The sequence below is a fragment of the Kitasatospora sp. HPM-01-4 genome (genome assembly GCF_051374625.1).
GTDB lineage: Bacteria > Actinomycetota > Actinomycetes > Streptomycetales > Streptomycetaceae > Kitasatospora.
Window position 1 is genome coordinate 1,152,410 of the sequence record NZ_JBPQGP010000005.1, and the last position, 113,521, is coordinate 1,265,930.

101 protein-coding genes and 5 pseudogenes (2 of these 106 cut by a window edge) are annotated in these 113,521 nt (G+C 71.4%); 59 read left to right on the forward strand and 47 right to left on the reverse strand.

The window, feature by feature from the left end; translation table 11 throughout:
• The 3 genes from ACSMTC_RS04800 to ACSMTC_RS04810 form a co-directional block, all read right to left on the reverse strand.
• A protein-coding gene (locus ACSMTC_RS04800; RefSeq protein ID WP_436558383.1) for an XdhC family protein crosses the window boundary here: on the reverse strand, positions 1-604 show its 5' portion. The gene continues 584 nt to the left of window position 1, outside the view; the window shows 604 of its 1,188 coding nt (coding positions 1-604); the start codon lies at positions 602-604; its stop codon lies off the left edge, out of view.
• Positions 597-1,364, reverse strand: coding sequence for an SRPBCC family protein (locus ACSMTC_RS04805; protein ID WP_436558384.1), 768 nt, complete (start codon positions 1,362-1,364; stop codon positions 597-599). The genes ACSMTC_RS04800 and ACSMTC_RS04805 overlap by 8 nt, the downstream gene beginning before the upstream one ends.
• Before the next feature lie 136 nt (positions 1,365-1,500).
• Positions 1,501-2,508, reverse strand: coding sequence for a LysR family transcriptional regulator (locus ACSMTC_RS04810; RefSeq protein WP_436558385.1), 1,008 nt, complete (start codon positions 2,506-2,508; stop codon positions 1,501-1,503).
• A 208-nt stretch (positions 2,509-2,716) separates the two neighbouring features.
• On the opposite strand from ACSMTC_RS04810, the gene ACSMTC_RS04815 reads away from it, so the two are divergent.
• From ACSMTC_RS04815 to ACSMTC_RS04850, 8 genes are all read left to right on the forward strand, one after another.
• Complete coding sequence (locus ACSMTC_RS04815) at positions 2,717-3,607, forward strand: FAD binding domain-containing protein (RefSeq protein ID WP_436558386.1); 891 nt, start codon at positions 2,717-2,719, stop codon at positions 3,605-3,607.
• Positions 3,608-3,691: 84 nt separating this feature from the next.
• Positions 3,692-4,195 (forward strand): (2Fe-2S)-binding protein, encoded by a 504-nt coding sequence (locus ACSMTC_RS04820; protein WP_436558387.1) that lies wholly within the window; start codon positions 3,692-3,694, stop codon positions 4,193-4,195.
• Positions 4,192-6,597 carry an aerobic carbon-monoxide dehydrogenase large subunit gene (locus ACSMTC_RS04825; protein ID WP_436558388.1) on the forward strand — a complete coding sequence of 802 codons (2,406 nt, stop codon included), beginning with the start codon at positions 4,192-4,194 and terminating at the stop codon, positions 6,595-6,597. Before ACSMTC_RS04820 ends, ACSMTC_RS04825 begins: the two co-directional genes overlap by 4 nt.
• The gene (locus ACSMTC_RS04830) at positions 6,594-7,721 is read left to right on the forward strand and encodes an XdhC family protein (protein ID WP_436558389.1); all 1,128 of its coding nucleotides are present in this window, start codon (positions 6,594-6,596) and stop codon (positions 7,719-7,721) included. The genes ACSMTC_RS04825 and ACSMTC_RS04830 overlap by 4 nt, the downstream gene beginning before the upstream one ends.
• A gap of 28 nt (positions 7,722-7,749) precedes the next feature.
• The gene (locus tag ACSMTC_RS04835) at positions 7,750-8,685 is read left to right on the forward strand and encodes an AAA family ATPase (RefSeq protein ID WP_436558390.1); all 936 of its coding nucleotides are present in this window, start codon (positions 7,750-7,752) and stop codon (positions 8,683-8,685) included.
• Between the two features lie 3 nt (positions 8,686-8,688).
• Positions 8,689-9,948 (forward strand): vWA domain-containing protein, encoded by a 1,260-nt coding sequence (locus ACSMTC_RS04840; protein WP_436558391.1) that lies wholly within the window; start codon positions 8,689-8,691, stop codon positions 9,946-9,948.
• A 147-nt stretch (positions 9,949-10,095) separates the two neighbouring features.
• Complete coding sequence (locus ACSMTC_RS04845) at positions 10,096-12,024, forward strand: DNA/RNA helicase domain-containing protein (RefSeq protein ID WP_436558392.1); 1,929 nt, start codon at positions 10,096-10,098, stop codon at positions 12,022-12,024.
• 175 nt (positions 12,025-12,199) lie between these two features.
• Positions 12,200-13,231: a hypothetical protein gene (locus ACSMTC_RS04850; protein ID WP_436558393.1), complete on the forward strand. Its 1,032-nt coding sequence runs from the start codon at positions 12,200-12,202 to the stop codon at positions 13,229-13,231.
• 288 nt (positions 13,232-13,519) lie between these two features.
• On the opposite strand, the gene ACSMTC_RS04855 is transcribed toward ACSMTC_RS04850, so the two are convergent.
• The 5 genes from ACSMTC_RS04855 to ACSMTC_RS04875 are packed head-to-tail and all read right to left on the reverse strand — an operon-like array spanning position 13,520 to position 17,706.
• The gene (locus ACSMTC_RS04855; RefSeq protein ID WP_436558394.1) at positions 13,520-14,104 is read right to left on the reverse strand and encodes a hypothetical protein; all 585 of its coding nucleotides are present in this window, start codon (positions 14,102-14,104) and stop codon (positions 13,520-13,522) included.
• On the reverse strand, positions 14,101-15,498 hold the full coding sequence (locus tag ACSMTC_RS04860) for a hypothetical protein (protein ID WP_436558395.1): 1,398 nt from the start codon (positions 15,496-15,498) through the stop codon (positions 14,101-14,103). The genes ACSMTC_RS04855 and ACSMTC_RS04860 overlap by 4 nt, the downstream gene beginning before the upstream one ends.
• Positions 15,495-16,304 (reverse strand): ABC transporter ATP-binding protein, encoded by an 810-nt coding sequence (locus tag ACSMTC_RS04865; protein ID WP_436558396.1) that lies wholly within the window; start codon positions 16,302-16,304, stop codon positions 15,495-15,497. The genes ACSMTC_RS04860 and ACSMTC_RS04865 overlap by 4 nt, the downstream gene beginning before the upstream one ends.
• Positions 16,305-16,336: 32 nt before the next feature.
• The gene (locus ACSMTC_RS04870; protein ID WP_436558397.1) at positions 16,337-17,149 is read right to left on the reverse strand and encodes a zf-HC2 domain-containing protein; all 813 of its coding nucleotides are present in this window, start codon (positions 17,147-17,149) and stop codon (positions 16,337-16,339) included.
• Positions 17,146-17,706 carry an RNA polymerase sigma factor gene (locus tag ACSMTC_RS04875; protein WP_436558398.1) on the reverse strand — a complete coding sequence of 187 codons (561 nt, stop codon included), beginning with the start codon at positions 17,704-17,706 and terminating at the stop codon, positions 17,146-17,148. Before ACSMTC_RS04875 ends, ACSMTC_RS04870 begins: the two co-directional genes overlap by 4 nt.
• A 310-nt stretch (positions 17,707-18,016) precedes the next feature.
• Between ACSMTC_RS04875 and ACSMTC_RS04880 the strand changes: the two genes are divergently transcribed.
• On the forward strand, positions 18,017-19,630 hold the full coding sequence (locus ACSMTC_RS04880; protein WP_436558399.1) for a peptide chain release factor 3: 1,614 nt from the start codon (positions 18,017-18,019) through the stop codon (positions 19,628-19,630).
• 158 nt (positions 19,631-19,788) lie between these two features.
• Here the strand turns inward: ACSMTC_RS04880 and ACSMTC_RS04885 are convergent, their stop codons facing one another.
• Positions 19,789-20,031, reverse strand: coding sequence for an integrase core domain-containing protein (locus ACSMTC_RS04885; protein ID WP_436564596.1), 243 nt, complete (start codon positions 20,029-20,031; stop codon positions 19,789-19,791).
• Positions 20,032-20,052: 21 nt separating this feature from the next.
• Positions 20,053-20,607, reverse strand: coding sequence for an IS3 family transposase (locus ACSMTC_RS04890; protein WP_436558400.1), 555 nt, complete (start codon positions 20,605-20,607; stop codon positions 20,053-20,055).
• 1,070 nt (positions 20,608-21,677) lie between these two features.
• Between ACSMTC_RS04890 and ACSMTC_RS04895 the strand changes: the two genes are divergently transcribed.
• The 4 genes from ACSMTC_RS04895 (at position 21,678) to ACSMTC_RS04910 (ending at position 26,021) form a co-directional block, all read left to right on the forward strand.
• Entirely contained in the window at positions 21,678-22,715 is a 1,038-nt protein-coding gene (locus tag ACSMTC_RS04895; RefSeq protein WP_436558401.1) for a globin domain-containing protein, read from the forward strand.
• A 374-nt stretch (positions 22,716-23,089) separates the two neighbouring features.
• Positions 23,090-24,061: an NAD(P)-dependent oxidoreductase gene (locus ACSMTC_RS04900; RefSeq protein ID WP_436564597.1), complete on the forward strand. Its 972-nt coding sequence runs from the start codon at positions 23,090-23,092 to the stop codon at positions 24,059-24,061.
• A 164-nt stretch (positions 24,062-24,225) separates the two neighbouring features.
• Positions 24,226-24,657 carry a YbhB/YbcL family Raf kinase inhibitor-like protein gene (locus ACSMTC_RS04905; RefSeq protein WP_436558402.1) on the forward strand — a complete coding sequence of 144 codons (432 nt, stop codon included), beginning with the start codon at positions 24,226-24,228 and terminating at the stop codon, positions 24,655-24,657.
• A 111-nt stretch (positions 24,658-24,768) separates the two neighbouring features.
• A protein-coding gene (locus ACSMTC_RS04910; RefSeq protein WP_436558403.1) for an IS3 family transposase occupies positions 24,769-26,021 on the forward strand; the annotation gives its coding sequence in 2 pieces (ribosomal slippage) (positions 24,769-25,051 and positions 25,051-26,021; 1,254 coding nt in all).
• Positions 26,022-26,387: 366 nt separating this feature from the next.
• Here ACSMTC_RS04910 and ACSMTC_RS04915 read toward each other — a convergent pair.
• The 5 genes and pseudogenes from ACSMTC_RS04915 to ACSMTC_RS04935 all read right to left on the reverse strand — a co-directional run.
• Positions 26,388-26,516: pseudogene (locus tag ACSMTC_RS04915) on the reverse strand (family 1 glycosylhydrolase); the annotation flags it as partial.
• A gap of 111 nt (positions 26,517-26,627) precedes the next feature.
• Positions 26,628-26,987 (reverse strand): DUF3050 domain-containing protein, encoded by a 360-nt coding sequence (locus ACSMTC_RS04920; protein WP_436564598.1) that lies wholly within the window; start codon positions 26,985-26,987, stop codon positions 26,628-26,630.
• Positions 26,884-27,543 carry a response regulator gene (locus tag ACSMTC_RS04925; RefSeq protein WP_436558404.1) on the reverse strand — a complete coding sequence of 220 codons (660 nt, stop codon included), beginning with the start codon at positions 27,541-27,543 and terminating at the stop codon, positions 26,884-26,886. Before ACSMTC_RS04925 ends, ACSMTC_RS04920 begins: the two co-directional genes overlap by 104 nt.
• A complete protein-coding gene (locus ACSMTC_RS04930) occupies positions 27,540-28,727 on the reverse strand; it encodes a sensor histidine kinase (protein WP_436558405.1) in 1,188 nt (395 codons plus the stop codon). Before ACSMTC_RS04930 ends, ACSMTC_RS04925 begins: the two co-directional genes overlap by 4 nt.
• Complete coding sequence (locus tag ACSMTC_RS04935; protein WP_436558406.1) at positions 28,727-29,560, reverse strand: CPBP family intramembrane glutamic endopeptidase; 834 nt, start codon at positions 29,558-29,560, stop codon at positions 28,727-28,729. The genes ACSMTC_RS04930 and ACSMTC_RS04935 overlap by 1 nt, the downstream gene beginning before the upstream one ends.
• Before the next feature lie 309 nt (positions 29,561-29,869).
• Between ACSMTC_RS04935 and istA the strand changes: the two genes are divergently transcribed.
• From istA to ACSMTC_RS04950, 3 genes are all read left to right on the forward strand, one after another.
• Positions 29,870-31,141, forward strand: coding sequence for an IS21 family transposase (istA, locus tag ACSMTC_RS04940; protein WP_436558407.1), 1,272 nt, complete (start codon positions 29,870-29,872; stop codon positions 31,139-31,141).
• Complete coding sequence (istB, locus tag ACSMTC_RS04945) at positions 31,141-31,980, forward strand: IS21-like element helper ATPase IstB (protein WP_436558408.1); 840 nt, start codon at positions 31,141-31,143, stop codon at positions 31,978-31,980. The genes istA and istB overlap by 1 nt, the downstream gene beginning before the upstream one ends.
• 213 nt (positions 31,981-32,193) lie before the next feature.
• Positions 32,194-32,520: a DUF899 family protein gene (locus tag ACSMTC_RS04950; protein WP_436558409.1), complete on the forward strand. Its 327-nt coding sequence runs from the start codon at positions 32,194-32,196 to the stop codon at positions 32,518-32,520.
• Between the two features lie 554 nt (positions 32,521-33,074).
• Here ACSMTC_RS04950 and ACSMTC_RS04955 read toward each other — a convergent pair.
• The 3 genes and pseudogenes from ACSMTC_RS04955 to ACSMTC_RS04965 all read right to left on the reverse strand — a co-directional run.
• Positions 33,075-33,194: pseudogene (locus tag ACSMTC_RS04955) on the reverse strand (family 1 glycosylhydrolase); the annotation flags it as partial.
• A 111-nt stretch (positions 33,195-33,305) separates the two neighbouring features.
• The gene (locus tag ACSMTC_RS04960) at positions 33,306-34,646 is read right to left on the reverse strand and encodes a GH1 family beta-glucosidase (RefSeq protein ID WP_436558410.1); all 1,341 of its coding nucleotides are present in this window, start codon (positions 34,644-34,646) and stop codon (positions 33,306-33,308) included.
• Between the two features lie 776 nt (positions 34,647-35,422).
• On the reverse strand, positions 35,423-35,650 hold the full coding sequence (locus tag ACSMTC_RS04965) for a hypothetical protein (RefSeq protein WP_355675435.1): 228 nt from the start codon (positions 35,648-35,650) through the stop codon (positions 35,423-35,425).
• A gap of 526 nt (positions 35,651-36,176) precedes the next feature.
• Here ACSMTC_RS04965 and ACSMTC_RS04970 point away from each other — a divergent pair.
• Entirely contained in the window at positions 36,177-36,380 is a 204-nt protein-coding gene (locus ACSMTC_RS04970) for a cold-shock protein (RefSeq protein ID WP_045694210.1), read from the forward strand.
• Between the two features lie 355 nt (positions 36,381-36,735).
• Here the strand turns inward: ACSMTC_RS04970 and ACSMTC_RS04975 are convergent.
• A pseudogene (locus tag ACSMTC_RS04975) lies at positions 36,736-36,903 on the reverse strand (family 1 glycosylhydrolase); the annotation flags it as partial.
• Positions 36,904-37,006: 103 nt separating this feature from the next.
• Here ACSMTC_RS04975 and ACSMTC_RS04980 point away from each other — a divergent pair.
• The 3 genes from ACSMTC_RS04980 (at position 37,007) to ACSMTC_RS04990 (ending at position 38,893) form a co-directional block, all read left to right on the forward strand.
• Positions 37,007-37,663 carry a TetR/AcrR family transcriptional regulator gene (locus ACSMTC_RS04980; RefSeq protein ID WP_436558411.1) on the forward strand — a complete coding sequence of 219 codons (657 nt, stop codon included), beginning with the start codon at positions 37,007-37,009 and terminating at the stop codon, positions 37,661-37,663.
• Between the two features lie 268 nt (positions 37,664-37,931).
• On the forward strand, positions 37,932-38,141 hold the full coding sequence (locus tag ACSMTC_RS04985) for a DUF1918 domain-containing protein (protein ID WP_436558412.1): 210 nt from the start codon (positions 37,932-37,934) through the stop codon (positions 38,139-38,141).
• Positions 38,142-38,182: 41 nt separating this feature from the next.
• Positions 38,183-38,893, forward strand: coding sequence for a DedA family protein (locus tag ACSMTC_RS04990; protein WP_436558413.1), 711 nt, complete (start codon positions 38,183-38,185; stop codon positions 38,891-38,893).
• Here the strand turns inward: ACSMTC_RS04990 and ACSMTC_RS04995 are convergent.
• From ACSMTC_RS04995 to ACSMTC_RS05010, 4 genes are all read right to left on the reverse strand, one after another.
• Positions 38,854-39,597 carry a PIG-L deacetylase family protein gene (locus tag ACSMTC_RS04995; protein WP_436558414.1) on the reverse strand — a complete coding sequence of 248 codons (744 nt, stop codon included), beginning with the start codon at positions 39,595-39,597 and terminating at the stop codon, positions 38,854-38,856. The two genes, ACSMTC_RS04990 and ACSMTC_RS04995, sit on opposite strands and share 40 nt — an antisense overlap.
• A gap of 13 nt (positions 39,598-39,610) precedes the next feature.
• The gene (locus tag ACSMTC_RS05000) at positions 39,611-40,267 is read right to left on the reverse strand and encodes an NADPH-dependent F420 reductase (RefSeq protein WP_436558415.1); all 657 of its coding nucleotides are present in this window, start codon (positions 40,265-40,267) and stop codon (positions 39,611-39,613) included.
• 122 nt (positions 40,268-40,389) lie between these two features.
• Positions 40,390-42,249 (reverse strand): glutamine--fructose-6-phosphate transaminase (isomerizing), encoded by a 1,860-nt coding sequence (gene glmS, locus ACSMTC_RS05005; protein ID WP_436558416.1) that lies wholly within the window; start codon positions 42,247-42,249, stop codon positions 40,390-40,392.
• Between the two features lie 36 nt (positions 42,250-42,285).
• On the reverse strand, positions 42,286-42,561 hold the full coding sequence (locus ACSMTC_RS05010; protein WP_436558417.1) for a hypothetical protein: 276 nt from the start codon (positions 42,559-42,561) through the stop codon (positions 42,286-42,288).
• A 176-nt stretch (positions 42,562-42,737) separates the two neighbouring features.
• On the opposite strand from ACSMTC_RS05010, the gene asnB reads away from it, so the two are divergent.
• The 12 genes from asnB to ACSMTC_RS05070 all read left to right on the forward strand — a co-directional run bounded on the left by asnB (position 42,738) and on the right by ACSMTC_RS05070 (position 58,419).
• A complete protein-coding gene (gene asnB, locus ACSMTC_RS05015) occupies positions 42,738-44,588 on the forward strand; it encodes an asparagine synthase (glutamine-hydrolyzing) (RefSeq protein WP_436558418.1) in 1,851 nt (616 codons plus the stop codon).
• A gap of 169 nt (positions 44,589-44,757) precedes the next feature.
• Complete coding sequence (locus ACSMTC_RS05020) at positions 44,758-45,834, forward strand: hypothetical protein (RefSeq protein ID WP_436558419.1); 1,077 nt, start codon at positions 44,758-44,760, stop codon at positions 45,832-45,834.
• A 278-nt stretch (positions 45,835-46,112) separates the two neighbouring features.
• Entirely contained in the window at positions 46,113-47,558 is a 1,446-nt protein-coding gene (locus tag ACSMTC_RS05025; RefSeq protein WP_436558420.1) for a pyridoxal phosphate-dependent decarboxylase family protein, read from the forward strand.
• A gap of 108 nt (positions 47,559-47,666) precedes the next feature.
• Positions 47,667-49,073, forward strand: coding sequence for a GNAT family N-acetyltransferase (locus ACSMTC_RS05030; protein ID WP_436558421.1), 1,407 nt, complete (start codon positions 47,667-47,669; stop codon positions 49,071-49,073).
• Positions 49,074-49,529: 456 nt separating this feature from the next.
• The gene (locus tag ACSMTC_RS05035) at positions 49,530-50,792 is read left to right on the forward strand and encodes a MurT ligase domain-containing protein (RefSeq protein ID WP_436558422.1); all 1,263 of its coding nucleotides are present in this window, start codon (positions 49,530-49,532) and stop codon (positions 50,790-50,792) included.
• Positions 50,793-51,010: 218 nt separating this feature from the next.
• Entirely contained in the window at positions 51,011-51,739 is a 729-nt protein-coding gene (locus ACSMTC_RS05040; protein WP_436564599.1) for a type 1 glutamine amidotransferase, read from the forward strand.
• Positions 51,740-52,103: 364 nt separating this feature from the next.
• Positions 52,104-53,129, forward strand: a complete 1,026-nt coding sequence (locus ACSMTC_RS05045; RefSeq protein WP_436558423.1) for a 6-phosphofructokinase — start codon at positions 52,104-52,106, stop codon at positions 53,127-53,129.
• 255 nt (positions 53,130-53,384) lie between these two features.
• Entirely contained in the window at positions 53,385-54,179 is a 795-nt protein-coding gene (locus tag ACSMTC_RS05050) for a thioesterase family protein (RefSeq protein ID WP_436558424.1), read from the forward strand.
• A 114-nt stretch (positions 54,180-54,293) separates the two neighbouring features.
• Positions 54,294-55,028, forward strand: coding sequence for an ABC transporter ATP-binding protein (locus ACSMTC_RS05055; protein WP_436558425.1), 735 nt, complete (start codon positions 54,294-54,296; stop codon positions 55,026-55,028).
• Positions 55,025-56,737, forward strand: coding sequence for a hypothetical protein (locus tag ACSMTC_RS05060; RefSeq protein ID WP_436558426.1), 1,713 nt, complete (start codon positions 55,025-55,027; stop codon positions 56,735-56,737). The genes ACSMTC_RS05055 and ACSMTC_RS05060 overlap by 4 nt, the downstream gene beginning before the upstream one ends.
• 258 nt (positions 56,738-56,995) lie before the next feature.
• The gene (locus ACSMTC_RS05065; protein WP_436558427.1) at positions 56,996-57,946 is read left to right on the forward strand and encodes a cytochrome c oxidase assembly protein; all 951 of its coding nucleotides are present in this window, start codon (positions 56,996-56,998) and stop codon (positions 57,944-57,946) included.
• 128 nt (positions 57,947-58,074) lie between these two features.
• Positions 58,075-58,419 (forward strand): VOC family protein, encoded by a 345-nt coding sequence (locus ACSMTC_RS05070; protein ID WP_436558428.1) that lies wholly within the window; start codon positions 58,075-58,077, stop codon positions 58,417-58,419.
• On the opposite strand, the gene ACSMTC_RS05075 is transcribed toward ACSMTC_RS05070, so the two are convergent.
• A complete protein-coding gene (locus tag ACSMTC_RS05075) occupies positions 58,403-59,497 on the reverse strand; it encodes a hypothetical protein (protein WP_436558429.1) in 1,095 nt (364 codons plus the stop codon). The genes ACSMTC_RS05070 and ACSMTC_RS05075 overlap by 17 nt on opposite strands.
• Before the next feature lie 110 nt (positions 59,498-59,607).
• On the opposite strand from ACSMTC_RS05075, the gene ACSMTC_RS05080 reads away from it, so the two are divergent.
• Both ACSMTC_RS05080 and ACSMTC_RS05085 read left to right on the forward strand, forming a co-directional pair.
• Positions 59,608-60,378, forward strand: a complete 771-nt coding sequence (locus ACSMTC_RS05080) for a class I SAM-dependent methyltransferase (RefSeq protein WP_436558430.1) — start codon at positions 59,608-59,610, stop codon at positions 60,376-60,378.
• A gap of 181 nt (positions 60,379-60,559) precedes the next feature.
• A complete protein-coding gene (locus tag ACSMTC_RS05085; protein WP_436558431.1) occupies positions 60,560-61,582 on the forward strand; it encodes an alcohol dehydrogenase in 1,023 nt (340 codons plus the stop codon).
• 63 nt (positions 61,583-61,645) lie between these two features.
• On the opposite strand, the gene ACSMTC_RS05090 is transcribed toward ACSMTC_RS05085, so the two are convergent.
• From ACSMTC_RS05090 to ACSMTC_RS05115, 6 genes are all read right to left on the reverse strand, one after another.
• Positions 61,646-63,658 carry a glycoside hydrolase family 84 protein gene (locus ACSMTC_RS05090; protein ID WP_436558432.1) on the reverse strand — a complete coding sequence of 671 codons (2,013 nt, stop codon included), beginning with the start codon at positions 63,656-63,658 and terminating at the stop codon, positions 61,646-61,648.
• Entirely contained in the window at positions 63,655-64,080 is a 426-nt protein-coding gene (locus ACSMTC_RS05095; RefSeq protein WP_436558433.1) for a hypothetical protein, read from the reverse strand. Before ACSMTC_RS05095 ends, ACSMTC_RS05090 begins: the two co-directional genes overlap by 4 nt.
• A 357-nt stretch (positions 64,081-64,437) precedes the next feature.
• A complete protein-coding gene (locus ACSMTC_RS05100) occupies positions 64,438-65,637 on the reverse strand; it encodes an ABC transporter permease (protein WP_436558434.1) in 1,200 nt (399 codons plus the stop codon).
• Positions 65,619-66,341, reverse strand: coding sequence for an ABC transporter ATP-binding protein (locus ACSMTC_RS05105; protein ID WP_436558435.1), 723 nt, complete (start codon positions 66,339-66,341; stop codon positions 65,619-65,621). The genes ACSMTC_RS05100 and ACSMTC_RS05105 overlap by 19 nt, the downstream gene beginning before the upstream one ends.
• Positions 66,338-67,429, reverse strand: a complete 1,092-nt coding sequence (locus ACSMTC_RS05110; protein ID WP_436558436.1) for a peptidoglycan-binding protein — start codon at positions 67,427-67,429, stop codon at positions 66,338-66,340. Before ACSMTC_RS05110 ends, ACSMTC_RS05105 begins: the two co-directional genes overlap by 4 nt.
• Positions 67,422-67,922 carry a hypothetical protein gene (locus tag ACSMTC_RS05115; protein WP_436558437.1) on the reverse strand — a complete coding sequence of 167 codons (501 nt, stop codon included), beginning with the start codon at positions 67,920-67,922 and terminating at the stop codon, positions 67,422-67,424. The genes ACSMTC_RS05110 and ACSMTC_RS05115 overlap by 8 nt, the downstream gene beginning before the upstream one ends.
• Positions 67,923-68,139: 217 nt before the next feature.
• On the opposite strand from ACSMTC_RS05115, the pseudogene ACSMTC_RS05120 reads away from it, so the two are divergent.
• The 3 genes and pseudogenes from ACSMTC_RS05120 to ACSMTC_RS05130 form a co-directional block, all read left to right on the forward strand.
• Positions 68,140-68,373: pseudogene (locus ACSMTC_RS05120) on the forward strand (winged helix-turn-helix domain-containing protein); the annotation flags it as partial.
• Positions 68,374-68,402: 29 nt separating this feature from the next.
• The gene (locus ACSMTC_RS05125) at positions 68,403-69,590 is read left to right on the forward strand and encodes a sensor histidine kinase (RefSeq protein WP_436558438.1); all 1,188 of its coding nucleotides are present in this window, start codon (positions 68,403-68,405) and stop codon (positions 69,588-69,590) included.
• Positions 69,591-69,734: 144 nt separating this feature from the next.
• Complete coding sequence (locus ACSMTC_RS05130; RefSeq protein ID WP_436558439.1) at positions 69,735-70,262, forward strand: SgcJ/EcaC family oxidoreductase; 528 nt, start codon at positions 69,735-69,737, stop codon at positions 70,260-70,262.
• Between the two features lie 118 nt (positions 70,263-70,380).
• Here the strand turns inward: ACSMTC_RS05130 and ACSMTC_RS05135 are convergent, their stop codons facing one another.
• Positions 70,381-70,512 (reverse strand): hypothetical protein, encoded by a 132-nt coding sequence (locus tag ACSMTC_RS05135; RefSeq protein WP_436558440.1) that lies wholly within the window; start codon positions 70,510-70,512, stop codon positions 70,381-70,383.
• Between the two features lie 162 nt (positions 70,513-70,674).
• Entirely contained in the window at positions 70,675-72,321 is a 1,647-nt protein-coding gene (locus tag ACSMTC_RS05140; RefSeq protein WP_436558441.1) for a Shedu anti-phage system protein SduA domain-containing protein, read from the reverse strand.
• 319 nt (positions 72,322-72,640) lie between these two features.
• Here ACSMTC_RS05140 and ACSMTC_RS05145 point away from each other — a divergent pair, with 319 nt between their 5' ends.
• Positions 72,641-73,633: a hypothetical protein gene (locus tag ACSMTC_RS05145; RefSeq protein ID WP_436558442.1), complete on the forward strand. Its 993-nt coding sequence runs from the start codon at positions 72,641-72,643 to the stop codon at positions 73,631-73,633.
• Positions 73,634-73,731: 98 nt separating this feature from the next.
• Here the strand turns inward: ACSMTC_RS05145 and ACSMTC_RS05150 are convergent.
• The 3 genes and pseudogenes from ACSMTC_RS05150 to ACSMTC_RS05160 all read right to left on the reverse strand — a co-directional run.
• Positions 73,732-74,331: pseudogene (locus ACSMTC_RS05150) on the reverse strand (LLM class flavin-dependent oxidoreductase); the annotation flags it as partial.
• Between the two features lie 180 nt (positions 74,332-74,511).
• The gene (locus tag ACSMTC_RS05155; protein ID WP_436558443.1) at positions 74,512-74,691 is read right to left on the reverse strand and encodes an SUKH-3 domain-containing protein; all 180 of its coding nucleotides are present in this window, start codon (positions 74,689-74,691) and stop codon (positions 74,512-74,514) included.
• Between the two features lie 134 nt (positions 74,692-74,825).
• Positions 74,826-75,383 (reverse strand): DUF3291 domain-containing protein, encoded by a 558-nt coding sequence (locus ACSMTC_RS05160; RefSeq protein WP_436558444.1) that lies wholly within the window; start codon positions 75,381-75,383, stop codon positions 74,826-74,828.
• Positions 75,384-76,219: 836 nt separating this feature from the next.
• Here ACSMTC_RS05160 and ACSMTC_RS05165 point away from each other — a divergent pair.
• Complete coding sequence (locus ACSMTC_RS05165) at positions 76,220-76,408, forward strand: YegP family protein (RefSeq protein WP_436558445.1); 189 nt, start codon at positions 76,220-76,222, stop codon at positions 76,406-76,408.
• A 75-nt stretch (positions 76,409-76,483) separates the two neighbouring features.
• On the opposite strand, the gene ACSMTC_RS05170 is transcribed toward ACSMTC_RS05165, so the two are convergent.
• Positions 76,484-78,109 carry an FAD-dependent oxidoreductase gene (locus ACSMTC_RS05170; protein ID WP_436558446.1) on the reverse strand — a complete coding sequence of 542 codons (1,626 nt, stop codon included), beginning with the start codon at positions 78,107-78,109 and terminating at the stop codon, positions 76,484-76,486.
• 245 nt (positions 78,110-78,354) lie between these two features.
• Here ACSMTC_RS05170 and ACSMTC_RS05175 point away from each other — a divergent pair, with 245 nt between their 5' ends.
• The 10 genes from ACSMTC_RS05175 (at position 78,355) to ACSMTC_RS05220 (ending at position 87,300) form a co-directional block, all read left to right on the forward strand.
• On the forward strand, positions 78,355-79,464 hold the full coding sequence (locus tag ACSMTC_RS05175; RefSeq protein WP_436558447.1) for a SchA/CurD-like domain-containing protein: 1,110 nt from the start codon (positions 78,355-78,357) through the stop codon (positions 79,462-79,464).
• A gap of 69 nt (positions 79,465-79,533) precedes the next feature.
• Entirely contained in the window at positions 79,534-79,959 is a 426-nt protein-coding gene (locus ACSMTC_RS05180; protein ID WP_436558448.1) for a cupin domain-containing protein, read from the forward strand.
• Complete coding sequence (locus ACSMTC_RS05185) at positions 79,956-81,212, forward strand: beta-ketoacyl-[acyl-carrier-protein] synthase family protein (RefSeq protein WP_436558449.1); 1,257 nt, start codon at positions 79,956-79,958, stop codon at positions 81,210-81,212. The genes ACSMTC_RS05180 and ACSMTC_RS05185 overlap by 4 nt, the downstream gene beginning before the upstream one ends.
• Before the next feature lie 6 nt (positions 81,213-81,218).
• Complete coding sequence (locus ACSMTC_RS05190; RefSeq protein ID WP_436558450.1) at positions 81,219-82,460, forward strand: beta-ketoacyl synthase N-terminal-like domain-containing protein; 1,242 nt, start codon at positions 81,219-81,221, stop codon at positions 82,458-82,460.
• Positions 82,461-82,518: 58 nt separating this feature from the next.
• Positions 82,519-82,773: an acyl carrier protein gene (locus ACSMTC_RS05195; RefSeq protein ID WP_436558451.1), complete on the forward strand. Its 255-nt coding sequence runs from the start codon at positions 82,519-82,521 to the stop codon at positions 82,771-82,773.
• Between the two features lie 4 nt (positions 82,774-82,777).
• Positions 82,778-83,236 (forward strand): SRPBCC family protein, encoded by a 459-nt coding sequence (locus ACSMTC_RS05200; RefSeq protein WP_436558452.1) that lies wholly within the window; start codon positions 82,778-82,780, stop codon positions 83,234-83,236.
• Between the two features lie 5 nt (positions 83,237-83,241).
• Entirely contained in the window at positions 83,242-83,574 is a 333-nt protein-coding gene (locus ACSMTC_RS05205) for a TcmI family type II polyketide cyclase (protein WP_436564600.1), read from the forward strand.
• A gap of 65 nt (positions 83,575-83,639) precedes the next feature.
• Positions 83,640-85,376: an acetyl-CoA carboxylase, carboxyltransferase subunit beta gene (gene accD, locus ACSMTC_RS05210; RefSeq protein WP_436558453.1), complete on the forward strand. Its 1,737-nt coding sequence runs from the start codon at positions 83,640-83,642 to the stop codon at positions 85,374-85,376.
• 8 nt (positions 85,377-85,384) lie between these two features.
• Positions 85,385-85,927, forward strand: a complete 543-nt coding sequence (locus ACSMTC_RS05215; RefSeq protein WP_436558454.1) for an acetyl-CoA carboxylase biotin carboxyl carrier protein — start codon at positions 85,385-85,387, stop codon at positions 85,925-85,927.
• 5 nt (positions 85,928-85,932) lie between these two features.
• The gene (locus tag ACSMTC_RS05220; protein ID WP_436558455.1) at positions 85,933-87,300 is read left to right on the forward strand and encodes an acetyl-CoA carboxylase biotin carboxylase subunit; all 1,368 of its coding nucleotides are present in this window, start codon (positions 85,933-85,935) and stop codon (positions 87,298-87,300) included.
• 158 nt (positions 87,301-87,458) lie between these two features.
• Here the strand turns inward: ACSMTC_RS05220 and ACSMTC_RS05225 are convergent, their stop codons facing one another.
• From ACSMTC_RS05225 to ACSMTC_RS05235, 3 genes are all read right to left on the reverse strand, one after another.
• On the reverse strand, positions 87,459-88,457 hold the full coding sequence (locus ACSMTC_RS05225) for a methyltransferase (protein WP_436564601.1): 999 nt from the start codon (positions 88,455-88,457) through the stop codon (positions 87,459-87,461).
• Between the two features lie 160 nt (positions 88,458-88,617).
• On the reverse strand, positions 88,618-89,700 hold the full coding sequence (locus ACSMTC_RS05230) for a right-handed parallel beta-helix repeat-containing protein (RefSeq protein WP_436558456.1): 1,083 nt from the start codon (positions 89,698-89,700) through the stop codon (positions 88,618-88,620).
• 220 nt (positions 89,701-89,920) lie between these two features.
• Positions 89,921-90,994 carry a S1 family peptidase gene (locus tag ACSMTC_RS05235; RefSeq protein WP_436558457.1) on the reverse strand — a complete coding sequence of 358 codons (1,074 nt, stop codon included), beginning with the start codon at positions 90,992-90,994 and terminating at the stop codon, positions 89,921-89,923.
• Between the two features lie 467 nt (positions 90,995-91,461).
• Here ACSMTC_RS05235 and ACSMTC_RS05240 point away from each other — a divergent pair, with 467 nt between their 5' ends.
• The gene (locus tag ACSMTC_RS05240) at positions 91,462-92,535 is read left to right on the forward strand and encodes an NUDIX hydrolase (protein ID WP_436558458.1); all 1,074 of its coding nucleotides are present in this window, start codon (positions 91,462-91,464) and stop codon (positions 92,533-92,535) included.
• 106 nt (positions 92,536-92,641) lie between these two features.
• Here the strand turns inward: ACSMTC_RS05240 and ACSMTC_RS05245 are convergent, their stop codons facing one another.
• The 4 genes from ACSMTC_RS05245 to ACSMTC_RS05260 form a co-directional block, all read right to left on the reverse strand.
• Positions 92,642-93,487 carry an isocitrate lyase/PEP mutase family protein gene (locus ACSMTC_RS05245; RefSeq protein WP_436558459.1) on the reverse strand — a complete coding sequence of 282 codons (846 nt, stop codon included), beginning with the start codon at positions 93,485-93,487 and terminating at the stop codon, positions 92,642-92,644.
• Between the two features lie 231 nt (positions 93,488-93,718).
• Positions 93,719-96,061: a protein kinase domain-containing protein gene (locus tag ACSMTC_RS05250; protein ID WP_436558460.1), complete on the reverse strand. Its 2,343-nt coding sequence runs from the start codon at positions 96,059-96,061 to the stop codon at positions 93,719-93,721.
• Between the two features lie 145 nt (positions 96,062-96,206).
• Complete coding sequence (locus ACSMTC_RS05255) at positions 96,207-96,851, reverse strand: LysE family translocator (protein ID WP_436558461.1); 645 nt, start codon at positions 96,849-96,851, stop codon at positions 96,207-96,209.
• Between the two features lie 223 nt (positions 96,852-97,074).
• Positions 97,075-98,706: an alpha-amylase family glycosyl hydrolase gene (locus ACSMTC_RS05260; RefSeq protein WP_436558462.1), complete on the reverse strand. Its 1,632-nt coding sequence runs from the start codon at positions 98,704-98,706 to the stop codon at positions 97,075-97,077.
• Between the two features lie 536 nt (positions 98,707-99,242).
• Between ACSMTC_RS05260 and ACSMTC_RS05265 the strand changes: the two genes are divergently transcribed.
• Positions 99,243-100,136, forward strand: coding sequence for a polysaccharide lyase (locus ACSMTC_RS05265; protein WP_436558463.1), 894 nt, complete (start codon positions 99,243-99,245; stop codon positions 100,134-100,136).
• Positions 100,137-100,192: 56 nt separating this feature from the next.
• Here the strand turns inward: ACSMTC_RS05265 and ACSMTC_RS05270 are convergent, their stop codons facing one another.
• Complete coding sequence (locus ACSMTC_RS05270) at positions 100,193-100,816, reverse strand: class I SAM-dependent methyltransferase (RefSeq protein WP_436558464.1); 624 nt, start codon at positions 100,814-100,816, stop codon at positions 100,193-100,195.
• A gap of 475 nt (positions 100,817-101,291) precedes the next feature.
• Here ACSMTC_RS05270 and ACSMTC_RS05275 point away from each other — a divergent pair, with 475 nt between their 5' ends.
• The 5 genes from ACSMTC_RS05275 to ACSMTC_RS05295 all read left to right on the forward strand — a co-directional run bounded on the left by ACSMTC_RS05275 (position 101,292) and on the right by ACSMTC_RS05295 (position 106,129).
• Positions 101,292-102,377, forward strand: a complete 1,086-nt coding sequence (locus tag ACSMTC_RS05275) for an S-(hydroxymethyl)mycothiol dehydrogenase (RefSeq protein WP_436558465.1) — start codon at positions 101,292-101,294, stop codon at positions 102,375-102,377.
• The gene (locus ACSMTC_RS05280) at positions 102,377-103,015 is read left to right on the forward strand and encodes an MBL fold metallo-hydrolase (RefSeq protein WP_436558466.1); all 639 of its coding nucleotides are present in this window, start codon (positions 102,377-102,379) and stop codon (positions 103,013-103,015) included. Before ACSMTC_RS05275 ends, ACSMTC_RS05280 begins: the two co-directional genes overlap by 1 nt.
• Before the next feature lie 155 nt (positions 103,016-103,170).
• Positions 103,171-103,983: a (Fe-S)-binding protein gene (locus ACSMTC_RS05285; RefSeq protein ID WP_436558467.1), complete on the forward strand. Its 813-nt coding sequence runs from the start codon at positions 103,171-103,173 to the stop codon at positions 103,981-103,983.
• A complete protein-coding gene (locus ACSMTC_RS05290) occupies positions 103,980-105,467 on the forward strand; it encodes a lactate utilization protein B (RefSeq protein ID WP_436558468.1) in 1,488 nt (495 codons plus the stop codon). Before ACSMTC_RS05285 ends, ACSMTC_RS05290 begins: the two co-directional genes overlap by 4 nt.
• Positions 105,464-106,129 (forward strand): LutC/YkgG family protein, encoded by a 666-nt coding sequence (locus ACSMTC_RS05295; protein WP_436558469.1) that lies wholly within the window; start codon positions 105,464-105,466, stop codon positions 106,127-106,129. The genes ACSMTC_RS05290 and ACSMTC_RS05295 overlap by 4 nt, the downstream gene beginning before the upstream one ends.
• A gap of 55 nt (positions 106,130-106,184) precedes the next feature.
• On the opposite strand, the gene ACSMTC_RS05300 is transcribed toward ACSMTC_RS05295, so the two are convergent.
• The 3 genes from ACSMTC_RS05300 to ACSMTC_RS05310 are packed head-to-tail and all read right to left on the reverse strand — an operon-like array spanning position 106,185 to position 109,263.
• A complete protein-coding gene (locus tag ACSMTC_RS05300; protein ID WP_436558470.1) occupies positions 106,185-107,081 on the reverse strand; it encodes a carbohydrate ABC transporter permease in 897 nt (298 codons plus the stop codon).
• Positions 107,082-107,087: 6 nt separating this feature from the next.
• On the reverse strand, positions 107,088-107,960 hold the full coding sequence (locus tag ACSMTC_RS05305; protein ID WP_436558471.1) for a carbohydrate ABC transporter permease: 873 nt from the start codon (positions 107,958-107,960) through the stop codon (positions 107,088-107,090).
• Positions 107,961-107,973: 13 nt separating this feature from the next.
• Positions 107,974-109,263, reverse strand: a complete 1,290-nt coding sequence (locus ACSMTC_RS05310; RefSeq protein WP_436558472.1) for an ABC transporter substrate-binding protein — start codon at positions 109,261-109,263, stop codon at positions 107,974-107,976.
• A 328-nt stretch (positions 109,264-109,591) separates the two neighbouring features.
• Between ACSMTC_RS05310 and ACSMTC_RS05315 the strand changes: the two genes are divergently transcribed.
• From ACSMTC_RS05315 to ACSMTC_RS05325, 3 genes are all read left to right on the forward strand, one after another.
• Complete coding sequence (locus ACSMTC_RS05315) at positions 109,592-110,704, forward strand: LacI family DNA-binding transcriptional regulator (RefSeq protein WP_436558473.1); 1,113 nt, start codon at positions 109,592-109,594, stop codon at positions 110,702-110,704.
• A gap of 49 nt (positions 110,705-110,753) precedes the next feature.
• The gene (locus ACSMTC_RS05320) at positions 110,754-112,046 is read left to right on the forward strand and encodes a glycoside hydrolase 5 family protein (RefSeq protein ID WP_436558474.1); all 1,293 of its coding nucleotides are present in this window, start codon (positions 110,754-110,756) and stop codon (positions 112,044-112,046) included.
• A 193-nt stretch (positions 112,047-112,239) separates the two neighbouring features.
• A protein-coding gene (locus ACSMTC_RS05325) for an endo-beta-N-acetylglucosaminidase (RefSeq protein WP_436558475.1) crosses the window boundary here: on the forward strand, positions 112,240-113,521 show its 5' portion. It continues 848 nt past the right edge of the window; only the first 1,282 of its 2,130 coding nucleotides appear in the window; the start codon lies at positions 112,240-112,242; the stop codon falls past the right edge of the window.

Below are 113,521 nucleotides of genomic sequence, written 5' to 3' on the forward strand. Positions count from 1 at the left end.
ACACGGTCAGTTCGCCGAGCCCGGCGGACTCCTCGCCGTCCAGGCAGCGGCCCACGGTGTCGTAGTGGCGCAGCGCGGTCGTACCGTGATGGAGCAGACCGCGGACGTCGAGGGCCACCGCGCGGTCCAGCCCGGCCGAGCCGAGGGTGCCCAGGACGCGGTCCGGCCGGACGACCAGGTGGCTCCCGAGTGCGCCCGGTCCGTCGTCCGGACCGCTCACCACGGTGGCCACCGCGACGGGCTCACCGGCGTTCAACGACGCGACCACGTCCGGCAGTTCGGGAAAGGTCCGACGGGACACCGGTTCGACGAAGATCTGGATCGTACCGCCGCAGCTCAGCCCCACCTCGAAGGCGTCGTCATCGCTCACCCCGTATGTGCGCAGCACCGGGCGTCCCGAGGCCCGCACCGCCTCGGTCTCCTCGTACACCGCGCCCTCGACGCAGCCGCCCGAGACACTGCCGACCACGGTGCCGGAGGCGGACACCGCCATCGCGGCACCCGGCCGGCGCGGTGCGCTGTGGAACGTGCTGACCACGGTGGCGAGCCCGAAGCTCTCGCCCGCCCGGTACCACGGGTAGACCTCGTCCAGCACGTCACGCACGGTGTCTCCCCGACCGGCACCGGCAGGCCCGCCGCAGTCGGCGTACGACGCCCAGCAGGACCAGTCCGGCGAGGACGGCCGGCACCAGGCGCTTGACCACCGGGCCGCGGGCCACGGCGAGCAGGTCCAGCGGCTCGCTCTCCGGCGGGGTGGCCGGGGCTGCGGAAGGCTCCGCGGCCGGGGTGACCGGGGCCGTCGCCAGGGGTTCGGCGGCCTTCGGCTGCGCGGCGGCGGGCTCCGGTGCGGGTGCGAGTACGGGTGCGGGCGCGGGTGCAGGTGCGGCCGAGGCCGCGGCCGGCTCGCCCCCGGTCTCGCGCTCGGCGGCCAGCCGCTCCTCCAGGCAGGCCACGAACTGGTCCAGCAGCTTCCGGCTGATGTCCGTCATGACGCCCTTGCCGAACTGGGCCACCTTCCCGGTGACGCTGAGCCGGGTCCGCACGGTCACCCGGGTGCCGTCGCCGTCCGGTGCCAGGGCTGCGGTGATGTGCGCGTCGGCGTTGCCCTGGCCGTGTGTGTCGCGTCCGGAGGCCGCCAGCCGCACGGTGCGGTTCGCCTCGTCCAGCTGGTCGAAGGACGCGGTGCCCCGGTACTGGACGGTCACCGCGCCGACCCGCACCTTGACCGTGCCGTGGAACCGGTCGCCGTCGACCTCGGTGAGCTGCGCTCCCGGCATGCACGGGGCGATCCGCTCGACGTCCGTGAGGAGGTCCCAGGCCGCTTCCATCGGCAGGCTCACGCGGAACTCGTTGGTGAACTCCATGTGGTCGAGCCTCCTTGCCCGGACCTGTCCGGTGCCCCGGACGACCGGCCGTCGACGTACGTTCCAACCACTCACGGCGCCCCGGCGATTCCCCGGGGACGGAGCCGCCCCGCAACTCCCCCGGAGCCGTCCCGGGTCAGCTCCACAGACTCACCCGGACGGTCGGCCGGTAGTGGTCGACCGGTACACCCGTGGCCCGGTTGAGCAGGCTCCGCACGGCGGCCGGCGTGGTCACGAACCGGCACAGCGCGGAGGCGGCCGGCGAGCGCCGGTCGCCGTGCAGGGCGACGGCCCGCAGCACTCCGTTGACCGGGGTGCCGGGGACGGCGACCACGGTGAGCGTGCCGTGGCGCAGCTCGTCGCGGATCAGGTGGAGCATCGCCAGGGACAGCCCGTCGCCGGCCCCGGCCGCGCCCAGGGCCGCGCTGGTGCTCGGGAAGACCGACGTGTCGGCGTCGCCGACGCCGTGCCGGGTCAGGAACGCACCGCCGGGCGTGCCGGGGTCGAGCCCGCCCGGGCCGAGCAGCCAGTGCTCCCGGGACAGCCGGCCGATCGGCAGGTGCAGCCGTCCGCCCGGGGCGCGGTCCGGCCGGGCACCGGCGTGGTGCGGCGAGGCGACCACCACGAGCTGGAACCGCAGGAACGGGATGTGCTCAAGGGTGTCCGGCTCAGGCGGTGCGGCGATCGGGCCGGGCTCGGCACCGACCTGGCCGATCGCGACGTCCGCGCGCCGGTCCAGCAGCAGCTCGCCGAGCGCGGTGGACGGCACCGCGAGGGTGGTGGTCTCCACGTCGCCGTACCGCCGGGCGAAGGCCTCCAGCAGCGGCGGGAGGATCTGCTCGGCGGTCGTCTCGGTGGCGGCGACCCGCAGGTAGGACCCGTCCGCACCGGCCTGCCGGACCTGTCGGCGGGTCTCCTCGGCCAGGCCCACGATCTCGGCCGCGCCCGCGGCCAGCCGCCGCCCGCCGGGGGTCAGGGCGATCCCGCCCGCCGCCCGGACGAAGAGCCGGTCACCGAGTTCGCGGCGCAGCACGGCGACCGCGCCCGAGACGGCGGGCTCACTGACGCCGAGCGAGAGGGCCGCGGCCTTGACCGACCCCAGCCGGGCCACCGCGACGAACGCCCTGAGCTGCGTGAGGGTCATCGCCGCCTCCAGCCATCGCGGGCCCCCTGAGGTTCAGCCGTGGACGGCTCTTAACCATTCCCTTCAGTCGCCGTTGACCGGCGCGGCACGCCGGGGTGACAGTGCGCTCGTGCCCCGCTGCGCGGTCGCGCGCTGTCAGGTCCTGGCCGCGGGCGGCCGTCACCAGGGGGCTACGGCACCGGAAGACCGACAGCGTCAGGAGGCCGCCGTGCAGGTTCCCGCGCCATTCGAGTACCGGCGGGCGGAGAGTGTGGACGACGCCCTCGCCCTGCTGGAGCGGTTCGGGGAGGAGGCCAGGGTCATCGCGGGCGGGCACAGCCTGCTGCCGATGATGAAGCTGCGCCTGGCCCGCCCGGGACTCCTGGTCGACATCAACGACCTGCACGAGCTGGACTACGTACGGCAGGAGGGCGGTGAGCTGTGCGTCGGCGCGCTCACCCGCCACCGCGGCCTGCTGGAGTCCGAGCTGGTCGGCCGGCTCCTCCCGATCTTCCATGACGCCGAGCGGGTGATCGCCGACCCGCCGGTGCGCAACCGGGGCACCATCGGCGGCTCGCTCTGCCAGGCCGACCCGGCGGAGGACCTGTCTGCCGTCTGTGCGGCCGTCCGCGCGGTGGCGGTGGTGCTCGGCCGCGACGGGCGGCGCTCGGTGCCGATGGCGGACTTCTACAAGGGCCCGTACGAGACGGACGTGGGGATCGGCGAGATGCTGGTCGAGATCCGCGTGCCGGTCCTGCCGAACGCCGGCAGCGCCTACGAGAAGGTCGAGCGCAAGACCGGGGACTGGGCCATCGCGGCGGCCGGCGCCGCGCTGTCGCTGGCGGACGGCCGGATCGCGACGGCCGGCGTCGGGCTCGCGGCGGTGGGTGTGTCGGCCGTCGGCTACCGGCGCGCCGAGGAGGCCCTGGTCGGCCGCGAGCCGTCCGAGGAGGTGTTCGCCGAGGCCGGCCGGATCGCGGCCGAGGACTGCGACCCGGTGACCGACACCCGCGGCACCGCCGCCTACAAGCGGCACCTGGCCGACGAGCTCACCGTGCGTGCCCTGCGCCGGGCCGCCGAGCGGGCCGGGCGGGCCGTTCAGGCCGCGGGTACGGGCTGAACGGGCCGAACGGACGGAAGGACGGAAGAGACAGAAGGAACGGAAAGGCTGGAAGGGACGTAAGGGACGGAAGGACGGCCCACGATGCAGGTCACCATCAACGTCAACGGCGAGGACCGCACCGCCGAGGTGGAGGCCCGGCACCTGCTGGTCCGCTTCCTGCGCGACGACCTCGGCCTCACCGGCACCCACTGGGGCTGCGACACCAGCAACTGCGGCACCTGCGTGGTGCTGTTCGACGACGAGCCGGTCAAGAGCTGCACGGTGCTGGCGGCCATGGCGGCCGGACACCGGGTGCGCACCGTGGAGAGCCTGGAGACCGCCGACGGCCTCGACCCCGTCCAGCAGGGGTTCATCGAGCAGCACGGGCTGCAGTGCGGCTTCTGCACACCGGGCATGATGCTGACCGCCCGAGCGCTCCTCGACCGCGATCCGGACCCCACCGAGGAGCGGATCCGCGAGGCGATATCGGGCCAACTGTGCCGGTGCACCGGCTACTTGAACATCGTCCGCGCGATTCAGTGGGCCGCGCACCACCCTGCGGCCGCCGCCGGTACCACCGCCGCGAGCACGGGGAGCACGCCATGACCGCCACCGGTGGGACCGGGTCGGCGCCGGTGGACGTCCAGGAGACCGGGTCGGCGCCGGTCCAGGAGCGCCCGATCGGCTACGGGCGGCTCAAGCGCAAGGAGGACCCGCGGTTCGTCCGCGGCAAGGGCCACTACGTGGACGACATCCGGCTGCCCGGCATGCTGCACGGTGCCGTGCTGCGCAGCCCGTTGGCGCACGCCCGGATCGTCTCCGTCGACACCTCCGCGGCCGAGTCGCACCCCAGGGTCCGCGCGGTGATCACCGGCGCCACCCTGGAGGGGCTCGGCCTGGCCTGGATGCCGACCCTGTCGATGGACACCCAGGCGGTGCTGGCCACCGACAAGGTGCGGTTCCAGGGCCAGGAGGTGGCGTTCGTGGTGGCCGACGACCACTACGCGGCCCGCGACGCCATCGAGCTGATCGACGTCGAGTACGAGCCGCTGCCCCCGGTGATCGACGCCCGGCACGCGCTGGACGCCGACGCGCCGGTGATCCGGGACGACCAGGAGGGCCGCGGCGACAACCACATCTTCGACTGGGAGGAAGGCGACGGGGCCGCCACCGACGAGGTGTTCGCCCGCGCCGAGGTGGTCGTCGCCCAGGACATGCTCTACCCGCGGGTGCACCCGGCGCCGCTGGAGACCTGCGGCTGCGTCGCCGACATGGACCCGGTCGACGGCAAGCTCACCCTCTGGTCCACCACCCAGGCGCCGCACGCCCACCGCACCCTGTACGCGATGGTCGCGGGCCTGCCCGAGCACAAGATCCGGGTGGTCTCCCCGGACATCGGCGGCGGCTTCGGCAACAAGGTCGGCATCTACCCGGGCTATGTGTGCGCGGTGGTGGGCTCGATCCTCACCAGGAGGCCGGTCAAGTGGGTGGAGGACCGCTCCGAGAACCTGATGAGCACCTCGTTCGCCCGCGACTACCACATGCACGGCGAGATCGCCGCGACCCGCGAGGGCAGGATCCTCGCCGTCCGGGTCAGGGTGCTCGCCGACCACGGCGCGTTCAACGGCACCGCTCAGCCCACCAAGTACCCGGCCGGGTTCTTCCACGTCTTCACCGGCTCGTACGACATCGAGGCCGCCCACTGCGCCGTCACCGGCGTCTACACCAACAAGGCGCCCGGCGGCGTCGCCTACGCCTGCTCGTTCCGGGTCACCGAGGCGGTGTACCTGATCGAGCGGCTGGTGGACTGCCTGGCCGACGAACTGCACGCCGATCCGGCCGAGTTGAGGATGAAGAACCTGCTGCGACCGGAGCAGTTCCCGTACCGGAGCAGGACCGGCTGGGAGTACGACTCCGGCGACTACCCGGCCACCCTGCGCAAGACGCTCGACCTGGCCGGCTACGACGCGCTCCGCCGTGAGCAGGCCGAGCGGCGCGCTCGCGGCGAACTCATGGGCATCGGGCTGTCGTTCTTCACCGAGACGGTCGGCGCAGGTCCCCGCCGGCACATGGACATCCTCGGCCTCGGCATGGCCGACGGCTGCGAGCTGCGGGTGCACCCGACCGGCAAGGCCGTGCTGCGGCTCAGCGTGCAGACCCAGGGCCAGGGCCACGAGACCACCTTCGCCCAGATCGTCGCCGAGGAACTGGGCATCCCGCCGGAGGACATCGAGGTGGTGCACGGGGACACCGACCAGACGCCGTTCGGCCTCGGCACCTACGGCAGCCGCTCGACTCCGGTCTCCGGCGCCGCGGCGGCCGTGGTGGCCCGCAAGGTCCGCGACAAGGCGCGGACCATCGCCGGGGCCATGATGGAGGTGTCCGTCGACGACCTGGAGTGGGAGAAGGGCCGCTGGTTCGTCAAGGGCGACCCCACCGCCTCGAAGACCATCCAGGAGATCGCACTCGCCGCGCACGGCGTGCTGGAGCTGCCCGAGGGCGTGGAGGGCCATCTGGAGGCCACCACGGTCTACAACCCGCCCAACCTCACCTTCCCGTACGGCGCCTACCTGTGCGTGGTGGACGTCGACCCCGGCACCGGCGTGGTGAGGGTGCGCCGCTTCGTCGCGGTCGACGACTGCGGCACCCGGATCAACCCGATGATCATCGAGGGCCAGGTGATGGGCGGCCTCGCCGACGGCGTCGGCATGGCGCTCAGCCAGATCATCTCCTTCGACGAGGAGGGCAACTGCCTGTCCGGATCCTTCATGGACTATCTGCTGCCCACCGCGATGGAGGTGCCCGCCTGGGAGCTGGGCCACACCGTGACACCGTCCCCGCACCACCCGATCGGGGCCAAGGGCATCGGCGAGTCCGCGACGGTCGGCTCGCCCGCGGCGATCGTCAACGCGGTGATGGACGCCATCGGCGTCCGGCACGCCGACATGCCGCTGACCCCCGGGCGGGTGTGGCTGGCGATGCACGGGGGCGTGGAGGCACCGCAGTGAACTCGAAGGCAGCACTGGAGCGACGGATGGCGGAGCTGAGCAACCGTCAGATTCCTTACGTCAAGGCCACGGTGGTGCGTGCGCTGCACCCGACCAGCGCGCGGCCGGGTGACACCGCGCTGGTACTGGAGGACGGCCGGATCGAGGGCTTCGTCGGCGGGGTCTGCGCCGAGGCGACCGTCCGGGTGCAGGCGCTGCGGCTGCTGCGCGGTGGCGAGCCGCTGCTGCTGCGGATCTCCCCCGGCGCTTCCCCGGCACCGCGGGACGGCGGCGTACCGCGGGACGAGGGCGAGACGCGGGACGAGGGCGAGACGCGTGAGTCGGGTGAGGCGGGCACCCTGCGGGTCGCCAACCCCTGCCTGTCCGGCGGCGAGTTGGAGATCTTCCTGGAGCCGCTGCGCCCCGCCCCGGTGGTGCTGGTGCTCGGTGACACCCCGATCGGCCGGAGCCTGGTCGCGCTCGGTGCCGGGCTCGAGTACGACGTCCGGCCGGTCGCCGCGGACGTCACCGCGGAGGAACTCGCCGGCGTGGCGGCCGTCATGGTCGCCTCCCACGGACGGGAGGAGGAGGGGCTGCTGATCCGCGCCGCGCGGGCCGGGGTGCCCTACGTCGCGCTGGTCGCCAGCCGCCGGCGCGGCGCCGCCGTACTCGACGGCCTCGACCTCGACCCCGGGCGGCGGGCCCGGATCCACACACCGGCCGGGCTGTGGATCGGCGCCCGCACACCCGGGGAGATCGCCGTGTCGATCCTGGCCGAACTGGTGGCCTCGCGGCACGCCCTGTCGGTGCACACCGAGGAGATTCCGATCGAGGAGATGCCGGCCGAGGAGGCGCCCGCCGGGCCCGTGCCGCCGCCCGCCGAACCACTCACCGCGCACGACCCGGTCTGCGGCATGACCGTCGCCGTCTCCGCCGACGCCCCGTCCTCGAACGCCCGCGGGCACCGGCACTGGTTCTGCTCGACCGGCTGCCGCGACCGCTTCGAGGCCCGGACCACGCAGCCCGCGGCCGAGACCGCCCGGACACCGGCCGCGACCACCCGACCCCCGGCCGAGACCGCCCGGACACCGACCGCAACCACCCGGTCCCCGGCCGAGCCCGCCCGGCCCGCGGAAAACCCATGACCGAGACCACCCGACCCCCGGAGGTGCCGTGACCGAGGCCGTCCCGCCCGGACCGGCCGAGTCGGCCCGGGCGGCCGTCGCGCGGGCCGTACCGGACCCGCAGACCCTGCGCGCCTCGCTGGACCGCCTCGACTACCTCGCCGACCCGGGCCTGACCACCGCGCTCTACCTCGCGCTGCGCCTGCCCCAGCCGCTGCTGCTGGAGGGCGAGCCCGGCGTCGGAAAGACCGAGGCCGCCCGTGCCGTGGCCGGCGTTCTCGGCAGCCCGCTGATCCGGCTGCAGTGCTACGACGGACTCGACGCCGCCGAGGCCCTGTACGAGTGGAACTACCCGCGCCAGCTGCTCAGCATCCGGCTCGCCGAGAGCCGGGGCGTGACACTCGCCGAGACGGACCTCTTCTCCGACGCCTTCCTGCTGCGCCGGCCCGTGCTCGCCGCGCTGACCCACCCGGGCCCCACGCCCGCGGTACTGCTGATCGACGAAATCGACCGCGCCGACGACGACTTCGAGGCCTTCCTGCTCGAGGTACTGGCCGAGGCCAGCGTCACCATCCCGGAACTGGGCACCGTACGCGCCACCGTCGCACCGGTCGTCGTGCTCACCTCCAACCGCACCCGCGACCTGCACGACGCCCTCAAGCGGCGCTGCCTCTACCACTGGATCGACTACCCCGACACCGAACGGGTCGTCGAGATCGTGCGCCGCCGCGCCCCCGGCACCACACCCTCGCTCGCGGCCGATGTGGCGGCCGCCGTACGGCGGATGCGGACCCTGGAGGTCCAGAAACCACCCGGCATCGCCGAGAGCATCGACTGGGTCTGCGCGCTCACCCTGCTCGGCGTGGAGCGGCTCGACGCCGACGCCGCCGACCGGACCCTGGGCGTCCTCGTCAAGTACCGGGAGGACCTCGGCCTGGTACGCGAGCGCGGACTCGCCTGGCTGGTCGGCACCCCCGGGAGCTGAGCCGTGACGACCGCTCAGCCCTCCTGGCCCCCGGTCTTCGACCGGCCCGCCTTCGCCGCCCGCCTCGGTGCCGCGCTGCACCGAGCGGGAGTCCCGGTCACTCCCGAGCGCTCGGCCCGCTTCCTGGACGTACTGCGCCTGCTGCCGCCCGTGGACCTGCCCGCGCTGTACTGGGCGGCCCGGCTGGCCTTCGTCACGGCCCAGGAGCAGATCGAGCCGTTCAACCGGGTCTTCGCCGGGCTCTTCGGCGGGCAGGCGGACCCGGCCGATGCCCGGGGATCGCCCGGCAACCCCCCGCTGCCCGGCCTCCGCCCAGGACCGGGTGCACCGCCGGCCTCCTCCCCCGCGCCACCACGCCCCTCGGCCGGTCCCCTGCCGTACGGCCCACTCCACCGGGACGCCACCGGCCCCGCCCGCGAGCGGCCCAAGGACACCGGCCCGGAGCGACTGACCGGCAGCACCGCCGAGGTTTTCGCGCAGGCCGACTTCGGCACCTTCGGACCGGGTGAACTGGCCGAGCTGGACCGCCTGTCGGACAGCCTCGCGATCAGCGTCCCGCTGCGCCGCACCCGCCGCCGCCAGGCCGACCCGCAGGGCCGCCACATCGACCTGCGCAGGAGCCTGCGGCGCAGCCTGCGCACCGGCGGGGAGACCGTCCGGCTGGCCCGCTCGCACGGCAGGCTGCGCCACCGGCCCCTGGTGCTGCTGTGCGACATCTCGGGCTCCATGGAGCCGTACACCCGCGTCTACGTGCGCTTCTTCTCCCGGCTCTGCTCGCGGGCCCGGTCGGGAGCGCCCACGGAGATCTTCGTCTTCGCCACCCGTCTCACCCGCCTGACACCCGCGCTGCGGCACACGACTCCGGACGCCGCACTGCGCCGGGCGAGCCGGGCCGCCCCCGACTGGTCGGGCGGCACCCTGATCGGGCGGGCCCTCGCGGAGTTCACCGACCGCTACGGTCGGCGCGGCATGGCCCGGGGAGCGGTGGTAGTGATCTTCTCCGACGGCTGGGAGGCCGAGGACCCGTCTGCCGTCGGCCGGGAGACGGCCCGCCTCAGCCGGCTCGCACACCGCCTCATCTGGGTCAACCCCCGCAAGGCGGCCCCGGGTTACACCCCGCTCGCCGCCGGGATCGCGGCCGCACTGCCCCACTGCGACGCCTTCCTGAGCGGCCACAGCCTCAAGGCGCTGGCCGAACTCTCCGACACCATCGCCGGCCGGGGGCCGTCAGCGGCGAGGGCAACCGCGCGAGAACGGGGGTGAGCCGCTTCCGGGCTCGCTGGGGTCACTCGGCTCGCGGGCTGCGGCCGGGCCTGCGCGGGACATCCCCGCGCTTGGGAGGGGCTCCTGCGGATCTCGCTGTGCCCGCGGGCCTGGACGTGGGCGCGAGGGCTGATATAGATCGGTGTCATGCATCTGTTCGGGGGGACGGTCGCCGAGACCGCGAAGGAAGTCACACGGCCGGAGTTCTTCGCCAGGTGCGAGCAGCGCTTCCTGAGCGCTTTCGGCTCGCCGCCCAGCCCTCAGGAGGTGCGCAGTTGGCGGCGCAGCTGGCCGGTACTCATGGATATTCTTCTCGCGGCGGAACTCGGTGGCCTGCGAATCCTGTTGGAGTACGCGCTGCCCGCAACCGGCGAGCGGGTGGACGCCCTCCTCGTAGGTGAGGGCACGGACGGCGTGCTCGATCTGGTGGCCGTCGAGCTGAAGCAGTGGACCCGGCTGAAGACCGTTCCGCAGCTGCCGGGTCTCGTGCGGGTCGGTGAGCGGGTCGTCCAGCATCCGGCCCGTCAGGTCGGCGGTTACGCGAGCTACCTGGAGGACTGGATCGCCCAGGACCGCATCCGGATGCGCGTGCAGGGCATCGCGGTGCTGCACGACGCTCCTTCGGACCGCATCGCCGAGCTCCGTAGGCTCTCGGCCGGCGGGCCCTCCGAACGGTTCCCCGTACTCGGGCACGACGACTTGGCCACCACACGGCCGCCACGTGACCTCGCCCGGGTTCTCGGCTGCGCCGATGTGTGGCCACCGTCGGAGACGAACGTCCAGTTCCTGCTGGAGTCCGAGCACCGCCCCTCGCCGGGGCTGCTGGCCCGGGCGGGCAAAGTCATCGAGGGGCACGACGCGTTCCGGCTCATCGGTGCCCAGGACGTCGCCCGGCAGGATGTCCTGCACGCTGTGGCCGCGGCACAGCGACGGCGACGGACGGGGAGTGTCGTCGTCGTGACCGGTGGCCCGGGCACTGGGAAGACCGTCGTGGCCTGTCGGCTTCTGGGCGATCTGTGTGGTCGTCAGGACACGAACCTGCGGCTGCTCTCTCCTTCCGGGACCCTCACCAGGCAGCTGAAGCGCACCGTCGGCGAGAGCTCACGCGGACTGATCGCAACCTTCGCGGGCAAGCTGCCGAACGGACTCGGCGCCGACAGCGTCATCCTCGTCGACGAGGCCCACCGCGCCCGCACCGGCCTGGCCGAACAGCGCACAGGCTTTCCGATCGTTCTCGGGAAGCTGATCGAGAAGGCGGCCGTGACCGTCCTCTTCCTCGATGAACGACAGATCATCCGTCCCACGGAAGGCGTCACGGTCAACGAGGTCAGACAGTATGCGAGCAGCCGTGGCCTGGACTTCTCGCTCATCGAGCTCCGAACTCAGTTCCGTTGCAACGGCTCCCAGGCGTACCACCACTGGATCGACAAGCTCCTCGCTCCCGAGGGCCCGGCTCCGGTGTGGCAGGGCAGCGACTACGACCTCGCGCTCGCCGACAACCCCGACCAGTTCACGCGCTGGGTCGACACCCACGTTGCCGCAGGCGACACCGCCCGGGTCACGGCCGGGTTCTGCTGGCCGTGGGACTCACCCTCGACACCGCCTCTGGTGCCGGAGGTCGAGATCCCATGGAACGGGCCGCAGGGCCCGGTCAACTGGGCCCGCCCCTGGAACTTCCGCGAGGACGACGCGGCCTTCGACGCGCCGGACATACCCGGACGTCCCTTCTGGGCCACCGATCCCGGCGGCCACAACCAGGTCGGCTGCGTCTACACCGCTCAGGGTCTGGAGTACACGCACAACGTGGTCATCATCGGGGACGACCTCGTCCGTCGCGGCGACCGCTGGGTCGCACAGCCCCGGAAGAGCCACGACACCCAGCTCAACTGGCTGTCGCCCGAGCGTTACCTCCCCTATGCACTCAACACCTACCGTGTGCTCGCCACCCGCGGGACGGTCGCGACCCGGCTCTACTCCACCGACTCCCTGACCCAGGCCTACCTGCAGACACTTCTCCCTCCACACCAGTTGTCCGCCCCATCGGAGGACGACGTCGAGTCCCTGGCTCGAGACTGAAGTGGGTTGTCACACCTGGTGGATTCGGCTGACGGACGTCACTGTCCCAAAGCCTCCGCCTCGTTCACCGCGACTTCCACGATCTTGGCCAACCACGATCCAACCGGGGGCGTGACCGCGCCGACGCGATGGTCTACCCTCGACTCTTTCTCAACTTCCCTGGGGGGACTACCGCATGACCGTCGTCGTCGCCATCCAGCCCTCGTACGGCAACGCCGCCGCACGCCGGCACTGGAAGGACACCCTGGACAAGGAGGTCTCCTTCAACGAGCCGCCGCACGCCGGCGCACTGACACCCGACCAGCAGGCTGCCCTGTTGAAGACCCACCCGACCGGAAGGGCCCGGTTCTGGGGAGCCACGAAGGCACAGGACAAGAACATGCAGCGCCTGCGCACGGGTGACGTGGTCCTGTTCACCGGGCGCAACCAGGTTCGGGGAGTCGGCGAGGTCGGAGTAACCTTCAGGAACCCGGCCTTCGCCGACACCATGTGGTCGCACGACCCGAAGAACGGCAGCTGGCACAACGTGTACAGCCTCACCTCCTTTCAGCCCACCCAGATTCCCTACACGGAGATCTGGTCCCTCCCCAGCTTCAACGCCAACGACAACTTCATGGGCCTGCGCATACTCGAAGGCGCCAAGGCCGAGGAGATCCTTCAAGGACTCGGCATAGAGACCAGTACCGACGCCCTCGAGCTGTCCGCTCTGGAATCAGCCGTCACGGCCGCACTCGTCGGCGGCACCCAGATCGTCGCCGTCGAGAGCCTGCACACCCACGCGACGACGTACCGACGCGACGCCGGACCGGTACTCGTCCACCGCGCGGAAGCCCTGCTCGTAAGCGAGTACACCTCGAGCATCGGCGGCCCCGACGTGCAAGTCCAGCGTCTGCGAACGCCGGCCGGCATCACGGACCTCCACATCACCGGTCCGGACGGGACCGAGATCGTCGAGGCCAAGCGAAGCGCCGACCACCGCTTCGTCCGCGAGGCACTCGCCCAACTCCTCGACTACGCCCCCCACAGCCCCGAACCGGCGGACCGCCTCACCGGCCTGTTCCCCAGCCGCCCCGCCGAGCAGGAAGTCGCGCTGCTCCACCGGTACGGCATCGACTGCGTCTTCCGCACCACCCCGGGCACCTTCGAACGCTCCGCCGCCCCCGCAGACGCCCGCAGCCACATGCGCAAGGCCTGGTCCGAGGCGTAGGAACTCTGCGAGGGCTCCCCTTGAGCAGCGTCAGGCGAACAAGAAGTGCCGGCTCCGGGTGCTGACGACATCCCAGGCCCGGCATCGGCCAGGCGCCACCTGTCAAGCCGTCCGTCAAGTCACTGCGCGGGTGCCGGGGAGGAGAAAGCCTCCTCCTGTTTCCCGGCACCCGCGAGGTTCGACCAGCCGCAGGGCGCCCCGCGCTCCGCTCCCCGGCGAGTTGGTGGGGGTCCGAGCCCGACGGCAGGTCGTAGCGAGTCGGTCGGGGCGCAGAGTGGGGCGTGCCCGTTACCTTCTCGGTCCGGCTAAGGCGTACACCACGGTGCCGGTCGCCAACAGGGCCACCGCGGTCCAGGTGGACGCCTCCGTGCCGGGGGGAAAGGTCATCCAGCCGACCGCCTTCCCCACGGTGTGGGGCGGCAGCGGTGGGACGAGGACGGCGAACGCGAGCCAGGCGGTCGGCAGGGTCCAGGCGAGGTGTGCCCCGCACAGCACCGCCCCGAGCGCGGCCAGGCCGGCCAGGCCCGCGCTGTCCCGGACGACGACCTCGGTGGGGGCGAACTTCGGCCCCACCGCCTGGATCGCCAGCAGCGCCGCACCGGCGACCGCGCCGATCAGCAGCGTGTGCGCCGCCCGGCGGGGCGCCCACCGGATCGCGGCCGTCCGGTCCAGCGCGAGGTCCTGCCCGCCGAGCCCGACGGAGCCGGCCGCCACGTTCGCGGCGAGAACGAAGAACGCGGTCACGTCGATCGCATCCATCGCCCCCGTGCCGTCGCCCTGGTCGAAGGCCCACGCCGCCAGTGCGATGAGCGTGAGGGCGGCGGCCGAGGTGGGCACCTGCCGTGAACGCGCGTACAGCACCAGCCACCTCATCGCGACGCACCCCCCGCCGGTACCCCGCCCAGGCGCGCCGTGCAGGAGAGGGAGGCGGTGCGCAACTCGGCGATCCACGCGCGCTGCTCGGCCGGCGCCAGCCCCTTCAGCTTCTGCCAGGCGGTGTCGGCGTCCGCCCAGGTCTTGCGCGAGTACTGGTCGGTGCCCTTCTCCTCCATCGGTCGGAGGGCGGGGTCACCGAGAGCCCAGCTCACGGCGATGCTCTGAAGGGCGACGTCGTCCTGTCCCCCGCCCTCCCGGGTGGTGCGTCCATGGCAGCTCGGTGCCAGGCCCTGGGCGACCAGCGCGCGGGTCAGGTCCTTGCCCGTGGCACCGGTGAACAGCTGTTCGTCGAAGTCGACAAGCACCACGTCGCCGGAGAGTGGGCGGGGGTCGCCGAGCGCGCGCAGCGTGGTGTCCTCCCGTACCGAGGTCGGCGCCTTGTCGCCCAGGACGTCGTGCAGCACGCTCAGCGCCTCCTTGCCGCGCGGCGCGAGCTCGGCCAGGTGTGACCGGCTCGCCTGCGTCACGCACACCGGCCCGTCGCACACCAGGGTCGCGGCGGCCTTGTCGACGACGTAGGTGTCGCGCGCAGCGGCCGGGAGGATCAGCAGGGCCAGGGCCGCGCCGGCCAGGACGGGAGTCACCGCGAGCAGCCGGGCCCGGCGGGTCGCGGCCGCCAGCAGCGCGAAGCCGGTGGCGAGCAGGCCGAGCAGCCAGATCGTCTGGCCGAGGTGCACGGAGCCGGCCAGGGTCAGCAGCATCTGCCGCGGCTCCGCGGCCGCCGGGGACAGCAGGGCGAGCCGGTTCGACACCCTGGCCGACGGCACTTCCCCTTCGATGCCCACGCGCAGGAGCAGGCCCGTCATCACGAGGAAGACCACCACCAGGGCCGGCGGGGTGAGAACGGAGGGCAGCGCTCGCGCGACCCCCATGCCGAACACGGCGGCCGCGACCAGGCCCAGGACCGCCACCAGCGAGATCGGCAGCCAGCCGAGGGCCGTGTAGGTGGTCGGACCGAGCGCCACCTGGACTCCGCCCACAAGGAGGAGGAGGCCGAAGCCCGCCGCCAGCGCGAGCGCGATCGCACCGGTGGGCATCGCCGCACGGCGCCAGGCCGGCAGCGGCGTGGTCGCCAGCAGTTCGGCCATCCGCGAGCGGGGTTCACGCAGCCCGTACACCGCCCCGATGCCGACCACGAACGGCAACCAGAAGGCCAGCAGGTACCGGGTCCACATGGCCATGGTGGTCCACTGGGCCGTCCACCCCGCGGTGCCCCGCCACCAGATTCCGTCGAACAGGTAGAAGATCGCCAGGCTGCCGGCCAGGACGACGGCTCCGGCCCACGGCGCGGCGGAGCGCTTCAGCTCAGTGCGCAGGACACGCATGCTCACCAGGTGCCTCCCTGCCGCCCGGAGCTCTGGAGCAGCGCCGAGTAGCCGCGCTCCAGGGGGCTGTCGCCCGGGTACTCGGTGCTGCCCTCCGCGGCCAGGTCCTCCGGCGTGCCCTGGAAGACGAGGCGGCCGTCGGCGAAGAGCACCACGTCGGAGCAGGCTGCCGCGACGTCCTCGACCAGGTGGGTGGAGACGACCACGCAGGTGTCGCGGCCCAGTTCCTGCAGCAGCTCCCGGAAGCGCAGCCGCTGCGCCGGGTCCAGGCCGGCCGTCGGCTCGTCCAGCAGCAGCACCGCGGGGTCGTTGACGATGGCCTGGGCGATGCCGGCCCGCCGCACCATGCCGCCGGACAGGGTCTTCATCCGGTGGTCGGCACGGTCCGCCAGGCCCACCCGTTCCACGGCCCGCTGGACGGCCGCGGGGATCTCCGTCTTCGGGACCTCCTTCAACCAGGCCATGTACTCGACGAACTCACGCACCGTGAAGCGCTTGTAGTAGCCGAAGTCCTGCGGCAGGTAGCCGATCCGGCGACGCAGGGCCCGGTGGTCGCCCAGCCCTCCCACGGAGGTGCCGAGCAGCTCCAGTTCGCCCCCGGCGGGGCGCAGCACGGTGGCCAGCGCCCGGATCAGGGTGGTCTTTCCCGCTCCGTTGGGCCCCAGGAGGCCGTGGGCGCCGATGCCCAGGGAGAGGTCGAGCCCGTCGACGGCCATCTTCTTCCGTCCGACGCGTACTCTCAGGCCGCTGGCCCGGATCTCCCAGGCGTAGGTCTTCGGCGCGGTGTCGGCCGCGCTCGTCACGGGTGTCATGCGGTGGTTCCTTCCGAGGGTCGACGATGGTTTCACAGCGTTGAGTACGCGTTTCTACGGACGATCACGGCGCCGATGCCGAGCGCGAGAAGCACTCCCCACAGGGGCAGTTGGTCCGGCTGCAGGGCGATGGGGACGCGGCTGGTGACCCATGCGGGTGCCGCGATGACGACGGCCCAGGTGGCCAGCAGCGCGGCGGTCGCGCGGGTCACGCCGATCACGCTGCCCAGCGCCAGGGCGGTGGAGGTGAAGGCCAGGGAGGGCAGCAGCCACTGCGCGGCCGTCATGGCTCCGGTCAGCCATCCCTCCACCAGGAGCAGGGGCAGGACCACGGCGAGTGCCGTTGTGGTGCGCCTGAGGAGCAGGGGCAGACCGGCCCGGGCGGTCGAGGCCGTCAGTTCGTGCGCCGGGTCCAGGCCGCGCGACCACGATGCGGCGACACCGCACAGCGGCAGCACGGGCGCGATCAGCAACACGGGCGAGGCGCCACCGAAGACCGGCGGTCCGGCCGCGTCCAGCAGCAGCGCCATCAGGGTGACAGCGACGGTCATGGCGAGCCACGGGGCCATGACCGGTGTCACCCAGGCCGACACCCACCTCGGACGGTATCGCCGCGAGGGCGTCCTGACGGCCGCGTCCAGATGCGGTTCCAGACCGGCCCGGACGGTGTCGAGGAGCGTGGCGATGCCGGGCGCCCCGGCGGCCACGGACTCCGACAGACGGCTCCGGCACATCGCGCACGTCTCCAGATGGGCCTCCAGCGCCCATACCGTGTCCGCGGCCATCTCCGTGTCACCACGTGCATAGTCGTCGATCAACCGCATCGACGCATGTTCCGCGCTCATGCCAGCGCCTCCCGCATCGCGATCCGGGCCCGGCGGGCGCGGGTCTTGACCGTGCCTTCGGGCAGTCTGAGCAGGATGGCGGTCTCCCGGACGGAGAAACCGTCGAGCACCGTGGCCTGCAGTACCTGTCGCAGTTCCGGCGCCAGTCGCCGCAGGGCGTCGCCGACATCGCCGCCGACGGTCCCGGCCAGCGCCTCGTCCTCCGCCGCGGGCACCACCGCCAACTCGGCGGCGGCGACCGGCGGTTCGGCGTGGTGGGCTCGGCGCCGGAACGCGTCGACGAGGCGGCGGGCCGCGATCGTCCACAGCCACCCGACGGCCGTCCCACCGACCGCGCTCCCGGCGAACGCGCCGGCCGCGCGCCACACCGCCAGATAGGTCTCCTGCATGACCTCGGCGACGATCTGCTCGTCCGCGCAGCGACGGCGCAGCCGCACCGCCAGCCACGGCGACGTGCGCCGGTACAACTCGTCGAACGCCCCGCGGTCACCTCTGGCCACCAGCCGGAGGAGGCGTTCCTCGTCCAGCTCGTCCAGTGCTCTCCTGCGTGATCTCACACCAGCCAGACGCCCGATGCGGCGCACAGGTTCTACATCTGCCGTGACCTGCGTCACAGTTCCGCGCGAAGGTCGAAGCCCCCTCCGAAACCCGGCGGCCGGCTTCGACCCGGTTCGGCAGCCGGTGGGAGCAGGTCCGGCCGGACACGTGCCGCACTTTCCACCGGGACCATCGTCGTGGCCGGCCCGGGCCCCTTGGGGCAGACGCCGTCGGACTGGCTAGAATCGCTGGTCGGCCTGTGGAATCAAGGCTCGGCCCAGCAGGTACGGGAGGTCACCGGCCTGACACCTCCCCGTACCCGAGGAACACATGAGCAGCGAACAGTCCCTTTCCGTCCTTGATGTCCTCAACGAGGCCGGCCGCCGCCGGACCTTCGCCGTGATCAGCCACCCGGACGCCGGCAAGTCCACCCTTACGGAAGCCCTGGCCCTGCACGCGCGAGCGATCACCTCGGCCGGTGCGGTCCACGCCAAGGGCGGGCGGCGCGGCGTGACCAGCGACTGGATGGAGCTGGAACGCGAGCGCGGTATCTCGGTGACCTCGGCCGCCCTCCAGTTCGACCACCGCGGCCATGTGATGAACCTGGTCGACACCCCCGGTCACGCCGACTTCTCCGAGGACACCTACCGGGTGCTGGCGGCCGTCGACTGCGCGATCATGCTCGTCGACGCAGCCAAGGGCCTGGAGGAGCAGACCCGCAAGCTCTTCGCTGTCTGCCGCCACCGCGGCGTCCCGGTGATCACCTTCATCAACAAGTGGGACCGCCGCGGCCGCGACGCGCTCACCCTGCTCGAGGACATCGAGACCCACCTGGGTATCACCCCGGTGCCGGTGGTCTGGCCGGTCGGACACGCAGGCAACCTGCGCGGCCTGGTCGAGGCCGAGAACACCGAGCAGATGCTCCGCTACACCAAGGTGCCCGCGGGCACGCACGCCGCCATCGAGGAGAGGCTCACCGCCGAGCAGGCCGCCGAGCAGGAGGGCGAGGCGTGGGAGACCGCGCTGGAGGAGCTGGAGCTGGTGCTCTCCTCCGGTCCCGGCTACGACCAGCAGGCATTCGAGGAGGGCAGGATCAGCCCGGTCTTCTTCGGTGCGGCGCTGACCAACATCGGTGTGAAGCTGCTCCTGGACGCCGTAGTCGACCTGGCCCCGTCGCCTGGGCCGCGTCCGCTTGCCAATGGTGGCAGCCGCGAGGTGGGCGAGGAGTTCTCCGGCCTGGTGTTCAAGATCCAGGCGAACATGGACCCGGCACACCGCGACCGGATCGCGTTCGTCCGGATCTGCTCCGGCGTTTTCGAGCGCGGCATGAACGTGACCCGAGCGGCCAGCGGTCGCTCCCTGACCACCAAGTACGCGCACACCGTCTTCGGTGCCGAGCGCACGGTCGTCGACAAGGCGTACCCCGGCGACGTGGTCGGTCTGATCAACGCGAGTGCGCTGCGGGTCGGCGACACCCTGTACACGGGCAGGAAGGCGGAGTTCCCCGGGCTGCCGGCCTTCGCCCCCGAGTACTTCGCGGTGGCCCGTCCCAAGGACATCAGCCGCTCCAAGCAGTTCCGCAGAGGCGTCTCGCAGCTGGACGAGGAGGGCGTCGTCCAGGTGTTGGTCTCCGACCGGCGTGGTGACCAGGCGCCGGTGATGGCGGCGGTCGGCCCGATGCAGTTCGACGTCGTTCTGCACAGGATGGAGCACGAGTTCTCCTCCCCGATCACCCTCGACCACCTCCCGTACCGTCTGGCCCGCGTCACCGACGCCGTCGGCGCCGACGTCCTGGCCAAGGACCGTCTCACCAACGCCGAGGTCCTCACCCGCCGCTCGGACGACGTTCTGCTGGCCGTCTTCGCCGACAAGTGGCACCTGAACTCCTTCCAGCGTGCCAAGCCGGACATCCTGCTCGAGCCACTGATCGCCACCGCGGACTGACCTCAACCGTTCCCGCCCGCTCGCGCGTCGTCGGGCTGACTCGGCGTCATCACGAAGCCTTCGTCACCACGGCTTCCCGCCGAGCGAGCCCGTGCGTGCTGCCGGTCCGCTGTCCGGCTGAGCTTGCTCCGCTTTGACGGACACCGTTGGTGTGGTGGTCAGGCCGCCAGGACGGTCTCGTATTCGGCGGGACTGCGGTAGCCGCGGCTGCGCAGCCTGCGCATGTTGTCCCGGACTTCGATCCACTCGAAGATCGCGGTCCGTGCTGCGGCCCGGCCGGGCCAGGGGCGGTCGCCGAGCAGCTCCCGCTTGAGGGTGGCGAAGAAGGACTCGGCGAGCGCGTCGTCCCAGCACTGACCGGTTCGGCCGACCGAGAGTCGAACTCTGAACTCGCTTGCCAGGTCAGCGAATTCACGGCTGGTTTATTGGCAGCCGCGATCGGAGTGGAAGATCACCGGCCCGGTCGGGCGGCGGGTGTGGCAGGCGACTTGGAGGGTGTCGGCGACCAGTTCGGTGCGCAGGTGGTCGGCGGTGGCCCAGCCGACGACGCGGCGGGAGGCGATGTCGATGACGGCGGCCAGGTAGAGCCAGCCCTCCTCGGTCGGGATGTAGGTGATGTCGCCGCACCAGCACGCATCCAGAGTGGCCGGATCGGGCGTGAAGTCACGCAGGACCAGGTCCGGCCGGGCGGCGGCGCGGGGGTCAGGGATCGTGGTGCGGTGGCGCCGTCTTCGGTGCCGGCCCTCAAGGCCGGCCTGGCGCATCAAGCGCGCGAACCTTCGCCGGCCGCAGACGGTGCCCTCGCGATGCAGGGCGGCGTGGACGCGCGGAGCTCCATAGGTGCCGCGCGAGGCCGCGTGGACTTCGGTGATCCTCTCGGCGAGTTCCGCGTCGCGGACCGCGCGGGAGCCGGGGGTGGCGGTTCGGCGGGCGCGTACCTGGCCGACGAAGCGGCGGCGGAGGACGCGATCCAGCATGCGGCCGCTGGCCTCCGTGTGGCCCTGGCACAGGTCGGGAGACTCGTCGAAGCACATCACTTTGAACGTATGGTCGCGGATCGGCTCCGGGATGACCCTCGACTGGCTGTTCGCGCTGAACTCGCGAGGGTGCCCAGACCGCTGACTCGTCCGACTCCGCTGGAAATGGTCGATGGAACCCGCGCCTTGGTTCAACAACAGTGGTCGGGAGGAAGGGCCCTGGCCGCCGACTGGCGCCGAAGAGACAGCGGCTCTGAGATGCCTGCCGGGCGGAGCATCGGCCCTGGCGAGAGTTGCTGATGGCCCCTATATGGGGTGGGCACAAATCGCAATGATTGAGCGACATCGCATGCCTGCTCGACGCTATCCCCAGCAGGCTGCTCTCCAACTCCTGATCGCAGTAGGGCTTGAGGCTGTCTCGGGTGACCCGCCGCCGCGGTCGCTGCCGTTCACACGAGCTCCGTGGCAGGTGTGGACTGCGCCGTGGCGGCAACTGGACCCGACAGCTGATCCCGGCGGACTCGCGGAGTCTGTATGCACCAGGAACTGGAGGCTGGCCGCGCTCACCGACGGCGGCCATACCGATCCGGATCACCCGCGTACCGGCCTCGGCACGCCGCCGTATGTGCTCGCACCGACCCTGGCAGCGGTGGCGGCGCTTGGACTTGATCCGACCAGCGGCATCTGCGGCTCCCCAGCGTTCGGCGAGCCGGGCGACGCGGAACAGGCCGCCGGACTCTGCCTCCGCCTGCGCCGTCGCGGCCACGGCTCGCCGACGGACTGACACCCGAACGACGAACACACGAGGCGCCGAGCGGCGGACAACACCCCCGGGGGCCCGGCGCCCCGCCCCCGACCACACCCAGCCCTTATTCGCGACCTCGCAATTCGATCACACTCCCCCACCCGCCAGCCGGCTTGACCAACGACCACTACCCGCCAGTAGTCAATTCATAAATCATTCACTTAATTCCGCTTGCGATCTCGATTTGCACTGTGTGCAGAATGGCGCTTTTTGGCCCACCGCAGGCAGTTCTCGGCGCGAAGAACTGGAATTGGAGAGTCACCGCGTGAATCCTCGCGCCGCCCGCTCGGCCGACACCGATGCTCCGCTGTCCGCACGCGACATCACCCTGCTCCGGGCGAGCCGAGCCGCCGTCGAGCCGCATGCCGCGGACCTCCCGGTCCACTTCTACGCGACCCTGTTCCACCGCTACCCCCAGGTCCGCGAGTTGTTCCCGCCGCGCATGGAGATCCAGCACGACAAACTCCTGCGCGCCCTCCTGCTCATCGTCGACCTGGTGGACGATTCCGAGTACCTGGTCCGCTTCTGCGCCGAACTGGGCCGCGACCACCGCAAGTTCGGGGCTCTGAGCGGGCACTACGCGGCGGTCGGCGAGTGCCTGCTCACCACACTGGAGCACTTCGCCGGCCCCGCCTGGACCGCGGACGTCGCCGCGGCCTGGACACGCGCCTACACCGCGGTCGCACAGGCCATGGACGAGGCGGCCCGGGCCGGCGCCGCCGAGCGGCCGGCCGTCTGGGACGCCCGGATCGTGGACCACCGCAGGTACGGCCCCGACCTCGCGGAGGTCACCGTCCGGACGGACCAGCCGTACCCGTTCACCGGCGGGCAGTTCGTCAGCGTGGCAACCCCGTGGTGGCCGAAGAGTTGGCGCCACTACTCCCCCTCCAACGCCCCCCGGCCGGACAGGACCATCACGTTCCACATCCGCGCCGTTCCCGGCGGCCCGGTCAGCAGCGCCTTGGTACACCGCGCGGCGGTCGGCGACGTGCTCCGGCTCGGCCGGCCCCTCGGTGACATGATCCTCGATCCGGCCTCCACCCGCGACGTCGTGTGCGTCGCCGGCGGTACCGGGCTCGCGCCGATCCGCGCGCTGGTCGAGCAGGCCCTCCTGGACGGCGTCCGGCGACGGATGGACATCTTCGTCGGTGCGCGCGGCACGAACGAACCACACGGACTCGATGACATCCGTCGGCTCTCGCACCACCACCAATGGCTCACCGTACGGGCCACCGTCTACGACGCGCACACCCCCGGCGCCGGCCCCGGCCTGCCCGAGGCACTGACAGCAGCCGGCCCCTGACTGGAGCACGACGCCTACGTCAGCGGCCCCGCGCCCTGATCCACAGCACCGCCCGGGCGCTGTACCACGCCGGAGTGCCACTCGATCGCATCCACCACGCCCCGTTCGTGCGGCTCGACTTCACCTCCTGAGCGCAGACGGCCGTCCGGGCGCCGAAATCTCGGACGGCCCGGCGCCTTTCGGGTCCGTCGGGCGCCGACGACCCTCCTCCAGGAAGGCCGCGACCCCTCGCCGGCGGATCCGTCGAGCACAACGGTTCAACCCAGTTGGTGCGGTTGATCTTTGGCGATTCGGCCACCCTGACCCGGGCATGTCGGGCATGATTCGGAGCCATGGGAGAGGCCATCGGGCACGGACGAGCGTGTCTCAACGCCATGTTGACGGAACGCCATAGAGATCGGAGCGAAGACCGCATCATGGAACGGACTCGGCAGGGCAGCCTCGGCTGGCTCGGTACGGGGCGGATGGGCGTTTCGATGGCCGAGCGCCTGCTCGACGCCGGAGAAGAGCTCACCGTGTGGAACCGGACGAAGGAGAAGACCAGGCCGCTGGCGGACCGGGGCTCCGACGTCGCGGACACCATCGGCGAGTTGGCCGAACAATGCGACATCGTCTTTGTCGTGGTCACCGCCTCGGCCGACCTGCTGGAGGTGGTCACCGGACCAGGCGGACTGCTGCGGGGCGGCGCCGGCCGACCGGCAGTGATCGTCGACTTCTCTACGGTCTCAGCCGAGGCGTCCGCCCAGGCCGCAGCGGCGGCGGCCGAGGCCGGTGTGCAGTTCCTCGCCTCCCCGATCAGCGGCAACCCGAACATGGTGGCCGAAGGCGCCGCCGCGATCGTCGCTTCGGGCCCCGCCGGGACCTTCGAGCAGGTCCGCCCCTACCTCGACCACATCGCCCCCAGCGTGACGTACGCCGGACCGGGCCAGACCAGCCTCCTGGTCAAGCTGTGTCACAACCTGATGCTCGGCATGGTCACCCAGTCGCTGGTCGAGGTGACGGTGCTCGCAGAGAAGGGTGGGGTGGACCGCGCCGACTTCCTCGCCTTCATCAACGGCTCGGTGCTCGGCTCGACCCTGACCCGGCACAAGGGCCAGGCGCTGGTGGAACACGACTACAGCCCGACCGTCACCACGACCATGCTGCGCAAGGACTATGACCTGGGGCTCGGAGCCGCCCGCGCTCTTGAGGTCCCGATGCCCATCGCCGCGATGGTCCACCAGCTGATCCAGACCGCCATCGGCCTGGGCTACGCCGAGGCCGACTACCTCTCGCTCTTCGAGGTCGCCGCACGCGCGGCGGGCCTGGGGCGCAAGGACGAGGGCGCCATGGAGAAGGACGCCTGACCGGCCCGCCGCCCCGGCCGCACGGCAACGGGCCGACGATGGCGCTGTCCGTCGCCGTCCACGGGTCGATCCTCCGTGTCGGCCGCTCGGGTGGCATGAGCGAAACATCCGTGGCGTCCGGGGCTGCTTCGGGTACGGCGCTGCGCATGACCGGAATCGCACTCATGAGCACAGCCTTCGACGACCACGGGGGCATCCCTCGCCGCCACAGCATGGAGGGCGACAACCTGTCGCCTCCACTGACCTGGTCGGGGGTACCGGACGATGCAGTGGAGCTGGTCCTGCTCTGCGAGGACCCCGACGCGCCCGGCGGCACCTTCCTTCACTGGCTGGTCACGGGCATCGATCCGGCCAGCTCCAGCATGTCGGAGGGCGCGAAACCCCAGGGCGCGCAGCAGTGGCCCAACGACTTCGGAAAGTCCGGCTGGGGCGGTCCGATGCCGCCTCCCGGCCGCCCGCACCGCTACGTCTTCCGCTTGTCCGCCGTCTCCGAGCCGCTGCCCCTACACAGTCGCCCGAACTCCGCCTCGGTACACCACGCCCTCAAGGGTAGAGAGGTGGCCAGCGGCACACTCACCGGCACCTACCAGCGCTGAGCGGCCGACTGCGCTCGGAGCCGTAGGCGCCCGCAACCGGCGGTCTTTGCGTGGTCGAACTGAACCGCCCCGGGTTCGGTGGGGACTCGATTTCGTGTAAGGATTCGAGCCATGGCACGTCCCACTTCCTACCCGCCTGAGCTGCGCCGTCGTGCGGTGCGCATGGTCGCCGAGGTCCTCGGTGACTACCCGAACGAGTCGGCTGCGCTGCGGGCCGTCGCGGAGAAGCTGGGTATCGGGTCCGCCGAGACGCTGCGCAACTGGGTGCGGCGGGACCAGGTCGACTCCGGGCAGCGTCCGGGGACGACCACGGAGGAGTCCGCGCAGATCAAGGCGATGAAGAAGGAGATCGCCGAACTCAAGCGCGCGAACGAGATCCTCAAGGCCGCGGCGAGTTTCTTCGCGGCCGAGCTCGACCGGCCACATCTGCGCTCGTAGCGTTCATCGACGAGCACCGGGGCCGCTTCGGCGGCGTCGAGCCGATCTGCCGCGTGCTCACCGAGCACGGCTGCAGTATCGCCCCCTCCACCTATTACGCCCACCGCAAGCGTCTGGCCTCCCCGGCCGCCCGCACCGTGCGCGACGAGGAACTCAAGGAGCTCATCCAGGAGGTCTACCACGCCAACTACCGTGTCTACGGGGCCCGGAAGATCTGGCGGGAGCTGGGCCGGCAGGGCCACGCGGTGGCCCGCTGTACGGTCGAGCGCCTGATGCGCGAGCTCGGCATCGCCGGCGCCGTGCGCGGCAAGAAGGTGATCACCACCATCGCGGAGCCGGCCGCCGAGCGCGCCCCGGACCTCGTGGACCGCCAGTTCGTCGCCGGCGCGCCGAACCGCTGCTGGGTCGCCGACTTCACCCACATCGCCACCTGGGCTGGAGTCGTCTACGTGGCATTCGTCGTGGACACCTTCTCCCGGCGCATCGTCGGTTGGTCGGCTGCGACTTCCAAGGAGACCCGGCTCGTCCTGGACGCGCTGGACATGGCGCTGTGGCAGCGCGACCGTGACGGATTCCCCCACCAGCGAGGCGAGTTGATACATCACTCGGACGCCGGGTCGCAGTACACGAGTTTCCGGCTCGCCGAGCATCTGGACGCCGCCGGCATCGCAGCCTCGATCGGATCCGTCGGCGACGCCTACGACAACGCTCTGATGGAATCCACCATCGGCCTCTACAAAACGGAGCTGATCAAGCCCGGCCGACCCTGGAAGACCCTCTCCCAGGTCGAGCTCGCCACAGCCGAGTGGGCCGACTGGTACAACCACCGGCGACTCCACGGTGAGATCGGCCACGTCCCACCCGCCGAATACGAGACCAACTACTACCTGGCGACCACGAAACCCCTGGTCACAGCCACAACCTGAGATCTCTACCGAACCCGGGGCGGTTCAAACTCCCTCGCCGCGAACCCCGACCAAGGCACCCGCCTCGGCAGCCGGGACTGTCCAGCTCTCCAGGCCGACCAGCAGTGGACGCTGAAACCCGGAGTCCAAGCCCTACCCGCCTGACAACCCCGAGCGGCCCGCCTCGCGGCTCCGGGTGAGGAGCCGCGAGGCGGGCCGTCCGCAGGAGACGTCCGGCGACTGAACGACTGGTGACGGGCCCCGGACTTGTTGAACACCCTGTCATTGCTCCCTGGCTCCGGTGCCGCTGATGTGGCCGTTCTGCCCACAAAGCCCAGTGACCCCCACCAAGACCGCAGGCAACCCATCGCTAACCCCGTAATCCAACTACCCTGCATGAAGCCCTCGATGAGCGATGATCAGGTCGCGGTACCAGGTGTACGAGGCCCTCGGGGTGCGGCGCTGGGTCGCGAAGTCGACGTGGACGAGGCCGAAGCGCTGGTGGAAGCCCTCAGCTCGTCGAACAGACTGTCATTCTACCCAGGAGCCGACTCTGGCCTTCCCCTCGTGGCGTAGAGGCCGTGACTGAAGGAGTAGTTGGGAGTCATGGCGGAGAAAAGCAGAAGTTCACGTGGAGCTCCGCGAGGGGGCTGTGCGGACCGCGGCTGGACAGTCGCGCCCGGCCCGCCTGGCCACAACGAACTCGGCCACCGCGGTCGGAACCTCGGCCGCCTTGGCCTCCTCGGTCGCTGCGGCGCCGCGGCCGAGGAGGCCAAGGAAGGCCTCCACCACCGCCGTGTCCGCGCCGGCACGGGCCATCCCGTCCACGTAGAGCTCGACGTGGCTGATGTAGCCCTCGCCGAGTTCGTCGCTCTCCTCGCGGTCAGGTGACCAGGCCGTGGCGGTAGGCGTAGACGACGGCCTGGACGCGGTCGCGGAGTTGAAGTTTGGTGAGGATGCGGGAGACGAAGGTCTTGACGGTCTCAGGACTGATGACGAGGGTTGCGGCGATCTCGCTGTTGGAGAGGCCGTCGGCGATGAGGCGGAGAACTTCCAGTTCGCGAGGGGTGAGCGGGATGTCTCGGTGGGTCTTCTCGGCGGGGCGGATGCGGGCGGCATAGTGCCCGACGAGGCGGCGTGTCACGTCTGGGTCGAGGAGGGCCGCGCCGGTGGCGACGATCCGGATGCCATGGAGGAGTCGGTCCGGAGGGGCGTCCTTGAGGAGGAAGCCGCTGGCGCCGACGCGCAGCGCCTCGTAGACGTACTCGTCCAGGTTGAACGTGGTCACCATGAGGACTTTGACGGGGTGGGGCACTCCGACGCCGGCCAGCAGGCGGGTGGCTTCGAGGCCGTCGAGGACCGGCATGCGGATGTCCATCACGACGACGTCGGGTCGTAGCTCGCGGGCGAGGTCGACTCCGGTCCGTCCGTCTCCGCACTCGCCCGCCACCTCCATGTCGGGCTGGGCACCGATGATGGTGACCAGGCCGGTGCGGACCAGCATCTGGTCGTCGCAGACCAGGACCCGGATCGGTGCGCTCACGAGGTGCCGTCGGCGGGGATGCGTGCCCGGACGGTGAAGCCGCCGTCCGGGTCGGAGCCGGCGCTGAAGTCGCCGCCCAGGACGTCGACGCGCTCGCGCAGGCCCGCCAGGCCCCGTCCGCCACCGACGGCGACGGCTGCGGCGCGTGAGCCGGTTCCGTCCGTACTGACCTCCACGGTGATCTCCCTCTCGCCGCGCTGCACCTGCACGGAAGTGCGGCTGCCGTGAGCGTACTTGAGGGCGTTGGTCAGTGCTTCCTGCACCACCCGGTAGGCGACGAGGTCGGCGCTGCCGGTCGATGCCGGCGGTGTGCCCCGCCCGGTGAAGTCCACGGGCTGTCCGGCCCGGCGGGCCTGCTCGACGAGCGTGACGACCCTGCCGACGGCCGGGGTCCTGGCCTGCGTGGCCTCCACCGGGCCGACGCCGTGATCGGTGTCGTGGCCGGGGTTGAGCAGGTCCAGCAGGTGACGCAGGTCGGTGAGGGCGCGGCGGCCGGTGTCGCTGACGGCGGTCAGGGACTGATCCAGCCGCTCGGGTGCGGCGGTCAGGTAGCGGGCGGCTTCGGCCTGGACGACCATCGCGGTCACGTGGTGGGTCACCACGTCGTGCAACTCGCGTGCGATGCGGATGCGTTCGGCGGTACGGGTCTCGGCAGCCACACGCTCGCGGCGTGCGGCCTCCGCGGCCCGCGTGGATCGCAGCCACGCCCCGGCTCCCCAGGCCAGGGCGAGCGCCAGGTAGAAGGTCACGAACCCGGTCGCCGTCTCGCCGCCCGAACCGAGCCGGGCGAGCGCGACCGCCAGCGGCACGTACGCCGCGGACAGGAGGACCACGGTGGTGCGCCGACGCCGTTCCAGATGGGAGCCGGCACTGATCAGCGCGACGGGCAGGGCGGTACCGGCGGCCGAGTGGTAGCCGCACAGCTGGTCGAGGGCGAAGCCGCACGCCACCAGCACGAGGCAGACGGCCGGCCACCGCCGGCGCACCACGAGGGAGAGGCATTCGAGCGCCAGGGCGACGACGGCGAGCGCGTCGAGGGGGCGGGTCGGCAGGTCCCCGACCTGCGTCCCGTGGCCGCGCAGTCCCGGCAGGAACGACGCGACCAGGAACAGTGCCCCGAGCGGGAGGTCGCGGAGGGTGACGTCGAGCCGGCGCCACACCTGACCGGCCCCCTGAAGGCTCATCACCGGGCGAGTGTAGCGAGGGCGTCGACGCGCCCGGCACGCCGGCGGGGGACGATGTGGCCGCGCCGACGGGCCAGCCGTAGGAAGACGACCATGAGCAGCGCGCCGAACAGCGTCGCGTACACGCTGGCCTCCGGGCCGAACTCACCGCCGGTGATCAGCCTGGCCCCCGACGTCGAGGCGTCCAGCAGTCCGTGCGTTTCGCCGTTGCCCGAGACCTCGGTGCCGAAGATGCCGGACTCCGCGAAGTTCCAGCCGAAGTGCAGGCCGATCGGCAGCCACAGGGAGCGGGTGGCGGCGTACGCGGCGGCGAGCATGCCGCCGGCCTCGATGGCGATGGCGACGCCGCCCAGCAGGGTGGCGTCCTTGTTGAGCAGGTGGGACGCACCGAACACGGTGCCGGACAGGGCCAGCGCGATGTACGTTCCGAGGCCGCGCTCCACGAGCCGGAAGAGCAGGCCGCGGAACATCAGTTCCTCCGTGACGGCGGCGCCCGCCATGAAGCCGACCAGCCCGATCGCCCCGGTCGGCGAGCCGAAGCCGTGGACCTTGTAGCCCCCGAGGAAGTAGATGTTCGCAATGACGGATCCGAACATCGCGACCCCGATCGCCAGGCCCCGCAGGAGCGACCCGGGCGCTCCCTCGCGGGCCAGTTCCGTGACCGGGCGCCGCTCGGTACGCCCCACGACCCATCGGTAGACGAGCACCGAGAGCACGACCGTCAAGCTGCCCACGAGGAGCGAGAGCCACGGGTTGTCCTGGACCGCGGTGGCACCTTGACCGCAGACCGCACAGGCCAGGACCACGGCCAGGATCTGCCACACCAGTTTCATGACGACTCCTTCTTCGGTTCCGTTTCCGGTTCCTTGTCCGGTCCGCGACCAAGGCGCGGCGGCTGAACTGAACGCTAGGGAAACGGCGATCAGGAATCGTCACCTCACAGGGGACACCTGCACGTAGCTCTCACGGGGGACAGAACCCCAGCCACTCCTCCCGGCGTGCAAGCCTGTGCAGCTGCGGTCTCAGCGACGGGCCAATTGTGACCGCTGAACGGCGGATGAATCGGGACCCACCGGAGCAAATCCGACCCTTCTTGTAATCGTCTGATCATCCTGATCCCCATCGAGGGTCAGGAGGAGAGGGTGATTCCCGTGGAGGACTGGGCTGAGATCCGCCGACTGCACCGGGCCGAGGAGATGCCGATCCGGGCAATCGCCCGCCACATGGGCATCTCGAAGAACACGGTGAAGCGAGCCCTGGCCACCGACCGGCCGCCGGTCTACCAACGCCCGCTGAAAGGATCGGCCGTGGACGCGGTCGAGCCGGCCATCCGCGAGTTGCTCAAGCAGACCCCGACGATGCCCGCCACGGTGATCGCCGAGCGGATCGGCTGGCAGCGCGGGCTGACGATCCTCAAGGAACGCGTGCGCGAGCTGCGACCGGCCTACCTGCCCGTCGATCCGGTCTCCCGCACGGTCTACCAGCCGGGCGAACTCGCCCAGTGCGACCTGTGGTTCCCGCCGGTGGACATCCCGCTCGGCTACGGCCAGTGCGGCCGGCCCCCGGTCCTGGTGATCGTGTCCGGATACTCGCGGGTGATCACCGCGCGGATGCTGCCCTCCAGGCACACCGGCGACCTGATCGACGGCCACTGGCGCCTGCTCGCCGGCGGCTGGGGAGCTGTCCCGAAAATGCTGGTCTGGGACAACGAGCCGGGTGTCGGCAAAGGAAAACTGACCAGCGAGTTCGCCGCGTTCGCCGGCCTGCTCGCGGTCAGGATCCATCTGTGCCGGCCACGCGACCCGGAGGCGAAGGGCCTGGTCGAGCGCGCCAACGGCTACCTGGAGACCAGCTTCCTGCCCGGCCGCACCTTCACCGGCCCGGACGACTTCAACCGCCAGCTGACCGCCTGGCTGCAGATCGCCAACCGGCGCCAGCACCGTTCGATCGACGCCCGGCCGGTGGACCGCTGGGAGGCGGACCGGGCCGCGATGCTCACCATCCCGCCCGTCTCCCCACCGCATTGGTGGCGCTTCCACACCCGCATCGGCCGCGACCACTACATCCGCGTGGACACCAACGACTACTCCGTCCACCCCCGCGCTATCGGCAAGACGGTGATGGTCCGTGCCGACAACGAGCAGGTCACCGTCATCGCCGGCAACGACATCGTGGCCCGCCACACCCGCTGCTGGGCCAAACACCAGTCGATCACCGACCCCGAGCACGCCGCGGCGGCCCAGACCCTGCGCGGTGAGGTCATCTACCAGCAGGCAGCCCGAGCGCAAGCCGCCCGCGCCGCCACCCTTCTGGACCCCGACGGCCTCGGCATCGACGTCGAGCAACGCGAACTGGCCACCTACGACCGCATGTTCACCCTCATCGAGGGCGGAGCCGGAAAGGAGGACACCTGATGCCCCGCACCACCACCGCCGCCACGACCGACGCGACAGCCCCCGGGCCCGACGGCCAGGCGGCCCGAACCGGTCGGCAGACCTCCGCCGACCTGGCCTTCTATGCCCGTGTGATGAAGGCGCCCGCGCTGCTGGACGCCGCCGAGCGCCTGGCCGAACGCGCTCAGGCCGAGTCCTGGACCCACCTGGAGTTCCTGGTCGCCTGCCTGCAGCGCGAGGTGGCCGCCCGAGACTCCCACGGCGGCGAGGGCCGCATCCGCGCCGCCCGCTTCCCCGCGATCAAGACCATCGAGGAACTCGACCGCACCCATCTGCGCGGCCTGACGCGCCAACAACTCGCCCACCTGGCAACATTGGACTTCATAGCGGCCAAGGAGAACGCCGTCTTCCTCGGCCCGCCGGGCACCGGCAAGACCCACCTGGCCACCGGGCTCGCCATCCGGGCCTGCCAGGCAGGCCACCGGGTCGCGTTCGCCACCGCCGCCCAGTGGGTCGACCGCCTGGCCGCCGCCCACCAGGCCGGACGACTCCAGGACGAACTCGTCAAACTCGGCCGCTACCCGCTGATCGTGATCGATGAGGTCGGCTACATCCCGTTCGAGGCCGAGGCCGCGAACCTGTTCTTCCAGCTGATCTCGAACCGCTACGAGAGGGCCAGCGTGATCGTCACCTCGAACAAGCCGTTCGGACGTTGGGGAGAGGTCTTCGGCGACGAGACCGTCGCCGCCGCCATGATCGACCGGCTCGTCCACCACGCCGAGGTCCACTCCCTCAAAGGCGAGTCCTACCGCATGCGGGGCCGCGAACTCGGCCGCGTTCGCACCACCGACAACGACTGAACAAGAAGACCACCGACGACGCAAAAGGGCATAAAAGGGTCAGAACTCAAACGCCCAAAGTGGGTCACGGTTCAGCCGCCGCCGACATGCGGTTGGATGTCGCGGGCGAACTGCAGCGGCCTGTCGTGACGTGCAAGGGGCTGATGTCCGGCCGGGGAGGCTGAGGAGCTCGGGCCGTTCCTCCAGGGTGACATCCCGCCGACCGTCCGGCAGATGGCGGAGTCCTGCGGCACCGACGTGCTCGGGTACGTCACCGAGGACCCCGGACTGAGGGCCCACGCGCTCTCGAACGGCACCGTCCACCGGACGTACGTCACCACCGCGCGCGGCCCTGAGCCCGCCAGGGCCTACTACGGCCTCCTCGACCGTTTGCCGATGGGCCGAAACGAGGAGGGCGAGGAAACCCACTGGCTGCGCTGCCACGACGAGTACGGGAAACCTGAGGATTCGACCGACTCGGACAGATCCCGCGTTGTGATGGCTGATCCGCTGGCGTGTCGTGGCAGATCAGCAGGTCCATCGGCGGATCGCCCTTCATGACGATCCGGCAGCCGCTGCTCGTCCGCTCGAGTCGCCACTCGTGCCGCCTGGTGGTCCACATGTCCTGGTAGCAGGCCAGGTCCGGGACGCAGGTACCGGCCGCGGCGTGCACGTCGGTCCTGGGTGGTGGCTCGGCCTTGAACGAGACCCCGGGGAGACAGCCGTCCGGCACGGCGGTCTGGAAGTGGAGCTCGGGGTATCGGTCGTCTCCGAGTGCTTACAGCAAGCTCGATGTGGCTGCGCCGGATGTCCATCAGCAGCTCGGACTGCGACTTGGGCATCAGGACCTGGAGCAACTCCACGTAGAGCTTCAGTCGCAGCGCCGGCAGCTCCGGGGACTTCGCGTTGCCGTCCTCGCGCTCACGGTCCGTCGATGGGCTTGCTGCCCGCGGGATATTGCGGCCCCGGCCAAACCGTTGGTGATGGGTTGCGGACGTGTCGAACACCCTGTCTCTTGCGCAGTTCCTGGACACGGCTGCTGCGGGCCGTGCCGTCCAGATGGCCCCTCGGCCGACACCAAGAGGCCGCACGCCCCGCAGCAACCAGGAGACCAACTACCTTGAATTGAGCCTGCGGTGAGCAGCAATCAGGTGCCGGTACCACGCGTACGACGCCTTCGGAGTCCGCCGCTGCGTCTCGAAGTCGACATGCACCAGGCCGGAGCGCTGGTCGAAGCCTTCGGCCCGTCGAACAGGCTGTCATTGTAGCGAAGGCTTGACTATGAAGCCTCAGCGCACCTCAATACTCCTATTCAGCACGGGAGTTGAGGATCTCGCCAATCCCACCTACTTCGAGAACCGCTTCCGATGGGCGGCGATCAGGTCCCGATACCAGACATACGAGGCCTTCGGCGTCCGGCACTGCGTCTCGAAGTCGACGTGGACCAGACCGAAGCGCTGACTGAACCCTTCTGACCACTCCAGGTTATCGATCAGCGACCATGTGTAGTAGCCGCGGATGTCGATGCCTTCGGCGACGGCCCGGGCGAGGGCGTCGAGGTGGGTGGCCATGAAGTCGATGCGGGGCTGGTCGGGGGTGGTGTCCCCTGCGACGGAGCAGCCGTTTTCGGTGATGGTGATGGGTGGGAGGGCCTCGCCGTACGAGTCGCGGAGGTGGAGGAGGAGTTGGGTGAGTGCGGAGGGGACAACGGGCCAGCCGAAGGCGGTGTGGGGGACGTCGGGGATGCCGACCAGGTCGAAGGGCAGGGCGGGGTCGGTGGGGGCGGCGACGCGGGTGGGGTTGTAGAAGTTGAGGCCGAGGCCGTCGAGGGCGGGGGTGTGGATGAGGTCGACGTCGCCGGGGCGGACGGCGCCGAAGATGTCGTCGGGAACGCCGAGGGCGGAGAGGTCGGGGTAGCGGCCGAGGAGGACGGGATCGGTGAACAGGCGGTTGTGCAGGACGTCGTAGGCCTGGGCGGCGGCAACGTCGCCAGCGGAGTCGGAGGCCGGCCAGACCGGGGTGAGGTTGTTGGAGAGCATCACCTCCAGGCCGCGCCCGTGGAGGATCGAGGCGGCGAGGCCATGGGCGAGGAGCTGGTGATGGGCCGCCGGGAGGGCCTCGAACATGAGGGTGCGGCCGGGGGCGTGGGTACCCAGGGCGTAGCCGAACACCGTGTGGACGAAGGGCTCATTGAGGGTGATCCAGGTGGGGACACGGTCGCCCAACCGGTCGGTGACGATCGCAGCGTACTCGGCGAAGCGGTACGCGGTGTCACGGTTGAGCCAACCGCCGTTGTCCTCCAGGCCCTGCGGGAGGTCCCAGTGGAAGAGGGTGGGTAGCGGGGCGATGTCCGCCTCCAGGAGGGCATCGACCAGGCGGTCATAGAAGGCCAGTCCGGCCGGGTTGACGGCACCCGCGCCGGTAGGCAGCACCCGGGGCCAGGAGACGGAGAAGCGGTAGCCGTCGAGGCCCAGGCCGCGCATCAGCTCGATATCCTCGGGGTAGCGATGGTAGTGATCGCAGGCCACTGCGCCGGTGTGGCCGTCGCGGACTGCGCCGGGGCGGGCCGCGAAGACGTCCCAGACGGAGGGTCCGCGGCCGTCCTCGTCCACCGCTCCCTCGATCTGGTAGGCCGCAGTCGCGGCACCCCAGCGGAACCCCGCCGGCAGGTCGAAACGATCCGACATCGTTGCCGCCCTTCAAAAAAACATGAGGTCAACTCATGTTAGTGACATGGCGGCGAAACGCCAGAGGTGCGAAGTCGCCATCGCTCGGAGGTTGCCGACCGCGACAATCAAGGCAACGCCGGCACCGGGAGCCCCAGGCCCACTGTCACCGAGCCCCTTGACCCCCAGCGGTCGAAAGGGCGTCCGGCCGGTGTCGATCAGTCCGAATCCCGCAGGTCAGGGCCTACCTCGTCCACCACGCATGACACCTGATGAAACCTCATAACGCCCAGTCCGTGAGAGGCGCGTGAGAGGCAGCGAGCGAGAGGAAGTTCAAGAGCGACTTGCCTCATACCCCCATTCAGGACATCGAGGACTCCGCCGACCAAGCCGTCCGTGCACTCGCTCGCGCACTCGACCGCGCGGCGGACACAGGCGCAGCCTCGCAGCGGCGAGTGACGAGGTTGTTCTTCGAGCGGCGTAGTCGCTTGTGGGTGGCCTCTGGGACCGTGCACTCCGGTCGCGCCGGTGCCGAGGCACCGGCGCGACCGGCACTGCGAGGCGTACGGGCGGCCGGCACGTGGGTGACGGGAGGTGCGCCGGGCCAGCATCCAGTTGAACCGAGCAGGGACGGGGTCGAGGCCGGTGGCGGCATCTGCCGGATGCGGTGAGGCTGGGAGCGTCGGCACGATCGGATCCTCGCCCGGCCACCATCCCAGCATCAGGCCGGCCCCCGGGTACCCCCGAGCGGCACGGCACGTGGACGAGGCCGCGGCCCTGATCAGCGGCGCTCGGAGTCAGAGTTTGAACATCGCGGTGTACGGCGGGGTGATGCGCTCCTGCTGCGATCCGAAGTCGACAAGTACCGCGATGTCGCCGTCGCCTTCGAGGCCGATGACCCGGCCGAGGCCGTAGCTGTCGTGAGTGACGCGGTCGCCTACGGCGAACCGCTTGGGTGGTGCCTCGACCCTGGCTTTGAAGGGACTGGTGGGCAGGTGCCGCCGGACTGCTGCTGATTTCGTCATTCCGTCCAGTATGCGCCGGGAACCGTGGGAGCGGGCCCTGTGGGAGGACTCCGATTCGGACGGGCCGGAATTCGAGTCGCGGCGTTCGTCGTCTCCGCTGTTGCCGATGGCGGCCGACGTGGTTGGCCGCCCGAAACCGGGCAGCCGTGGCGGAGTCCACGGGGCGACCTGTCCCGGGCCTGCCCGCGTCGCACTGCCGATGGAGCCGCCGACCCGGACAGGGGGTGCGGCCCTGCCTTCAATCAGCCCGTTTGCACGGTGTGTTGATGCTCCTGGCAGCCCGGGGCGGCGGCCCCGGGGGGAGGCTTCTGCGGAACCGGGGGTGAAATAGCCACCCGCGGCGGGCCTTGGCCTGCTAGAGTCGTCTTAGTTGCAGTAGTGGTTCCCATGAACTTTGTGTGCGCCTGCTGATGTATGGCGAGGGCGCATTTTTTGTTTCCCGGCTCTTCCCGGGTGGGTGCTCATCGCGGCGACTCGAAGCCCGCGCTGTGCGTGCTTCGGACAGCCCCTTGAAGGAGATTTCTTTATGGCTAATGGCACTGTGAAGTGGTTCAACTCGGAAAAGGGCTTCGGCTTCATCGAGCAGGAGGGTGGCGGTCCGGACGTGTTCGCCCACTACTCGAACATCAACGCCAACGGCTTCCGTGAGCTGCTCGAGGGCCAGAAGGTCGAGTTCGACGTCACGCAGGGCCAGAAGGGCCCGCAGGCCGAGAACATTCGTCCGCTGTAGTTTTTCTGCCACGGCACCCGCCCAGCAGCGAGGGGCCCGCACCGCGTACATGATGCCCGGTGCGGGCCCCTCGGCGTTGCGCCACGACGCACCCCCGGCCGTTCAGCCCCCTGGCTCCGCCACCGGCGGCCATCCCCACGCGAAACGCACAGCGCCGCGTCCGGATCGCCGCCCTGCCGTGACAGCTCACGGTTCGAGGTTCTTCGCTCCCGCCCGTTTCGGTGAGCGCCGACCGTAGGTGACATGCCGCACGGTTCTACCGTCCATGCTCCGCCCGCCCCACTTTCGGCCCGTTCCCTTGCGGTCTCCGCCAGCGCCCCGCTGCGGAGCCTTCCTCGCAACGTGCCACCTGAGGAAGGTCTCCCGCGTGGCCGTCGCGGACCTTGCCCGGCACGGCGGCGAAGGTGTCCCAGACAGAGGCGCCGCGGCCGTCCCCTGCCACCGCTCCCTCGATCTGGTAGGCGGCGGTGGCGACGCCCCAGGAGAAGCCGGCGGGAAACACGAGGCGGCTCTGCTGCGTCATTCGACTGCTCCTCGGAAGGGTTGCCCGACACCGAACCACTGACATGAGCGACACTCATGTTAGTGATTCGCGCGTGGAATGCCAGATGCGGCACAGTAGTTGCATGAAGGCGCGGACGGGTGGTCAGCGGGCCCCGGCGGGTACGGCGCGGCGCAGGCCGGTGCAGCAGCGCAGCCTCGAGCGGTACGAGCGGCTGCTCGACAACTGCGCGGGCCTGCTGGACGAGGTCGGGGCCGGCGCGCTCACCACCAAGGAGGTGGCCCAGCGCGCCGAGGTGCCGATCGGCACCCTCTACCAGTTCTTCTCCGGCAAGGAGAGCCTGCTCGCCGCCCTCGCCGAACGGAACCTGGACCGCTATCTCGACCGCCTCGCCCGCCGCCTGGACGCCGAGGCCCCGCAGGGTGTGGCCGGCTTCGTCGACCTGGCCGTCGAGGAGTTCGTCGCGATGAAACGCGCCGTCCCGGGCTTCTGCCAGGTCGACTTCGGTCTGGTGGAGCAGCGCCCGGCGGGCTTTCGTGACGATCTCCACCTGCTGGACGACGAGCTCGACAACAACGCCGCCGTGGCGCAGCGGCTGCGGGCCCTGGCGGGAGGACTGTTCGACACCCCGGGCTTCCCGGTCGCCCTGCGGGTGGCCATGGAGTGCGCCGACGCGGTACTCAAGCTGGCCTTCCGCAACGACCCGGACGGCGACCCGGCCCTGATCGCCGAGGCCAAGCGCCTGCTCCGCTGCTACCTGACCGACCACCTGCCCGCCTGACCCGGCCACCCACCTGACCGAGCCCACCCGCACTCACCTGCCTGACCCGCCACCCACCCGACCGGGCCACCCGCACTCACCCGCCTGCCTCGGCCGCCCGCACCGCACACCCCCCACGTGGCCCCGTACACGGCCCCCCGCCCCGCCCGGCACGACATTGCGGCCGCCCGGTTCACGCCGCACAGTGGAAGAGCGGAACGGCCGCCTGCCCCGCTGGTGGCACAGTGGTCGCCCGCCGGTACAGCCCGCACTCCCCAAGGAGCAGATCATGCATGCTGCGGTAGGTGACCAGCTCCACATCCACAGCAGGTCCGTCGGAATGACGGATCAGAAGGGCGAGATCATCGAGGTCCGCGGAGTCAACGGCGAACCCCCGTACGTGGTCCGCTTCGAGGACGGCCACACAGGCCTGATCTACCCGGGCCCCGACTGCAACGTCGAACCCGGGAAGCAGTCCGGCAGCCGTACGCTCGGGTAGCCACCGCCCGGGACACCGAGCACGCGGCCAGGAGCATGATCATGCCGGCGCCGCCTCTTCCGGGCCCCTTGGCCCACCTGGCTCCGCTGCTGGACGGCTACGGCTATCCGGCGGTCGGAGCTCTGGTCTTTCTGGACAACTGCGCCATCCCGGTACCGGGCCAGACGATCCTGGTGCTGGCCGCGGTGTACGCGGGCACCGGGCGGCTGAGCATCGCCGGGGTGACAGCGGTGGCCGTGCTGGCCGCCGTCGCCGGGCACGGCGTGGGCTATCTGATCGGCCGCACCGGCGGTCTCGCACTGCTGCACCGCTGGGGCCGCTATCTGCTGCTCACCGAGGAGCGGCTGGCCGAGGCCGACCGCTTCTTCGGCCGGCACGGTCCCAAGGTGGTGCTGGTGGCCCGCTTCATCGACGGTCTGCGGCAGACCGGCGGCATCATCTCGGGCGCCGCCGAGCTGCGGCCGCGCCGTTTCATGGTCGCCGACGTGGTCGGCGCGCTGCTCTGGGTCGGGGTCTGGGCCTCGGTCGGTTACGCCGCGGGCGCGGACATCGGCCCGCTCTACGCCAAGGCACTGCACTACCAGGGGGTCTTGCTGATCGTCCTGGTGCTGCTGGTGGTCGCCCTGGTGGTGGTGCGGATACTGCGCCGCCGTCACCGGTCCGGCGGTGGCGGACAGAGCGGCGACGGCGGCGACGGTGACTCGGAGCCCGCTCAGGGGCGCAGCGAGATCACCTCGAACGACGACGCGTAGGTGGTGCCGAGCCGGCTGCCGGCGGCCCGCCCGGCCGACTCCAGGAACTCCTCGGCAGCGGCCGTGCCGCCGTCGAGTGCCTCCAGGTAGGCCCCGTGGGCGAGCAGCGAGGCGACGCCCCGGTCGTGGAAACCGGTGGTGTCCACGGCGTGCCGGGCCTCGGGCGAGGCCGCGGCCCACACCTCGCGGACGCCGTTCCAGGGCGCCAGGCCCTCCTCGCCGAGCTCGGGGAAGATCCACCGGTTGCCCGCGTCCCGGACGGCGTCCAGGGTGGCCCGGCCGACCGCGATGTGGTCGGCCTGGTTGGGCATCGTGCCGCCGTAGGTGTCCCGGTAGTTGGTGGTCAGCACGATGTCCGGACGGTACTTGCGGACCGCGCGGGCGATGTCGCGGCGCAGCCCGACGCCGTACTCCACCACGCCGTCCGGGTGGCCGAGGAAGTCCACGTCGTCCACGCCGACCAGCGCGGCGGAGGCGATCTGCTCGGCCTCCCGGATCGGGCGGCAGTGCTCGGGCGCGAGCGAGTCGATGCCCGCCTCGCCGCTGGTGACCATGACGTAGCCGATCCGCTTGCCCTGGGAGGTCCAGCGGGCGACGGCGGCCGCGGCGCCGTACTCCATGTCGTCGGGGTGCGCCACCACGGCCAGGGCGCTCTGCCAGTCCTCGCGGAGCGGCTGGTACGGGGTCGGCGGGTGATCACTCATGCTGGGCGCGACCTCATTCGGCGATCTTGAAGGAGTAGTTGAAGTCGGTGTGGCCGACGTGACGCATCATGTTCAGCCAGAACGGCATCAGCATCTCGGTGGACCGGGCCGCGATGATCCCGCCGAGGTCGATGATCACCTCGCCGGACCAGCCGAACTGCTCCAGCACCGCCCTGACCCGGGCCTTGGCCTCCGGGTCCTCCCCGGCGATGAAGAGGTTGTGCGCTCCCGGCACCCGCCCGGGGTCGACCATCAGCGGCGCGCTGAGGGTGTTGAGCGCCTTCACCACCGCCGTGTCCGGGAACTCCCGCTGGATCCGCTCACCGATGCTGTCGGTGTTGACGGGGTCGAGGGTGACCCCGCCGTCGGGTGCGAAGACCACCGGGTTGGAGACGTCGATCAGGATCTTCCCGGCCAGCCGGTCGGCCCCGGCCAGGCGCAGGGCCCGGAGCGAGACCGTACCGGCGGTGGCGTTGACCAGCAGTTCACCGAAGCCGGCGGCGTCCGCGAAGGTCCCGGCGTGCCCGTAGGGGCCGGCCTGCCGGGCCCACTCGGTGGCCGCCGCGTTCTCCCCGCTACGGGAGCCGAGGGTGACCTCGTGTCCCAGCGAGACCAGTTTGGCCGCGAGGGTCCGGCCGACGGTGCCGGTGCCGATGATCCCGATCCGCAAGGTCCGTCTCCCGTTCCGTCTTCCGGCCGGGCACGATGCGCCCGTCGGCCCACGGTCGAACCCTAGCCTCCGTCCTGCCGAGCTGACATCACCTGGCGAGGATGTCGTCACATCCTCCCGGGCTACTCCACGGTGACGCTCTTGGCCAGGTTACGCGGCCTGTCCACGTCACGCTCCAGAGCCACGGCCGCGTGGTAGGCGAGCAGCTGGAGCGGGATGTTGAGCAGCAGCGGGTCCAACTCGGGCTGGCTCTTGGGGACCACGATGCAGTGGTCGGCGAGCCTGTCCTCGGGGACTCGGTGGCCGATGGCGAGGACACGGCCGGAGCGGGCCTTGATCTCACCGAGGGTGGTGAGGTTCTTGTCGAGCAGTTCGTCGTCGGGAACCAGTGCCACGGTGGGCAGTTCGGGGCTGATCAGGGCGAGCGGTCCGTGCTTGAGCTCGCTGGCGGGGTACGCCTCGGCGTGGATGTAGGAGATCTCCTTGAGCTTCTGCGCGCCCTCCCGGGCGACCGGGTAGCCGCGCACCCGGCCGATGAACATCATGCTCTCGGTGGGGCTGCTCGCGGTGCCGGCGAACTCGGCTGCCAGCTTGGCCACCAGCTCCTCCTGGTCGAGGATTTCGCGGATCTGGCCGGGCAGCGCCTTGAGGGCGTCCACGATCCGCCGGCCGTCGGCCGGGGAGAGGTCGTGGATCCGGCCGAAGTGCAGGGCGAGCAGCGCGAAGGCGATCACGGTGGAGGTGAAGGCCTTGGTGGAGGCGACCGAGATCTCGGGGCCGGCGTGCAGGTAGATGCCGCCGTCGCACTCGCGGGCGATGGCGCTGCCGACGGTGTTCACCACACCGAGCACCCGGCCGCCCTTGCGCTTGATCTCCTGGACGGCGGCCAGCGTGTCGTAGGTCTCGCCGGACTGGCTGACCGCGACGTAGAGGGTGTCGGCCTCGATGACGGGGTTGCGGTAGCGGAACTCGGAGGCGGGCTCGCTGTGGGCGGGGATGCGGGCGAGTTCCTCGATCAGCTGGGCGCCCATCTCGCCTGCGTAGTAGGCGGATCCGCAGCCGAGGATCTTCACCCGGCGGATCTCGCGCAGCTCCCGGGCGTCCAGGTTGAGGCCGCCGAGGTGGGCGGTGGCGAAGCGCTCGTCGAGGCGGCCGGAGAGGGTGCGCTCGACGGCGGCCGGCTGCTCGTGGATCTCCTTGAGCAGGAAGTGCTGGTAGCCGGCGGTGTCGTAGGAGCCGATCTCCCAGTCCACGGTGGAGGGTTGGTGGACGGTCGGGCGGGCGTCGGCGGTGAAGGTGTGGAAGCCGTCGGCGCGGACGGTGGCCAGTTCGCCGTCCTCCAGGTGCACCACCTGGCGGGTGTAGCGGACCAGGGCGGCGACGTCGGAGGCGACGAACATCTCCTTCTCGCCTATGCCGAGCACGATCGGGCTGCCGTTGCGGGCGACCACGATCCGGTCCGGGCGGGCGGAGTCGAGGACGGCGATGCCGTAGGTGCCCACGACGCGGCCGAGGGCGGCGCGGACGGCGTCCTCCAGCTCGCCGTCGTCGGTGAGGTGGGCGGCGACCAGGTGGGCCAGGACCTCGGTGTCCGTCTCGGAGGTGAAGGTGACGCCTTCGGCGGTCAGCCTGGCGCGCAGCTCGTCGGCGTTCTCGATGATGCCGTTGTGGACGACGGCGATCCGGCCCGCGCCGTCGACGTGCGGGTGCGCGTTGGCGTCGCTGGGCACGCCGTGGGTGGCCCAGCGGGTGTGGCCGATGCCGGCGGTCCCCTTGCCCCGCTGGTTCGAGTAGAAGTTCGCGGGTACGGCGGCGGCGAGGTCGGCGACCCGGCCCTTGACCTTGCAGACCTTCAGGGTGCCGCTCCGGCCGGCCACGGCCACCCCGGCGGAGTCGTAGCCCCGGTACTCCAACCGCTGCAGGCCCTCCAGGAGGAAGGTGGTCGCGTCCTTCGGGCCGATGTAGGCCACGATTCCGCACATAGGTGGTTACTCCTTGGTCAGGTGACGGGTCAGGGCTCAGCCGTAGACGATCCGGCGCAGCTGACGGGTGGACAGCTCGGGCGCCGCCACGCGACGGGCGGCCAGTTCGGCGCCGAGGCGGGCGAAGATCTTCTCGTTGGTCAGGCCCCGTGCCTGCAGCTCACCGTGGCGGCGGCGGACGTACTCCTCGGTGGGTTCGGAGAAGTACGCGAGCACCTCCGCGATCACTCGCGCGGCCTCGCCCGGACCGAGTGGAGTGGTGCGGGTGAGGTGGGCGAGCAGGTCTTCGTGAGGGTGCGGTGAGGCGGACACGGTTGGGGAGCCTATGCGGATGCCCGCCCATGATCCAAGATTTCTGCCCGAAATCGGGCAGATTCCCGGCCATTCGGTGATCGACCCGACCCTTGATCTGCTCAATATTTGAGCGTAGCGTCATCCTGCGTACACATATGGACACCGATAGACCTCTGGGACCCTTGGGAGTTCGGATGTGTGGGATAACGGGCTGGGTCGCGTTCGACCAGGACCTCACCACGGCGCGGGCCACCCTGGACGCGATGACCGCCACCATGACCTGCCGAGGTCCGGACGCGGGCGGCGTCCACCTGGAGCGGCACGCGGCGCTCGGCCACCGCAGGCTCGCGGTGATCGACATCGAGGGCGGCGCGCAGCCGATGACCGTCGAGGAGGACGGCCGGCTGCTCGCCGCCCTCACCTACAGCGGCGAGGTCTACAACCACCTTGAGTTACGAGCCGAGTTGGAGGCCGCGGGCCACCGGTTCCGCACCCGCAGCGACACCGAGGTGGTGCTGCACGCCTACCTCCGCTGGGGCCAGGACTTCGTCACCCGCCTGAACGGCATGTTCGCCTTCGCCATCTGGGACGCCCGCACCGAGGAACTGCTGCTGGTCCGCGACCGGATGGGCGTCAAGCCGCTCTACTACCAGCGCACCGCCGACGGCGTGCTGTTCGGCTCCGAGCCGAAGGCGATCTTCGCGCACCCCTCGGTGCGGCCGTCGGTGGACCTCGACGGGCTGCGCGAGCTGCTCGGCAAGACCAAGACCCCCGGTCACGCGGTCTACCGCGGCATGGCCGAGGTGGAGCCCGGCCATGTGATCCGGGTCCGCCGCCAGGGCGTGACGGTCCAGCGCTACTGGGCACTTGAGGCCAGGGAGCACACCGACGACCTGGACACCACGGTCGCCACCGTCCGCGGGCTGCTGGACGACATCATCGAGCGGCAGCTGATCTCCGACGTGCCGCTGTGCACCCTGCTCTCCGGCGGCCTGGACTCCAGCGCCGTCACCGCGCTCGCCGCCCTGGCACTGCGCGCCGGCGGGCACGGCCCGGTGCACTCCTTCTCCGTCGACTTCGTCGGCCAGACCGAGAACTTCCACCCCGACGCGTTCCGCGCCACCCCCGACGGCCCGTACGCGAGAATGGTCGCCGAGCACGTCGGTGCCGACCACCGCACCATCGAGCTGGACAGCACCTCCCTCACCGACCTGACGCACCGCCACGCGGTGCTGCACGCCCGCGACCTGCCGGGCGGCTTCGGCGACCTGGACACCTCACTGCTGCTGCTCTTCCGGGCGGTCCGGCGGCACTCCACGGTCGCGCTCTCCGGCGAGTCGGCGGACGAGCTCTTCGGCGGGTACGCCTGGTTCCACGACCCGGCGGTCGTCGCCGCCGACGCCTTCCCCTGGATCGCCGCGATGGCCGAGCTCTCCGGTCCCTCCGGCCGTCCCGAGGACGGCCTGCTCTCCCCCGACCTGCTCACCCGGCTCGACCTGCCCGGCTACCAGGCCCAGCGCTACCGCGAGGCCCTGGCCGAGGTGCCCCACCTGGACCACGCCGACCCGTTCGAACGGCGGATGCGGGAGATCTGCTACCTCAACCTGACCCGCTTCGTGCGCCTCCTGCTGGACCGCAAGGACCGGATGAGCATGGCCACCGGCCTGGAGGTCCGGGTGCCCTTCTGCGACCACCGCCTGGTGGAGTACGTCTTCAACACCCCGTGGGCGATGAAGACCTTCGACGGACGGGAGAAGAGCCTGCTGCGCGCGGCCGTCCGGGACACCCTGCCCGCCGCGGTGGCCGACCGGGTGAAGAGCCCGTACCCGAGCACCCAGGACCCCGACTACCCGCGCGGACTGCGCAGCGAGCTCGCCGAGGTCGCCGCCGACCCGAAGGCGCCGATCCACGCGCTGCTCGACCCCGCGGCGCTGGCCGACACGGTCCGCCCGGGCAGCGACCCGCAGGCCAACCGGGCCGCCACCGAGCTGGCCCTGGGCCTGAACACCTGGCTGGCCGACTACGAGGTGGCGCTGGAGCTCTGAGGTGACCGGGGGCGGGCTCCCTCGTTGAACCGGAGCGGCCGCGCCGCCGACGACCCGGCCGGTCGGCGCGGCCGCTCCACCCGAATGGCTGTCACACCCGGCCGCCTTCTGGCCGATGGCTACAGGATGGGACGGAACCTGTCCAAGCGATCCGCCAGAGGACCAGAGCATGAAGCCGCGAACTTTCGCGATCATCACCGCCGTCCTGCTCGGGGTGCTCGGCCTGGGGGCGGCCCTGGTGACCCCATGGGCTCCCGGTACCGCCCCCGCGGCCGCGCCCGGACCGGGCGGCGCGGCGGCCACGCCCACCGGCGACCCCGCGGTGTGGACCCGCAGTACGCTGCGCAACAAGCTGATGGCCGAGATGAACGCCGCCGACCCCGGCGTCGCCCTGGCCGACCTGGACAGGATCACCAAGCAGCTCCCCTACACCGTCCGGTTCTGCCATCCCATCGCACACGAGCTCGGCCACGCCGCGGTCAGGCGCTACCACCAGGACTTCCAGAAGGTCCTCTCGTTCCCGCACGAAACCTGCGCGGCCGGCTATCTGCACGGCGCCGTGGAGGAGATGCTGGCCGGCTCCGCCGATCCGGAGGCCGACATCCTCACCCTCTGCGCCCCCGCCAACAAGGGCCCCTGCATCCACGGCATCGGCCACGGGACCATGTTCGTCACCAAGCAGGACGTCCCCGCCGCGCGGGCGCTGTGCGACAAGTTCCCCACCGACTCCAAGCGGATCACCTGCTCCGAGGGCCTGTTCATGCAGTTCTTCGCCCCGGACGAGGAGGACGAGAACGCCAAGGCCAACCTCCCCGCCGACAAGCTCGCCCAGCAGCCGCTCTACCCCTGCCCCGAGCAGCCTCCGCTGTTCCGCTCCGCCTGCTACTTCTACGCGCCGACCTACTTCCTCAGCTCGCACGACTGGCAGGACCACCCCGAGGTCTTCGCCGAGGCCCTCAAGTGGTGTCTGAACGCCCAGGCGAGCGGCGGCGCGGGCGACTGCAGCCGGGGCGTGGGCTCGCGCACCATGAAGTACAACCTGGACCGCGAGGACTGGGCCGCCAACCAGTGCGCCACCGCCGCCGACGCCTGGCAGCGCAAGGCCTGCACCCAGGGCCTGATGAGCTACTACACCGTCAACTACACCGACCCCGGCGCCCCGGCCCGCCTCTGCAAGAAGATCACCAACCCGGAGATCGCCGGCTACTGCCGCGGCGCCGGCGGCCTGTCCGGCACCCTGGACTGAGAGCCCCGCCGCCCGGCGCGGCGGGCGTGCGGAACCCCGCCCCGGTACGCCTCCCCGGGCAGCGCGAGCGGCAGGCTCCCCGCAGGCGTGCGGCCCCCCGGTCCAACAGCCGGGCCGGGAACGGCGCCTGGGACACCGCGCGATCACACGGGGGCTCCCCGCGTACGCGCTCCGCGGTCCGACGCGGTCGGTCACACCGCCCGACGCGGTCGTATGATCGGGCCCAGCCAGGTGCGCCAAGGATGCCGCGCCCCAGTACCGCCCACTGGAGCAGCAGCATGAGCGACGCCACCCCCGACGAGTTCCGCGATGCCGCCCGCGCCACCGCCGATCTGGTCGCCGACTACCTCGACGCCCTGCCCGGCCGCCCGGTGTGGCAGCCGATGGACCCGGCCGAGCGGGCCGCCCTGCTGGACGCGCCGCTGCCCGCCGAGGGCCGCCCGCTCGGCGAGCTGCCGGAGCTGATCGCCACCCGGGTGATGCCCGCCCCGATGGGCAACGGCCATCCCCGCTTCTTCGGGTGGGTCAACTCCGCCCCCGCACCCGCCGGAGTGCTCGCCACCCTGGCCGCGGCCGCGATGAACCCCAGCTCCGCCGGGGGCGACCACGCCGATGTCCACCTGGAGCGCGCCGTGGTCCGCTGGATCGCCGAGCTGGTCGGCTTCCCGCACCCTCCCGGCGGCGGCATCCTCACCTCCGGCACCTCGATGGCCACCGTCCTGTGCCTGGCCGCCGCCCGGAACCGCGCCGCCCGCCTGGCCGGCTGCGACCTGCGCGAAGAGGGCCTGGCCGCTCTGCCCCCGCTGGTCGGCTACAGCACCGCCGAGGTCCACTCCTGCGTCCGCAAGGCCTTCGAGCTGCTGGGTCTGGGCAGCCGCAACCTGCGCACCGTCGCCACCGGCCCCGACGGACGGCTCGACGTGGCCGCACTGCGCGCCGCCGTCGCCGGGGACCGGGCCGCCGGGCGGCTGCCGTTCCTGGTGGTCGCCTCCGCCGGAACCGTCGGCACCGGCGCCGTCGACCCCTTCGAGCCGATCGCCGACCTCTGCGCCGCCGAACGGCTCTGGCTGCACGTGGACGGGGCGTACGGCGCCTTCGGCGTCCTCGACCCCGCCATCGCGCACCGCTACGCGGGAATGGAGCGGGCCGACTCGCTCGCGCTGGACCCGCACAAGTGGCTCGGCGTGCCGGTGGACTGCGGCTGCGCCCTGGTCCGGCACACCGAGGAGCTGCGCGGCACCTTCAGCCTGGTGCCCTCCTATCTGCGGGACGAGGCGGCGGGCGCGCTCGGCTGGTTCTCCGAGTACGGGATGGAGCAGACCCGGCCGTTCCGCTCGCTCAAGGTCTGGGCCACCATCGCCCATCGCGGCCGGTCCGGGATCAGCTCCGACATCGCCCGCTGCACCGCGCTCGCCCGTCGCCTCGGCGAACTGGTCGAGGCCGACCGGCGGCTGGAACTGCTCGCCCCGGTGGAGACCTCCATCGTCGCCTTCCGCTACCGCCCGGCGGGAGCGGACGAACGCCTGGTGGACGCGGTCAACCGGGAGCTTCCGGCCGCCGTCCAGCTGCGCGGGCGGGCCTTTGTCACCGGCGCTGTCCTCCGGGGCCGCGAGATGCTGCGGGCCTGTCTGCTGAACGCCGCCGCCACCGAGGCCGATCTGGGCATCCTGCTGGACGAAGTACGGTCGGCGGGAACGGAACTGATGGAACGTCAGATAGGTTGACGGGCGGGATCGGACCCATCGCACACCGCCCGGAGGCGGGCGGAGACTTTTACCGACAGGTCACGGGGGATTCGTGATCGTGAAACACCGGCGGGACAGCATGACCGCATGGACTCCTCGGCACTCTCGACCCGGCAGCCCACCACCCACTCCCGCGCCCAGCGCCGTGCCGCCCGCGGCCACCGCTGGCGCAGGGACACCACGGAACTCGCCGCCGTCTTCACCGCCGTCGCCGCCGCCGACCTGGTCGCCGACGTGGTGGTGCACGGACACGACGGCCCGGTGCTGCTCTTCGCCTCGGCGGCCGCGCTGCTGGTCACCGCGGTCTGCCACGCCTGGTGGGCACACCGGCACCCGAACCCGCCACCCCCGCCCACGCCGGCATCGGACGTGGGCGGCGCACCGCCCGGGGAGGCTGCGGTGACCGGGCCGCTGAAGGACTTCGAGCACACCGCCCTCTGGCGGATCCGCACCACCGTGCCCGACTCACCCGGCAGTCTGGCCCGGGTCTCCACGGCGCTGGCCGGCCTCGGGGTGAACATCCTCTCGATGCAGGCCCACCCGCTGCCCGACGCCACGGTGGACGAGTTCCTCCTCCGGGCGCCGAGCGCGCTGGCCCGCACCGAGCTGGTCGCCGCCGTCGCCGCCGCCGGGGGCCACGACATCTGGACCGACCGGGCCGACGCCCACGACCTGGTGGACGCACCGACCCACGTCCTGGCACTGGCCACCCGGACCGCGCTGGACGCCGCCGAGCTGCCGGTCGCGCTGCGGCAGTTGCTCGGCCACTGCACGATCCGCCAGTACCCGGGCGGCGGGCAGCGGGCGGCGGCCGGGATCGACGGCCATGCGATGCGGCTGCCCGTACCCTCCGGCGACCTGATCGAGCTGACCAGGCCGCATCTGCCGTTCACCCCGACCGAGTTCGCCCGCGCCCAGGCACTGGTCGAGCTGGACAGCCTGCTCGGACCGCGCGTTCCCAGGGTCGAGGCCCGCCTCAGCCTTCCCGCCGGCACCGATCTGACGGTCCGGCGGGCGGACGCCGGCGACAAGGCCGCCGCGCTGGCGATGCACCACCGCTGCTCCGACGAGTCGCTGCGCAGGCGCTACCACGGCCCGGTGGCCGACGCCGACCGCTACCTGGACCACCTGCTCGACCCCCGGCACGGCCAGACCCTGGCGGTGGAGGCCGGGGACGGCCGGATCGTCGCACTGGCCCACCTGATGTGGGACGACGACAGTGCGGAGGTGGCCCTGCTGATCGAGGACGACTGGCAGCGGCGCGGGCTCGGCGTGGACCTGCTGCGGCGGATGGCCGCGCTGGCCCTGGAGAGCGGGATCCAGACGGTCTACGCCGTCACGCACGCCTCCAACACCGGCTTGATCTCCACCATGCGCAGACTGGCCGCACCGCTCGACTACCAGGTCGAGGACGGCACCCTGGTGATCACCGCTCACCTCGCCGAGGCCGCCGAGCCCCTCCCGACCCCCTGGGCCACCGGCCCGGGCCGTTAGGGCGTGTCCGGCGGGCTCCAAGGACGAACAGGACATTCTCCGGGCGGCGAGGCGGTACTTCAGGGGCGCGGGGCTCCTCGTCAGAGGCTCGAAGCGGAAGCGACCGGGCCGCACGCACGGCTCCCGGGGCACCTCGCAGCGCGTGCTCTCCCGGTGGGGGGTGCTGCCGGCGGGCCCGGTGCGACCGGGGGCCATCCGCTTCGCGTAGCTCCCGGCACCCCTGACGGTTCACCCCTGGTTTCCTTGCCGTTGAGGGATTCCGCCCTGCCTCCGCGATGCCTTGGCAGAGGCTGCTGCCGAGGCCCCGTCAGGGCGCCGTCGGGGCAACCGAGGCAGGCCAGGCGGGGTCCGGGGCTCGGAGGTGGGCTGCGGAGTGGGTAGGCTGGGCCCGTCCCCGCCGCCCGACGGTCCCCTGCACGACCAGGGCGGTGCCGCAGCAAGGAGGAACCACTGAGCATGGCAGGCACCGATTCGGAGGCCACGGCCGCACGCGAAGCCTCACTGCCCCCCCGCGCCAAGCTCGCCGTAACGGCAGGCAAGGTGGCCGCTGCCCTCTCCCAGAAGGCAGGCCGAGGCAGTGGCTCGGTGATCGGCGGAAAGGTCGCCCTCAAGCTCGACCCCGATCTGCTCGCCACCCTGGCCGAGCACCTCGACGTGGTCCTGGTCAGCGCCACCAACGGCAAGACCACCACCACCCGACTGATCGCCGAGGCCCTGCGGGCCGCGGGCCCGGTGGTCTCCAACGCGCTGGGCGCCAACATGCCCGCCGGTATCACCGCCGCGCTGGCGGGTGGCTCGGACGCCAGGTTCGGCGTGATCGAGGTCGACGAGAAGTACCTGGCCGGGGTCGCCCGCGACACCCGTCCCAAGGCGATAGCTCTGCTGAACCTCTCCCGTGACCAGCTGGACCGGGCGGCCGAGACCCGGATGATGGCCGAGAAGTGGCGCGAGGGCCTCAAGGACACCGACGCGGTGATCATCGCCAACGCGGACGACCCGCTGGTGACCTGGGCCGCCTCCTCCTGCCGCAAGGTGGTCTGGGTGGCCGCCGGTCAGGCGTGGAAGGAGGACGCCTGGTCCTGCCCGTCCTGCGGTGGTGTGATGCAGCGCCCCGGCGACGACTGGTTCTGCCAGGACTGCGGTTTCCGCCGTCCGCAGCCGCACTGGGCGCTCCAGGGCACCCATGTCATCGACCCGCAGCGCGGTGCCTGGCCGATCCAGCTCCAGCTGCCCGGCCGGGCCAACCTGGCCAACGCCACCAGCTCGGCCGCCGTGGCCGCCGTGTTCGGTGTGGCCCCGCAGGTCGCCCTGCAGCGGATGCAGTCGGTGGCGGCGGTCGCCGGCCGTTACGACGTGGTCTCCTACCAGGGCCGCGACATCCGCCTGCTGCTGGCCAAGAACCCGGCCGGCTGGCTGGAGACCTTCTCGCTGATCGACGGCCCGCCGGCGCCGGTGATCCTCTCGGTGAACGCGATGGACGCGGACGGCACCGACACCTCCTGGCTCTGGGACGTGGACTACGAGCGCCTGTCCGGCCACCCGATCTTCGTGATGGGGCAGCGCAAGCTCGACCTGGCGGTCCGCCTGGAGGTCGCGGGCCTGCAGTTCCAGGTGGTCGACTCGCTGGACGAGGCCGTACAGGCGGCGCCGCCCGGACGGATCGAGGCGATCGCGAACTACACGGCGTTCCAGCAGCTGCGCAAGGCGGTGGCCAACTGATGTCCTACCCCACCGGTCACCCTCAGCAGTACCCCCCGCAGCAGCCCGCGCCGGGCTACAGCCCGCAGCAGCAGCAGCCGCAGCAGCAGTACGGCCAGCCCGCGCCGCAGGGCTACAGCCCGCAGCAGCAGCCCGCGCCGCACCAGTACCAGCAGCCCGCGCCCCAGGGCTTCGACCCGCAGCAGCCCGCGCCGCAGCAGTACGGAAGGTCTCCCCGGATGAGCGAGAGCAACCTGCGCCTGGTCTGGGTCTACCCCGACCTGCTCAGCACCTACGGCGACCGGGGCAACGCCCTGGTGGTGGAGCGCCGGGCCCGCCAGCGCGGTCTCGGGGTGCAGCGCATCGACGTCCGGTCCGACCAGGCCGTGCCGACCAGCGGTGACATCTACCTGATCGGCGGTGGCGAGGACCGCCCGCAGCGGCTCGCGGCCGAGCGGCTGCGCAACGACTCCGGGCTGGTCCGGGCCGCCGAGAACGGCGCGATCATCTTCGCGGTCTGCGCCGGGTACCAGATCCTCGGCCACGAGTTCATCAACGACCTCGGCGAGCGCGAGGCGGGCCTGGGCCTGCTGGACGTCTGGACCGCCCGTGGCGAGGGCGCCCGCTGCGTCGGCGACGTGCTCGGCGAGGTGGACCCGCGCCTGGGCCTGCCGCAGCTGACCGGCTTCGAGAACCACCAGGGTGTCACCCACCTCGGCCAGGGCGTCTCCCCCTTCGCGAACGTCCAGGTCGGCCGGGGCAACGGCACCGGCGACGGCACCGAGGGCGCCTGGCGGGACACCGTCTTCGGCACCTACATGCACGGTCCGGTGATGGCCCGCAACCCGCTGATCGCCGACATGCTGATCAAGCTGGCGCTGGATGTCAGCGCCCTGCCGCCGGCCGACACCACCTGGTACGACGCGCTGCGCACCGAGCGGATCGCCGCCGCCCGCCAGCCCTCCTGATCTCCCCGTACCAGGAGAGCGCCGCGATCGGCGCTTGGGCCCGGACTGACCGGATAGCGGTCACTCGGTGCCCAAGCGCCGGCATATGTACGACAATGCAGCCGTACGACATTGAGCTCGGCACCGTTAGGCTCTTCATACAGTCTTCTGGGCGCACACCCTCCTCGGCGCCCAGCGCAGTTCTCTGCGGGTGCGCCGACGGCGCCGCTCCCGCATCGGCGCCTGCCCGGCCGGACGCAGGAACCGTATGCTGCTCTCTGACCTGATTCGACCGCTTGTGTCCGATTCGGGCGACAAGTCCGGCCGTCCGGTTCTTCCTCCCCGCCTGACGGCTGGGAGGTGCCCCCAGGGGAGTTGCAAAGCAATGCGTATTGGTGTGCTGACCAGCGGCGGTGACTGCCCCGGCCTGAACGCCGTGATCCGTTCCGTGGTCCACCGGGGGGTGGTCGACCACGGCGACGAGATCATCGGCTTCCAGGACGGCTGGCGCGGACTGCTGGAAGGGGTCCACCGTCCCCTGACCCTCGACTCGGTGAGCGGCATCCTCGCCCAGGGCGGCACCATCCTGGGCTCCTCGCGGGTCCAGCCGAGCCACCTGCGGGACGGCGTGGAGCGCGCCAAGAAGTACTGCCTGGACCTCGGCATCGACGCGATCATCCCGATCGGCGGCGAGGGCACCCTGAAGGCCGCCAAGCTGATGAGCGACGCCGGCCTGCCCGTGGTCGGGGTGCCCAAGACCATCGACAACGACATCGCCTGCACCGATGTCACCTTCGGCTTCGACACCGCCGTCTCGGTCGCCACCGAGGCCCTGGACCGGCTGAAGACCACCGCCGAGTCGCACCAGCGGGTCATGGTGGTCGAGGTCATGGGCCGCCACACCGGGTGGATCGCGCTCAACGCCGGCATGGCCGCCGGTGCGCACGCGATCGTGGTCCCGGAGCGCCCGTTCCACATCGACAAGCTGACCGAGGTGGTCCGCGAACGCTTCGACCGGCAGAAGAAGTTCGCCATCGTGGTCTGCGCCGAGGGCGCCAAGCCCGAGCCCGGCACCATGCACTGGGAGGAGGGCAGCAAGGACATCTACGGCCACGAGCGCTTCACCGGCATCGCCACCCAGCTCTCCCGCGAGCTGGAGCACCGCCTGGGCAAGGAGGCCCGCCCGGTGATCCTCGGCCACACCCAGCGCGGCGGCACCCCCACCGCCTACGACCGCGTGCTCGCCACCCGCTTCGGCTGGCACGCCGTCGAGGCCGCCCACAAGGGTGCCTTCGGACACATCACCGCACTGCAGGGCACCGAGATCAAGCTGGTCCCGCTGGCGGACGCGGTCGCCGAGCTGAAGACCGTCCCGGCCGACCGCTACATCGAGGCCGAGACCGTCATCTGAGCCACACCGGCCCTCCCCCGGCGGCCGGCCATCCCCCCGATCACGGGACGGATGGCCGGCCGCCGGCTTTCCACGGGCCGGCGGCATCCCGGCGTCAGTACGCGATCCCTCGTGACCAGCAGCTCAGTTGACGCCACGTCAGCTCACTTCGGAGCACTGCTAGGCTGGCCGCGCACGGGTACCACCGCCGCCCCGCCGGCATACCGCCCCGAGACCGGTCCGGCGTACCGGACAGGCCGAGCACGCTGGAGTCCGATGGCCGACGCCGACGCCTACTTCGAGCCCGTCAAGACCCCGGACGGTGCCGCCTACCGCCCCACCGGCCACACCCAGGGGCCGTGGAGCCCCGACTTCCAGCACTTCGGGCCGCCCGGGGCGCTGCTCGCCCGGGAGTTGGAGCGGTGCGCGGGCGACGACCTGCCGCTGTCCCGGATATCGTTCGACATCCTCGGGCCGGTGCCGCTGCGGCCGCTGACGGTCCGCGCCAAGGTCGAGCGGCCGGGGCGGCGGGTCCGCCTGGCGCGTGCCGAACTCCTCGCCGAGGGAAGGACGGTGGCCGTCGCCGCCGGGTGGGGCGTACTGCCCGCACCCGAGGACGTACCGGTGGGCACCGATGACGTGAAACCGCTGCCTGGGCCCGGGGCTCCGATGGCACCGGCCGAAGCTCCGGACCACTGGCGCTGCGGATTCCTGGAGTCGGTCGACTGGTCCTTCGTCCACGGCGGTTACGGACTGCCCGGCCCGGCGGCGGTCTGGCTGCGCCCCCGCTTCCCGCTGCTGCCGGACGAGCCGATGTCGCCGACCCAGCGGACCGTGCTGTGCGCGGACTCGGCGAACGGGGTCAGCGCCGTACTGGACATCCGCCGGTACGCCTTCGTACCACCGGAGTTGACCCTCCATCTGCTGCGCCCGGCGAGCGGGGAGTGGCTCCGCCTGGACGCGGACACCGAGATCGGCCCCGGCCACGCCGGCCTGACCACCGCCACGCTCCACGACGAGCACGGCCTGGTCGCCCGCTCCGCCCAGAGCCTGCTGGTCCACCACCGCTGAGGGGGCCGCAGAGTCGGTACGGCCCGGGCGGCCGGCTCCGGGCTCGGCCGCCCGCCGGGCCCGTGCGGTCAGCCGATACTGTGAGCGGACTTCACGTCGAGAGGTTCCGTCCACATGGCCAAGACACCAGCCGAACCGCGCGCCCGGGCGCGGAAGGCACTGCTGCGACTGACCGGGGTGAGCCGCTCCTACGGCGAACGGGAGGTCCTGCACCCGGTGGACCTGGAGCTGGTGGCGGGCGAGTGCGTCGCGCTGCTCGGCCACAACGGCTCGGGCAAGACCACCCTGCTGCGGATCGCGGCCGGGCGTGATCTGCCGAGCAAGGGCACGGTGCGCTTCGACGGGCTCGCGATGGACGAGAACGACCCCCGGGTCCGGGCCAGGGTCGCCATGGTCGGCGACACCGTGGCCTGCTACCCCGACCTCACGGTGCGCGAGCACCTGCTGCTGGTCGCCACCGCCCACGGGGTCGCCGACTCCCGGGAGTGGGTGGAGCAGGTGCTGGCCGACCGGATGCTCACCGAGCGGGCCGACGCCCTGCCCTCGGCGCTCTCCTCCGGTCAGCTGCAGGCGCTGCTGCTGGCCTGCGCCCTGGTCCGGCCGCGCGACCTGCTGCTGCTGGACGAGCCGGAGCAGCGGCTGGACCCCGAGGCCCGCCGGCGGCTCGCGGAACTGCTGCGGGCCGAGCTCGCGGACGGTGTGGCGGTGCTGCTGGTGACCCACCACACCGACCTCGCCCGGGAGGTCGCCGACCGGGTGGTGGTACTGGAGGAGGGCCGGATCATCTCCCAGGGCCCGCCCGAGAAGGTGCTCGAAAGCCCCGGCTCCCGCTCGGCGGCCGCCCGGTGACCGGCTCCGACCTGGCCGCCGCCCCTCCCGACGACCCGGCGGACGACTCCCCCGCCGAGTGGACGGCCGACGACGACTGGACCGACGAGGCGCTCGCGCTGCTGCGCGCGATGCGCGCCCCGCACCGCCGGCAGCGGGCCGGCCAGATCGGCTACGCGGTCTACTGCGTCCTGCTGATCCTGGTGGTCTGGGGAGCCGTCCCCAGCCTCGGGATGTTCCTCCAGGCCTCGATGGGCACCGACTACACCGCCCACGGAGCCGCGCTGCTCGCCGCCATGCCCGGCGGTATCGCCGCCGTCGGGCTGGCCACCGTCCTGCTGGTGCTCCGCGACGGGCTGTGGCGTGGGCCGGTCGTGCCGCCCCGGGCGACCGCCGACTGGCTGCTCGCCCACCCGGTCCGGCCGCGCCCGGTGCTCCGGCCCTGGTTCTGGCTGTCCTGCGCGCTGGCCCTGTTCCCCGGACTGGTGACGGCCTGCGGCGGCATGGTCGCGCTGGGACTGACCGCACGGGTCCCGCTGCTCGCCGGACTCGGCTGGTGCCTGCTGGGCGGGGTCTGCCTGCCGCTGCTGGCCATCTGCGCCGGGCTGCTGGTGGAGCGCAGCGACGCTGCCGCCCGCTGGGTGCGCCGGCTCACCCCGTACGCCATGGTGCTGGTGATAGCGCTCGGCGTGCAGAGCGCGCTGGCCGCCGCCGGGCACCCGGTCCACTGGCTGGAGCGGCTGGAGCTGTGGTCGGGCCCGTGGGGCTGGGCCGGGATCGCCGCGCTGGCGCCGACCCGGGCCGCCGTACCCGGTTCCTGGGTGGCCGCCGGGCTGCTGGTCGTGCCCACGGTGGTCTGCCTGGTGCTCGCCGACCGGGCCGCCGCGACCGTCCCGCTGCACCGGCTGCGCGAGCGGGCCCGGGCCGCGGCCGGAGTGCTGGCCGCGCTGCGGACGATCGAGCTGCGCGCGGCGCGGCTGGCGGTGACCGAGGCCTCGGGCGGGGAGCGCCGCTTCCGCGTCCGGCTGCCCGCACCGCGCCGGGCCTGGCTGGTGGTGCCGTGGCGGGACACGCTCGCGCTGCTCCGCTCCCCCGCCCGGCTGGGCCGGGCCGTGGTGCTCACGGTCCCGGCACTGCTGTGCGCCGTACTCGCCCACGGGCAGCGCGGGGTACCGTCCCTGGCGGCCACCGCGGTGGCCCTGGTCTTCGGCTACCTGGCCGTCGCCCAGCTCCTCGAGCCCGCCCGGATCGAGACGGACGACATCCGCCGGGCCTCCTGGTCCCCCTACCCCGTGTCCGGGCTGATGCTGCGGCACGCGATCGTACCGACGCTGCTCGGCGTGGCGGCGGGGCTGGCCTGCGCGCCGGTACTGCTGGCGGCCGGCGCCGGTCCGGTGGTCTGGCTCGCGCCCGCCGTGGTGCCGGCCCTGGTCGGGGCGGGGCTGGTGAACGCCTGCCGCGGCGCGATCCGCCGGGACCTCGCGTACTCGCCGAGGCAGGGAGCCGCCGGCGGGACGGGTCCCGCCGTGTTCGCCGCCTGGTACACGGCCGGTCCGGCGGTGACGGTGCTGGTACTGACCGTGCCGTTCGCGACGGCGCTGCGCGGCACGGCCGCGGCCCAGATCACGATCGCCGTCCTGTGGGCACTGGTGCTGGCGGCGGGGCTGCTGCGCTGGGCATGGGGCAGGGCGCGGGCACTGCCCGGGCAGTCGCGCCCGGACGGCACCTGAGCCTTCCCGGCCAGCGCCGAGCCTCCGGCGGGCACCGCGGTCCCCGGCGTCGCCGCAGCGGCCTCGCCGTAGCGGTGCCCGGCGCCGGGACCGGGGGTCGGCTGCGGCCGGAGCGTAAGGCACGCCTAGGCTAGGGGCCGAAGAAATCGGACGAACCGGACCTCTGATCAGGCCGGCGCGGCCGGATGGACGGACGAGGGAAAGCAGGACGCGCCCATGGGCGACGGCATGACAGGGATGCACCATCACCACGGGGGCATGGGCACGCTCGGGCCGTTCACCCTCGACAACGTGCTGGGCTGGTCGCCGGACTGGCCGTTCCTGATCGGCGGGCTGCTGGCACTCGCGCTGTACGGCACCGGCGTGGTCCGGCTGGCCCGGCGCGGCGACCACTGGCCGATCGGCCGCACGGTGGCCTGGGCGGCCGGTATCGGCTCGATCCTGCTGGTCACCAACACCAAGCTGAACGACTACGGCATGGCGCTGTTCAGCGCGCACATGATCCAGCACATGGTGCTCTCCATGCTCTCCCCCATCCTGCTGCTGCTGGGCGGGCCGATCACGCTGGCGCTGCGCTCGCTGCGCCCGGCCCGCAAGGGCAGCGGGCGGGGGCCGCGCGAACTGCTGGTGGCACTGCTGCACAGCCGGTACATCCGGGTGGTCTCGCACGCGGCGTTCACCATCCCGATGTTCATCGCCAGCCTCTACGCCCTGTACTTCACCCCGCTCTTCGACTACCTGATGCAGTACCGCCTCGGGCACATCGCGATGATGGTGCACTTCCTGGCGGTCGGGATGTTCTTCTTCTGGCCGATCATGGGCGTGGACCCGGGGCCGCACCGCCCCGGCTTCGTGATGCGGATCATCGAGCTGTTCATGGGAATGCCGTTCCACGCCTTCTTCGGTGTGGCGGTGATGATGGCCAGCCACCCGCTGGTCACCACCTTCACCACCGAGGGGGCGCCGCCCGGCACCGACCTGCTAGCCGACCAGAAGCTCGCGGGCGGTATCACCTGGGCCTTCGGTGAGATCCCGACCGCGGTCGTGCTGATCGCGCTGACCCTGCAGTGGGCCAAGTCCGAGGAGCGGCAGGCACGCCGCCGCGACCGGGCCGCCGACCGCGACGGCGACGCCGAGCTGGTCGCGTACAACGCCTACCTCGCCTCGCTGGACCGGCGCGGCGGCAAGCCCGCCACCGACGCGGGCTGAGCCCGGCACACCTTCGAAGCCCCGCCCCCAAAACCGCCGAACCGGCGGCCGGGGGCGGGGTTTCGCGTCTTCGGGGAGTACCTCACACTGGTCCTGACCGATGATCAGTTCTCCGGAGGTTCGCCGCGATGCCCGCCCGTTTCAAGGACCTGTGCCTGGACGCCAACGACCACCACGCGCTCGCCGACTGGTGGTGCACCGCCATCGGGTACGTCCGCCGCCCCGGCAGCTACCAGCCCTCCGAGTCCGTTCCGATCGAGGACCCGGCCGGCGCGGGCCCGCTGATCTGGGTCAACCCGGTCGCGGAGCCCAAGGCCGTCAAGAACCGGGTGCACCTGGACGTCTTCGGCGACACCGCGGAACTCGTCTCCCTCGGGGCCACGCTGCTCCGCGAGCGCGGCGGCGACATCGAGTGGGACGTCCTGGCGGACCCCGAGGGCAACGAGTTCTGCGTCTTCACTCCGCGCGACTGAGCGCTCCGCCGAAGGCCGGGTACCCGGGCAGCGGCGGCACCTGCCAGAGGTCCGTGAACTTCCCGAGCAGCAGCCGCATGGTCTGGGCGAAGGCCGGGAGCTCCGTCAGTGTGGCGGCCAACTCCCAGCGGTGCAGCAGCAGTTGGCGCCGGGTGGGGACCGGGCGGCGGGTCCGGTGCAGCGGAGCGTCCTGCTCGATCGCGCGGGGCAGGACGGGGACGGTCCCGTGCACCGTCCACACGGCGACGGCCTGCCGCAGACCGCGCTGCCAGACCGCGTCCTCCGCGAGCTGCGGGTATACCGGCACCAGCCGCGCGCGGAAGGTCTGTTCGACCCGCTCGGCCAGATCGGAGGGCAGCCGGAACACGCACCAGCAGGTCGAGAACGGCATCCGGCAGTACGCGGCAGTGAGGAACACCGACTCGAATCCGGCCCCCTCGAAGTCGATCAGGCGCAGCCCGTCGGCGGTGAGCAGGTTGTTGTCCGGGCAGGTGTCGCCGGGGGTGAACGCCTGCGGGTGGCCGCTCCGGACGGCGGTGTCGAGCCGTGCCAGCTCCGCCGCCAGTTCCGGCGGTGCCGGGATGCCCGCCTCTTCGAGGAGGGTGAGCAGTCTGGCGCCGACCCGCTCGAACCACGGCTCCGCCTCCCAGGAGGGCAGGCCGCGGCCGAACCGGTCATGGAGCCCGGCGAGTTCCTCCCGGTGGGGCACCGAGGCGGCCGCCAGCCCTCCGAGCGCGTCGGCCCAGGCGAGCAGTCCGGCCTCGGCGGCCTTCGGGTCGTCCCCGAGCAGGACGTCCGCCAGGGTCGGCACCTGGCCGAGGTCGGCCACCACCACCAGGGGGAACTCCGGGTCCACGCCGAGGAGTCGGGGCCCGGCGAGAGGGAGCGAGAGTCCGGCCGCCTCGGCGGCGAAGCATCGCAGCGCCTCGGTCTCGGACGTGTACGCCTTCACGACCACGCTGCCGCCGGCGGCCGTCCGGCAGCGCAGTACGGTACTGCGGGAGCTGCCGCCGAGGTCGACGGGGTCGAAGAGAGCGGTTCCGACGGCCGCACCCGCGGCTTCGAGGATGGTTTCCATCGCACCATCATCTCGGCTCCCCGATCGGTGACTTGAGGGCGACCGGCCGACCGCCGGGGTATATCTTGATATCGAGATACCTGGCCCCGGGAGCAACACAGGAGCACACCATGCCCATCGACTTCCACAGCGAGAACAACCGCCTGACCTACACCCGGCGCCGGGCCGGAGCGGACTGGGCGGCGGCGATCCGCTCCGCCGTGGCACCGCGGGGGCGACGGGTGGCCGACATCGGGTGCGGCGGCGGGGTCTACTGCGCGGCCTGGCTGGAGCTCGGAGCCGGATCCGTCGTGGGGGTGGACTTCTCGGCCGCCATGATCTCGGCGGCGCGCGAACACTGCGCCGGTCTCGACGACCTGATGTTCCGCCAGGGCGGCGCCGACGACACCGGCCTGCCGGACGGCAGCGTGGACATCGTCTTCGAGCGAGCCCTGGTGCACCACCTGGACGATCCGGCGGCGGCGTTCCGGGAGGCCCGCCGGGTGCTGTCACCGGGCGGGACCCTGATCGTGCAGGACCGGACGATCGAGGACGTCCGCCGCCCCGGCTCCGAGAGCCATCTGCGCGGCTGGTTCTTCGAGCTCTTCCCGGCCCTGCTCGACGTCGAGGCCGCCCGCCGGCCCTCCGGGCCCGGGATCGAGGCGGCGATGCGGGCCGCCGGCTTCGACCGCGTCCACTCGCTCGAACTGGCCGAGCTCCGCCGGGAGTACACCGGCCCCGAGGAGGTCAGGGCCGACCTGCTGGCCCGCACCGGCCGCTCGATCCTGCACGAGCTGTCCGATGCCCAACTGGCCGAGCTGGCCGACCACATCACCGCCCGCCTGCCCCAGGGCCCGATCCGCGAGCGGGACCACTGGACGATCTGGGTGGCCACCACCTGACCGCTGCGCCGGGTGGCCCCCGGCACCACGGTGGGCCACCGGGCGGATCCCTTCGGTGAGCGGCCCGAGGCCGTCTCCCGCTCCCCCGCGGCTCCCGCCGGCCGCAGCGCGCGGGATCGGGCCCGGGCTGGTGTGCTGGTTCTTGGGAAGGCGTAGTGCCAGCACCCGGGAGTGATAGCTGATGAACACCTATCGAGTCGCACAGGTCGCCGCTGCCGACCAGCCGTTCGAGATCGTCGAGCGTGAGGTGGAGCGGCCGGGCCCCGGCCAGGTACGGATCGCCGTGGAGGCCTGCGGGGTCTGCCACAGCGACGCCATGTTCGTCAACGCGGCGTTGCCGGGCGTCCGGTTCCCGGTGGTGCCGGGCCATGAGATCGCCGGGCACGTCGAGGAGCTCGGCGAGGGGACGCAGGAGCAGTGGCAGCAGGGCGACCGGGTCGCGGTGGGCTGGTTCGGCGGCAGCTGCCACCACTGCACTCCCTGTCGGCAGGGCGACTTCATCGTGTGCGAGAACCTGAAGGTCCCCGGCTGGACCTACGACGGCGGCTTCGCCGAGAAGGTGATCGCCCCCGCCGACGCCCTGGCCCGGATTCCCGACGGGATCGCGGCCACCGACGCCGGCCCCATGGCCTGCGCGGGCGTGACCACGTTCAACGGACTGCGCCGCAGCCCCGCCCGGCCGGGCGACCTGGTCGCGGTGCTCGGCCTCGGCGGCCTGGGCCACCTGGGCGTGCGGTACGCGGTCGCCATGGGCTTCGAGACCGTGGCCATCGCCCGCGGCGCCGGCAAGGCCGACTTCGCCAAGCAGCTCGGCGCGCACCACTACATCGACAGCACGGCGGACACCCCCGTCGCGGAGGCCCTGCAGTCCCTCGGCGGCGCCAGGGCCGTCCTGGCCACCGCCGCCAACTCCGACGCCATCACCGCGACCGTGGACGGACTGACCCACCGCGGCGAGCTGATCGTCATCGGCGCGACCGCCGACGCGCTGGGAATCAACCCGGCCCAGCTCATCATGCGCGCCAGGACCGTCCGCGGGCACGCGTCCGGTACCGCCCAGGACATCCAGGACACCATGGCCTTCAGCGTCCTGCACGACATCCACCCGATGATCGAGACCAGGCCGCTGGACCAGGCCGCCGAGGCCTACCAGAAGATGCTGTCCGGCACCGCGCGCTTCCGGATGGTGCTGACCACCGGCTGACCTCGCACCTCCGCCCGCGCCGGACCGTGCGGTCCCGCTACACGAGTGGTGGTGATGGCCCCGTCACCCGTCCGTGTGGAGGGGCAGGTGAGGGGCTTGTTCGAGGAAGGTGTCGAGCACGCCGTCGGCGATCTTGACGGGGCCTTGGGGACGGGTGGCGCCCGGCAGGGTGTGCTGGCCGGCGGCCTGTCCGGCGTGGTCGCGGGAGCGGGAGAAGAGCTGCTCGGCGCGGGCCGTGTCACCGTCGAGGCGGGCTAGCAGGGCGTCACTGGTGTCGGTCAGGGCCTGTCCCCACAGGGCGAGGGCGTCCAGCCAGGGTTTCGCCTCGGCCGCCAGGCCCGCATCGGGCACATGGGCGCGGATCTGCTGAGGGGCGGCGGCCATGGAGCGGGCGTAGCGGCCCAGTTCCTGTGCGGCCTGCTGTTGGCGGCCGGCCTTCCAGTCGGCCTGGAAGCGGTTGATGCGGGCCTGCAGTCCGGGGGCTTGGGGTTGCCAGGGAGTACCGTCCCAGCTGGGGGCGAGGTGCTGGGTGTCGAAGAAGAGGGCCAGGGCGTCGGTGGTGGATGGATCACCTGCGGCGAGGTAGCGGGCGGCGGCCCGGAGGCTGGCCTCGGGGGTGTAGGCGCGGGTGTTCCAGGCGTAGTCGGCGCCGGTGAACAGGACCGGCTTGCTGGCCGAGGCCTGGTTCATGGGGTTGAGGACGATGCCGGTGAGGTGCTCGTCCAGGGTGGGGGCGCGGCGTGCGTAGGGGGCGAGCAGCAGGCGTCCGGCCGCGTGGTCGTAGTCGTTGGTGGGGTAGTTGTCCCACAGGGTCACCTCACGGCCCCACACGTCCGTGGCGTCGTCGGCCTGCTGGGCGGTGACGCTGGTGGGTACGACGTCCGCGCCGGTCCACATCATCGCGATCCGGCCGTCCAGTGTGCGGCGCAGCGTCTTCTTGTACGGAGTGTCCTTCAGGTCGCTGTACTGGGTGGGGACCATCTGCAGCGGTCGCATGCCGGGGTGCTGGTCCACGAAGCCGTGCTGGACGCGGTTGAGGAGTTCGCTCTGGGCGGCCGCCATGGCCTGTTCGTTCAGCGGTCCCCAGCGGGCCAGGTCCGCGGCGCAGCTCCACACCGGCAGCGGGTGGATGTCGTCGAAGGCCATCACGAAGTCGCGTATACCCAGCCCGTACAGGGACTGCAGTTTGCCGATGACGGCGGTGCGGTCGGCGGCCGAGCTGTAGCACATCGACTTGCCGGGAGAGAGAGCGTAGGTGAAGTCCACGTGGTTCTCGCGGGCGGCCCGGGCGAGTTCGGCCAGCTGGGCGGCCTGGGCGGCGGGATAGTCCTCGCGCCACCGGTCGCGCTCATAGGGGTCGTCCTTGGGCGCGTACAGATACGTGTTGAGCTTCATCCGGCCGTAGAAGGCCAGTTGGTCCAGCCGCTGGGCCTGCGTCCAGGGAGTGCCGTAGAAGCCCTCGACCACGCCGCGCCGGGGGATGGAGGGGTAGTCCACCACCGTCGCGCCGCTGAGGGTCCTGCCGTGGATCAGCTGGGTGAAGGTCTGCGCCGCATAGTAGACACCGGCCGTGTCCTGCCCGGCCAGCACCATGCCGGTGCGGCCGTCCACCGTGCCGGAGGTGATCTGGTAGCCCTCGGCGGGAAGGCCGCCAGGTCCGAAGGCTCCACTGCGAGCCAGCAGTTCCCTGACCTGCGGAGCGTCGCGCCGGCCCAGAACCAGCGTCAACTCGGCTTGCCGGGACGGTTGTTCCTCGACACGGGCGGTGCGTACCTCGGCCCCTGCCGCACGCAGCGCCTGGGTCACCACCTTCACCGCCTGGTCGTCGGCCCCCTCGTCATGGAGCACATCGACCCGACGGGGAACGGGCAGGTCCGCCCTGGTGCGGCGGATCTCGTGCGGCGTGGGCGACACCTCGGGCAGGTCGGGCCCGTCGACCGGGCCGGCAGTGATCGACGGGGCCGATGTCGCGGGCCTGGCGGACGGCGGGCCCGGGTCCCGGGGTGCGCACGCGGCGGCGGCACCCAAGGCCATCGCCACCGCCGTCGCGGTGGCGGCCCGCTTGACCCGCCTCACCGGCCGCTCCCGTGCGCGCGGTCGGTGCCTGCCTTCAGCAGGGACCAGGCGGCGACCATCAGCACCAGGAACCAGCTGCTGGGAACGAGCAGGAAGAGCGAGGTGATCACGGAGGAGACGGGGTCACCGAGCGGAAGGACCAGCCAGTACGCGGCAGCACTGGTGACCACCAGACCGAGGGTGCACAGCGGCCATACGAGCAGCCCTGCGACCTTCGACGCCCTCGTCCACCCCGGGGCGAGCAGCCACACGACCGCCCCGATCAGCCAGCCCACGACGGGCAGGAGGTAGCCACCGAAGACCACCAGCAGGACAGCGATCACCTGGCGTCGGCTCCACCGCGGGAACGGCTGCTGCCGGCTCCCCCCGGGTGACGCCTGGTCGGCGGCGGACGGCGGGAGGGACACGAAGGGATGTGTCACGGGCACTCCTTCTACATCGGGCTGCGGCAGCCTCCCCCGGGCCAACCCTGAAGAAGAGGCATCTGTCCCGCTTGTGACGAAATAGGGCGGTCAGTCGGTTCCCCCAGCCCAGGCATAGCGACCCGGCAGGGGCAAGCGGCCTACGCGGTCACATACCTCGGCTGTCGACCTGATGGACGGTCACCAACCTTTCTGTTCTTGGTGGCTGAGAGATTCCGAATGACCTTCCGGTGTTCGGGGCGCACCTGCGCCCGGGGTTGTGCGGATGTGCACAACCCCGGGCGGTGATCTTTTCTCCTGCCCCGCCTTCTCCTGCCCCGCCTTCTCCTACGCCGCCTTCTCCTGCCCCGCCTTCTCCTACGCCGCCTGGAGAGCGAGGGTCGGTGAGAGGCGGGCAGCGCGGACTGCCGGGTACAGTCCCGCCACCGACCCGATGAGCAGGGTGGCGGTGAAGCCGCCGCCGACCGCCCACAGGGGGACCACCCACGGCATGCCGCCCGCCGCGGCGAACGCGTACGTGGCCGCCGAGCCCAGCGCCGTGCCCGCCAGCCCGCCGAGTCCGGACAGCAGCAGCGACTCGGTGACGAACTGGATGCGGATCTGCCCGCGGGTGGCACCCAGGGAGCGGCGCAGGCCGATCTCGTGACGGCGCTCCAGCACTGAGATGATCATGGTGTTGGCCACCCCGACGCCGCCGACCAGCAGTGCCACGCCGCCCAGTCCGAGCAGCAGACTGTCGAACGCGCCCTCGGTCGCGGCCTTGGCCTGAAGGGCCGCCGACGGGTTGGAGACCTTGACGTTCTGCGGATTCTCCGGGTCGGCGGTGCGAGCGAGCAGCTTGCGGACCGACTCGACGGAGGCGTCCGAGGACCGTTCGTAGATCTGGGTGGGGTGGCCGTCGAAGTCCAGGAGCGTGCTCGCGGCCTGCCATCCCATCAGCGCGGACCGTTCGATCTCGGGCGCCAGCGGAAGCGGGTCGAGGATGCCGATGACCGTGAAGTACTGGTTGCCGATGAAGACCTGCTGACCGGGTCCGGTGATGCCCAGGCGTTCGGCGGCGACGCTTCCGAGCACCACCGCGGGGTAGCGTCCGTTCGCGTCGTTGAGCCAGGTGCCCGCACCGATCGTGCCGCGCAGGGTCTTCAGCAGATCCTCGCTGGCGGCTTTCACGGCGAGACCACTGGTGTCGCTCTTGGAGATCTTCTCGCTGCGCCTGACCGTCGGTTTCAGATCTCCGGTCGCGCCGACGTGTTCGACGCCGGGGATGCGGCCGATCATGCCCGGCGCTTCCTGGGGTAGCTTGACCCCCTTACCGCTGAACAGGTCCTCACCGGGAGCGACCTTCAGCATGTTGGTTCCCAACTGGTCGAGCTGCTGGAGAAGTTGGGCCTTACTGGAGGCCGAGATACCGACCACCGCGATCATCGTGGCGATACCGATGGCGATGCCCAGCGCGGACAGCACGACGCGCATCGGCCGGGAGCGCAGGCCCGCCGAACCGACGTGGAAGACGTCGCGGGGGCCGAGGCGGGCCGGGGTCAGTCGGTCGCGTGACACTGTTCCTCGCCTCCTGCCGGCTCCGGCGGTCCGGTGTGCGTGTCCTCGACGACCTGGCCGTCGCGGATGCGGACCTGGCGTGGCAGGGCGGCGGCGATCTCGCCGTCGTGGGTGATCACCGCGATGGTGGCTCCGTCGGCGTTGAGGTCGTGCAGCAGCTGCATGACGGCTTCGCCGGAGGCGGAGTCCAGCGCGCCGGTGGGCTCGTCCGCCAGCAGCAGGTCAGGCTCGCCCACCACCGCCCTGGCGATGGCCACCCGCTGTCGCTGTCCGCCGGACAGCTCGTGCGGGCGGTGGTGCATCCGGTCGCCGAGCCCGACACGTTCCAGGGCGGCGGCCGCGCGCTTGCGGCGCTCGGCCCGTGTCATGCCGGAGTAGAGCAGGCCCTCGGCGACGTTGTCCTGGGCGCTGACCCCGGCCACGAGATGGAAGGACTGGAAGACGAAGCCGATGTGCCGGGCACGCAGTGCGGACAGCCGGCGGTCGGAGAGGGCCGCGATGTCATGGCCCGCGATCGCGACGGTGCCCGCGGTGGGGCGGTCCAGGGTGCCGACGATGTGCAGGAGGGTGGACTTGCCCGAACCGGAGGGGCCGACGATGGCGAGCAGTTCCCCGCTCTCGATGCGCAGATCCACCCCGCGCAGCGCCGCGACCCCGCCCGGGTACTCCTTGGTGACCTGGTTCAGTTCGACGACGGTGGTCATGTGTTGGGCACTCCGACCTTCATGCCTTCCTTGAGGCCCGATCCGCTGACCTCGACCCTTCCCTGCCCGAACAGGCCGAGCTTGACGGGAACCTCGCGGGCCTTTCCGCCTTCCACGACCTGGACGCCGAAGCCGCCGGCGGGCAGGGCGAGCAGCGCGTTGACCGGGACGGTCAGCACGTTCTCGTGCGTCTCGCCCTTGAGCTCGACCGTGACCGGGGCCTGGTCGATGCCCTTGACCTGCGACGGATCGTCGAAGGCCACCCGTGCGGTGACCTTGGCGGACTGGTCCTGCCCGCCGCCGCCCTGGTCCTTCTCGTCCGAACCGCCACTGCGGTCGAGGGAGGCGACCTTCCCCTTGGCCTTGTCGCCGCCGGGGAGGGTGATCTCCACACCGGTACCGGGCTCGGCGAGCTCGGCATCGGAGACGTCGAGCTTGATCTGCACCTCGCGCTCGGCCCCGGTGACGCTCAGTACCGGGCGGCCCGGGCCCGTCTGGTCGCCGACGGCCGCCTCCTTCTTCTTGACCCGCACCGAGCTCGGCGTGAAGGCGATCTGCTCCGGGCCCGTCTCACCGGTCTGCTTCAGGCCGTGGGACTTCTGCCAGCGCTTGAGCGCCTCCGCCGTGCCGGAGGTGAACTCCTCATTGACGGCCAGGCCCGCTCCGTAGCCGAGGTCGCGGAGGTTCTGCTTCAGCTGCCGGACGTCCGGCCCCTTGTCCCCGACCTTCAGCTTCCGGTACATGGGCCGCTCGCCGTACAGCAGCCAGACCTTGCTGCCGTCGGCCTCGTAGACCGCCTCGTTCTGCTTGATCACCGCACCGGTGTCCGGGAGCCAGGTGAGGGTGCCCTGCGCCCCGCCGTTGAGCTTGCGCTCCCCGGAGTAGCCGAGGGTTCCGTCCACCTGGGTGCGGCTGCTCAGGTCCTGCTTCTTGATCGTGTCGGTCTTCTGCGGCAGGCCGTCCGTGCGCTGCTCCTGGCCCTTGCCGTCGTGACCACTCGCCGAGACGACGGCCGCCCCGCCCATCAGGGCACTCGCCACGACCAGCGAGGCGATCACGTACTTCCTGGGACGCTTGCGATCACTCACCGTTCTGCTCATTACATGCCTTCTGGGCCTTCTCCATCTTGTCCTTGCTCACATCGGCGCTGCCGGCTCCGACCCGGGCGGTCAACTTGCCGTCCTGCATCTCCGGGTCCGGCATGTCGATGCCCTGCTCACGCATGCACTTCGCGAACTTGACGGCCTCATCGAGGGCCTTCTGCTGGTCTTCCTGGCTCATTTCCTTGGCGGCACCGGGCAGGCCCTTGCAGGCCTCCTGTGCCTTCTTGAACGTCTTCTCGTCCTTGACCTGGACGCCTGCGGCCTGATCGCCCTCCGGCTCCTGCACCTCCACACCGTTGTCACGCAGGCACTGACGGTACTTGTAGGCGTCGTCCTCCTTCGTGTCCTTAGCGGACGCGCCCGAGCCCTGGGCACTGCTGCCCTTGCCGGAATCCGCACCGCCTCCGGTGCAGCCGACGGCGAACAACGCCAGACCCGTGACGAACACAGCCGCTATGCCGTGCTTGACGTTCCCCATGGAATTCCTCCGTATCCGAGCCCCGATGGCCGACGGAAGGAGGCTGACACAGGCCCGCATTTCGTTTCTCTCAGCGAAGGTGCTTACGTCGAGGAAATGCCCGCATCAGGTATACGTGGATGTCATGCGTACACGGATCGTGGAGGACGAGGAATTCCTGGCGGACATGATCGCCGAGGGGCTGCGGCGCGACGCCCTCACCGGCGACGTCGCGTACGGCCGCCACCTCGCACTGTCCCGCGGGGAACTCGGGGTGCCGGAAGTGCCGATACGCGCCGAGGGCGCTGCCGTCAGCGGCGACGACCTGATCGAGCAGGTCCGGGAGGAGTACAGCGGCTACCGCACCGACGCCGTCCGGGTCTCCCTCGGCGGACTCCGCGCCGAGCCGGGTGAACCCCAGGTCGTCGACACCGTACCCGGCCACGGCTACCGCATCGGTGGAGCCACGTGAACCGGCCTTCCACACCACGCACACGACGCATGCGGCTGCCCGGTGGCGAACGAGCCCGGCTGACGGCACTCTACGGCGGACTGCTCGTACTGGCCGGTGCCATGCTCATCGTCCTGATCAACTTTCTCGTGACCCAAGGCCTGTACAGCACCATCAGCACAGCCGTGGCACGGTCTCCGGCCGATGTCCCCGAGGGCTCCGATCCCTCCCTCTACGTCTCCACCGGACTCTCGGTTCCAGGGCCCGCCCCCGCTCAACGCGACCCGGGGGCCACCGAGACCATCAAGGTGTTCACACTGGCCGCTGAACAGGCCACCCAGGGCCAGCTGTTGACCGTCTCGCTGATCACCCTGGCCGTCTTCGCCATCCTCTCCGTCGCGCTGGCGTGGTGGATGGCCGGGCGGGTGCTGCGCCCGGTGGGGGTGATCACCCGTACCGCCCGGCGACTGTCCGGGGAGAACCTCCACGAGCGCATCGCCCTCGAAGCCCCCACGGGCGAGCTCAAGCAACTCGCCGACACCTTCGACGACATGCTCGACCGCATAGAGCACCTCGTCGGCGCGCAGAAGCGGTTCGCCGCCAACGCCGCGCACGAACTGCGCACGTCGCTGGCGGTGCAGCGGGCGGCGGCGGAGATCGGGCTGGCCACCTCCGACCCGGAGGCCGTCGCACGCATCCGACGCAAGCTCATCGAGGTCGCCGACAGCAGCGAACGGCTCATCGAGGGCCTGCTGCTGCTCTCCGTCTCCGATCAGGGCCTGGACCACCGCGAACCGGTCTCCCTGGACGAGCTCGTCCGTTCCGTCACCGCCGAGTACGCCGCCTCCCAGCAGGCCCGCGACCACGGCATCACCGTCCGGTCCCAGACCACGCCCGTGACGGTGCAGGGCGACCCGGTACTGCTGACGCACCTCGTGCGCAACCTCGTCTGCAACGCCCTCCGCTACAACCACGACGGCGGCCACGTCACGGTCACCGCGCACGGCCGCGCGCTGGAGGTCGACAACAGCGGCCCCCATGTGCCACCGGAGACCGTCCCGTACCTCTTCGAGCCCTTCCGCCGCCTGGAGGCGCGCCGGCACGCCCCCGGCGAGGGCGCCGGCCTGGGCCTCTCCATCGTCGCCTCGATCGCCCGCGCCCACCAGGCCCGCACCGACGCCGAGGCGAACCCGGACGGCGGACTGACCGTCCGCATCGTCTTCCCGCAGCCCAGGTGAGAACCCGCCGCCGGGTGCACACCTCACGCCGCCGGTGTTCCCGACCCCGCCCGACGGATCGGCCTTCACCTCGACATGCCGGATCGCCCGTGGTGGGAGAAGCTGGGCTCATCCGTCTGCCTGGCCACCACGCCGGAGGTGCTCATGAGACGCAGGTACTCCGCGGGAATAGCCGTCGCCACCGCTGTGCTCGTCACGGGAACCGGGGTGACCAACGCGGCCGCCACCGACGCCGGGCCACCCGCCGCACGGGTCGCGGTGGCGAGCCCCGCGCAGCCGTCCGCCCAACTGCCCAGCCAGGCGCAGATCGCGGCCCTCTTCGACAAGTGGAACGCCGCCCTGGCCACCGGTGACCCGAACCGGGTCGCGAACCTCTACGCCCCCGACGCCGTGCTGCTGCCCACCGTCTCCGACATCCGCATCGGCCGCGCCGGAATCGTCGACTACTTCCGGACCTTCCTGCTCAGCAAGCCGGTCGGCAGGATCCAGCAACGGGTGATCACCGTGCTGGGCCCCACCGCCGCCGTCGACTCGGGCCTCTACCAGTTCACGCTGACCGACCAGAACGGCACCAAGTCCACGGTCGACGCCCGCTACACCTTCGTCTACGAGCTGCGAGGAGGCAGTTGGCTGATCGTCAGCCACCACTCCTCGAAGGTGCCGACCGGCTAGCCGGAGCACTACCCGCCGGCCGACCACTCCCCGGTTTCGGCCCCGTCGAGCCCGCCCCGATGCGTCCCTGACAGGATGTGTCCGGGCGGGCGTGTCGTGGCTGATGTCGCAGGTTCGCTCAGCGCAGGACGTTGGCGAGGTAGCTGTTCCGGGTCCGGATCAGGCGGGGCATGTACCAGCCGAGAACTGTCGTGTCGGCGATACTCCCGAGGATCCCGAGCGGGGACGTGAAGTCGATGACGTCGGTCAAGCCTTGTTCACCCATCGCGGGCTGACCTGCGGAAACGTGGATTCGGCAGCCTGCTGGCGGGGTCTCGCGGTTCGCTCCTAGGCAACGCGAGGGCAAGCATCGTGGTGCTCAGGGCTCTCCCGTGGCGGTGAAAGATGTCCCCAACCCCGTGCCCGTTGCCTCCTAGCCTCCCAGGGTTGGCAGGTCGAGCGTCCGCTGCGCATTCTCGATGAGGCGGTCATAGGTGATCACGTTCACGCGCGTCATTTGGGCGTTCCACGTTCGGAAGGCCTCGTCGACCTCTGCGGCGCTTGCGCCGGTGGTGACCAACGCACTGTGCCCGATGACAACGGTCATCGATGCGCGGCGAGAGTCGATGCCAAGGTCGACCAACAGCTGAGCGCGCTTCTCGTCCAGTTCCACCAGGTAGTTCACCGCTTGCCCTATGGCCTCGTGGACCTTCGGGCCCAGGATCCAGTGGTTGCGATAACCAGTCACCAGCCGCTTGATGTTGGCCTTCTTGAGCTCGACGCCGTGCAGAGTCCCGTCGGGGCGGAGCAGTGTCAGGTCGAGCTGATCCCGAAGAGTGAGGGTGCGGCGCCCCGTACCGGGAAGGAACCTGTCTCCGAAGATCCACGTCATGCGCTGGAGAAGTTTCTGAAGGTCAGCTTCGCTGCTCGCAGGATCCTCGGCTGCAGCGCGGAGTTCGGTCAAGTCCGCCTGTCGCCGCGCGTGTTGCGCCAGGGTGGCGAGGACCTGAGCCTCGCTGAGCTCGCTCAGGGAGGCAGCGATTGCGGGATCGTTCTCCAGTACGGTCAGCAGCGCGCGGATCGTAGCGGTGAGCGGCTGGTCACTCGTGGGGTACAGGCTGAGGCTCATCCGCGTAGCGCGCTGGAAGGCGTCGGCGCTGTCTATGGCCGCCTGTGCTCCGTTCAGGAGGTGGAGCCGGAAGATCGGCGCTCGTACCTCCCGACGGAGCACGCGGCCGTAATAGGGATACGCTCGCTCGCCTAGCTCCACCCACCGCTCAACCGGGCGAGCGAGGTCGATGGCAGCCTCTCCAACGTAGAGGCAATCGGCACCCCGCGTGAGGAACAACCGTACTGGTGTGCCGCGTCGCAGATGTGCAAGAACTGACACATTCTCCAATGAGACGGAGTCCCAGCTCTGCGCCTGCCCGGGCGCCAACAGGACAGGCCCGTCCCAACGAACGGCGAGGTCGCCCGTGCGGCTCGAATCGATGAAGAGGAACGCGTTCGGAGTCTTCGCGCTCGAGCCAGCGGATAGCCTTGGATTACCCCCGTACACTTGGTGCACCTCGGCCCGCTTGACCACATGACCAGCCGGGATGTTCCACGTAGCTGGCCAGTCGGACGGAGACTCAACGTCGTCTGCAAGTTCGACCAGCCCGCCCCACTGATCTTCTGTCAGCTGGAGTTGCACGAGCTTGTGATCACCGCCGGCCGAACGAGCCTGCTGCGCCACCAGCGTGAGGCCGGCAGCTCGCAGAGCATCGGTTGAGATCGGCCTGGCAAGCCTGAGCTGCGTGAAGTCCATCGCAACCCGCACTCGGGTCGCAGCACGGCCATCTCTGCCTTCCCGGGACGGCGCGAAGTCCAGAAGGAGACTGGGAGGCAGTGTGCCTATGCCGGTGATCTTGCCTACCGCCACGATGCCGCCACCGCGGCCACCTCGCCACAGCAGGACGGCGTCTCCTACCTGGACGTCGGAACTGGTGGTGGTGGACACGGACGAATCCCAGCCCTCCAGGCTTCGTGCCGCGTCCGACGAAGCCGCCTTGCCTTCGGCGATCATGATCCAATACTTCACGAGCCCTCCAGTCCTCCGCTGTCCACCGCCATACTGCTCGACAGCTCTGACATAAGGGCTAGGCGCAGCAACCGGGTTGCAGGACCTCGCCGTAGATCTGAGCCCACCAAGCTTACGGATCAACCGAATTGTGAGAACTGTCAGTCACGTGAGACGCGTGCGCTACAGTGAAGGCGGCAAGGAGTTCGGGACAGCGCCTGGACCACCGCTGATGTCTTTGAGGCACGGAGCGTCGGAAAGCACCCTCGCTACCGCCTTCTTCCCCCATCACTCACGTGACCAGCGGGCTGCCATCAGCGCGGTGGTCGAAAGGTGCCCTGTGACCATCTACTCCCAGCACGCGAACCGCGGGAAGACGCAGATCTTGGCGACCTACCAGGGGTCCGCCGGGGTCGCCTCATCCACTGTGACGAGTCTGAACAGCCCTTCCCTGGCGGCACCGATCATCGATGCGCTCAACCGGGTCTCAGCCCTGACCACCGTTCCGCTGAGTGTTTGGGATGGCCGCGATGGCGGCGTGAACCGCTACCCGCGGACGCACCTCGCAGCGCTCACTAACCGGGACTCGCGCGACGGTCTCCTGAACGGTGCGCACAGCCTGTGGTACGAGTACACCTGCCGGGAACTCCACCAGGCTCTGACCGACCTGGACAACGCCCTGGAAGCGGTGCCGCCGCCGGTCTTGACCGCGATCGAGGCGGAACTGGCAACGGAGGCACGCGAGCTGCGCGATGCCTGGGCGGAGTACTCGGAGGGGATCCCCATGCCTGACACGGAGGGGCGGCGGGAGTGGGAGTTCGGCCACCCGTTCGTGGCGTACGACGGCGGGATGCACGTGCTGAGCCGTGAGGTCCGGGAGCAGTTGGACAACCTCGAGAAGGACATCTCGACGAAGGAGCGCGAGCAGGCTGTCGCGGACCTGCGCGTGTTGGTGACGGCCTACTCCCAGTGCTCCAGCGAGCAGGCCACGCTGGATTACGCTCCCCTCAGCATCTTCACGGAGCCGTACGATTCGAACGGCTACTACCTTTCGGTCCTCGCACCGGAGCCTGGCAACGAGGACGCTGGCTCCTGGGAGATCGAGATCTGCCGCTGGGAACCCGATGACCCCGACGACGAGGAGTGCAGCAGCGCGACCGGCGAACCGTTGATCCGCTGCGAACTGCCCACGTCACCGGATGTGGCCCAGCTCGTCGGCCTGTTGGACAAGGTCGAGCAGCATCCGGGCCTCCTCGCCAAGTGGGCCGAGTCGCCAGTCGGTGCGACGCTCGACGAGACAGATCTCGTGGTCACCCGGGGACGCGACAGCTGAGCCTCGACGCCTGTCCGCCAGCGGCCGACCAGCCACTGGCGGACAGATTGCTCTGCGTGGGTCGGCGGCGCGAACCACGGTGAGCAGGATCTGGCTTTGCCAAGTTGAGCCAGGCCCTCGGTGGCGATCCGCTCGAACACGTCGAGGTCGTTCTCGAAGATCGAGTCCGGGACCGGCCAGTGGATCACCAGCTCGGTGATGCCCAGCTCCTGGTACCGGCCCGCCCAGTCGACGAAGGCGTCCAGCGACTGCAGCGGCTTCTCCGCCGTCGAGCCCTGCAGCAGCAGCAGCTTCTCCAGCTCCGCTACGTCCCGCCCGCGCGCCTCACAGGCCGCCGTCAGCTTCGCGATCTGCTGGGCGATAACCCCGAGCGCCTGCTCTACCGGCACGTCCGCCGGCCCGCGCGGGTCACCGTACGTCACCCAGCCCTGCCCGTACTCCGCCGCCAGCCGCAACCCCTTCGGCCCGGTCGCCGCCACATAGAACGGCACCCGCGGCGTCTGCACACACCCCGGGTGCCGATTCCACGCGCCCGGCCGGAATGGGCGCTGTAGCCGATGCCAGCCGGCGGCCTCCAAAGATGTGCGGAGTGCACTGGAGATAGCGGCAAGGCGATGTCTTGCGCCCGTGATCTGGATCGCCGGTCTCTCGCACCAACCGCGAAACGATGGCACTCCCCTCGAAATGCAATGCGGCATGCGCGATCGAGGTCCGTCCACCCCGCTCAGTGTCAAGGAGTCACATCTGGTCGGAGACCAACAGTGACTCGGCGCAGTAGCCGATGAACGGCTCACGGTCAGACGGCGGCAGCGATCGAAGGAACGCCCACACAGCGGGGTGGAGGTCGGGCTCCCCGTCTCCGCTCAGACTGGTGTGACTCAGGAGTGGAGGAACCTCGTCGCCGTGTCCAGCGGCGCCAGCGGTGCGCCCTGTTGTGCGGAGTCCTGTACGCGGACGGCCACCAGTTCGTCCACCCGCGCGCCGATGTCACAACCAGGAGACCAACCGTTCGCAGCGAGCCAGTGCTCGACATCGCGGGGGTTGGGCAGCGGAGCCATCGAAAGCGTTCCCTTCTGTTGCGTCAATGGTGGGCGTGAATACCGAGCTTCGGCAGCATATGAGTGCACGAACGACAGGGAGGTTCATTCAATCGAGGCGTTTGACAGCGAACCCGGTCGTCCAGGCTTCCTTGTCAGCGAACCTGGTCCCTCTTCGGCCCGATGCCTTTGATCCTGGTCGGAGTTCCCTCCGGGGCGAACGGGTGGTGGAAGGTGAAGGCGTCCGGCGCGGAGCCGTGGTCGTGGAGGTGTTCCAGCCTGGAGACCCCGTCCTGCCAGGTGGGTATCACACCGTCGGAGACCCACCAGCACACGTAACTCGGGTGTCCTGTCCTCTCGAACCAGTCGTAACGCCTGTTGAGTGCCTCACGGTGCAGACCGGTGTAGACGGCGTCGAAGGCGGGGCGCAGGTCGGTCCAGAGTGAGAGGGTCGCGTCCAGGGCGGTGGTTTCCACCGTATGGCCCTTGCCGTACCAGGTCGGTACGGTGAACTCGCCCCATGCACCCCAGTCCAAGTCGAAGTGTGTGCCCCGGTCGCCGTCCGCCGCTTCAGCACGAGCGAGGTACCCGGGGTGCTGGCTGATCTTCCGGTAGATGGCCTCGCCGCTGTCGTGGAGTTCGCGCGTGAGAGGTGTGGGATCGGTGAGAGGTGACTTCAGGACGCCGAATGTGTACAGCGCGAGATGGTGCATGCGTCTCTCCCTGGTTGGGGGTGCCTGGTGTGGACCCGGTTCGGTGGCTTACGCACGGGGGCGAGGATTCGTGGGGCGTGACCGACTCATCCCGTCGCGGGTGGCTCAGCCTGAAGGAACTCCTGTGCGGCCGTGGGCGATCGCCGAAGACCAGGTTGAAGGTAGCTGCCTCTGCGGGCGATGTCGAAGTTGCGTTTTCCCCGTCCAAGTGGCCTCTCGCACCGGTCATTGCGGGGGCTGGGGCGGTAACGCGCGGGGCAGGCTGCGGGGTACCAGTGATCCACTTCGGCCGATCGGTTCGCCCGCCATGCCCGTCCGCGCCCCCTGTCCGATAGCCCCGAGTGCCGCCGAACGCGTGCGGTTGAAGAAGACGGCCTGCGGCCACAAGACCGAGCACCAGCTGCGGGTGCGTGCACAGGTGGTGCCGCACGCCGCGCGTGGACGCTCCAACGCATGCATCACCCGGGAGACGGGGCTGCAGTTGGACACGGTACGCCGCTGGCGTGGCCGGTTCGCCCAGCGGGCCTGCCCGGGCTCAAAGACCGTCAACGCTGCGGCCGTCCCGGCTCGTTCACACTGCTGCAGGCCGCCGAGGTCAAGGCGTTGGCCTGCCGACTGCCTGCCGAGAGTGAAGTACCGCTCTCACGCTGGTCGTACCCGGAACCGGCCCGCGAGGCCGCCCGGCGGGGCATCGGCCCGTTCATGTCGGCGTCGACCGTGTGTCAGGGGGACACATCATGCCCCTACCCATACGGCCGTTCCGGAGCGCGGGATGCCCGTGGTGGGCCTACGGTGCGTCAGGAGGGGGGCCACCCGAGCGAGAGGTTCCAACAGCCATGGCAGGCAAGTTCGAGGTCTACACCGAAAAGCCGGGCGTGCACCGGTTCCGGCTGAAGGCGAGCAATGGTTCGGTGCTGATCACCAGCGACCCGCACGACAGCAAGGAGTCGCTGATGAAGAGCATCGAGTCGATCCGCAAGCTCGCACCGTACGCCCAGGTTCAGGAGTCGTCGGCTTCGGCCTAGCCCGGCCCAGGACGTGAGGGCCGGTTCCACGGTCAGGAGGTGGAACCGGCCCTCGTGCCGTGCCCTTCGACCGGGTCAGAGCCGCAGCAGTCGGCCGAGGACGGAGCCGAGGACGGCCTCGGGATCGGCGGTGGCCTCCGTGGCGCGCCAGGCCACGAAGCCGTCGGGCCGGACCAGTGCGGCGCCGTCCGGGCCGATGCCGTAGGCGGCGGCCCAGTCGGTGTTGGGCTCGGGTGTCAGGTCGTCCTCGGCGGTGGTGCCGATCCGGTAGCGGTCCAGCGGGATGTCCAGCTTCCGGGCCACTCGTTCGGCGGCCCGGTGCCAGGCGGACCCGCCGGGGCCGGTGAGCAGCACCAGGTGCTTCTCGAACAGGTCCACGGTGGAGAGTCTGACGCCGGCTCGGCGCAGCCACAGGTGGGGTGCCCGGCCGCCGGGGGCGCCGTCCGGCTGGAACCGTTCGGGGACGGTCGGCGCGGTGGGGTCGGTGTCGAGGACGGCGCCGGTGTTGTAGCGGTAGCCGAGGGCCACGGCCAGGACGTTGCTCTGCCGTCCGGTGCCGGGGACGGCGTCGTAGCCGGGGTGGCGGTGTTCGGCGGAGCGGGCGGAGGCGCGTTCGCTGGTGGCCCGGGCGACCGGTTGGCGTTCCTGCTGGTAGGTCTCCAGCAGGCCGGGTCCGGCCCAGCCCTCGAGGACGGCGGCGAGCTTCCAGGCGAGGTTGTGGGCGTCCTGGATCCCGGTGTTGGAGCCGAAGGCGCCGGTGGGGGACATCTCGTGGGCGGAGTCGCCGGCCAGGAAGACGCGTCCGGAGCAGTAGCGTTCGGCGACCCGTTCGGCGGCGTGCCAGGGGGCCTTTCCGGTGATCTCGACCTCCAGGTCGGGCACGCCGGTGGCGGTGCGGATGTGGTCTACGCAGCGCTGGTCGGTGAAGTCCTCCAGGGTCTCGCCCTGTTCGGGCTTCCAGGGGGCGTGGAAGACCCAGTTCTCGACGTTGTCCACGGGCAGCAGTGCGCCAGGGCCGTCGGGGTTGGTGAGGTAGCAGGCGATGAAGAGGCGGTCGCCCACCACGTCGGCCAGCCGCTTGGCGCGGAAGGTGATGCTGACGTTGTGGAAGAGGTCGCCCTTTCCGGTCTGGCCGACGCCCAGGCACTCACGGGCCGGGCTGCGCGGGCCGTCGGCGGCGACCAGGTAGTCCGCGCGGACGGTCCGCTCGGCGCCGGTCTCCCGGTCGCGCAGCAGGGCGGTGATCCCGTCGGCGTCCTGCTCGAAGGAGCGCAGTTCGGTGCCGAAGCGCAGGTCGCCGCCGAGTTCCCCGGCCCGGCGCAGCAGCACGGGTTCGAGGTCGTTCTGGCTGCACAGGCACCAGTTGGTCGGGCTGAACCTGGCCAGCGCCCCGCCCGGGTCGATCTCCCGGAACAGCCACTCCTGGTCGGCCGAGGTGAGGGTGTGGGCCTGCAGGATGCCGTGGTTGGCGGCGAGGACGCGGGCGGCGCCGCGGATGTCCTCCTCGATCCCGGCGACCCGGTAGAGCTCCATGGTGCGCAGGTTGTTCCCGCGCCCCCGCGGGTGGTGGGAGGTGCCGGGGTGTTTCTCGACCAGCAGGTGCCGGACGCCGAGGCGGCCGAGGAAGAGGGAGGCTGACAGGCCCACCAGCGAGCCGCCCACGATCAGGACCGGGACGTGCTCGTCGGTCTTCAGGTTCATCGGTTGCTCCAGGGGTACGCGGTGCGGGACCCGTGATCCATCCCCTTCGGCCGGGCCGCCGCAGCGGGTTTCGCCCGGATGGCCCGCAGATCTCGCGCAGTTCGATCAGGCACCCGACGATCGGATTCAGGCTGAGGCCCGACCGCGCTCATGCGATCACGGAGAGTCACATCACGCGTTCGCAGGGCCCGGTGGCGCGCCTCTTCGGGCGCGCCGTTCCCAATACTGCCCAAGGAGAGTCGAAAATGATCACGCTGTCCGAACCTCAGGTGCAGCGCTCCACACCGCAGGACTCGCGGCTTCGCGTGGTGCTGCTGCTGGACGTCCAGGACGGGGCGCAGGAGCGGTTCCTGGACGCCTACGAGCAGTTGCGGCACCAGGTGGCATCGGTCCCCGGCCATGTCAGCGACCAGCTCTGCCAGTCGATCGAGAACCCCGCGCAGTGGCTGATCACCAGCGAGTGGGAGAGCGCCCAGCCGTTCCTGACCTGGGTGGACAGCGAGGCGCACCGCGAGATGGTGCGGCCGTTGCACGGCTGTGTCCGGGACACCAGGTCACTGCGGTTCAGCATCATGCGGGAGACCTCCGAGGCCGGGACGTTCGACAGCGGATCCGCGCCCCGGACCCCGCGCGCGGGCAGCCCGGACGGGATCGTCCGGCACGCGCTGACCTTCACGGTGCGGCCGGGCAGCGAGTCGAAGGTGGCGGAGATCCTCTCGGGCTACACCTCGCCCGAGGCCCGGGTGGACGGGACCACCCGGCTGGCCAGGACCTCGCTCTACATGCAGGGCAACCGGGTGGTACGGGCGGTGGAGGTGGTGGGCGACCTGGTCTCGGCGCTGCGGCACGTGGCGCAGCAGCCGCAGGTGCGCGCGGTCGAGGAGGCGATCAACCCGTATCTGGAGGAGGCCCGCGACCTGGCCGATCCGCTCTCCGCACGGGACTTCTTCATGCGGGCCGCGCTGCCGGCGGTGCACCACGCGGCGTCCGGTCGTGCGGAGCCCGCGCGGGTGTACCGGCACGCGCTGCGCTACCCCGTCCGCCCCGGCTGCGGCGAGGAGCTGGCCGGGCTGCTGCACCGTCAGGACCAGGAGGCCACCGCCGATCCGGCCGGGGTGCTGGTGCGCAGCACGATCTTCCTGCGCGAGGACGTGCTGGTCCGGCAGGTGGACCTGACGGTCCCGGCGAAGTCCGCTCCACAGGTGGCGCTCGGCGTGCGGGGGCGGCAGTGCGATGCGATGCTCGGCCGGTTGACGGAACTCGGTTCGGACGCCGGCGGCCCCGGCGACGACACCGCCCGGCTGCTGCTCGCCGCCTGGGAGCTCTCCCTGGTCACCGACCGCAGTGCGGACTGACCCGATGACGCCCCGTCAGCCCGATCCCCGCCCGACCAACCCGGCAGAAACCACCTGGAGGCAGCAGCCATGACCATGGAACTTCCACGCATCGTGCACGTAGACGAGGTACCGCCGAACCGTCGGCGCGGCGGCGACCTGCGCGCCATGCTCACCCCGACCACGTGCGGCGCCACCAGCGGGTTCATGGGCGTTGCGATCGTCCAGCCCGGGGAGCGGATCGGCGAGCACTACCACCCGTACTCCGAGGAGTTCGTCCTCGTGGTCTGCGGCGATCTGGAGGTCGACCTGGACGGGGTGAGCGTGCCGCTGAAGCCCGAGCAGGGGCTGATGATCCCGGTCAACATGCGGCACCGGTTCCGCAACGTGGGCGACACCGAGGCGAGGATGGTCTTCCATCTGGGCCCGCTGGCGCCGCGTCCCGAGCTCGGGCATGTCGACACCGAGGAGACCTTGCAGCCGGGGCCGACGGAACCCGCGAAGGTCGCGTCGTGACCAGGCGGGTGGCGGTCACCGGAATCGGCGTGGTGGCGCCCGGGGGCGTGGGCGTGCCCGCGTTCTGGTCGCTGCTGACCTCGGGCCGGACCGCAACCCGGGGCATCACGCTGTTCGATCCGACCGGGTTCCGCTCCCGGATCGCCGCCGAGTGCGACTTCGATCCCGCGGCGCACGGCCTGGACGCCGAACTGGTGGCCCGCTCGGACCGGTATGTGCAGTTCGCGCTGGTCGCGGCCACCGAGGCGGTCCGCGACGCCGGGCTCGACCTGGCGGCCGAGGACCCGTGGCGGGTCGGGGTCTCGCTCGGTACCGCGGTCGGTGGCACCACCCGCCTGGAGCACGACTACGCGCTGGTCAGCGCCGGCGGCGCGCGCTGGGACGTGGACCACCGAAGGGCCGAGGCGCAGCTGCACCGGGCGTTCTCGCCGAGCACGCTGGCCTCCGCGGTGGCCGAGCAGGCGGGTGCGCACGGTCCGGTGCAGACCGTCTCGACCGGCTGCACCTCGGGCCTGGACGCGGTCGGCTACGCCTTCCACGCGGTCCAGGAGGGCCGGGCCGACGTGGTCATCGCCGGCGCCTCGGACTCGCCGATCTCGCAGATCACGGTGGCCTGCTTCGACGCGATCAAGGCGACCAGCGCGCGCAACGACGACCCGGAGCACGCCTCCCGGCCGTTCGACGCCAGCCGGGACGGTTTCGTCCTCGGCGAGGGCGGTGCCGTGCTGGTGCTGGAGGAGCTGGAGCACGCCCGCCGCCGGGGCGCCACGGTGTACTGCGAGATCGGCGGATTCGCCACCTTCGGCAACGCGTACCACATGACCGGGCTGACCAAGGAAGGCCTGGAGATGTCCGAGTCGATCAACCGGGCGCTGGAGCAGGCCCGGCTCGACGGCTCGGAGATCGACTATGTGAACGCGCACGGCTCGGGCACCAAGCAGAACGACCGGCACGAGACCGCCGCGGTCAAGCGCTCGCTGGGCGCCCACGCCTACCGGCTGCCGATGAGTTCGATCAAGTCGATGGTCGGCCACTCGCTGGGTGCGATCGGCGCGATCGAGCTGGTGGCCTGCACCCTGGCGCTGGCGCACGGTGTGGTGCCGCCGACCGCGAACTACTCCACCCCTGACCCGGAGTGCGACCTGGACTACGTGCCGCGCACCGCCCGGGAGATACCGCTCCGTCATGTGCTCTCGGTCGGCAGCGGTTTTGGCGGCTTCCAGTCAGCCGTGGTGCTCAGTCGGAAAGGGTGAGGGAATGTGACGGACGAGCAGGCGCAGCGCCGCGCGGTGCTGACCGGCATCGGGGTCATCGCCCCGAACGGGGTCGGTACCGACGACTTCTGGAAGGCCGTCCGGGAGGGCGCCTCGGTGCTGGGGCCGATCTCCCGGGAGGGCTGCGGCAACCAGCCGCTGCGGGTCGCGGGCGAGGTCCGGGGATTCGAGCCGGCGGGCTCGGTGGAGGAGCGCTATCTGGTCCAGACGGACCGGTTCACGCACTTCGCGATGGCGGCGGCCGACCTGGCGCTGGCCGACGCCGCACTGGACCCGGCGGCCGGATCGCCGTTCTCCGTGGGCGTGGTGACCGCCGCGGGCTCCGGCGGCGGCGAGTTCGGCCAGCGGGAGCTGCAGCAGCTGTGGGGCCACGGGCCCGAGTACGTCGGGCCGTACCAGTCGATCGCCTGGTTCTACGCCGCCAGCACCGGGCAGGTGTCGATCCGGGGCGGCTTCAAGGGCCCCTGCGGGGTCGTGGCCTCCGACGAGGCGGGCGGACTGGACGCGCTGGCGCACGCGGCCCGCGCCATCCGGCGGGGCACCGAGGCGGTGGTGGTGGGCGCGGCGGAGGCCCCGCTGGCGCCGTACTCGATGGTCTGCCAGCTCGGCTACCCGGAGCTGAGCCGGTCCGCCGACCCGGACTCGGCCTATCTGCCTTTCACCGCGCAGGCGGCCGGGTTCGCGCCCGCCGAGGGCGGGGCGATGTTCGTGGCCGAGTCCCAGGCGGCGGCCGTGGCGCGCGGGGCCCGGATCCGGGCCCGGATCTCCGGGCACGGCGCCACCTTCACCGGGGCGTCCCGCTGGACCGAGTCCAGGGAGGGCCTCGCCCGCGCCATCCGGGGCGCCCTGAAGGAGGCGCACTGCGCACCCGACGAGATCGACGTGGTCTTCGCCGACGCGCTCGGCACCCCGGAGGCCGACCTGGCCGAGGTGCTGGCCCTGCGGGACGCGCTGGGCGACCACGCGGACCACGTCCCGGTCACCGCCCCCAAGGCCGGCTTCGGCCGGGCCTACTGCGGCGCCCCGATGCTGGACGTGGCCGCCGCCGTCCTCGCCATGGAGCAGGGCGTCATCCCGCCCACTCCCGGGATCACCAAGATCTGCCACGAGATCGACCTGGTGACCCGCTTCGCCCGCTCCTGCGAGCTGCGCACCGCGCTGGTGCTCAGCCGGGGGCTGATGGGCTCCAACGCGGCCCTGGTCCTGCGCCGGGGCCAGGACGCGTGAGCCGGCCGCGGCGACGCGTCCGGTGAATCAACTGAACACACCTCACAAGGAGCGGCACATGCCCACCACTCTGACCCACACCGAGCTCTCCGCCCTGATCAAGGGCAAGGCCGGTATCTTCATCGACCCGCACGACCTGCAGCGTCCCGAGACGACGTTCGAGGAGTTCGGCGTGGACTCACTCGGACTGCTCGGTGTGGTGGGCGAGTTGGAGAACCGGCACGGAGTGCAGATCGTGGATGGCGCCGAAATGGCCAAGACTCCGTCCGAGTTCCTCGTCGCCGTCAACACCTCCTTCTCGAAAGCAGGTTAATGAGATGCCCGGTCACACCGACAACACCATCGTCATCAACGCCCCCGTCGACCTGGTCTGGGAGATGACCAACGACCTGGAGAACTGGCCGCAGCTGTTCAGCGAGTACGCCTCGGTCGAGGTACTGGACCGCGACGGCTCCAGGACCACCTTCCGCCTCACCATGCACCCCGACGAGAACGGCCAGATCTGGAGCTGGGTGTCCGAGCGGACCACCGACCGCAAGTCGCTCGCCGTCAAGGCCCGCCGGGTCGAGCCGGGCCCGTTCGAGTACATGGACATCCGCTGGGAGTACAGCGAGGTGCCGGGCGGGACCAGCATGCGCTGGGTCCAGGACTTCGCCATGAAGCCCACCGCCCCCGTCGACGACGAGGGGATGACCAACCACATCAACCGCAACTCCCGGATCCAGATGGAACTCATCCGGGACAAGGTCGAGAAGCGTGCCGGGAGGAAGGGGTGAGCACCGTGCACCGCACGCTGATCGTCGCCCGGATGAAGCCGGACTCCGGCCCGGGCATCGCCGAGATCTTCGCCGAGTCCGACCGGGGCGAACTGCCGCACCTGGTCGGGGTCACCGGCCGCAGCCTGTTCCAGTTCGGCGACCTCTACCTGCACCTGGTCGAGGCCGACCGACCGCCCGGCCCCTCGGTGGCCAGGTACAAGGACCACCCGGAGTTCCGCGAGGTGAGCGAGAAGCTCACCGCCTACGTCCAGGCGTACGACCCCGCCACCTGGCGGGAGCCCAAGGACGCGATGGCCCGCGAGTTCTACCGCTGGGAGCGCGCCGCTTCCCGCTGAGCCGCGATCCCGCCGAGCCGCAATCCCGCCGAGCCGCTTCCCGCCGAGCCGGAGGAGGACCCGCCATGGTGGACACCGACGACCGGACGGACCCCGAGTGGGTCCGCTGCGGACGCTGCGCCGGGCTGATCTACGGCCGCCGCTTCCGGCGGGCGCTGAGGGTCTGCCCGGACTGCGGCTGGCACGGCCGGCTCACCGCCCAGCAGCGCCTGGACCAGTTGCTCGATCCCGGATCGGCCGAGCCGCTGCGCCAGGTCAGGGCGGTGCACGACCCGCTCCGCTTCGTCGACAGCCGCCCGTACCACGAGCGGCTGGCCGACGCCCGCGCCGACACCGGCCTCGACGAGGCCGTGCTCTGCGCGAGCGGACGGATCGAGGGACAGCCGGTGGTCGTCGCCGCCATGGACTTCCGGTTCCTCGGCGGCAGCCTCGGGTGCGGGGTCGGCGCCCTGGTCACCGAGGCCGCCGAGACCAGCCTGCGGCTGCGCACCCCCCTCCTGCTGGTCTGCGCCTCCGGCGGAGCCCGGATGCAGGAGGGGGTGCTCTCCCTGATGCAGATGGCCAAGACCGCCCAGGCCCTGGCCGAACTGGACGAGGCCGGGATCCTGGTCGTCTCGCTGATCACCGACCCGACCTACGGCGGGGTGGCGGCCTCCTTCGCCACCCTGGCCGATGTGATCATCGCGGAGCCCGGCGCCCGGATGGGCTTCGCCGGGCCCCGGGTGATCGAACAGACCACCGGCGAGCGGCTGCCCGAGGGCTTCCAGACCGCCGAGTTCCTGCTGGCGCACGGCATGGTGGACGACGTCGTGGCCAGGCCGGCGCTGCGCGCCACGCTCGGCAAGCTGCTCGCCCTGCGCTCCCCCACCACGCCGCCCGAGGCCGCCCCCGCGCCCGACGGCGTACGGCTCGACGCCGCCGAACCGGCCGAGCGCGACTCCTGGGCCGCCGTCCGGCTGGCCCGGCACCCCGACCGGCCCAGCAGCCTCGACTACATCGGCCGGCTGCTCGACGACTTCCTCGAACTCCACGGCGACCGGCTCAGCGAGGACTGTCCCGCCATCGTCGGCGGCCCCGGCCGGCTCGGCGGTCTGCCGGTGATGCTGATCGGCCATCACAAGGGCGGCCCCGACCTGGCCGAGCGCCGGCGCCGGCGCTTCGGCATGCCCTCCCCCGCCGGCTACCGCAAGGCGGCCCGGCTGATGCGGATGGCCGCCAAGCTCGGGCTGCCGCTGGTCACCCTGATCGACACCCCCGGTGCCAATCCCGGTCCCGACGCCGAGCGCGGCGGCCAGGCCGTCGCCATCGCCGAGAACCTGCGCCTGATGTCCCGGCTGCCGGTACCGATCGTCTCCGTGCTGATCGGCGAGGGCGGCAGCGGCGGGGCACTCGCCCTGGGCGTCGCCGACCGGGTACTGGTGAGCGCCAACGGGGTCTACTCCGTGATCAGTCCGGAGGGCTGCGCGGCCATCCTCTGGAAGGACCCCGAGGCCGCGCCCGCCGCGGCCAACGCGCTGCGCCTGCACGCCGGTGAGCTGGTCCGGCTCGGTGTCGTGGACGGCGTCGTCCCCGAACCGCAGGACGGTGCGCACCGGGACCACGCGGGTGCCGCCGCCATGCTCGGCGAGGCGCTGGCCGCGACTCTCGGCGAACTGATCCCGTGGGAGCCCGCGCGGCTGCTCGCGGACCGCAAGCGCCGTTTCCGCCGCTTCGGTGTCGAGGCGGCCGGGGCGGACGGAGGGACCGCTGCCGGGCCGGTGGTCGACCCGGTGGTCGGAACGGTCGAGAGAGGTGCACAGTGACACTCGGTGTGGACAAGAAGACCCATCAGGAGAACGGCCAGAAGTCGGTCACGCTGATCAACCCGCACACCTTCCCCGGCATGGCGGAGGCCACCCAGGCCGATCTGGAGGCGGTCTGCCGGGCCGTCAGGGAGCTGACCGGCTCCTCGCCGCTGCCGCCGAGCCGGATCCGGCTGCAGCACGGACGGACCACCGTCGAGATCGAGTGGCCCATCGCCGAAGGGCCCGCGCCGCTGATCGCGGCGCCCGCCGAGCAGTCGGCGACGGCCGGCGCCGCCGACGGGCCGGAGCCGGAGAGCGGGCTGCGGTACGTCTGCGCCCCGATGGTCGGCACCTTCTACCAGGCGCCCGAACCGGGCTCCCCACCGTTCGTCTCGGTCGGCGACCTCGTCCGGCCGGGGCAGACCGTCGGGATCCTGGAGGTGATGAAGATGATGAGCCCCATCGAGTCGGAGGTGGCCGGCCGGGTGGTGGAGCTGCTGGTGCCGAACGCCACCCCGGTGGAGTACCAGCAGCGGCTCATCGCCCTGGAACCGGTGGCCGAGGGGTGAGCGCGATGTTCAGCACCGTCCTGGTCGCCAACCGGGGCGAGATCGCCCTGCGGATCGCCCGCACCTGCCGGGAACTCGGGCTGCGGACCGTGGCCGTGTACTCCACCGCCGACCGTGACTCGGCGGTGGTCCGGTTCGCCGACCGGGCGGTGCGGATCGGGCCGCCGCAGGCCAGGGGCAGCTACCTGCACGTGCCGTCGATCATCGAGGCGGCACTCGCCACCGGCGCCGAGGCGATCCACCCCGGCTACGGCTTCCTCTCCGAGGACCCGGACTTCGCGGAGATCTGCCAGGCGCACGGGATCGCCTTCATCGGGCCGCCGCCCCGGGTGATCGAGCAGCTCGGCGACAAGGCGATGGCACGGACGCTGATGGCCGAGGCCGGGCTGCCGGTACTGCCGGGCAGCACCGGCGCGCTGGCCACGCCGGGGGAGGCCAGGGCGACCGCGCAGCGGGTCGGCTACCCGGTGATCCTCAAGGCGGTGGCGGGCGGCGGCGGGCGTGGAATGGCCGTGGTGCGCAGCGCGGACGGCCTGCTGCTCGCCTACCACTCGACCCGGGCGCACGCCCGCGCGGTCTTCGGCGACGAACGCGTCTACCTGGAGAGGTACATCGAGGACGCCCGGCACATCGAGGTACAGGTGGTCTGCGACCGGCACGGTGCGGCCGTGCACCTCGGCGAACGGGACTGCTCGGTGCAGCGCAGACACCAGAAGCTGATCGAGGAGTCCCCGGCGCCCAACCTGCCGCAGGAGCTGCGCGAGCGGATCTGCGCGGCCGCGGTGCGCGGTGCGCTGGCGGTGAACTACGTCGGGGCGGCGACCTTCGAGTTCGTCCTGACGCCGGACCACCGGTTCTATCTGATGGAGATCAACTGCCGGCTCCAGGTGGAGCACCCGGTGACCGAGATGGTCACCGGGATCGACCTGGTCAGGGAGCAGATCACCATCGCCGCCGGGCTGCCGCTCTCCTTCCGCCAGGAGGAGGTGCGGCCGCGCGGGGTGGCCGTCGAGTGCCGGGTCAACGCGGAGGATCCGAGCCGGGGCTTCGCACCGACGCCCGGCCTGCTGACCGAGTTCGTCCCGCCGGGCGGGCCGTTCGTCCGGGTGGACACGCACGCCTACCCCGGCTGGCCGGTCGGTCCGGACTACGACTCGCTGCTGGCGAAGACGATCGTCTGGGCACCGGACCGGGCGCAGGCGCTGGCCCGGATGGACCGGGCGCTCGGCGAGTTCCGGATCGACGGTCCCGGGGTGCGGACCACCGGCGGCTTCCTGCGGGAGGCGCTGGCCCGCCCCGAGTTCCGGGACGGGACGCACACCACCGGCCTGGTCGCTCGCATGACCGAGGAGCCGGCGCCGGCCGCCGGTTGAGCGCCCGGGGGACCCGGATCGCGGACGACCACCCGCCGCCGTGGGTGGCCGTCCGCGCGCTCCCCCGCGGGCGGCGGACGGTGGGCGGACTCGCCGGACCGGCGCCGCGGAGCCGGCACCCCGTCGGCCCGGGGTACCGGCTCCACCGTGTGTCTGGGTCAGTTCAGCGGCACCGTGCTCTCGAAGGCGTGCAGGTAGGGGTTGACCGGGCCGATGTGGCCGATGCACAGGCCGGCCTCGGTCATCAGGTCGACCATGCTCTGCTTGGAGTGCTTGGCCCCGCCGACGTTGAGCAGCAGCATCAGGTCCATGGCGGTGGTGAAGCGCATCGACGGGGTGTCGTCGACCAGGTTCTCCACCACCACGACGCGGGCTCCGGGCCGTGCCGCGGCGACGACGTTGCGCAGCGTCCGGCGGGTGCTGTCGTCGTCCCACTCCAGGATGTTCTTGATGATGTAGAGGTCGGCTTCGACCGGGATGGCGATGCGGCAGTCCCCCGGCAGCAGCCGGATGCGGGAGGCGAGCGGGCCGCCCTCGCGCAGCCGGGGATCGGCGTCCTCGACCACCTTGGGCAGGTCGAGCAGTGTGCCCCGCAGCTGCGGGTGCTTCTCCAGCAGGCTGGCCAGGACGTGGCCCTCGCCGCCGCCGATGTCCGCGACCGTGCCGACCCCGGTGAGGTCGAGGTAGTCGGCGAGTTCGGCGGCGGACTGGCGGCTGGAGTGGGTCATCGCCCGGTTGAACACCGTCGCGGAGTCGAGGGCGTCGTCGTGCAGGTAGTCGAAGAACTCCTTGCCGAAGATGTCGGGGAAGACGTTCCGGCCGGAGCGGACCGCGTCGTCCAGACGGGGCCAGGCCTCCCAGGTCCACGGCTCGGTGCACCAGAGGGCGATGTAGCGCAGGCTGTTCGGCTCGTCCTCGCGGAGCAGGCGGGACATCTCGGTGTGGAGGTACCGGCCGTCCTCGGTCTCGGCGAAGATCCCGTAGCAGGACAGTGCCCGCAGCAGACGGCGCAGCGGCGCCGGCTCGGCGCCGACCACGACCGCGATTTCCTCGACGCTGACCGGGTTCTCGCCGACGGCGTCCGCGAGTTCGAGCCGGGCCGCCGCTCGGACGGCCGCGGCGCAGGCGGCGCCGAACACGATCTCGCGCAGGCGCATGGCCGGAGACGGCGACGAACTTCCGCTTGACGACGATGAGTTGGCGATACCGGTGCTGATCGGAGTGGTCAGCTTGGCGGCGGTCTCCTTGACCGCGGTCGGATTGACGGTGGGGGTGGACGGTGCCGTGTGCATGAGGCCGCCTTTCTGTGTGGAACGGTCAGCACTGGCCGGCAGGTTCGGAGACCTGGCACTGGTTGCGGGCGAAGGAGTTGCCGGTGCCGGTGTCGCGGATGGCGATGTCGGCCGGGCCGTTGCCGCGCACCGTGTTGTCGGCGACCGTGATCCGGGTGTTGGGCGCACCGACGAAGCTGTGGAAGAGGACGATGCCACCGGACATCGACGACTTGCCGGCGTTCTCCTCCACCCGATTGCCGGTCACCGTGGTGTCCTCGGCGCCGGTGAGCAGGATGCCGATGCCCTGGACGACGTCCAGGCGGGGGGTTTTCGGACAGAACTTGTTGTTGGCCCGGACCAGGTTCTGCCGGACGGCCAGGTCGCCGACCCGAGGTACGCCCTCGTCTCCGACCACGAACACCCCGCCGCAGTTGCCCGTGATCACGTTGGACTGGACGGTGAGCTCCCGTACCCGGCGGACCACGACGCCGAGCCGGTTGTCCGAGAGGCGGTTCTCGCCGATCACCGTGCCCTTGGTGAAGACGGGCGGGACCTTGCCGTCCGCCACGTTCGCCACGAAGATCCCGGCCTGGCCGTTGCCGCGGGCCTCGTTGGCGCGCAGCTCGGCCCGGGTGGACTGCTCCTGGCTGATGCCCTGCTCCCCGTTGTCCCTGACCAGGACGGCGTGGACGGTCATCCTGTCGGTGCCGTAGGCGTTGATGCCGTTCTTGGGGAATCCGGCGACCGTGAGCGCCTCGATCCGTACGCCGGTGACCGGGTGTTCGGCCGTACCGGTGACGCACAGGCCGTGGCCGGCCTTGGCGCAGGTGTTGCCGGCGCCACCGGCGGACTTCCCGGGTGCGGTGATCACCGTGGCCTCTCCGGTGCCGCGGAGGGTCAGGTTCGAGGTGGTGACCAGGACGCTCTCGCGGTAGGTGCCCGGGAGGATCTGGACGGTGTCACCGGGCTTGGCGGCGTCCACCGCCCGCTGGATCGACTCACCCGCGTGGACGAGCCGGGTGGTCGGGGACACGGAACCGCCGGCCGGCCCGGGAAGCCCCGTGACCAGACCGACGGCGAGGATGGCTGCGACGCCCGCCAACTGCGGGATCCGGCACGTGGGCATGGGTGATGACCTGCTTTCGGGGATTCGGCTGCATTGGCTCTACTGGGGCTCTAATGGGGCTCTACTCGGGCTCTACTGAGGCTTGACTCGGCCGGCGGCCGGTCGGGGCTGGGGTTCCCGACCGCCCTGGGCCACCTAATCGAAGCTATGGGCGCCCCTCGGCACCTGCCACTTCTGCTCCTCCGGCCGTGCGGCCCCGCCCCGGAAAAGGGACACGGCGTCAGTACACTCCGACGCCGTACGCGTTCAGCGCGGCCGTGACGGGCTGGTAGAAGGTGGTGCCGCCGACGCTGCAGTTCCCGTTGCCGCCCGAGGTGAGGCCGAGCGCGCTGTGGCCGGCGAAGAGCGGGCCCCCGCTGTCGCCCTCCTCGGCGCAGACGGTCGTCTTGATCAGCCCGCGGACGGTGCCCTGCAGGTAGTGCACGGTGGCGTTGAGGCCGGTGACCGTACCACTGTGCACGTGCGAGGTGCTGCCGCTGCGGCTGACGGTCTGTCCGACCGACGGGTCGGCGGCCTTGGCGACCGTGCGGGTGGTGCCGTCGTAGAGGTCGACGGCGGAGGCCGGGACACTGCCGTCCGTGTACTTGACCAGGGCGTAGTCGTGGTCGGGGAAGGTGGAGCCGACGGTGTCGCCGATCGGGTCGTCCTGGGCCTCGGTGGCGTACCAGGTCGAGGCGACGTTCCCGCAGTGGCCGGCGGTCAGGAAGTAGTAGCCGTCGCCGCTGAGGCCGCGGACGTTGAAGCCGAGCGAGCAGCGGTACCCGCCGCCGTAGATCGCGTCGCCGCCGTCCACCCTGGTGCTGAACACCCCGGGTACCCGCTCCACCCGGACGGCCGGGCCGAGCTGCTCCACCGTCCGGGTGAGCCGGTCGAGGGCGGCGCCCCGGACGGTGGAGTCGGCCGACACCACCACCTGGTCGGTGACCGGGTCGACGGCCCAGGCGGTGCCGGGGACGGCGGCGCTGCGGTCGAGCTCGGCGGTGGCGGCGGCCAGCTGCGCGGCACTGCGGGCCACCAGCCGGGGGACGGCTCCGGCTTCCTGCACCCGCCGGGAGTCCGCCGCGTCGGTGATGGTGACGACCGGTCGGCCGGAGGCGTCCAGGTACGAACCGGCGGTGCGGTCGTCGCCCAGCTGCTGCTGGAGGCCGGCGGCGAGCGCCGCGGCGGCCTCGCCGGTGGGGGTCAGGGTGGGAAGGGCGGCCGCGGGTGCGGGCAGCGCGAGTGCTGTACCGGCGAGCAGCGTGGCGGCCGCCGCGAGGAGGGCGGCGCGACGGCTGGTACGGCGATTGCTCATCAGGGCTCCCTGGATGCCTGGGAAGAAGGGGGTGGGCGGACACCCGGAGGGCGCCCCGGATCGGCCGGGGCCTCCGGGCGGCCGTGGCGGGTGCCGGGCGGTTCCTGCTGCCGAATATCGGGGCAGGGACCGAGGTTGGCGACCCGGTGAGGCAGTCGGCGGATGCCCGGTCGCGGCAGCCGACGAGGGGTCACGGCCGGGACTCCCGGTCCGCCTGACCCGCACGCACCGCCCCGGACCCGCGCCCGGCCCGCGCCCGGGCACGGCCGGTGCCGGGTGTGCCGGGTCCCGGCGGCGGCGCGGCTGTCGGAGGCGGGCGGGGTGCGTGCCGCTCGGGTGTGTGCCCGCCGGCTCGCCGGGGAATCGACGGGTTGCCGACCGGGCCTGTGGCCGGCCGGGAACCACCGGGTGGCGCGCCGTGTCCTGTCTCCTGGTGGTCAGACCGCATCCGGCGATGGAGGTTCGACGTGACTGGGCCCGCGGGTGGCAACGGGGGGCAGGGGCTGCTGGCCGCGGCCGGAGTGCTGCTCCCGGACGAGCAGGGGCGGATTCTGGTGGTGCGGCTCACCTATGACCACAAGCACCCGATCGCGATTCCCGGCGGCGGCTGGGAGCCGTCCGACGAGTCGCCCCGGCAGACGGCCGTCCGGGAGATCACCGAGGAGCTCGGAGTGGTGCCCGAACTCGGCCGACTGGCGTGCGTCGACTGGTCGTTGGGGACCGCTCGACCGCCGATCGCGGCCTACCTGTACTGGTGTGCGCCGCTGCCTGGCTCCCGGCTCTCCGCACTCCGGCCGCAGGCGACGGAGGTCGGCGGCTGGGCCTGGCTGACCAGGCCCCAGATCTCCTCGGCGCTGCCGCCCAGGCTGTCCCGGCGGGTCACGGCCTGCCTCACCGCACCACGCGACGCCGGGCCGCTGGAGCTGGAGGACAGCCGTCCGGTCGGCCACACCGTCGCCCATGTGCCGCCGGTCCCGCCCCCGCCGTACACCAGGGCCGCCGGTCTGGAGCTGGCCGGCGGTGGCGGCACGGCGTCGCGGCGGCCGCCGCTGGGGCGGGAGGAGTACCTGGCCTCACTGCCCAGGATCCGGGCCAAGGCGCGGATGCTGTTCACCGATGCGGCCGGGCGGGTGCTGCTGGTGCGCCTGCGCCCGCTCGAGGACCGGCCGTACTGGACTCTGCCGGGCGGCAGCGTCGAGGCGGACCGCGAGATGCCGAGGGCGGCGGCACGGCGGGAGATCCGCGAGGAGCTCGGCTGGGACCGGGAGCCGGGCCGCCTGCTGGGGCTGGACTGGTCGGCGGGCCCGGGCGGCCCGGCGGCCATGGTCTACGTCTTCGACGGCGGCGAGGTGACCGCGGACCTCCTCGGGCGGATCCGCCTGCAGCCTCAGGAACTGGTGGAGTGGGGGATGTTCACTCCGGCCCAGGCGCGGGAGGTCCTCTCCGAGCACGCGCTGAGCAGACTTCAGGCCTGCCTGGCCGTCCGGGAGGCAGGGAGCGGCGGCGGGCCGGCGGAACTGATCTGCGGCCGGTCGGTCTGAGCCGAGGGGTGGCCTGCGAAGCCCCGGCCGAGCGAAGGGGCAGCCCCCGGCCGGGTGGCCGGGGGCTGCCCCACCGTACGGTGGATATCGTCTACTGCCTTGCCTGTCAGACCAGTTGGTGGTGGCGGCTGATGTTCTTCTCCAGCAGTGCGAGGGATTCGGCGACGCCGATGCTGTCGGTGGTGAACTCCGGCAGCCGGCCGTCCGCCTTCTTCAGCTCCACCAGGGCCTGGTCGATCGCGCTGTGCGCGGCGAACAGGCAGGGAGTGCTGTAGATCGCCACGTCCACGCCCAGATCGGTCAGTTCGGGCAGGGAGAGCCGGGGGGACTTGCCGCCGGCGATCTGGTTGAACAGCAGCGGCTTGTCCCCTATGACGCCGCGGACCTTGCGGATCCAGTCCACACTGCGCACACCGTCGACCAGGATCACGTCGGCGTCGGTCGCGGCCAGGGCCTCGGCACGGCGCAGGATCTCGCGCTCCTCGGTGGCGTCGGTACGGGCCACGACCACCAGGTCGCGGCGCGCGGCCAGCACCATCTCCAGCTTCTCCAGGTACGTCTCCAGCGGAAGCACCTGCTTGCCGTCGACATGGCCGCAGCGGCGGGGGCGCTGCTGGTCCTCCAGGATCACCCCGGAGGCGCCGATGGCCTCCAGGCTCTGGACCACGTGGCAGGCGGTCTCGGGGTCCACGTAGCCGTCGTCGATGTCCACCAGCAGGTGCTGGCGGGGGAAGGCCAGCCGGAGCCGCTGCACGAAGGCGACGATGTCCGGCCAGGCGATGTAGCCGATGTCCGGCAGGCCGTAGTGCGAGGCCGCGAAGCCGAACCCGGAGATGAACATCCCGTCGTAGTGCTGGGCCGCCAGGGAGGCGGAGAACATGTCGAAGACGCCGATCAACGGAGTGGTACCGGGCTCGGAGATCGCTTCTCGCAGCCGAATCGGGTGATGCACGGGGTCCTCCAGCAGATGGTGTTGGTGCCCGATGCGCGCCACCGGTACGCCGTGCGGGGCATACCGGTGGCATAGGCGGGGAAGGGGCGGCAGGTGCGGTCCGCTGCCGTTCCGTCCCCCATGAATCTAGGTAAAGGGATGGTCATGAACAACACTCGAAAGGTAATCAAATGGGAGGCTATATCGAGTTGACATGGATAGCTCAGGTAGATAGCTCCGGCGGAGCCGGGGTCACCCGGCCGGGAGCGCGTAGACCTTCGAACCCAGGCGCGCGAACGCCAGCCTTCCGTCCGTGCTCAGGTACCAGTCGTTGTACATGACGGGGTTCGACGGGTCCTCGAAGGTCCACTTGAGCCGGCCCGACCTGGCGTCCACCGCGTACAGCCCGTTGTGGGCCCCGCCCGGGACGAACAGGGTGCCGCCCGCCAGCACCGGCTGGCTGGTAAGGCTGGGCTCGTGGGGCAGCGCGCAACTCCAGCGCTTCTTGCCGGTCTCCGCGTCATAGGCCAGGACGGCGTCCGTCCCGTCGCTGGTGTAGACCGTGCCCTCGGCTGCCAGCACCGGGGTGAACCGGCCGGCATAGGACTTCAGCCGCCACTGCTGCTTGCCGTCCGCGAGCCCCACCGCCTGCAGGTCGGCGTCGTCGGCCAGGCAGTACAGCCGCTTGTCGTCGCACCAGACCGGCCACGGTTCGATGGTTCTGGCGTCGACCTGCCACAGCTCCCGGCCGTCCTTGACGTCCCTGGCGACGATGCCCCCGTTGCCGCGGCTGTGCAGCAGGACGCCGCCGGTCGCCCGGCCGGTGGAGATGCTGGCCTGGGGGTCCTGATCGGGCTGGGCCCACTTGATGTTGACCCGCGCCGGGTCGAACGCCAGCACCATCTGGTCCCCGGTCGACTCGTACTGCTTGGTGACCATCACCTTCACGTAGACCGCCTGATCGTCCGCGGCCAGCAGCTGGGTCACCTGGATCACCTTGCCGTCACTGCCCCAGGCGACCCGCGAGCCCACGTCGTTCCGCCCGCTCTTCGGATCGATCGCGGCCGCCCCGCGGAGGAGGGTGAGCAGCTGACCGCCGCCCGCGATGCAGTGCGCCGCCGACAGGTCGGGCCGGGCCCAGCGCACGCTGCCGCTGCCGGCGTCCAGGGCGGTGATGCCGGTGCCGGGCACGTAGACCGTGTCGGTCAGCACCAGCGCCGACCGCTGGGCCACCACCGGGTCGGTCGAGGTGTACGTCCAGACGGGCTGCGGCGCCTGACCCGCGGCCTGGCCGCCCGAGGGCCCCGGCGCGGGTTTCGGCTCCGGCTTCGATCCCGGGCGCAGCAGCGCCCAGGCGGTACCACCCGCCGCCGCGGTGGCCACCAGACCGCCGCCCGCGAGGAAGAGCCGTCGGGACACCCGCGGTGCGGGCGCGGGCGTGGGAGCGGGAGCCTGCGTCGGTGCCCACGCCGGCGAGGCCGCCTGGGCGGCCATGGGCTGGGCCGTGGGCATCGGCGGCACGGCCATGGGCGAAGGGGGCATGGGCGCGGGGGCCATGGGCGCGGGGCCCGGCGTCCGCGCCTGGTGGCCCAGCCGCATGGTTCCGGAGGCCGGGTTCGGCAGGTCGGTGCTGGTCGGTGAGTACACCGCGTCGGGCGGGGCGGTGTACTGCGGCGGCTGTGCGGGAGTACCCCGGCTCGGCGTCTCCATGTCCATCACGGACGAGGCGTGCGTGGCCAGTGCCGAGGCGACCGGAGCGGGCAGCCAGTTGCCGGCGGTGGCCGCCGGGGTGCCTTCGGGCAGCAGCCGGGCGGCGAGCTCCAGCGGGGCGGGCCGCCGAGCCGGGTCCTTGGTCAGGCAACTCTCGATCACCGTCCGGAGGCCGGCGGGCAGTTCGCGCAGCTCGGGCTGGTCGTGGACCACCCGGTACAGCTGCGCCGCCACACCCGACTCGCCGTCGAAGGGGCCGTGCCCGCTCGCCGCGTACACCAGCACCGAGCCGAGCGAGAACACGTCACCGGCGGCACCGATCGGCCGGCCCATCGCCTGTTCGGGGGACATGAAGCCCGGCGAGCCGACCACCACCCCGGTCTGGGTGAGGCTGTCGCCGTCCAGCGCCCTGGCGATCCCGAAGTCGATCACCCGGGGGCCGTCGGCCGCCAGCAGGACGTTGGAGGGCTTGAGGTCACGGTGCACCAGCCCGGCGCCGTGGATGGCGTGCAGGGCCTCGGCGAGCCTGGCGCCGAGCGCCCTCACCGACTGCTCCGGCAGCGGTCCGTACTGCTGGACGGCCTCGGTCAGCGAGAGGCCGAGCACGTACGCGGTCGCGAGCCAGGGGGTCGGCGAGTCGGGGTCGGCGTCCACCACGGGGGCGGTGTACGCACCGTCCACCGCCCGCGCGGCGTCCACCTCGCGGCGGAACCTGGTCCGGAACTCCCGGTCCTCCGCCAGTTCGGACCGCACCACCTTGACCGCGACCGTCCGCCCGCCCGCCGAACGGGCCAGGTACACCCGGCCCATCCCGCCCGCTCCCAGCCTGGCCACCAGCCGGTACGGGCCGATCGCGTCCGGATCGTTGGCCTCCAGTGGCTCCATGTGCTGTTTCCCCGTCCCCGTGGTGATCGTTACTGCTGACTGTCCGCCCGCAGATCGTACGGGCCGTCAGCACGGCACGGTCACGCGGAGGGTGTCCGGGGCCGGTGCGGCGCCGGGCGCGGGCGGGCCCGCACCCGGCGGGGGATCAGGCGGCGGCCGGTGACGCGCTGTCCGTGGCCAGCTTGACCGCCAGGGCGCCCAGCACGGTTCCCATCAGGTAGCGCTGCGCCCGCAGCCAGCCGGGCCGGCGTCCGAGGAAGAGCGCGATGGTTCCCGCCGCGAGGACGACGACCAGGTTCACGGCCAGGCTGACGGCGATCTGGACACCGCCCAGGAGGAACCCCTGCAGCAGCACGTGCCCCGCCCGGACGTCGATGAACTGCGGAATGAGCGAGAGGTACATGACGGCGGCCTTCGGGTTCAGCAGATTGGTGAGCAGGCCCATGGAGAACAGCCGCCGCGTCGAGTCGGGCGGCAGTTCCTGCGGGGTGAAGACCGACAGGCCGCCCGGCTTGAGCGCCTTCCAGGCGAGCCAGGCCAGGTAGCCGGCCCCGGCGAGCTTCACGGTGAGGTACAGCGCCGGGACCGCCACGAAGACGAGCGACAGGCCGAGGTTGGCGGCGCTGAGGTAGACCAGGAAGCCGACCGCGACCCCGGCCAGCGAGACCGCTCCCGCCCGCCGTCCCTGGGTGATGCTCCGTGAGACGAGGTACATCATGTTGGGCCCGGGCGTGAGCACCATGCCGAGAGCCACTGCCACTACGCCGAGGACCGCGTTGGTTCCGATCATGAAGCCAGGATCGGCGGTGGCGAGTGTTCAGCACCAGCTCGCATTTCTTCATGCATCGCTTTAGCACCGCTACATCCATGGCCCGTGTCGGGTGCAGCGGCCGGCGCCGGCAGCCGGGCCGGGGACCTGGACTCGGACTCCGCACCGAGTAGGTCGCCGGCCAGGCCTCCGGCACCATCCACCGGGCGACCGCCGGGGGCGGTGCCGTCGCCCGCAAGTGGTGCTACCGCCCGGCGGGGCCGGGGAGTTCGAAGATCCCGTAGCCGAAGCCTTCGGCGCTGACTCCGTCCGCCGTCACGATGACGCCCCGGGCTTCCAGGGCGCGGGCGCCCGCGAGTCCGGGGTGCGCGAAGTAGGCGGGCTGCCGACGGGGGTTGACCACCACCAGATGGCTGCCGCCGCGCAGGTGGACCAGCGGGTACCCGGTGTGCAGCACCTCGACGTCGCCCCGGCTGCCGAGCGCCGGGGTCGCCCTGCGCAGCGCGATCAGGCGCCGGACCAGGTGCAGCACCGAGTCGGGGTCGGCGAGTTGGGCCGCCACGTCCGGCCTGCCGGGGTCGGGGTCGAGGGGCTGGTAGAACCGGTCGGCGGCGGCCGTGGAGAAGCCGGCGCCGGGGCTGCCGTCCCACTGCATCGGGGTGCGGGAGCCGGCCCGGTTGTTGGTGGGTTCCAGCAGGCTGCCCTCCTTGTCCGGCAGCCCGGGGACGAACCGCATGCCGATCTCGTCGCCGTAGTAGATCGCGGGCAGGGTCGGCCAGGTCAGCAGGAAGGCGAAGGCGGCGCCGAGTTGCCCGGGCGTGCGGGAACCGGTGGCGAGACGGTTGTAGTCGTGGTTGGCGGTGGGCAGGATGACGTGCCCCGGACCGGGTGCGCCGGAACCCGGTTCCACCGCCGTACCGGTGGCGCGCCAGGCGGCGATGAACTCGGCCATCGAGCCCCGGCCCAGCGGGTCGAAGTAGCACGGTCCCGACTCCCAGGACGCCGAGGCCATCCCCTCGCCGTTGTCCCAGAGCGAGGTGATCGCCCGGCCCGCGAAGTGCAGGAAGAAGTCGGCGTGGAAGCCCGCGGGCAGGGCGAGTTCGGGCCGGCCCCACTCCGAGATCAGCACCGCGCCCGGGTGGGTCCGCTCCAGCCAGGCCCGCTGCTCGCGCCAGAGCTTCGCCGTCTCGGCGCGGTCCGGGTCGTCCTTGACCAGGGAGTACGCCATGTCGACCCGGAACCCGGCGACACCGGTGCGCAGCCAGTGGTCCATGATCTCGCGCAGCGCGGCGCGGTTCTGCTGCGGCCCTTCGGCGTCGACGGGCTGACGCCAGGGCTCCGCCTCGTCGCCGCGGGCGTACCCGTAGTTGAGCGCCGGCTGGAAGTCGAAGAAGTTCGGCAGGTAGTAGCCCGGGCGCCGGCCCGGGGAGGGGACGAACCGGCCGCTCTGCCGGTCGGCCCAGATGTAGCGCTGGTCGGCGGGGTCGTCGGCGGCGGCCAGGAACCAGGGGTGCCGGTCGGAGGTGTGTCCGGGGACCAGGTCGAGCAGGATCCTGATCCCGCGCCGGCCGGCGGCGTCCACCAGCGCGGCGAGGTCCTCCCGGGTGCCGTAGCGCGGGGCGACGGAGAAGTAGTCGCAGACGTCGTACCCGGCGTCGCGGAACGGTGAGGCGAAGCACGGCGAGAGCCAGACCGTGTCCACGCCCAGCCAGGCCAGGTGGTCGAGGTGCCCGGTGATCCCGGCGAGGTCGCCGATTCCGTCGCCGTCGGAGTCGGCGAAGGTCTGCGGGTAGATCTGGTAGAGGACGGCGTCGGCCAGCCAGGCGGTCCGGTTCGCGGGGCGGCCGGTGGTCGGCTCCGGTGATGGGTTCGTCATCGCGTGCCGTACTCCCTTCCACGGGGACAGTCCGAGGCCAGTCTCCTCCGCCACCGCTCCGGGCGCTGCCGGTTCGGGGGATGGCAAGCCCCCCGTGCACCGTCCCGGCATCCGACACCCTGTCGGAGCCGGCCGGTCCGCCGGGTCGCCACAGGTCCGGCCGGGCCGGACGCCCGGGGCCCGTGCAGCTTCGGGTGTCCGTCATGGCCGGGCGAATCCTCGTTGAACATCGCTCCGGTCACAGGACCGGTCCGGGGAGATCCGATGAAGGACTGTTAGGAACCCTTCCTTACCGGCAACACTGCCAGCAGCATGACCGGCTGACGGGCAATCGGGTTGCCTGGTCACAGTTCCGAGGAGGCCCCGCGCAGTAGCCCCGAAGAGCCTCTACGGCGAGCAACTCAGCCAACGGGGCGGCATGTTGAGACTGCCCTCGAAGCACCGGGTGCGCTCAGGCGCTCCCCTGGCACATCGTCCCGGCAGTGAGCCGGGAGATCCCACCAAACCTGCTGCTGAAGCATTCTGGAGGTCCGGATATGACGGTTCGTCGCAAGTCCACGTCACACCGCCGCGCGGCGGCCGCCGCCTCGGCCGTACTCGCCGCCGCACTGCTGACCGCGGGCACGGCCGACGCGGCCGAACCGGCCGGCGGTACGGCACGCGCGAACGGTCCCGCCTGGAGCGGGCAGTTCACCGGGTACGGAAGTTCCTCCTGGCGCGCCGCCTGGGGCGTTGCCGCCGAAGGCTCCTGGGGCGGCTCGCAGCTGCGCGCCGTCACCTCCCCCGGGGCACCGGGCGACGGATCCGCCCTGCAGGTGACGTACGGCGCCGGTTCCTCCGCCAACTCCTGCACGGACTGCCCGAATCCCGGCGGCGGGCAGTTCTACACCGACCTCAAGGCACTGGGCCTCGCCGGGCTGGCCGGATCGGCGACCCTCGACCTCAAGTACTACGTCAGGTTCCCGGCCGGGCAGGACTGGGGCAAGGCCGGCAAGCTGCCCGGCCTGTACGGCGGCAGGATCGGCGACGAGTCCGGTGGCAACCACGGGAACGGCTGGTCGACCCGGTACATGTGGCGTGGCAACAGCTCCGCACCGGACAACGGCGAGGTCTACCTCTACACCCCGACCAACTCCGGCCCCACCGGCTACGGGGTCGATCTCGGCGTCGGCACCTGGAAGTGGGCCCCTGACGGGAAGTGGCACAGCGTCGAGCAGTCTGTGAACCGCGGCACCGGCGACATCACCGTCTGGTACGACGGCAGGCAGGTCTTCGCGGCCCGCAAGGCGGCCACCGGGATCGGCTCCATCCCGTTCAGCGGGGTGTTCTTCTCCACCTTCTACGGCGGTCATGACACCAGCTGGGGCCCGAAGACCACCCAGCACGCGTACTTCGCCGACTTCTCGCTCTCGGCGAGCGTCCAGCACTGACGCTCCGGGGGCTGCCGGAGTGGCCGCCGATGCGGGAGCGCTGTCGGGCTCCCGCATCAGCGGCGCGGGCGTTCGAGACGCACCAGGGCGTCGATCGCCTCGGTGCCCGCGCCGTGGGCGGCACCGACCGGACGGCGGACGCGTTCGGCCCGGACCATGTGCAGCCGGCGGTCCGAGAGGTCCTCCCGGACGTCCTCCGGCGTGAAGAGCACGGCAGGGTCGCTGGGGCCGCCGCCGCCCTCCGTGAGGTTGGTGGTGTCATGGCCGACGACCAGCAGGGTGCCGCCGGGTGCCAGGGCGTCGGCGGCCTGCCGTAGTACGGTGCGGCGCTGTTCGCCGGGGAGGTGCAGGTACACGACCAGCACGAGATCGTGGGCGCCGGGCTCGGGGACATGGTCGCGGACGTCCGCCTCGACCCAGGTCAGGCGGGACGCGACCGCGGCCGGCAGGCGCTCGGCGAGGGCGCGGCCACGGTCCAGCGCGACCCGGGAGAAGTCGACCGCGGTGACCCGCCAGCCCAGCGTCGCCAGCCAGAGGCTGTTGCGGCCCTCGCCCGCCGCCAGGTCGAGCGCCCGGCCCGGCGGGAGGTCCTGGCACTCGCGCCGTACCCAGCGGTTGGGCTCGGTGCCCCACACCAGCTCGGCCGAGTCGTAGCGCCGGTCCCAGTCCTGGCTGTCCATCATCCCGACTCCCGGTCTCTCCGCCCTGCTGTCCGGAGCCCGAGCCTACGCGGCGCGACTGTCGGCCCCGGCGCCAAGCCGCGTGGCCTCGCCGTCCGACGGTCACACGGACGGTGCCGGCGGGCGCACTCCGAACACATGGGCACATACCGGTGGAATGCCCCGAAAGCAGCAATTCGTCCGCGTCGCGGTTTGAATCGGTTCAAGGGTCCGACCAGGCCGGCGGGCAGGAGCGCTACGGTGATCGGGTTCCGGACGCCGCTGTGAGGGCAGGCTCGGCCCGTGGCGGCGGCCCCGTCGGCGACCGGTGACCGGTGACGGTGATCCGGTGCTCGATGATGATCGTCGGCACCGTACGGTGTTGACCGTCGTGAACGAATCGCGATCGGCGCGGCCTGGCCGCGACCGGCACGAACTACCCGCGCGGGCACGGATGGAGCACGTGCCCGCGCCCGATGACGAGAGGTTCCTCCTCATGGCTCAGCAGGTGCGCGGCGTGATCGCCCGTTCCAAGGGTGCCCCGGTACAGGTCGAGACGATCCTGGTCCCGGACCCCGGTCCGGGCGAGGCGCTGGTGCAGGTCCAGGCGTGCGGGGTCTGCCACACCGACCTGCACTACCGGGAGGGCGGGATCAACGACGAGTTCCCCTTCCTGCTCGGCCACGAGGCGGCCGGCGTGGTGGAGGCCGTCGGCGAGGGGGTGACCGAGGTCGCGCCCGGTGACTTCGTGATCCTCAACTGGCGGGCGGTCTGCGGCAACTGCCGTGCCTGTCTGCGCGGACGGCCCTGGTACTGCTTCAACACCCACAACGCCAAGCAGAAGATGACCCTGCTCGACGGGACCGAGCTCTCCCCCGCGCTGGGGATCGGCGCCTTCGCCGAGAAGACCCTGGTCGCCGCCGGGCAGTGCACCAAGGTCTCGCCCGAGGCCTCGCCCGCCGCCGCCGGACTGCTGGGCTGCGGCGTGATGGCCGGACTCGGTGCCGCCATCAACACCGGCAACGTCCAGCGGGGCGACACCGTCGCGGTGATCGGCTGCGGCGGCGTGGGCAACGCCGCCGTGGTCGGCGCCAGGCTGGCCGGCGCGGCGCGGATCATCGCCGTGGACGTCGACGACCGCAAGCTGGACACCGCGCGCAAGCTCGGTGCCACCCACACCGTCAACGGCCGGTCCGAGGACACGATCGCGGCGATCCAGGCGCTGACCGGCGGCTTCGGCGCCGATGTGGTGATCGACGCGGTCGGCACCCCGGAGACCTACCGTCAGGCGTTCTACGCCCGCGACCTGGCCGGAACGGTGGTCCTGGTCGGTGTGCCGACCCCCGAGATGAAGCTGGAGCTGCCGCTGCTGGACGTCTTCGGCCGGGGCGGCTCGCTGAAGTCCTCCTGGTACGGCGACTGCCTGCCCAGCCGGGACTTCCCCATGCTCATCGACCTCTACCTGCAGGGCCGCCTCGACCTGGACGCCTTCGTCAGCGAGACCATCCAGCTGACGGACGTGGAGGAGGCGTTCGCCCGGATGCACAAGGGCGAGGTCCTGCGCTCGGTGGTGGTCTTCTGATGGCCGCCCTGTCCCCCCGCGTCGAGCGGCTGGTCACCTCCGGCACCTTCTCGCTGGACGGCGGCACCTGGCAGGTCGACAACAACGTCTGGATCGTCGGCGACGACACCGAGGCGCTGGTCATCGATCCCGCGCACGACGCCGAGGCGGTGTACGCGGCGCTCGGCGGGCGCCGCCTGGTCGCGATCGTGTGCACCCACGCGCACAACGACCACATCGCCGCCGCGCCCGCGCTGGCCGAGCGGACCGGTGCTCCGGTCCTGCTGCACCGCGAGGACCAGGTGCTCTGGGAGCAGACCCACCCCCGGCGACCGGTGGACGGCGATCTGACGGACGGGCAGCGGCTGGCCGTCGCGGGCATCGAGCTGACGGTGCTGCACACCCCCGGCCACGCGCCCGGTGCGGTCTGCCTGTACGCCGAGGACCTGGGCACGGTCTTCACCGGCGACACGCTGTTCGCGGGCGGCCCCGGGGCGACCGGCCGGTCGTTCTCGGACTTCCCGACCATCATCGAGTCGATCCGGGAGCGCCTGCTCTCCCTGCCGCCGGAGACCGTCGTGCGGACCGGCCACGGCGACTCGACCACGATCGGGGCCGAGGCCCCGCAGCTCGACGAGTGGATCAAGCGCGGCCACTGACGGCCGTCCGGCTGTCGCGGCCCTCCGAGAAGCCCTTCCGCTCTCGGAGGGCCGTTCCGCGTTCCCGGCCGTTCCGTCGGTACTTTGGTGCAAGGGTCCGATCTGTCCGAAAAATTCGGACCCCGTACGAGAGTCCGATCGCCGAGGAGACCGCGATGCGTGTTGCACTCTTCGCCACCTGCGTGAACGACGCCGTGTACCCGTCCACCGCCATCGCCACGGTCAGGCTGCTGGAGCGGCTCGGCGTCGAGGTGGACTTCCCCGCCGGGCAGACCTGTTGCGGGCAGCCGCAGTTCAACACCGGCTACCGGCGCGAGACCGAGCCGATGGTGCGCCGGATGGCGCGCGCCTTCGCGGGGTACGGGTACGTCGTCACCCCGTCCGGCTCCTGCGTGGCGATGGTCCGCGACAACTACCCCCGGATCGGCGCCCTGGCGCTGGCCGAGCGGCGTGGAACCGAGCTCGCCGAGGCGGCCGACTCGCTGGTGCCGCGGGTGTACGAGCTGACCGAGTTCCTGACCGATGTGCTCGGGGTCGAGGACGTCGGTGCCTACTTCCCGCACACCGTGACCTACCACCCCTCCTGCCACGGACTGCGGCTGCTGGGGCTCGGCGACCGGCCTTCGCGGCTGCTGCGCGCCGTCCGGGGGCTGGAGTTGGTGGAGCTGCCCGGTGCCGAGGAGTGCTGCGGATTCGGCGGAACCTTCGCCGTGAAGAATCCCGCCGTCTCCACCGCGATGGGTGACGACAAGGTGCGCAACGCGCTCGGGACCGGTGCACGGGTGCTCTGCGGCGGGGACAACTCCTGCCTGCTGCACCTCCAAGGACTGCTGCGCCGGCAGTCCGCGCCGCTGCGCACGCTGCACCTCGCCGAGATCCTGGCCTCCACCGAGGAGCAGCCGTGGGCCGACGAGGCGCACGGGCGGCGGCCGGTCTCCGGCGACGAGCGAACCGGGAGCACGGTATGAGCGGTACCACCTTCCTCGGCATGCCGGCCTCCCCCGGGCCCCGTCCCGGCTCCCCGGAGGCCTTTCCCTCCTTCCCCGAAGCCGCCGCCGTGGCCACCTTGGACCACAAGCTCCGGGCCAACCTCACCCACGCCACCCGCACCATCCGCGAGAAGCGGGCCCGCGCGGTCGCCGAACTCGCCGACTGGGCCGAGCTGCGCGCCGCCGGTAAGGCGATCAAGGACCACACGCTGCGCCGGCTCGACCGCTACCTGCTCCGCCTGGAGCAGGAGGTCACGGTGGCCGGAGGCACGGTGCACTGGGCCGCCGACGCCGCCGAGGCCAACCGGATCGTCGCCGATCTGGTGCTGGCCACCGGCGAACGCGAGGTGGTCAAGGTCAAGTCGATGGCCACCCAGGAGATCGGACTCAACGAGGCGCTCGCGGCCGAGGGCATCATCGCGTACGAGACCGATCTGGCCGAGCTCATCGTGCAGCTCGGCGACGACCGGCCCTCGCACATCCTGGTGCCGGCGATCCACCGGAACCGGGAGGAGATCCGCGAGATCTTCGCCGAGCGGATGGCCTCCTGGGGCCGGCCCGCGCCCGAGGGTCTCACCGACTCCCCCGCCCAACTGGCCGAGGCCGCACGGCTCCACCTGCGGGAGAAGTTCCTGCGCGCCAAGGTCGCCGTCTCCGGCGCCAACTTCATGGTCGCCGAGACCGGCACCCTGGTGGTGGTCGAGTCCGAGGGCAACGGGCGGATGTGCCTGACCCTGCCTAAGACACTGATCTCGGTGGTGGGCATCGAGAAGGTGGTCCCGGCCTGGCGCGACCTGGAGGTCTTCCTGCAGACCCTGCCGCGTTCCTCGACCGCCGAGCGGATGAACCCGTACACCTCGCTCTGGACCGGCACCCTCGGACCGGAGAACGACGGTCCGTCGGCCTTCCACCTGGTCCTCCTGGACAACGGCCGTACCAGCGCCCTCGCCGACCGGGTCGGCCGGCAGGCGCTGCGCTGCATCCGCTGCTCCGCCTGCCTCAACGTCTGCCCGGTGTACGAGCGGGCCGGGGGCCACGCGTACGGGTCGGTCTACCCCGGTCCGATCGGGGCCGTCCTGACGCCCCAACTGCGCGGCACCACAAGTGGGATCGACGCCTCGCTGCCGTACGCCAGCTCGCTCTGCGGAGCCTGCTACGAGGTCTGTCCGGTGGCCATCGACATCCCCGAGGTCCTGGTCCACCTGCGCGAACGGGTGGCCGGGCAGGGCGGGCACGGGCACCGGCTGGAGCGGGCGGCGGTGAAGGCCGCCGGGCTCGCGCTGGACCACCCCGGTCTGCTGGCCGCCGGGGAGCGGCTCGCGGGGAAGGCGCGCGGTCTGCTGCCCGAGCGGCTGCCCGGCCCCGGCCGCGCCTGGACGGACACCCGTGCTCTGCCCGAGCTGCCCCCCGAACCCTTCCGCGACTGGTGGAAGAAGAACCGTTCCCGGAAGGACAGTCGATGAGCGGCAGCCGCGAGACCGTGCTGGCGCGGATCCGCGCCGCGATCGGCTCCGAGGCGGGTACGGGTGCCGGACCTGCGGCCCCCGGGGACGAGGAGATCCCGCGCGACTATCTCGCCGTTCACCGGGACGAGGATCCGGCGGCGCTGCTCGACCTGCTGCACGAGAACCTGACCGACTACCGCGCCCTGGTGCACCGGAGTACCGAGTCCGAGCTGCCCGCCACCATCGCCCGCCTGCTGTCCGCACACGGCTCCCGGACCGTGGCCCTCCCCGCCGACCTGCCGCCGGGGTGGCTGGCCGCCGCCACCGGGATCGAGGCGGTGACCGACGACGGCACGCTCACCGCCGGGCGGCTCGACGCGGTGGACAGCGTCCTGACCGGCTGTGCACTGGCCGTGGCCGAGACCGGGACGGTCGTCCTGGACGCCGGTCCCGCCCAGGGCAGACGGCTGCTCACCCTGGTCCCCGACCACCACATCTGCGTGGTGCTCGCACCCGAGCAGATCGTCGCCTCGCTCCCCCGGGCGCTTCCCCGCCTGGATCCCACCCGCCCGCAGACCTGGGTCTCCGGACCGTCGGCCACCAGTGACATCGAACTCGACCGGGTGGAGGGAGTCCACGGACCGCGCACCCTGGAGGTGATCCTGGTGAGCGAGGGCTGAGGCCTCCCCGACCACCGCGGATGGCGGCGGCAACAGCGGCGGCAACGGCGAGCTGTCAGCCCTTGATCGCGCCCTCCTCGACACCTCGGAAGAAGAAGCGCTGGAGGGCGGCGAAGACCACGACGATCGGCAGGAAAGCGATCATGGTGCCGGCCGCGATCACGCGGGGGTTGGCACTGAAGGTGCCGTTGAGGTACTGGATGCCGACGGTGAGCGTGTACCTGTCGGGGTCGGTGAGCACGATCAGCGGCCAGAGGAAGTCGTCCCAGGCACCTATGAAGGCGAAGATGACGATGACGCTCAACATGCCGCGTACGTTGGGCAGTCCGATGTGGATCAGGCGCTGCCGGACACTCGCTCCGTCCACGATCGCGGCGTCGTCCAGCTCACGCGGGACCGCGCGGAAGGCGGTGCGCATCAGCAGGACGTTCAGCATCCCGATCGCACCGGGCAGCGCGACGCCCAGCAGGGTGTCCGCGAGGCCGAGGCTGCGTACCGTCACGTACTGCGAAACGATGGTGACTTCGCCCGGCAGCACGAGTGTCGCCAGGAACAGCCCGAGGAGCAGCCGGGCACCGCAAAAGCGCAGTCGGGCCAGCGCGAAGCCGGCCAGCGTCGCCCCCACGACGTTTCCGCCGACGGTGATCGCGGCTACCACCAGGGAGTTGGCGGCGTACCTCCAGACCGGAACGGCGCGAGCGGCTTCGGCGTAGTTGCCGAGGGTGGGGTGGTCCGGCAGGAACCTGGGCGTCCGGGTGAAGACGTCCTCGGTGGGAGCCTTGAGGGAGGTGGAGAGTTCCCAGAGGAAGGGGCCCACGGTGAGGAGGAGGACCAGGAGCAGCAGCAGGTAGCGCACCGCCTTCTCGGTGGTGGAGGTGGAGTTGAAGCCCCTGGTGTGTCCGCTCGGCGCGGTCGCCGGGTCGGGTCCGGGTGTGGGACGCTGTCGGTCCATCGGTTCTCAGGCCGCCTTCCGGTCGAGGCGCAGCAGCAGGAGCAGCGGGCCGACGGTGACGACGAAGAGCAGCAGGCTGAGCGCGGAGGCGTAGCCGAGGTGGCCGGTGAAGCCCCGGCTGTACATCTGGATCAGCATGACCACCGACATGTCCCGGCCGCCCGGCCCGCCGGTGCCGTCGGAGAGTACGTACAGCTCGGAGAAGACCCGTAGCGCCGAGACCGAGATCAGTACGGAGACCAGCAGCATGGTGTTGCGTACGCCGGGCAGCGTGACGTGCAGGAAGCGGCGGAAGGCGCCGGCGCCGTCCACAGCCGCGGCCTCGTGGAGTTCGCGGCCGATGTTCCCGAGGGCCGAGAGGTAGATGATCATGTAGTAACCGAGGCCCTTCCAGACCGTGAGACCGATCGCGCTGAGCAGGAGCAGCCAGCGGTCGGTGAGGAAGGGCAGCGCCTGGTTGAGGATGCCGAGGCGCTGGGCGATGCCGTTGACCAGTCCGCGTTCGTCCAGCACCCAGCCCCAGATGAGGGCTACCACCACGGCCGAGGCGATCACCGGGGTGTAGAAGGCGGTGCGGAAGAAGGTGATGCCGGGCAGGCGCTTCTGGACCAGCAGGGCCATGAGCAGTGGCAGTACGGTGAGCAGCGGTAGGCAGATCACCATGTAGATCACGCTGTTGAGCAGTGCGTCACCCAACTGATCGTCGTTCAGGGCGCGTTGGAAGTTCTGCAGCCCGACGAAGTGTCCGCCGCCGAGCGGGCGGGCGTTGGTGAAGGAGAGGATCACCGTGTTGATGGACGGCCACACGGTGAAGACCAGCAGCCAGACGAGTGCGGGCGCGATGAGCAGCCAGGGGGTGAACCAGCGTCGGTGCGTCATGGTGGGGGCGCTGTCAGTTCTTGAGGAGTTGGTCGCAACGGGCGACGGCGTCGTCCAGCGCCTTCTTGGAGGTGGCGCCACCGCTGATCGCCAGGGCGATCTGCTGGTTGACGATGTCGCTCATCGCCTGGTCCACCTCGACGGGCTGGATGAGAGCGGCCTTGGCGAGCGAGGTGAAGGCGATGACCTTTGCCGTGCCCGCGTTGGTGCCGTCGCTCTTGCTGAAGTACGGATCGCTCGCGGAGGCGTTGGTGCTCGGGAAGATGCTGGTGAGGTGGGCGAAGGCGGCCTGGTTCTCGGCGTTGGTGACCCAGCGGGCCAGCGCCAGGGAGGTGGGCAGGTTCCTGCTGCTCCTGGCGACGGAGAGGCCCTGGACGTACAGCGGCGGAGTGCCCATGGCCGGTGAGGCGACGACCTTGGGTGCCAGGGTGGGATTGTCGGTGGCAAGGCTGGTGATGTAGTTGGCGCCGCCGGTGGTCCAGGCGGCGGTGCCGGAGGAGAAGAGTTTGGCGTTTCCGGCGTACTTGTCGGTGAGGACGTCCTTGGGCAGCAGGCCCTGCCGGTACGCCTCCCGGTAGCGGTCGAGCAGGGCGGCGGCCTCCGGGGTGTTGAAGGTGAAGCTCTTTCCGTCCTCCGCCATGATCCGCACGCCCGCGTTGAACAGGTCGCCGAGACCTGGCTTACGGCTCATCAGATAGGCCTGGCCTCCGGACTTCTCCTTGAAGACCTTGGCCTGGGCGATGAGTTCGTCCAGGTTGGTGGGCAACTTCTGCGGATCGAGGCCGTACTTGGCGAGGAGGTCGGTGTTCCAGTAGTCGACGTCGGTGTTCAGGTACCAGGGGTAGCCGTAGGTGCCCGGCCGGCCCGCGAAGCGGTAGGCGTTGATCCCGCCGGCCACGTAGTCGTGGGCGAGCCCGGGATCCGCTGCGGCGATGTCGAGCAGCAGTCCCTGCCTGACCAGGGGGAGGGCGAAGTCGGGTGGCAGGTTGACCACATCGGGGAGGCTGCCGCCGGCCGCCTGGCTGAGTACCTTGTCGGCGTAGCCGTCGGCGGGCTGGTCGAGCCAGGTGACCTGCACGCCGGGGTACTTGTGCTGGAAGGAGTCGATCACGCCCTGCATGTAGCCGGTGAACTTCGGCTTCAGGGCCCAGGTCTGAAGGGTGACCTTGCCCTTGATCTCTCCGGTGGCGGCGGCGGAGGCACCGTCACCGCCGGACGGGGACGGGCCGCCGCCGAGTCCGCATCCCACCGACGTCATCGCCACGACCGCGGCAACTGCCAGCCTTGCCCAGTACTTTCGCATGAGTTCTCCCGGCCTGTCCTGGTTCCGGTGTTCTGGACGCCCGCCCGCCCGTCAGCCTGCGTGCGTCGCGTCTGGTCACGTACCGGTGCGGCCGCACTGCTCCAGCGGACACGTGCGCATACCGAACCGCGTTTGGATCTCGTGCGTTGGACCGTGCGTCCGGCGCCGTCGGCGCCGGTGAGCAGGTATCGGACCGCGGGTACCAAGTGGCGGGTACCGCAGTGCCTTTGGGAGGTGCCGTGGCACCGATACCGGATTACTAAACCGCTCTAGTGCCCGGGACTATCCTCCGGGCTACACTCCCTGTCAAGAGAGAGGAGTCGGGGCCGTGGGGCGACCGACGATTGCCGACATCGCGCGACGGGCCGGGGTGTCGAAGGGCGCGGTCTCGTTCGCGCTCAACGGGCGGCCCGGGGTCAGTGCCACGACCAGGGAGCGGATCCTGCTGGTCGCCCGGGAGATGAACTGGCGTCCCCACAGCGCCGCGCGGGCGCTCGGCGGGGCCCGCAGCGGGGCGGTCGGCCTAGTGATCGCCAGACCGGCCCGGACCATCGGGGTGGAGCCGTTCTTCGCACAGCTGCTGTCCGGACTGCAGGCGGAACTCTCGGCCGGAGCGGTGGCGCTGCAGCTGCTGGTGGTCGAGGACACCGCGGCCGAGATCGAGGTCTACCGCCGCTGGACCTCCGAGCACCGGGTGGACGGCTTCATCGTGGTGGACCTCAAGATGCGCGACGAGCGGATCGAGGTACTGGAGCAACTCGGCGTTCCGGCGGTCGTGTTGGGCGGCCCCGGCAGACACGGAAGCCTGCCCAGCGTATGGGCGGACGACCGCGAGGCGATGCTCTCGATCGTGCACTACCTGGCCGCGCTGGGCCATCGCCGGATCGCCCACCTGGCCGGGCTGCCCAGCTTCCGGCACACCCAGCGGCGCATCCGCGCGCTGCGCGACTCGGCCCGCAGCCTCGGGCTGACGGAGGCGGTCTCGGTCCCGACCGACTTCAGCGACGCCGAGGGCGCCGCCGCCACCCGCCAGCTGCTCGCCCGGCCTCAGCGGCCGACCGCGATCGTCTACGACAGCGACGTGATGGCGGTCGCCGGCCTCGGCGTCGCCGCCGAGATGGGCGTGGCGGTACCCGGCGAGCTGTCGATCGTCTCCTTCGACGACTCGGTGCTGGCACGGATCGTCCACCCGGCGCTCACCGCGCTCTCCCGGGACACCTTCGCGCTCGGGGAGCAGGTCGCCCGGCAGTTGCTCGCCGCGGTCGACGCCCCGGGAACCATCCGCGACCTGCAGACTCCGACCCCGCTGCTGACGGTCCGGGAGAGCACCGGCCGTCCCGCCGCCGAAGGCGGTCCCGGCGACCTCGCACAGGACCGGCCGGCGACAGGGAGCGCGGGTCGAGCGGCGGGCCCTATTGCCGGTCGGTCTAAACCGCTTTAGGCTCCACCCGACCAAGGGGCCCGCCCTACCCGGCAGCCGGAGGACGCGCGTGACCACCCAGCACCCAAGCCCTGACCGAGTCCGGTTCGGCGTCAACTACGTACCCTCGGCGGGCTGGTTCTACAGCTGGCTGGACTTCTCGGCCGATGCCGTACGGCGCGACTTCGAGGACCTGGCCGGCCTCGGCCTGGACCACGTCCGGGTCTTCCCGATCTGGCCGTGGATCCAGCCGAACCGCTCGCTGATCCGCCGTCGCGGCATCGACGACCTGGTCGAACTCATCGACATCGCGGCGGAGTTCGATCTCGATGTGGCCGTCGACCTGCTCCAGGGGCACCTGTCCAGCTACGACTTCCTGCCCTCCTGGGTCCTCACCTGGCACCGGCGCAGCCTCTTCACCGATCCCGCCGTCCGCGAAGGCGTCATCCGCTACGCGGACCGGGTGAGCCGGGCGGCCTCCAGCAGGTCGAACGTCTTCGCCATCACCCTGGGCAACGAGGTCAACAACCTCTGGCCGGCCAACCCCGCCGATGCCGAGGAGTCCTCCCGGTGGGCCGCCGAGCTGCTGCAGACCATCCGGGCGGCCGCGCCGTACGTGCTCGGCCTGTACTCGCTCTACGACGCCGCCTGGTACGACCCGGAGCACCCCTTCCATCCCGTCGACGCGGCCGAGTTGGGTGATCTGACCACCGTCCACTCCTGGGTGTTCAACGGTGTCTCCGCGCTCGACGGCCCACTCGGTGAGGCCACCGTCTCCCACGCCGACTACCTGGTCGAGCTCGCCGCCGCGACCGCCGCGGACCCGGCCCGCCCGGTCTGGCTCCAGGAGATCGGCGCACCACGGCCGGACGTACCGGATCAGCACGCGCCCGCCTTCGTCCGCCGCACACTCGACCGCGTTCTCGCCAACCCCTCGCTGTGGGGCGTCACCTGGTGGTGCTCACACGACCTGGACCGTTCGCTCGCCGACTTCCCCGAGCGCGAGTACGACCTCGGTCTGTTCACCACCGACCACCGCCGCAAGCCGCTCGCCTCCGAACTCGCCGCCGCCATCACCGAGCAGCGCTCGGCCGAGCGGACCGCCCGGCACCCGGATCGGCGCGACGCGGCCGTCGACCGCCCCGGCCTGCTCTGCGAGGTCGATCTGCGTGAACGCCCCGACCGCCGCGCCGAGGTGGCCCCCGGCAGCGCCTTCCACTCCGAGTGGGTACGGCTGCGCTCCTCGGGCCCGGTCGCCATCGTCCCCACCGCCCGTGCGGGCGACCCCGGGTACCTGGCCGCGCGCGGCGTCGGCAAGCTCATCGATCCCGGCACCCTGGTCCGGCCCGACGGCCGGTCCTGAGCACCCGGTGCGGCGCCGCACCACCGCACCGCACCACCGCCGCACCGCGCCACGGCCCCACGGCCCGACCGCCACACCGCACCACGGCCCCACCGCCGCACCATCGCACCGCCGAACCGCTGAACCGCTGAACCGCTGAACCGCTGAACCGCCGCACCCGACCACTCGCCCTCGCGCTGGATCGGAGACCCGGATGAGACTCAGACACCTGTCCCTGCTCCTGTGCGCGGCCCTCGCCACCACCGTCCTCGGCACGGTGCCCGCGACGGCCGCCGCCCCGGACCAGGACCGGGCCGCAGCCACGGCCACCGCCGAAGCCACGGCCGATTCCTTACCCAGGACCGCTACCACCAACGGCAGCCAGCCGTACGCCTCCCACTGGTACCCGAACACCATCCTCGACTGGGACCCGGCGACCGACCCGGATGCCAGGTTCAACCGCTCCCGGGTCCCGCTGCAACCACGGACCACCGATCCGGCGCTGCGGGCCAACCCCAACGCCCGGGCCGGCGAGGCGAAGATCTCCTCGCTGGTCTCCTTCGGCCCGACCTCCGCCAACCCCTCGCAGGGTTCGGCCGACCCCGACTACTACGCCTTCGGCTACTGGCAGTACGTGAACACCCTGGTGTTCTGGGGTGGTTCGGCGAGCGAGGGGCTGATCCTGGCACCCAACCCGACGGTCATCGACGCCGCGCACCGCAACGGCGTCAAGGTCTACGGCACGGTGTTCTTCCCGCCCGCCGCCTATGGCGGGCAGCTCCAGTGGGTGCGCGACTTCGTGCGGAAGTCCGGCTCCCGCTACCCGGTCGCGGACAAGCTGGTGCAGGTGGCGAAGTACTACGGCTTCGACGGCTGGTTCGTCAACCAGGAGACGGGCGGCGGCGATTCGGCCCTCGCCACCGAGCTGCGCGACACCATGACGTACGCGCGGGCACAGGGCCGGATCGAGTTCCAGTGGTACGACGCGATGACCGCCTCCGGCGACGTCGGCTGGCAGGAGCAGCTGGACTCGGCCAACTCGGCCTTTCTGCAGGACGGCGCCAAGCGGGTCGCCGACTCGATGTTCCTCGACTTCGGCTGGACGGCCGCCGGACTCGACTCCTCCCGCAGCGTGGCACGCTCGCTGGGCCGCAGCGAGTACGACCTGTACTCGGGCATCGACACCGAGGCCGACGGCTACCGCACCGGTGTCTCCTGGGACGCGCTCTTCCCGCCGGGAAAGCCGCAGGTCACCTCGGTCGGCCTGTACCGCCCCGAGTGGACCTGGAAGTCGGCCGGCGACCGCGCCGACTTCTACGCCAGGGAATCCCGCTACTGGGTCGGCGCCAACGGCGATCCGTCCGACACCACCACCCCGGACTCCTGGAAGGGCCTGGCCGACTACATCGCCGAGTCCTCGCCCGTCACCGCCAAGCCGTTCGTCACCTCCTTCGACACCGGTCAGGGCGACTTCTACAACTCGGGCGGGAAGCGGG

Coding starts and splice junctions, on each gene's coding strand:
- ACSMTC_RS05275 (WP_436558465.1), top strand. CDS start 101,292: ATGGCTCAGCAGGTGCGCGGCGTGATCGCCCGTTCCAAGGGTGCCCCG.
- ACSMTC_RS05040 (WP_436564599.1), top strand. CDS start 51,011: ATGAGCGAGAGCAACCTGCGCCTGGTCTGGGTCTACCCCGACCTGCTC.
- ACSMTC_RS05225 (WP_436564601.1), bottom strand. CDS start 88,457: ATGCGCCTGCGCGAGATCGTGTTCGGCGCCGCCTGCGCCGCGGCCGTC.
- ACSMTC_RS04985 (WP_436558412.1), top strand. CDS start 37,932: ATGCATGCTGCGGTAGGTGACCAGCTCCACATCCACAGCAGGTCCGTC.
- ACSMTC_RS04870 (WP_436558397.1), bottom strand. CDS start 17,149: ATGAGCGCGGAACATGCGTCGATGCGGTTGATCGACGACTATGCACGT.
- ACSMTC_RS04825 (WP_436558388.1), top strand. CDS start 4,192: ATGACCGCCACCGGTGGGACCGGGTCGGCGCCGGTGGACGTCCAGGAG.
- ACSMTC_RS04900 (WP_436564597.1), top strand. CDS start 23,090: ATGTTGACGGAACGCCATAGAGATCGGAGCGAAGACCGCATCATGGAA.
- ACSMTC_RS05080 (WP_436558430.1), top strand. CDS start 59,608: ATGCCCATCGACTTCCACAGCGAGAACAACCGCCTGACCTACACCCGG.
- ACSMTC_RS04930 (WP_436558405.1), bottom strand. CDS start 28,727: ATGAGCCTTCAGGGGGCCGGTCAGGTGTGGCGCCGGCTCGACGTCACC.
- ACSMTC_RS05195 (WP_436558451.1), top strand. CDS start 82,519: ATGCCCACCACTCTGACCCACACCGAGCTCTCCGCCCTGATCAAGGGC.
- ACSMTC_RS04905 (WP_436558402.1), top strand. CDS start 24,226: ATGAGCACAGCCTTCGACGACCACGGGGGCATCCCTCGCCGCCACAGC.
- ACSMTC_RS05235 (WP_436558457.1), bottom strand. CDS start 90,994: ATGAGCAATCGCCGTACCAGCCGTCGCGCCGCCCTCCTCGCGGCGGCC.
- ACSMTC_RS05305 (WP_436558471.1), bottom strand. CDS start 107,960: ATGACGCACCGACGCTGGTTCACCCCCTGGCTGCTCATCGCGCCCGCA.
- ACSMTC_RS04865 (WP_436558396.1), bottom strand. CDS start 16,304: ATGACACCCGTGACGAGCGCGGCCGACACCGCGCCGAAGACCTACGCC.
- ACSMTC_RS05035 (WP_436558422.1), top strand. CDS start 49,530: ATGGCAGGCACCGATTCGGAGGCCACGGCCGCACGCGAAGCCTCACTG.
- asnB (WP_436558418.1), top strand. CDS start 42,738: ATGTGTGGGATAACGGGCTGGGTCGCGTTCGACCAGGACCTCACCACG.
- ACSMTC_RS05200 (WP_436558452.1), top strand. CDS start 82,778: ATGCCCGGTCACACCGACAACACCATCGTCATCAACGCCCCCGTCGAC.
- ACSMTC_RS05300 (WP_436558470.1), bottom strand. CDS start 107,081: ATGGACCGACAGCGTCCCACACCCGGACCCGACCCGGCGACCGCGCCG.
- ACSMTC_RS05170 (WP_436558446.1), bottom strand. CDS start 78,109: ATGAACCTGAAGACCGACGAGCACGTCCCGGTCCTGATCGTGGGCGGC.
- ACSMTC_RS05085 (WP_436558431.1), top strand. CDS start 60,560: ATGAACACCTATCGAGTCGCACAGGTCGCCGCTGCCGACCAGCCGTTC.
- ACSMTC_RS05065 (WP_436558427.1), top strand. CDS start 56,996: ATGGGCACGCTCGGGCCGTTCACCCTCGACAACGTGCTGGGCTGGTCG.
- ACSMTC_RS05180 (WP_436558448.1), top strand. CDS start 79,534: ATGACCATGGAACTTCCACGCATCGTGCACGTAGACGAGGTACCGCCG.
- ACSMTC_RS05075 (WP_436558429.1), bottom strand. CDS start 59,497: ATGGAAACCATCCTCGAAGCCGCGGGTGCGGCCGTCGGAACCGCTCTC.
- glmS (WP_436558416.1), bottom strand. CDS start 42,249: ATGTGCGGAATCGTGGCCTACATCGGCCCGAAGGACGCGACCACCTTC.
- ACSMTC_RS04880 (WP_436558399.1), top strand. CDS start 18,017: ATGAGCAGCGAACAGTCCCTTTCCGTCCTTGATGTCCTCAACGAGGCC.
- ACSMTC_RS04995 (WP_436558414.1), bottom strand. CDS start 39,597: ATGAGTGATCACCCGCCGACCCCGTACCAGCCGCTCCGCGAGGACTGG.
- ACSMTC_RS04850 (WP_436558393.1), top strand. CDS start 12,200: ATGACCGTCGTCGTCGCCATCCAGCCCTCGTACGGCAACGCCGCCGCA.
- ACSMTC_RS04965 (WP_355675435.1), bottom strand. CDS start 35,650: ATGACGAAATCAGCAGCAGTCCGGCGGCACCTGCCCACCAGTCCCTTC.
- ACSMTC_RS05125 (WP_436558438.1), top strand. CDS start 68,403: ATGCGGCTGCCCGGTGGCGAACGAGCCCGGCTGACGGCACTCTACGGC.
- ACSMTC_RS05165 (WP_436558445.1), top strand. CDS start 76,220: ATGGCAGGCAAGTTCGAGGTCTACACCGAAAAGCCGGGCGTGCACCGG.
- ACSMTC_RS05250 (WP_436558460.1), bottom strand. CDS start 96,061: ATGGAGCCACTGGAGGCCAACGATCCGGACGCGATCGGCCCGTACCGG.
- ACSMTC_RS05155 (WP_436558443.1), bottom strand. CDS start 74,691: ATGGCTCCGCTGCCCAACCCCCGCGATGTCGAGCACTGGCTCGCTGCG.
- ACSMTC_RS05260 (WP_436558462.1), bottom strand. CDS start 98,706: ATGACGAACCCATCACCGGAGCCGACCACCGGCCGCCCCGCGAACCGG.
- ACSMTC_RS05050 (WP_436558424.1), top strand. CDS start 53,385: ATGGCCGACGCCGACGCCTACTTCGAGCCCGTCAAGACCCCGGACGGT.
- ACSMTC_RS05290 (WP_436558468.1), top strand. CDS start 103,980: ATGAGCGGTACCACCTTCCTCGGCATGCCGGCCTCCCCCGGGCCCCGT.
- ACSMTC_RS04890 (WP_436558400.1), bottom strand. CDS start 20,607: ATGCTGGATCGCGTCCTCCGCCGCCGCTTCGTCGGCCAGGTACGCGCC.
- ACSMTC_RS05280 (WP_436558466.1), top strand. CDS start 102,377: ATGGCCGCCCTGTCCCCCCGCGTCGAGCGGCTGGTCACCTCCGGCACC.
- ACSMTC_RS04845 (WP_436558392.1), top strand. CDS start 10,096: ATGCATCTGTTCGGGGGGACGGTCGCCGAGACCGCGAAGGAAGTCACA.
- ACSMTC_RS04950 (WP_436558409.1), top strand. CDS start 32,194: ATGGCGGAGTCCTGCGGCACCGACGTGCTCGGGTACGTCACCGAGGAC.
- ACSMTC_RS05130 (WP_436558439.1), top strand. CDS start 69,735: ATGAGACGCAGGTACTCCGCGGGAATAGCCGTCGCCACCGCTGTGCTC.
- ACSMTC_RS04990 (WP_436558413.1), top strand. CDS start 38,183: ATGCCGGCGCCGCCTCTTCCGGGCCCCTTGGCCCACCTGGCTCCGCTG.
- ACSMTC_RS05025 (WP_436558420.1), top strand. CDS start 46,113: ATGAGCGACGCCACCCCCGACGAGTTCCGCGATGCCGCCCGCGCCACC.
- ACSMTC_RS04805 (WP_436558384.1), bottom strand. CDS start 1,364: ATGGAGTTCACCAACGAGTTCCGCGTGAGCCTGCCGATGGAAGCGGCC.
- ACSMTC_RS05285 (WP_436558467.1), top strand. CDS start 103,171: ATGCGTGTTGCACTCTTCGCCACCTGCGTGAACGACGCCGTGTACCCG.
- ACSMTC_RS05255 (WP_436558461.1), bottom strand. CDS start 96,851: ATGATCGGAACCAACGCGGTCCTCGGCGTAGTGGCAGTGGCTCTCGGC.
- istB (WP_436558408.1), top strand. CDS start 31,141: ATGCCCCGCACCACCACCGCCGCCACGACCGACGCGACAGCCCCCGGG.
- ACSMTC_RS04960 (WP_436558410.1), bottom strand. CDS start 34,646: ATGTCGGATCGTTTCGACCTGCCGGCGGGGTTCCGCTGGGGTGCCGCG.
- ACSMTC_RS05310 (WP_436558472.1), bottom strand. CDS start 109,263: ATGCGAAAGTACTGGGCAAGGCTGGCAGTTGCCGCGGTCGTGGCGATG.
- ACSMTC_RS05265 (WP_436558463.1), top strand. CDS start 99,243: ATGACGGTTCGTCGCAAGTCCACGTCACACCGCCGCGCGGCGGCCGCC.
- ACSMTC_RS05160 (WP_436558444.1), bottom strand. CDS start 75,383: ATGCACCATCTCGCGCTGTACACATTCGGCGTCCTGAAGTCACCTCTC.
- ACSMTC_RS05055 (WP_436558425.1), top strand. CDS start 54,294: ATGGCCAAGACACCAGCCGAACCGCGCGCCCGGGCGCGGAAGGCACTG.
- ACSMTC_RS05105 (WP_436558435.1), bottom strand. CDS start 66,341: ATGACCACCGTCGTCGAACTGAACCAGGTCACCAAGGAGTACCCGGGC.
- ACSMTC_RS05230 (WP_436558456.1), bottom strand. CDS start 89,700: ATGCCCACGTGCCGGATCCCGCAGTTGGCGGGCGTCGCAGCCATCCTC.
- ACSMTC_RS05045 (WP_436558423.1), top strand. CDS start 52,104: ATGCGTATTGGTGTGCTGACCAGCGGCGGTGACTGCCCCGGCCTGAAC.
- ACSMTC_RS05270 (WP_436558464.1), bottom strand. CDS start 100,816: ATGGACAGCCAGGACTGGGACCGGCGCTACGACTCGGCCGAGCTGGTG.
- ACSMTC_RS05175 (WP_436558447.1), top strand. CDS start 78,355: ATGATCACGCTGTCCGAACCTCAGGTGCAGCGCTCCACACCGCAGGAC.
- ACSMTC_RS04935 (WP_436558406.1), bottom strand. CDS start 29,560: ATGAAACTGGTGTGGCAGATCCTGGCCGTGGTCCTGGCCTGTGCGGTC.
- ACSMTC_RS05115 (WP_436558437.1), bottom strand. CDS start 67,922: ATGGGGAACGTCAAGCACGGCATAGCGGCTGTGTTCGTCACGGGTCTG.
- ACSMTC_RS04980 (WP_436558411.1), top strand. CDS start 37,007: ATGAAGGCGCGGACGGGTGGTCAGCGGGCCCCGGCGGGTACGGCGCGG.
- ACSMTC_RS05295 (WP_436558469.1), top strand. CDS start 105,464: ATGAGCGGCAGCCGCGAGACCGTGCTGGCGCGGATCCGCGCCGCGATC.
- ACSMTC_RS04855 (WP_436558394.1), bottom strand. CDS start 14,104: ATGAGGTGGCTGGTGCTGTACGCGCGTTCACGGCAGGTGCCCACCTCG.
- ACSMTC_RS04820 (WP_436558387.1), top strand. CDS start 3,692: ATGCAGGTCACCATCAACGTCAACGGCGAGGACCGCACCGCCGAGGTG.
- ACSMTC_RS05030 (WP_436558421.1), top strand. CDS start 47,667: ATGGACTCCTCGGCACTCTCGACCCGGCAGCCCACCACCCACTCCCGC.
- ACSMTC_RS04970 (WP_045694210.1), top strand. CDS start 36,177: ATGGCTAATGGCACTGTGAAGTGGTTCAACTCGGAAAAGGGCTTCGGC.
- ACSMTC_RS05220 (WP_436558455.1), top strand. CDS start 85,933: ATGTTCAGCACCGTCCTGGTCGCCAACCGGGGCGAGATCGCCCTGCGG.
- ACSMTC_RS05020 (WP_436558419.1), top strand. CDS start 44,758: ATGAAGCCGCGAACTTTCGCGATCATCACCGCCGTCCTGCTCGGGGTG.
- ACSMTC_RS04810 (WP_436558385.1), bottom strand. CDS start 2,508: ATGACCCTCACGCAGCTCAGGGCGTTCGTCGCGGTGGCCCGGCTGGGG.
- ACSMTC_RS05070 (WP_436558428.1), top strand. CDS start 58,075: ATGCCCGCCCGTTTCAAGGACCTGTGCCTGGACGCCAACGACCACCAC.
- accD (WP_436558453.1), top strand. CDS start 83,640: ATGGTGGACACCGACGACCGGACGGACCCCGAGTGGGTCCGCTGCGGA.